Consider the following 115,343-nt stretch of genomic DNA (forward strand, 5'->3'; position numbering starts at 1 on the left):
GGAGTGACAACTGCACAAAGCTCGGGAGGTCCAGGTGGCTTTGGTGGAGGTGCCGGTGGAACAGGAGAAAGACCGCAAATGGGTAGTCGAGGAGACATGTTTGCAGACATGGATGAAGAAACAAGAGAAGAAGTAGAAGCAATTATGGAACAACAAAGATCAGGTGAAATTACTCAAGAAGAAGCTCAAGCTCAGCTAGAAGAGCTAGGCGTGGAGATCCCAATGATGGGTGAGCGACCACAAATGAATGAAAACTAAATGATGAATTTTAAGAGTAGAGGTATGAGAATACTTCTACTTTTTTTATTTGTGATTTTTGATGCTAACCAAATAGTACTAAAAACAAAAAATGTCGATAACAAAATTAAATCAACATATAATCATTAAAATTCACACAAAACAAAAATAAACGGTATTAAAACAAAATAAAAAGTAGTATAATCTATATCAAAGGAATCAAAAGGATTGGTTAAATAAGAGTGGGGGTTATTTGAATGAAGGTCTCTCTTTTTATTACATGTCTTGCCGATGTGTTTTATTCCAATGTTGGTAAGCATACTGTAGAGCTTTTAGAAAAACTCGGTTGTGAAGTGGATTTTCCAGAGCAACAAACTTGCTGTGGACAGCCTGCCTATAATAGCGGATATCATAAGGAAACTAAAGAAGTGGCTAAGCATATGATTCGGACGTTTGAAAAATCAGATTATGTTGTAGGTCCTTCAGGGTCTTGTGTAGCGATGCTTCGTGAATATAGTCATTTGTTTAAAGATGAACCGGTTTGGATAGAAAAAGCAGAAAAATTAGCGGATAAATCTTACGAATTGACACAATTTATTGTTGATGTGTTAAAAGTAGAAAACGTGAATGCTAGTTTACCAGCTTGTGCAACTTATCATAAATCCTGCCATATGACACGCTTACTCGGAGTAAAAGATGCTCCAGGAAAGCTTTTAGAACAGGTAGAAGGTTTGGAAGTAAAACCTCTTCCTAATAGTCATGATTGCTGTGGATTTGGTGGGACATTCTCAGTGAAAATGGTCCCTATTTCAGAGCAAATGGTAGATGAAAAGGTTCGACATGTTGAAGAAACAGGTGCTGAAGTGCTCATTGGCGCTGATTGTGGCTGCTTAATGAATATCGGAGGAAGAATTAATCGTAAAGGTAAACCTATTAAGGTGATGCATATAGCAGAAGTATTGAATAGTGAGGTGAAGCAAGATGGCCATGAAAATAAGTGATGATAAGTTCTTTGATCGTGTTGATAAAGGTGTAAACAATACATTTATGCGAAGCGCTGTTGCATCCGCACAAGAAAGAATGCAAGGAAAACGACTAACTGCAACAGAAGAGCTTGGTAATTGGGAAGAATGGAGAAAGCTTGGGGAAGAAATAAGAACACATACACTAGAAAATCTGGATTACTATTTAGAACAACTTAGTGAAAATGTTGTGAAACGTGGAGGTCATGTGTTTTTTGCTTCAACAAAGGAAGAAGCAAATGAGTACATTACAAAGGTAGCAAAAGAAAAGCAAGCAAAAAAAGTGGTTAAGTCAAAGTCAATGGTAACAGAGGAAATTCATTTAAACAGCGCCTTAGAAAAAGCTGGCTGTGAAGTAATTGAAACGGATTTAGGAGAATACATTCTTCAGCTTGATGATCATGATCCACCATCACATATTGTTGTACCTGCTCTTCACAAAAACAAAGAACAAATTCGTGATACGTTTAAAGAAAAACGAGGCTATGATAAATCAGAAATTCCAGAAGAACTTGCTCTTTTTGCTAGAGAACAATTAAGACAAGAATTCTTAAGTGCAGATCTTGGTATTACAGGGTGTAACTTTGCTGTTGCGGATTCTGGCTCTATTAGTCTTGTAACGAATGAAGGAAATGCGGGTCTTGTAACCGCTTTACCAAAAACGCAAATTACAGTTATGGGAATGGAGCGAATCGTTCCATCTTGGGAAGAGCTAGATATCATGGTAAGTCTACTTTGCAGAAGCTCTGTTGGACAAAAATTAACTAGTTATATTACTGGGTTAACTGGACCAAAAGATGAAGGAGACGTTGATGGACCTGAAGAATTCCATCTCGTTATCGTGGATAACGGACGGTCAAATATTTTAGGAACTGAGTTCCAAAGTGCCTTACATTGTATTCGTTGTGCAGCTTGTGTGAATGTATGCCCTGTTTATCGACATGTTGGTGGACATTCGTATGGCTCAATTTATGCAGGACCGATTGGTGCGGTATTATCTCCATTGCTAGGCGGATATGAAGATTATAAGGAGCTACCTTATGCATCATCATTATGTGCAGCCTGTACAGATGCCTGCCCTGTAAAAATACCTCTTCATGAACTCTTAATTAAACATCGTAGAAAAATTGTTGAAGATGAAAAGAAATCACCATTTGGAGAAAAGCTAGCAATGAAAGGGTTCCAACTTGCAGCGAGCTCACCAAGTCTTTATAAAACAGGAACAAAATCTGCTTCTTCCGTTATGGCACCATTTACAAAGGAAAATAACATCCAAAAAGGACCTGGACCAATGAAGCCATGGACAGATGTGCGTGATTTTCCAGCTCCAAGTAAAGAAAGATTCCGGGACTGGTATAAAAAGAGAGAAAAAGGAGGGGAATAAGATGGCAGAAGGACAAATTCATCATCGAGATTTCTTTCTTAGTACGGTTGCTGAAAAACTAGGAAGAGAAAGAAGAAAAACAGTCACAAAACCACAATGGACAACAACCCCTCAGTTTGAAGTGTTAAAAGATGCATCACAGGATGAATTAGTGGAAGTACTTAAAAAGCATTGTGAAGTCATTCATACTCAGTTTATTGAAACGAGCTCGGACAAACTAACAGAGAAAATTCGTGGAGTTTTTGAACAGTACGAAGTAGCTAGTGTTGTTACATGGGAAGATGAACGTCATAAAGAGTTTGGGTTAGCAGAAAATCTATTAGACAAACTTCCCCAAGAAAATATTGATGTTCATATTTGGGATCCTGCTCTTAAAGAGAAAAATATTGAAGCAGCTGAAAAAGCAGATGTGGGCATCACTTTTAGTGACATCACGCTTGCAGAATCTGGGACAGTTGTGCTATTTAGCAGTGAAAACAAAGGAAGATCTGTTAGCTTATTACCGAAAACGTATATTGCCATTGTTCCAAAGAGCACATTAGTCCCTAGAATGACGCAAGCAACTGCGTATATTAACAAACAAGTTAAAGAAGGCAAAAACATTTCATCTTGTATTGATTTTATTACAGGTCCAAGTAATAGTGCCGACATTGAATTGAACCTGATTGTTGGGGTTCATGGACCGATTAAAGCAACGTATATTCTTGTTGATGAATAAATTCAAAAATAAACAAAAAACATATTCAAAAATAAACAAACATAGTATATAATAAAAAACAGATAAACAAACAAAAACAGATACGAAACAATAGAGGAGGAAATAAAGTGGTACAAAGTTTATGGAATAAAGAAAAAGCAGCTTCATTATCTCAAGGAGTAGAAGAGCTAGTATATCGCTCTAATTTAATTGGTTCAGATCGTGCTGTATGTAACTGGGGTGGCGGGAATACGTCAATGAAAACAATTGAAAAAGATTTCCGTGGCCGTGATGTAGAAGTGATGTACGTTAAAGGTAGTGGATCAGATTTAGCGACAATGAAAGCACACAACTTCACTGGTTTAAGAATGGAAGATATTCGTCCATTAATCGAACGTGACGAAATGTCAGATGAAGAAATGGTTGCTTATCTTGCACATTGCATGATCGACAGCAAGCATCCACGTGCATCAATTGAAACTCTATTACACGCATTCTTACCGTTCAAGCATGTTGACCACACACATCCAGACGCAATCATTGGTCTTTGCTGTGCAGACAATGGTCGTCAAATTGCTGAAGAAATTTACGGAGACCGTTTTGTTTGGGTACCATATGTACGCCCAGGATTCACACTTTCAAAAATGATCGCAGAAGGTGTTAAAAACAATCCAAACGCAGAATTAGTATTAATGGAAAAACACGGTCTTGTTGTTTGGGGAGAAACAGCTGAAGAAAGCTATGAAAAAACGATTTCTGTTATTAATGAAGCAGAACAATATATTCAAGCTAGATTAGTAGAAGAAAATGTATTTGGTGGACAAAAATTCGAAGCACTTTCTGAAGAAGATCGCAAAAACGTTTTAGCACAAGTTATGCCAGTTATCCGTGGTGCGGTTAGCGAAGAAAAGAAAATGCTATTAACTTATGATGATGCAGAAGATGTTCTACAATTTGTAAACAGCAATAATGCTAAAGAATTATCACAAGTTGGTGCAGCATGTCCAGATCACTTAGTTCATACAAAAATGACACCATTATTCATTGACTGGAATCCACAAACTGAAGATGTTGCTAGCTTAGTAGAAAAAGTAAAAGCTGGAATCGAAAGCTTTAAAGAAGAATACAAAACATACTTTGAGAGAAACAAAAACGAAGGTGACAAAATTTCTGAAACAGCTCCACGTGTTATTTTAATTCCTGGTATCGGAATGGTAAACACAGGTAAAAACATCCCAATGGCTAACGTAAGTGGTGCTTTATATCATCGTGCAATTGCAGTTATGAAACGTTCTACAACTCTAGGAAACTTTGTTTCTTTAAACGAAAACGAGTCATTCAATGTTGAATACTGGCCATTAGAGCTTTACAAATTATCTTTAGCTCCAGCAGAAGCTGAGTTCTCAAGACAAGTAGCATTTGTAACAGGTGGTGCTGGTGGTATCGGTAGTGAAACTTGCCGTCAATTTGTAGCAGAAGGTGCTCATGTTGTGATCGCAGACCTTAACCTTGAAGGTGCTCAAAAGGTAGCAGCAGAAATCAATGAGCAATACGGAGAAGGTCGCGCTTTAGCTGTAAAAATGGATGTTACGAGTGAAGAAGCGGTACAAGAAGCATTCAAGCAATCTGCTCTAACATACGGTGGTGTTGACATTATCGTAAACAATGCAGGTTTAGCAACTTCAAGCCCATTTGATGAAACAACATTAAAAGAGTGGAACTTAAACATGAACGTTCTAGGAACTGGTTATTTCTTAGTAGCTCGTGAGGCGTTCAAACAAATGAAATCACAAGGTACTGGTGGAAACATGGTCTTTATCGGTTCTAAAAACTCTGTATATGCAGGTAAAAATGCAGCAGCATACAGCTCTGTTAAAGCTATGGAAACTCATCTTGCAAGATGTATTGCAGCAGAAGGTGGAGAATTTGGAATCCGCGTAAACTCTGTTCTTCCTGATGCAGTACTTCAAGGATCTTCCATTTGGGGATCAAGCTGGAGAGAAGAACGTGCAGCAGCATACGGTATTCACCCGGATCAATTAGAAGAGCACTATCGTAAACGTACAACATTACTAGTGAACATTTATCCAAAAGATATTGCACAATCCATTCTATTCTTCGCTTCATCTAAATCAGACAGAACAACTGGATGTATGTTAACAGTTGATGGTGGAGTGCCAGCAGCATTTACTAGATAATAAGAAAACATACAAGGTGTAACAGAAGATCATTTCTATTACACCTTGTTTTATAGACAAAAATGTAAGCGCATAATCACTAAAACAAATGCGTTCTACCCTATTCTATGTCATAATAATATCTAGAGCCTACAAGCGTAAGATCTGACTCTTTAAGCAAGTAAGCTCATCCTCATCATTATTTTTTTCATTGAGAGTTTTTAGGAGGCAAACCGAGATGCTTGTAGCAGAAAGACACCGAAAAATCGTCGATGTTGTAAATGAGAAATTAAGTGTCCGAGTTACCGAATTAAGTAAAATTTTTAAGGTAACAGAGGAAACAATCAGACGCGATTTGGAGAAATTAGAAAAAGAAAATCAATTACGCCGAAGTCATGGCGGCGCAGTTAGTATACAAGATGAACAAACAGAAGTTTCTTATACAGAAAGAGAAATTACCAATGCTACCGAAAAAAGAGCAATTGCTTTAGAAGCGGTAAAACTCATTCATCCTGGTGATCAGATCGTACTAGATGCCAGCACAACAGCATGGTATATGGCAAAAGAAATGCCGGACGTCCCATTAACTGTGTTAACAAATTCTATAAAAGTAGCAGTAGAGCTTAGTAAAAAAGAACAAGTTCGTGTGATTTCCACCGGCGGAATGCTTCAGCCAAAGTCATTATCCTATGTTGGTCCATTAGCAGAAAGGTCACTTAATATGTATCACGTAAATAAAGCATTTATTTCGTGTAAAGGTGTTCATATTGAAGCAGGATTAAGTGATTCAAACGAATGGCAGGCTCTTTTAAAAAGACAGATGATGTCAATATCAGATCAAACGATATTAATGGCAGATTCTACGAAGTTTGGAGTACGAACGTTTGCGCACATTACAGATATTCAGAAAATCAGCTACGTAATCACTGACTCACTAATCGAAGAAAGCTATTGCAGTGGGCTAGAGGAAAAAGGTGTACAGTTTAATTCAGTGATGGTAAACGGATAACACATTTGTATGTTATCTAGGTTTCACTTTAAAATCACCTCTATTTTAAGCCAATTTATATAGAGGAATTTTGTCCTTCATTACTGATAGAGATGAAGGGCTTTTTACTCTCTTAATGAGTTTTTAAGATATTGAAGCTATGTTTGAGGCGAGTGCTGGTTGAGTTTTCTTTAGTGGAATGAATCGGAAAAAAAGTGAGGAGAAGAGAGAGCAGCCTTCTCGGTAGTGCCGGAATCGGGACAAGAAAAGAGCTAAAGATCGGGCATCTGTCCCGACAGTGCCGGAATCGAGACAAAAACAGTTTCGAAGAGTGGGAAACTGTCCCGATAGTGCGGAAATCGGGACAAAAACAGTTGCAAAGAGTGGGAAACTGTCCCGATAGTGCTAGAATCGGGACAAAAAGTGTACCGAAGAGCGAGCCTCTGTCCCGATAGTGCGGAAATCGGGACAATAACAGTTACAAAGAGTGGGAAACTGTCCCGATAGTGCTAGAATCGGGACAAAAAGAGTACCGAAGAGCGAGTATCTGTCCCGATAGTGCGGAAATCGGGACAAAAACAGTTGCAAAGAGTGGGAAACTGTCCCGATAGTGCTAGAATCGGGACAAAAAGAGTACCGAAGAGTGAGTATCTGTCCCGATAGTGCGAAAATCGGGACAAAAACAGTACCGAAGAGCGATCCTCAGTCCCGATAGTGCCAGAATCGAGACAAAAACAGTACCAAAGAGCGAGCGTCTGTCCCGATAGTACCGAAATCGAGACAAAAAAGAACCAAATAGAAAGTGCCTGTCCTGATCCTAAGTAACTTATAGGACCTCACACTATAACATTATAAAATACTAGAATCACATATATCTCAAAAACGAGGGTTTAAGATGAAATCCAATCTTTTAGAAGAGCTCATGCAATTAAATGATGAAGAAAAATTGATTCTTCAGCAAAAACACGAGGTTCAAAAGGAGCTCTACACGAGCCAGGAAAGCTTCGTTGTTGAGGGTGAAAAATTTCTAAACAATAATACGATGATTATGGTAAGGAAGCATACGAGATTTGTACATTTTCCGAAGCATAAGCATAATTATATTGAAGTGAATTATGTGTTTAACGGCTCACTGAATCAAACGGTTGGGAACGAAAGGTTAGAGCTTATAAAAGGTGATATTCTATTTCTCAACCAGCATATTGAGCATGAACTCGATGCTTGTGAAGAAGAAGATATTATTATTAATTTTATTATAAAGCCTGAATTTTTCTCGTTTGTTTTTTCTTATTTAACGACTGAGAATTTAATAACGAATTTTTTAATTAATAGTTTATTCGATCACACACAAAACGGACAATATCTTTATTTCGCTGTATCGGAAATAGAGAGTATCCAAGAATTGATAGGAAAAATTATAGTTGAAATTATGAATCCTTCGATGATGTCAGAGTCAACGATAAAATTGTATATGGGTTTATTAATGGTTGAGCTTATTAAAAACTCTGATAAAGTTAAATATAAAGATGAGACTCACAGACATCACATTATTGTTGAGTCATTAAAATATATTGAAGAAAAATACCAAGATGCGTCTTTATATGAGTTATCAGAAAAACTTCAGCAGCCTCATTACACGTTAAGTAAAGAAATAAAAAAAGCTACTAGTTATACTTTTAAGGAGCTTGTACAAGAAAAAAGATTAAGCGTGGCAAAGGATTTATTGGAAAATACAACACTAGCAATTACCTCGATTATTGAAGAGGTTGGGTATGAAAATATTAGTTATTTTTATCGAGTATTCAAAAGCAAATACGGATATACACCAAAGAAGTTACGTGAACAACTAACAAAAGGCTAGCTATATCACTACTTGGAATTAGTAGGGGATATAGCTTTTTTATTTTTTATGAATTTGGCAAATAAGGACAATAAAATTGTTTAATCACGATATAGGAAACCATAATAAACTAGTTTATTATGTAATAAAGCAAGCGTTTTCAATGAAGAGGTGAAGAAAATGACAAAATATAGCTTAGCGGTAGATATTGGGGCTTCAAGCGGAAGATTAATTCTTGGCCATATTGAAGATGGCAAATTACAACTAAATGAAATACACCGTTTTGAAAACAATATCGTGAAAAAGAATGATCACTTTTGTTGGGATATTGAAACCTTATTTTCTGAAATCAAAACAGGAATTAAAAAGTGTCATGACCTTAATATAAAGCCAGATAGTATTGGCATTGATACATGGGCGGTTGACTTTGTTCTATTAGATGAACATGACAATTTATTAACAGATGCTGTAGCCTATCGTGATCCTCGTACAGATGGCATGATGGAGGAAGTATTTACTATCATTCCAAAAGAAAAACTATACTTTGAGACTGGTATTCAATTTCAAAAGTTTAATACAATTTATCAATTATATGCATTAAAACAAAAATCACCTGATGTGCTGAAAAAGGCAAAATCATTTTTAATGATCCCTGAGTATCTTAATTTTTTACTAACTGGTAAAAAGGCTAACGAATATACAAATGCTACTTCAACACAATTAGTAAATGCATTTACTAAGCAGTGGGATCATGAATTACTTGATAAATTAGGTATTAACAAAGAAATGTTTCATGAAATACTACCTCCTAAAAACGTTTTAGGAACATTGTCAGAAGAGCTAGTATCAGAATTTGGTTTTGATATGAACGTAGTTTTACCTGCAACACATGATACTGGTTCTGCTGTAATCTCAGTTCCTGAATTAGAGGATACGATTTATTTAAGCTCTGGAACATGGTCATTAATTGGAGTGGAAAATCGTTTTCCAATTTGTGTTCCAAAGGCACTTCAATATAATTTTACAAACGAAGGCGGCATAGACTATCGCTATCGTTTCTTGAAAAATATTATGGGACTTTGGATGATTCAAGAAGTAAAACGTAACTATCATGATGAAATTTCTTTTGCTGAATTTGTAGAGTTGGCTGAAAAAGAAGAGGATTTTCAATCTATCGTAAATGTGGATGATGATCGCTTCTTAAAGCCTGAAAATATGGTAAGTGAAATTCAAAAATATTGTAAAGAAACAAACCAACAAGTCCCTCAAACACCAGGACAGATTGCGAAATGTGTATATGATAGTTTAGCAGATAGCTATAAACGTGCGATCAGTGAAATAGAAGAAATATTTGAGAAAAGCTTTCCAAGAGTGAATGTAATTGGTGGCGGTTGTCAAAACGAAATGCTTAATCAATTACTTGCAAATGTAACAAATAAAGAAGTATGTGCAGGTCCTGTGGAAGCAACTGCCATTGGAAACATTGTGGCACAACTTATGGCATTAGAAGAAGTGGAACATATTCAACAAGCTAGAGCATTAATCAAAGGTTCATTCGAAGTAAAAACATATAAACAACAATACGTGAGAGGATGAGTATTATGTCAGTTAAAGAAAGCTATGAATTAGCAAAAAAGGAATATGAAAAATGGGGAATTAATGTTGATGAAGTGCTTCAACAACTACAACAAGTACCAATCTCAATTCATTGCTGGCAGGGCGATGATGTTGGTGGCTTTGAAGTAAACAAAGGGGAGTTATCTGGAGGAATTGACGTTACAGGAAATTACCCTGGCAAAGCTAGAACACCTGAAGAATTAAGAAGTGACTTAGAAAAGGCTTTATCATTAATTCCAGGAAAACACCGTGTAAATCTTCATGCTATTTATGCTGAAACAAATGGTGAAGCTGTAGAGCGTGACAGATTAGAGCCTAAACACTTTGAAAACTGGGTGAACTGGGCAAAAGAACACGGACTAGGACTTGATTTTAATCCAACATTATTTTCACATGAAAAATCTACTGATGGCCTAACACTATCACATCCAGACCCTGAAATCCGTGAATTTTGGATTAATCACTGCATTGCTAGCCGAAAAATTGCTGAATACTTTGGTAAAGAATTAGGAACACCAGCTTTGACGAATGTTTGGATTCCTGATGGTTATAAAGATGTACCAAGCGATCGTCTAACACCAAGAGTTCGATTAAAAGAGTCTCTAGATAAAATTTTTGAAGTTGAAATTGATGAGCAATACAATATCGATGCTGTAGAAAGTAAATTATTTGGCATTGGTTCAGAGGCATATGTTGTTGGATCTCACGAATTTTACATGGGTTACGCATTAAAAAATAACAAGCTATGCTTATTAGATACTGGACACTATCACCCAACTGAAATGGTATCTAACAAGATCTCTTCTATGCTTTTATACAGCGATAAACTAGCATTGCATGTTTCAAGACCAGTTCGTTGGGACAGTGACCATGTGGTTACACTTGATGACGAGCTAAAAGAAATCTCACTTGAAATCGTTCGTAATGATGCATTAGACAAAGTGATGATTGGTCTTGATTTCTTCGATGCAAGCATTAACCGTGTAGCAGCATGGACAATCGGAACTCGTAATATGATTAAATCTTTACTATACGCAATGCTTGTACCAAACAATCACTTAAAACAGCTTCAAGAAGAAGGAAACTTTACGGAAAGATTAGCTTTAATGGAAGAGTTTAAAACATATCCGTTTGGAGCAATTTGGGATTACTATTGTGAGCAAATGGGTGTTCCTGTGAAGGAAACTTGGTTGGAAGATGTTAAAAAGTATGAGAAGGAAGTTTTGTCGCAAAGATAATTAAATATGTCAAATTGAGAAAAGCACAACAAAAATGATATTGCGTTGTGCTTTTTTTGATTTTCACCATGGATGTATTTATGGTATCCAATTGATGAAGGAGAAGTAGTTGAAGATGGAGATCGAACGCAAATTATGCTTGGCGATCCATTAAATTTGATGCTGATAATATTGCAGAATGGAAAGACGTTTATTAAGAACTTTGTGTTTCAGTTGCTGCTAGCAAATGAGTGAAGATTTTGAAATAATGTAGGTAAGTTCTCAAAATTTCAGAGAACTTATTTTTTATTTCTTGTCATTATTTCCCGAAAAATAATCTTAGGTGATCACTAAAACAATTATCTTCCTTCTAAATGACAATATCTATGATTTTTTCGAGTGTTTTTACTTCATTTCTTTACATGAAAATGCAACAAATTGAAAATAAACCTATTGAATGATAGATCTAATCAAAAAATTTATAAAAATTGTAGTTAGTGTTTATATTTCGACAACGTTTTTATTTTTAACCCCTTATACTTATATCTACATCACATTTGTCTGTGAAAAATAGTAAAGAAATTATTTAGGTTAGTAGCGTGGTATTTAGTATAGATATATTTCTTTTTAAACTAGTAAACTAGTGAAAATTTAAAATAAGTATAAGCTCGAAATGGGCTTAATTTAAGAAGAGTATGGAGGGAAATCAAATCAATGAACACTGTATTAGAACCAATTGTCGATTATGCTGGATTAGAGGATAGAGTGTTGGTCGAGATGGCTCATAATGGTGACAGCGAGTCATTGTCCTTTTTAATTAATAAGTATCAGCATTTTGTGCGCTCGAAGGTTAGACCGTATTTCTTAATAGGAGCCGATAAAGAAGATCTTGTTCAAGAAGGAATGATCGGGTTATATAAGGCGATTCGTGATTATCGTGAAGACAAAATGGCTTCTTTTTATGCATTTGCAGAGCTTTGTATTTCTAGACAAATTATAACTGCAATTAAAACTGCTTCTCGCCAAAAACATGGTCCATTAAATTCATCTATTTCCTTGGACAAGCCTCTTACTAATGAAGATTCTAATTATACGTTGATGGATATGATTGCAGGGGAAAAAGTAACTAATCCTGAATCTTTGCTTATTAATAAGGAAAAAGTGAACGAAATAGAACGGAAGATTGATGAATTGCTGAGTGATTTGGAAAGAAGAGTATTAACTCTATATATGGACGGACAATCATATATGGAAATATCAGAAGAATTGAATACACATGTTAAATCAATTGACAATGCTCTTCAGCGTGTAAAACGAAAACTAGAACGTCATTTTGAGATTAGTAAGGTTGTATGAGTAAAGATAGCAGGAAGAAATAGTTGGTTTTAGTGTTCATTGTTGATTGATGCCCTGTTACATAAACTAAATAATAAAAAAACCTCAGATGAATTTTGGGTCATCTGAGGTTTTTTTATTGTTCAAAGAAAAAGTAACATAGCCCTAGCTGATCGTGTAATCCAAAATATTTACATTGACTCAACTACTATTTTTCTCTATAATATCAACTTATATTAATATAATATATCAACCTTGTATATGTTTAGGGATATGGCCTAAACGTTTCTACCAAGCTACCTTAAATAGCATGACTACAAGGATTACATATGTATTGTCGATATGTAATTCTTGTTATGTGTGCTTTAGGGTAATCCAACTCTAAAGCTTTTTTAGCATAATTCAGGAGGTCAACATGAAGCAATTCTTTCAGTTTTTAGATCGACAAACAACTTATCGACAAGAGTTTCTTGCTGGAATTACTACCTTTTTATCAATGGCTTATATATTAGTTGTTAACCCAATTGTACTATCAGAAGCAGGTATGGATAAAGGGGCTGTTTTTACAGCAACAGCTGTCTCAGCAATTATCGGTACGTTATTAATTGGGATTTTAGCTAACTACCCGATAGGGATAGCACCTAGTATGGGGCTTAATTCATTTTTTACCTATTCAGTTGTAATCGGAATGGGGATACCTTGGCAAACAGCATTAACAGGTGTATTTATATCAGGTGTTTTGTTTGTATTGCTAAGCATTTTTAAAATTCGCGAAAAAATCATCGAAGTAATTCCCCAGGATTTAAAATATGCAATCGGAAGTGGAATTGGCTTTTTTATTGCGTTTATTGGCTTGAAAAATTCAGGGATTGTAGTGGCAAATTCAGCAACATTTGTTTCGTTAGGAAATATTCAATCCGGTCCAACTTTATTAGCAGTTGTTGGTTTTATTATTACCGTTATTCTTATGGTGAAAAATGTTCGTGGGGCCATCTTTTATGGAATGGTGATAACATCGATTTTAGGAATGTTTTTCGGGATAATTGATAAGCCTAAAGCTATTATTGGTGGAATCCCTAGCTTGGAGCCAACATTCGGGGTTGTTTTTATGCAGCTAGGAGATATTTTTTCAATAGAATTAGTAGCTGTTGTGTTTACGTTTTTATTTGTGGCATTCTTTGATACAGCAGGAACATTGATTGCGATTGCTAACCAAGCAGGGTTAGTTAAGGATAATAAAATTCCGAACGCTGGACGAGCACTTTTAGCTGATGCCTCGGCATCAGTTGCAGGGTCAGTTCTAGGTACTTCAACAACAGCATCATTCATCGAATCATCTGCAGGGATAGCAGCAGGTGGAAGAACTGGTTTTACATCTGTTGTGATTTCTGGAATGTTTGCTATTGCACTATTTTTCTCGCCTCTCCTTTCTATTGTAACGTCAGAAGTAACAGCACCTGCTTTGATTATTGTTGGTACATTAATGGCAAGTGAAGTACGTCATATTAAATGGGAACGTTTCGAGATTGCAATTCCTGCTTTTGTCACGATCATCATGATGCCGCTAACCTATGGTGTAGCAACTGGTATTGGTCTTGGTTTTATTATGTACCCTATTACAATGATTGCTATGAAAAAGCAGAAGGAAATCAGTCCGATCGTCTATGTTTTAGCACTTATTTTTATTGCCTATTTTGCATTTGTTATATAAGATTGAAAGTATTCTCTTTTTAGAGGAGGCTTATTTATTTTGAAGCAGTATTAGAAGTAGAAACACTGTTTTCTAATCATAATCATCGGAAAATTAAATGTATTATTGCAAGTGCTTCCATTATAATGGAAGATAGCTAACTGCACTTTATGCAAATTCTTATTCTGTATCTGTTTAGTAATAAGAACCTACTCTTATTAACTACTAATCATGATATGATTAAACCATGGAGTATTTTGTACTTTCTTAACATTGGAGGTTATGTGAATGAATAATCAAAAAGGCGAGAAACATTGGATCATACCAGATGGATATATACCACCATTAAGCTCAGGGGAACTTCTTAGCCATGAATCTATTTGTATTTTAAACTGCAATGGTCAAGATGCAAAACTTGAAGTTACGATTTATTTTGAGGATCGAGATCCGATCGAGAAAATTCCTGTCATTGTGCAGGGCAAGAGAAGTAAACATTTACGTACAACAGCACTGGAGCTTAATGGAGAAACGATTCCAACAGGTGTTCCTTATTCAATTGAAGTGGAAAGTGATCTGCCAATCATTGTCCAATATAGTCGATTGGATTCAACTCAACCAGGCCTGGCACTAATGTCTACAATGGGATATCCTTTGAAATGAATTGAAAGCGGTTACTAGCAAATTATGATATTGGAGTTCTAATATATGAGGAACTTAAACCGAAGTATTTCAACCAGATATAAAAATTTAAGAATTAAGTATAAATTAATTGTCTTTATTTCTATTTTATTAATTGTTTGTTTAACGTTTATTATCATTGGATTTCAATATGCATTTAATAGCTATGATGAACAAATTTACCGTAAATCTTCACAAGTTTTAATTATGTCTTCTAATAGAATAGAAGATGAACTAAAGAATATTGAAGAAGTTACTTATAAAATTATGGGTGATGATGTTATTCAAAACGCATTGCTTCGTTCAAAGGACAATAGCTTAACAAAGTATGATCAATATCAAATAGAAAAAGAAATTTGGGAAACTCTTACTAGCTATATAGGTTCCGAGAAGTATATCCAATCCATCCATCTTTTTGACCGTTTTGGGAAGGAATATCGTGCTGGAGGAGTACCCTCCCGGAATTTATATGATCATAAAGATGAAATGATCATAAAGGCGGAAAAAGGAAATGGAAGTAATGTATGGATTTCACTAGAAGGCTCAAAAAATTCTATTTTTTCTACGAGACAGCTAAAATCCTATGAAAATCTAAGTCTTGAAAAGCTCGGAACATTAGTAATTGATGTTAAGTTACACGAGATTGTTAAAGAGCTGCCAAAAGAATGGGAAGATCAAGAGGGTTATATTGCGATCTCAGAAGGAGATGAAATTTTCTTTTCAGAAGGAAATTCTACTAATGTTGATAAGCTAGACTTTACAGCTAGTGATAAACAAGGATATCAAATTCAAAATGTATATGGAAGAAGCTTTTTTGTTACCTATTCAAAATCTCCATATGCAAATTGGACATATTGGAATGTCTTGCCCTTTGGAACCATGTTCGCAAAGGTTACGATGATTAAGTTTCTTGTTATTTTTTTATTCTTAGCGATTTCTATTTCTTCTATTTATTTAGTTATTAGATTTTCTAAACGAATTACGAATCCAATTGAAAACTTAGTTTCAGCGATGAAGTTCGTTCAAAAAGAAGATTTTAAACTAACAGAAAACTTTACACCCTCACAATATCAGGATGAGGTTGGAATGTTACACCGAAATTTCTTTGTAATGATTGAACGGATTAATCAGCTAATTAATGAAAATTATGAAAAACAATTATTAATAAAAGATACTGAATTTAAAGCATTGCAATCACAGATTAATCCTCATTTCTTGTATAACACACTAGAATCTATTAACTGGCTGGCAAAAGTAAATCAGCAGCATCAAATATCCAAAATGGTTGAATCTTTAGGATATTTATTAAGAAACGCCATTAGTTTAAAAGATGATGTAATAACAGTGGAGCAAGAAGTAGAGATGGTTGAACACTATGTGACTATTCAAAAGTTTCGTTTTGAAGAGCGATTGGAATTTTCATTAGTAATGGACGATAAAGTGAAAAATGCTAAGCTACCAAAGTTGATTTTGCAGCCACTTGTTGAAAATGCCATTCATTATGCGCTGGAAATGATGATAGAGCCATGTGAAATTTGTTTGTTAGCATTCAAAGAAGGAGATAAGCTCCGTCTGGTCGTTGAGGATAATGGACCTGGTATGGATGAGCAGCAACTCGAATTAGTTAAAAAAGGAGAAATAAAGACTAGAGGAAATGGAATCGGCTTACGTAATATAGACTCTAGAATTAAATTTGTTTTTGGCACTGAGTATGGTCTGCAAATTGATAGTGAGGTAAACAAAGGGACAAAGGTATGCATCGTTATTCCATATCAAACGAGGTGGGATTATGTATAGGGTGTTATTAGTTGATGATGAGAGAATTATTTTAGAGGGAATTTCAAGGATCATCAACTGGGGGGAATTGGGAACAAGTTTAATTGGTACAGCCAGAAATGGTTTGGAAGCCTATGACTTTATCATGAAAGAACAACCTGACATCGTGATATGTGATATTAAAATGCCAGGAATGAACGGACTTCAATTAGTAGAAAAAATGGCAGTAGAAAAACCTTCCATAAAGTTTATTATCTTATCAGGCTTTAATGAATTTAACTATGCCAAACAAGCAATGGAATATGGAGTCAAGCATTATTTATTAAAACCATGTAATGAAAATAGTATTATGGATGCTTTGAACAAAGTGATTGATGAACTGAAAAGAGATGCAAAGAGAGAGCAATTTCTATTAGAAACAAAAAGTCGTCTCGATCAAGTACAGCCCTATGTAAAAAAACAATTACTAAAAGAGTTTATCACTAGCAAGTTTGACAGCAATAGAGGAATACATTTTTATGAAAAACTATTAAGAGTGAATTTCGAAGAAGAGTTTATAAGGTTAATTATCTTTCGTATAGAGGGTGATTATCATTATGAGCATATGTTTGTCATTGAAAACCTGGGTGAAGATCTTTTTTCAGAATCAGTCTTATCAACGAGTATAGGGGAATATGTTCTTTTTCTTGTGAATGAGGAGGAGTTTAATAATCTTCAGGAGAAGATTGAGCAATTAAGAGAACATTTCTTTGATATTTATAAAATGGATATGACAGTGGCTATAAGTGAGGTTGATTGTATTACACAAGTAAGAAGACTTTACTTAGAAGCACTCGAATGCCTGGGACATAGATTTTATTTAGGTGAAGGAAGCATTATTACAAAAAATGATATTAAACATGAGAATATAATAAATGACTATGAATATGATGGTCAAAGTTTATGTTTGTTTATAAAATCAGGAAATTTAGAAAAAGTGGAAAGTGAAATTTCTCAATTTTTCGCTGAGTTAACAGAGAGTAGATTAACAATTAGTTTAGTGCGTTCTTATGTGATGCAGATTTTTTTAGTGATGATTCAGCAATCAGACTCAGTGAGCATGCAAAAATATATGGATAAAATGTCTGTATTAGTAGATATGGATACAATCCAGCAAATGAAACATTTCTTTCTTTCTACCGCAAAAGAAATTACACAAGGTTACTATGAAAGACATAAATCAAATCATTCGGCTGTTATTCATAGGATGATTGATCTTGTAGAAGAGAATATTGGAAATACAGAGATGTCCCTAAAGTGGGTGGCAAATAAGGTTTATATGAATGCAGACTATTTAGGTAAACTGTTTAAGCAGGAAACAGGGCAGAAGTTTTCAAGCTATGTTACACAAGAACGAATTAAGAAGGCAATCGAACAGATTCAATTGATGGACGATGTAAAGGTATTTGCAATTGCAGAGATGATCGGATTCGGTGATAATCCGCAATACTTTAGTCAGGTGTTTAAGAAGTTTACAGGATACTCTCCGTCTGAATATAAAAAAGTAAATTAATAGATTTGGGTAAAAGGGCTGTCTCTTTGAGTAGACAGTCCTTTTTGTACTATCAAAGTTTATGTTTTTATGGATGATAGTATAAGAAAAACTAAGGCTTTCGCCATTATGACTTGGCGATAAGCCAAGTTTTTCTAATTTGAAAAAGTAGTCAGAATTCACTGTTTTTTAAACACTCTTATCTGTTTTTTACATTTTAATAGTTTGATAAACCCTATAAAATAAAGGTTGTAAGCGTTAACAATGATTTTTAAAAACGAATACAAGGGGGATGTTAAATGAAGAAGTGGTTGGCAATTTTTATGTCGGTTTTTATGGTATTTTCATTAGCAGCTTGTAGTGGAAGTACTTCTGGTGAATCTTCTTCTGATTCAGGATCAGAGGGTGGTAAAGATGAAGAAGTAACACTTCGTATTGCATGGTGGGGTTCTGAACCTCGACATGATTACACACTAAAAGTAATCGAAATGTTCGAAAAAGAAAATCCGGGTATTAAAATTCAAGCAGAATATGCAAGCTGGGATGACTATTGGAAGAAGTTAGCACCTCAGGCCTCAGCTCAACAATTACCTGATATTATTCAAATGGATCTTTCTTACTTTTCACAGTACGCTGAAAATGGTCAGTTAGCTGATTTATCACCTTATGTTGGAAATCAAATTGATACAACGAATTTTACGGACAATTATATCAATGGTGGAAAACTTGATGACAAGTTATATGGCTTTAACTTAGGGGTTAACGTTGTTGGTTTCCATTATGATGAAGAATTATTAAAGAAAGCTGGAGTCGATTCTTTAGCTGAAGATTGGACTTGGGATGATTACAAAGAATTAGCAGCAAAAGCGAAAGATGCTGGAATATTTGTTGATACTACAATGAAATCGGACGTATTCTTTAACTACTATTTAAGAACTCAAGGGAAATCATTATTTGGTAAAGATGGTGCATCATTAGGATATGATGATGATCAAATGTTCATTGACTTCTTTACGATGGCTTCAGATACAGTGAAAGATGGTGCAGCACCTACTCCTGACTACTTAGCTCAGTTAAAAGGTCTTGAAGATGATCCAGTAGTAAAACAAGAAGCAATTGGTATTTGGCAATGGTCAAATCAATTCGTAGGATTACAGCAAGTTGCAAACAGACCACTAAAAATTCAAAACATGCCGGGGCCTAACACAAGTGATGGATTATATTTGAAACCAAGTATGTTTTGGTCTGTTGCTGAAAACTCCGAGCATAAAGAAGCAGCAGCTAAATTTATTGACTTCTTCGTAAACAATGAGGAAGCAAACAAATTAATCTTAGGTGACCGTGGTATCCCAGGTTCATCAGTGGTGAAAGAAGCTCTTAAACCAGTACTTTCTCCTGAACAAGTTCAAGTGTTTGATAGTGTTGAATGGGCTGAACAAAACAGCTCGGCATTTGATGGTCCAGATCCAGTTGGAGCAGGTGAAATCATTGAGATGCTCGACAGTTTATCTGAACAAATGAATTATGGTCAGTTAAAAGTAGAAGATGCAGCTAAACAATTTAGACAGCAAGCAGAAAGCATTTTAGCTCAAAATAAATAGTGCTTAATGACCTGATAGCTGATCAATTGTACGATCAGCTATCAGTCTTACTGCCAATTCAGTTCTGGAGAAAGGAAATGATTCTATGAGTGCACGCGCTATGAAGCAAAGTGTAAAAGGCTATTTATTTATCAGTCCCTTTATCATTGGGTTTTTAGCGTTTACGTTTATCCCAATCTTAACCTCATTATATTTTTCTTTTACAAAATATAATTTGTTTGCTCCACCAACGTGGATTGGGCTTGAAAACTATAAAAAAATGTTTACAGCCGATCCAAGATACTGGCAATCTCTTAAAGTGACTCTTATCTATGTATTTGCAGGTGTTCCGCTACGTTTAGGATTCGCTCTTTTAATTGCCATGATCTTAAATACAGCATCAAGAGCAGTTGGTTTATATCGTTCATTATTTTATTTACCCTCTTTAATAGGTGGTAGTGTAGCGGTAGCAATCATGTGGCGAAATATATTTGGTGATGAGGGAATTGTTAACTTACTTTTAGGCTTTTTAGGTATTCCCGATGTTCGTTGGTTTGGAGATCCTACAGCTGCACTGTGGATGTTAATTTTATTATCTGTATGGCAGTTTGGATCATCGATGTTAATTTTCTTAGCTGGATTAAAAAGCATTCCAGTAACATATTACGAGGCTGCAAGCGTAGATGGTGCAAGCCATTGGCAAAAGTTTACGAAAATCACTCTGCCTATGCTAAGTCCAGTTATACTGTTTAACACAATCATGCAAACAATTGCTGCATTTATGACATTTGTACCTGCCTTTATTATTTCAAAAGGTACTGGTGGTCCGTTAGATGGTACACTTCTTTACTCACTCTATCTTTTCATTCAAGGCTTCGAATTCTTTAATATGGGGTATGCATCTGCGATGGCCTGGGTGATGTTAATTATTGTTGGACTATTAACTGCACTCATATTTTTCTCATCGAAGTATTGGGTTCACTATGAATCTGAGGGAGGGAAATAATCTTTATGGAAACAAATACGAATGTAAAAACAGTCCCTCAAACAAAAGGGATTTCAGTTCCTAAGATGAAAAAACCAAAATGGTGGATTTATCATATCTTGGTTGGCGGATTTGCTTTGTTAATGCTTTATCCTGTTATTTGGCTGTTAATGAGCTCCTTTAAACCAAGTGAAACAATCTTTGTAACAGCAAAATCTTTAATTCCTGATCCTTGGATCTTAACAAATTTTAGTCAAGGCTGGGAAGGAATCGGTGGTAATTCGTTTGGCGTTTTTATTAAAAACACAGTAGTACTTGTTATTTTAACGATGATTGGTCAAGTCATATCATCTGCTTTTATCGCGTTTGGCTTCGCTAGACTGGAGTTTGTAGGGAAAAACTTTTGGTTTGCGATTATGATGGTCACATTAATGCTACCTTATGAGGTTGTTATGATTCCGCAATACATTATTTTTTCTAAATTAGGTTGGCTTGATTCGATTAAGCCGATTGCTGTACCAGCCTATTTCGGACATCCGTTTTTCATTTTTCTCTTAGTCCAATTTATCAGGACTATCCCAAGAGAGCTTGATGAAGCAGCTACAATTGATGGGTGTAGTACATTTAAAATTTTTTATAAGATTATCCTTCCGTTAATTAGACCAGCTTTGGCTACAGCAGCAATCTTCTCGTTTTATTGGACTTGGGATAATTTATTAGGACCGGTTTTATATTTAAATAGCCCTGATAAATATACAGTTTCTATGGCATTAAATATGTTTTTAAGTAATGAAACAGTTTCAAACTGGGGTGCCATGTTTGCAATGTCTATTGTCACATTAATACCGGTATTCGTTGTTTTTTTCTTATTCCAAAGACATGTTGTGGAAGGAATCAGTACAAGTGGATTAAAGGGTTAAGCTTAAGAGCTAACCCTCTAACACTCTTTGTGGAAAAATTAAAAAGGGAATGGAGCGGATTAGAATGGAGACTCATGGATTTTTAGGTGGTGTTCATAATGTGTTGGAATGGATTTCAAGATTGGCGCTATTAAATATTTTATGGATCTTCTTTTCTATCCTTGGATTAGGAATTTTTGGTTTTTTTCCTGCGACAGCTGCTATGTTTTCGGTTGTGAGAAGGTGGTCATTACGAGAAATGAACTTTTCTATCTCTTCAACATTTTGGAAGGCGTATAAAAAAGAGTTTATAAAAAGTAATATTCTTGGAATGATTCTTACATTGATAGGTATTGTGCTAATAATTGATGTGTATTATCTGAAACAGGCTTCTTCATTCATACAACAGCTATTATCCGTTCCTTTTTTAATTCTTTCTATTTTATTTGTATGCATGTTGCTATATGTTTTTCCAATGTATGTGCATTATGAAATGAAGGTCCTGCAGGTTCTAAAAAACTCGTTTTTTGTTATGATCATGAATCCATTATCAACTTTAATGATGCTAGTGTGTGGAGCAGGCTTGATGATCTTGCTTTCTTTTGCTCCACCATTACTTCTAATATGCAGTGGAAATTTAGTAGCTCTTCTAATAACAAGGCCTGCAATGAATGCTTTTCAGAAAATCAATGATAAGCAACAAGAGCGCATAGTACAAAATGGAAAGAGGCAGGAATTAATCAATCAGGAATAATTGGTTCTTTTTCAAGTAGACCTACTTAATGTAAATGCTTACAATTATAATAGGTTTTCTTCATATTACTCTGATTTTTAAACATTCTTCTCTAGAAATTACATTAAAAGTAGATAGAAAACCTATTAAACTATTTTGTGTAAACACTTACAAAAAAGGTGGTCTTTATGAAAAAGTATTTGTTTTTTACCCTGACCCTTATAGTGATGTTTACCCTCACTTCTTGCAACTCAGAGGAGCAATCGCAAAGAGATGTAATGGAGGAAGAGGATATTACGATTAAAGTAGCATGGTGGGGAGGTCAGCCAAGACATGAATATACAACTAAAATTATTGAAATGTTTGAAGCTGAACATCCAAACATTAATATTGAACCGGAGTTTGCAAACTGGGATGACTATTGGAATAATTTAGAGCCGATGGCCGCGGGGAATCAACTTCCAGATGTGCTTCAGATGGATATGGCTTTTTTGTCTCAATATGGTGAGAAAGGCTTACTAGAAGATTTATCTCCATATGTCGAAAAGGGGATCATTGACGTTTCTTCCATTGATAAAAGCATAGTAAACAGCGGTAAGATAGGTGACAAATTATTCGGATTTACAATAGGGATCAATGTTTTATCTGTTATTTCTAATGACATATTAATGAATATAGCAGGCGTCACGATTGATGAAGATAGTTGGACTTGGGATGATATGGAGCAGATTGCAGTGGATATAAAGAAAACAGCAGGAGTTTATGGATCTAATGGGATGCATCCACCAGATATTTTCTTTCCATATTATTTAAGAACAAAAGGAGAGCAATTCTATAATAATGAAGGAACAGCGCTTGCTTATTCTGATGATCAATTGTTTATTGATTATTTTTATAGACAACTAAGGTTAATTGATGAAGGTGCATTTCCTACCCCGGATGAGGTGGTCGCTGCGGGAAGAACGATGGAAACAGATTTTATCGTAACAGGAAGTACAGCAATCACCTGGAATTACTCCAATCAATATGCTAGCTTTGATCCGTTAACAAATGCACCGTTAACGCTTCACTTGCCACCTGAACATCTTGAAAATAAGGCATTATTCTTAAAACCAAGTATGCTATTTTCTGTTCCAAAAAGTTCAAAGCATAAAGAAGAAGCAGCAAAATTTATTCATTATTTCGTTTCTAATGTAGAAGCCAATAAGTTAATGAAGGGTGAACGAGGAGTGCCGGTTTCATCAAAAGTATCTGAAGCCATTAAACCAGTTCTTACTGAAGGGGAAATGAAGATTCTAAACTATGTAGAGAAAGCAAAATCAATGACAGATGAATTTTACCCACCAGATCCAGTAGGAAGCTCACAGGTAATGAAGGTGTTGAAAGATATTTCTGATGAGATTTTATTTAGGAAGATAACACCTGAAGAAGGAGCAAAGAAATTTAGAAAGCAAGCTAACGAAATTCTACAAAATAATCAATAGTCAACGGAGGGGTTTTACATGCCAAAACTACAATTTGAGGAAGCTGAAATAACTGAATTACTAGATAGAGTTGTCAAACGTACATTTGAAATGGATTTTAGCTGGGATTGGCCCGGAGGTGTTGCTTTTTATGGTGTAGCAGCAGCCTATGAAGCAACAGAAAAACAAGAATATATTGATCTATTAAAAAATTGGGTTGATGAATGGCTTGAAGATGGTTTGCCTAAACTTTCTATAAATGGAGTGTCGATCGGTCATTGTCTTATTACTTTGTACAATGTAACAGAAGATGAAAAATATTTAACTGTTATAAAAGAAATGGCAGAGTACCTTCAACATGATGCGCCACGTTTTGCTGATGGAATCTTTCAACATACAGTAAATTCAGTAAAGCATGTTTTTCCAGAACAGGCTTGGGTGGATACGATGATGATGGCAGGTTTATTTCTACTAAGAGTTGGTCGATTGCTAGACCGAGAAGATTACTTTAGAGATGGATTAAAACAATATCATGGTCATGAAGATTTTCTGCAAGATTCTCTTACAAATCTTTATTATCATGGCTGGGACAATATTGCAAAAAATCATATGTCATCAATCTATTGGGCTCGTGGTAATGGGTGGGCAGCTTTAACGATGGCGAAAGCATTAGAGTTAGTTGATGTTCAAGATCCTTCTTACATGATTATTGACTGCACGTTACGAGATCAATTAAGTGCGTTAGTGAGACTTCAAGCTGAAAACGGGTTATGGCGTACAATCGTTGATGATCCTTCGTCGTACTATGAAATTTCGGGTTCATCAGCCATTGCAGCGGCACTTCTTACTAGAGGAAGTCTTTATAATAAGTATATTCAAAAATCGATCGAGGGTATTGTCAACGAAATTGAAGAAGATGGAAAGGTCTCAAAGGTTTCAGCTGGAACAGCCGTTATGAATGATGCAGAAGGATATAAAAATGTACCATATAAGCGTATTCAAGGTTGGGGCCAAGGGTTAACACTCGTCTTTTTAGCAGAATTAGTAAAAAGTAATAAAAAGGTATATTGCTAATGAAATGAAATGTCAGGGAGGAGGGTTGAAAAAGTGACTGTTGATAAACAAACGATTTATATAGCAGGAGATTCCACTGCTGCTAATTGTCCTGAGGCAGAGGCACCAATGGCTGGCTGGGGACAATTATTTCATACCTTCTTTATAGACAATATTAGAATTCAAAACGAAGCAATGGGAGGAAGAAGCTCTAATAGTTTTATAGAAGAAGGTAGACTTCAAGCTATTTTGGAGCAAATGAAACCAAATGACTATTTATTTATTCAATTTGGTCATAACGATCAAAAGTCATATGGAACAGAACCATATACCTCTTATCAAGAGCATTTAGCTCAATATATTCTTGGGGCTCGGGAGAAGAAAGCGATTCCTATTTTACTAACTTCTGTCCAACGACGTACATTTACCGAAGACGGAAAAATTGAGAATACATTAGGAGAATATCCCGAGGCAATGAGGCAATTAGCAGCAAGGTTAGATGTACCTTTAATCGATATGTGGGCAAAAACAAAAGAATTATACGAACGTTTTGGGATAGAGGATTCTAAAAGATTATTCACTATTTTGCTACCAAATGTTCATCATAATTATCCAGATGGGATTGAAGATAACACCCATTTTAGTGAAGACGGAGCTTTAGAAATTGGGAAGTTGGTTATAGAGGGGATGAAGGAGCTTCAATTGCCTGTTGTTTCTCATTTAAAACAATAATTTTAAACCACGTTTTCGTGGTTTTTCCTTTTTAGAGATGATGAACTAAAGAGAGATAGAGCGCCAGTCTTAGTAAGAAAAAAATTTCTTATAGTAGGAGTTCGGTAGAATGAGAAAAAAATTATATCATGGTGCAGCATATTACCCTGAACTATGGAACGAAGAAACAATTGAAGAAGATTTAAAGCTGATGGTTGAAGCGGGAATTAATGTTGTTAGAATCGGTGAGTTTGCTTGGTCAACGATGGAAAAGGAAGAGGGAAAGATTGAGCTTGATTTTTTTGTGAAGATCATTGAGAAGTTTTATGAACATGGAATTGAGACTGTGATGTGTACCCCAACTCCGACACCACCTATCTGGTTAACTCACAATCACCCAGAGCGGATGTTTGTTGATGGAAATGGTCGAGTAATGGGACATGGATCACGTCAGCATGTCTGTACTAATAATGCTCACTTTCGTGAAAAAGCTGCAATTATTACTGAGGAAATTGCAAAGGCAGTTAGCCATCTTCCTGGGTTAATCTCATGGCAGCTTGATAATGAGTTTAAATGCCATGTTAGTGAGTGCATGTGTGAAACTTGCAGAGAATTATGGCATCAATGGTTGGAAGAACGGTATGGAACAATTGATAATCTGAATGATGCCTGGGGTACTCATATTTGGAGTCAATATTATCACCGATTTGATCAAGTTCCTCAACCTATTGCAACACCGTTTCTTCATAATTCATCTCTGAAAACGATGTATCAGCTATTTTCATATGAAAAAATAGCAGAATTTTCTGATGAACAAGCAGCCATTATCCGAAAATATTCACAAGCACCTATTACTCATAACAGTACGACATTTTTTCATGTTAATAATGAGAGATTATATGAAAACCTCGATTTTGCATCGTTTGATACGTATGCACAGAAGAAAAATTTCCCTTCATATTTATTTAATTGTGATTTATGGAGAAATTTTAAATCCGGTCGAGATTATTGGATTATGGAAACAAGTCCTTCACACAGTGCATCACTTGAGAGTCACGCAGCTCCACATCCAAATGGTTATTTAAAAGCTGAAGCAGTTGCAGCTTATGCGTTAGGAGGAGAGGCATTTTGTTATTGGCTTTGGAGACAACAGCGAACTGGCTGTGAACAACCACATGGATCGGTGATCAGTGCATGGGGGAAACCAACTGTTGGGTTTGAAAATGTTAAAGAGGTGGAAGCAGCTAGGAAGGAAATCGAATCTACTATTTTGGCTTCAACACCTTTACAAGCAGAAGTAGCTATAACTTATTCGGACGTAGCAAAAGCCTTCTTAAAAACAGAGCCACATGCCGGTTTAGATTATCGGTCACTTGTAATTGATTTTTACGAAAAAATACTGTCAGCAGGCTTTCATCGAGATCTTATACCTGAGAATGCTAGTTTGAGGGGTTATAAGTTATTATTCACCCCTTTCATCCATTACCTATCAGAAGACTATTTAAATAAAGCAACCACATTTGTTGAAAATGGAGGGATTTGGATTGTTGGTCCTCTTACAGGGGGAAGAACAGCTCACCACACAATTCATACTAATGCAGCATTAGGTCCATTAGAGGAGCAAGCAGGTGTTGAAACATTATATACGTATCCAATGGATGGGACAGAGTCTAAAGGAGATTTTATGGGATTGGTAGCTCCTTTAAGCATATGGAGCTCAGTTTTTGAACCGAAAAAAGCAGAAATAGTAGGTAGAATACAAGACGGAATCTCAGAAGGTCATGCTTTTATCACTGAACGCAAGCGTGGTAAAGGGAAAATAGTGATGCTTGGTTCATTACCAATTGGTGATGAAGGAGATATTTTACTGAAGAAATGTTTAACTCATTATGCGGAAGAAGCTAGTGTTTTAGTGAAAACAGATGTTTCAGAAGGAACAATTGTCGCACCAAGAGCGGGGAAAATGGATGAAGTCATTTGGGTAATTGTTAATATGGATGGCAAGGGAGGAGCTGTTACCCTTCCAACCGCTGGAAAAGATGCAATAACAGGAAGAATAGTTTCTAAGGGGAAATGCGTCATAGGTCCATATGAACACAAAGTGATTCAATTTTAACAACAAATATATGCAAAGGGGATAAGGGAAATATGACAAATCTACATTCACTTAAAATTGCTTATATCGGTGGAGGTTCAAAGAGCTGGGCACGAAGTTTGATGAATGATCTAGCATTAGAAAGTAGAATATCAGGCACTGTGAGTCTTTATGATCTAAATTATGATGCAGCTGTTCAAAACGCAAAAATAGGAAATCAAATTTCACAGCTTGAAGAAGCAAAGAGTAATTGGAAATATGAAGCTGTTTCGACCATGGAAGAAGCACTGTCTGAAAGTGATTTTGTTATTATATCAATTTTACCTGGTTCTTTTGAGGAGATGGCATCTGATGTTCATACCCCTGAAAAATATGGTGTTTATCAATCTGTTGGCGATACAGTCGGACCTGGTGGATTCGTCAGGGCACTTCGAACAATACCAATGTACGTTGAAATAGCAAATTCTATTAAGCAACATGCGAAAGATGCATGGGTAATTAATTATACGAACCCAATGTCACTTTGTACTCGTACACTTTACGAGGTGTTTCCTGAAATTAAAGCATTTGGTTGCTGTCATGAAGTATTTGAAACCCAAAATCTTTTAGCGGAGGTAGTAAAAGAATTTTTAAACGAAGAGGTAGCGCAGCGTTCAGACATTAAAGTAAATGTTCTTGGAATCAATCATTTTACATGGGTGAATCAAGCAAGCTATCAAAATATTGACTTAATACCATATTATCAGCAGTTTGCAGAAAAGTATGCTGAAACGGGCTTTGAAAAAGAAGAAGGAAGCTGGAAGAACAGTGTTTTTTCATCATGCCAGAGAGTGAAATTTGATTTGTTTAAAAAATATGGGGTTATAGCAGCTGCTGGTGATCGTCATTTAGCTGAATTTATGCCACCTATTTATTTAAAAGATCCAGAAACAGTTTCTTCCTGGAAGTTTCATCTAACATCCGTTGATTTTCGTAAGGAGAATTTAATAAAGAGAATCAGTGAGAATGAGGAGTTAGCTGAAGGGAATCAGAAGTTTGAGATATATTCTTCAGGAGAAGAAGGGGTTAAGATTATTTTAGCATTGTTAGGAGTAGAAGAAGTTGTCACGAACGTAAATTATCCTAATAAAGGCCAAATTGAAGGGTTACCTATAGGGGCGATTGTAGAAACAAATGCATTATTCCGCAATAACACAGTTCAACCTGTGTTTGCAGGGAAGCTTCCGCTAGATATTCACAATATGGTTCACCGTCATGTGTTAAATCAAGAGTCTACTTTGCAGGCTGCTTTGACAAAAGATAAACAGCTGGCATTGAATACATTTGTGAACGAGCCGTTGCTAACAGTTAGTCGCGAAGAAGCGGAGGAACTGTTTGATGAGATGCTAAAAAACACGAAGGATTATTTACCAGGGTGGGCTATTTAAAGTGGAACAGTCTATGATTGAAGGTACATCCTTTTTATTCAGTAAAGAAACTTGTTTTGAATATGATGGTCCAAAACTCGAAAGTATTGAGTGTTTTTTAAATGTGTTGACTCGAGATAAAAACAAAGTATTTCGAGCAGAAACTGGTGAGGAACAAACGACCATTTTATTCAAACTCAATGAAAAGAATCATGACAACCTAAACGAAGAGCAGTTCTCTATTCAGTTTTCTGATGACTTGACACAAATGAGCGTCATTTCTGCAGATGAATTAGGAATAATCTATGCTATCCTTCATATAAGTGAAGCATATCTTGGTGTTGATAAGTTTTGGTTTTGGAATGATTGTGAACCTTCACCAAAAGCAAACGTTAAGATAAGAGCTGTTCCGTATTTATCAGAAGTGGCAAAGGTTAGATTCAGGGGCTGGTTTATCAATGATGAAGTCCTTATTTCAACGTGGAAATATCAACAATCCAACACGTACGTATGGGAAATGGCTTTTGAGGCATTGATAAGATGCAAAGGAAATATGGTCATTCCCGGAACTGACATTCAAAATCCTCTCTATAAAGATATTGCCAGGAAGATGGGGCTTTGGATCACACATCACCATGCAGAGCCCCTAGGAGCTCATATGTTTTCTAGGGTATATCCTGATAAAAATCCTTCTTATAGTGAGAATGGTGATTTATTTAAGGAATTATGGAAGGATGCAATTATCCAGCAGCAAAATGATAAGGTCATCTGGAATATCGGCTTTAGAGGGCAGGGTGATCGTCCTTTCTGGGCTGATGATCCTACGTTTGATACAGACGAGAAGCGAGGAGCACTCATTTCTAAGATTATGAGCGATCAATACGAATTGATTGCTCAATATCAAAAGGATCCAATTTGCTGTGTGAATTTATACGGTGAGATAACAGAATTATACAAAAAAGGATTGCTAGAATTACCGCCGGGAGTGATAAAAATATGGGCTGACAGCGGATATGGGAAAATGGTGTCTAGAAGACAAGGAAATCATAATCCTAGAATCCCTTCTATTCCCGAACAGAATGATCTAGGTCCTCATGGCATTTACTATCATGTAACCTTTTATGATCTGCAAGCTTCAAACCATTTAACGATGCTACCTAACACTACAGCTTTTGTTAATAGTGAGTTAGGTGAGGTATTTGATTCTCAGATGTGTGAATTTTTAATTGTGAACTGTGGGAATATTAGACCTCATATCTATTTTCTCGATTTCGTTAGCCGCATGTGGAATAAAGGTAGAGTGGATAGTGGTGCATTTTTAGACGAATTTGCTACTAGATATTATCCTGCCTATAGTGATGAAATGAGTCGGAATATAAATGACTATTTCGATGCTATTATTCAGTACGGACTTGCTGATGATGAACGGGCTGGGGAGCAATTTTATCATTTTACAATTCGTAACCTTGCTCATCAATGGATTATTTCTCACGGAAAACAGAGTGGTAAAAATTTATGGTGGGCCACAGGAGAAATTGATATAAAAGAGCAATTTGAATGGTTTAAGCAAAAGGTAGAGTCAAAACTTTCTGAGTGGGACACGTTAACTAAAAATGTTAACCAACTAGTAAAAGAGGCAGATTGTATAGTACAAAAAAGAATCAATGATCAGTTCCTTATTCAAGTGCTTATTCATAAAAATGGCTGCTTTGCACTCTACTATTTTTCTAGAGCATTTGAAATGTTTCAAGAAAAAGAGTATCGAGAGGCTTATTTACTTCTTCATCAGGCGATAGAAGAAATAAAAGAAACAATGAACATCATGCAAGAGCCCATGAATGAGAAGTGGGTTGGATTTTACGATAATGATTGTTTAACAAATGTGATGTTAACTTTATATACGTTAGAAACAGTTCAAAGAAATATAAGGATGTATGGCGATGGACCATCATTTTACAACTGGGAAAAGGAATATCTAACAAATCCTGAGGAAAAAAAGGTTATGCTCCTAACGAATAAGACAAAGCAATTAATGGATGAAGTATTAGGTAGTAAGCTGTTAGAAAGATCATAATTGATCGAAATTAGGCGCTTCACCTCTTTTGAGAGTGAGCGTCTTTTTTGTTTTTGTAAGAGAACAAAATCTGACAAACTTCGGAAAGTGGCAGGCACCTAGTACATATTTACCTCTTATAAAAAATACTAGGTACATACGAATCACTTATAAAAAAATCATAGTTTTTTATCGTTATCATCACTGTTTTTTATACGTTTAACCCTGTTATTTACATGTTTTCTCTATAGTATTTGCATTACACTGTAAGAGATTTAACGATTAGTAAGTCCAATAATGTAAGGGGTTACATTATTGGACTCACTTCTAATGAGGAGGTGTGAAGGTAAGGTAGGTTTTGTCGAATTGGTTAGTTGATTTCGTGTAACAACTATCGTTAAAAATTGAGTGAGAGTTATTCGCAGAGCAAAAGTTTTGTTGTAATGATATCAAATAATAAACCTGATTAACATCCTATTATATTCATACTTAACTCATTCGTAATCATCTTGCCTCAATTACAACACACTTATTCTATTAATTATCGAAAGGTGATGGAAAAATGAGGAAACGTTCTATTACAAATAAACTATTAACGTTATCACTGGCAACACCCCTCCTTTTAACAGGATTACAAAGTGATGCCTCAGCTGCATCTTCACAGGCAAATAAACATGTTTCTCAAAGTAACGGGGTTCAACTAGAGTACCTTGATAGAGGACTGGTTGCCGCAAATACATCACAAGGAATCTTTTTAAGCTGGCGCCTTTTAGGAACTGAAGTTGACGGATACTCGGAGAACGGTTTAACTGGAGTCAACTTTAATGTTTACCGAGATGGGAAAAAAATAGCAACAGTAAAAGATAGTACGAATTTTGTAGACGAAGCCGGTTTATCATCTTCTAAATATTATGTAAAAGCTGTTCAGGATGGAAAGGAAATTGATCAAAGTGCAGAAGCAACACCTTGGAGCCAAGGCTATGTTGATTTAAAACTTCAAAAGCCAGCAGATGGAGTTACTCCTAGTGGAGAATCCTATTCTTATACGGCAAATGATATGAGTGTTGGTGATGTTGATGGTGACGGACAATACGAATTTTTTGTGAAATGGGATCCAACAAATTCAAAAGATGTTTCACAAAAGGGGTATACAGGTAATACCTATATAGATTGTTATACGATGGATGGGACTTTGCTATATCGTATCGATTTAGGTGTTAACATTCGTTCAGGAGCTCATTACACACAGTTTTTAGTTTACGATTTTGATGGAGACGGTAAGTCTGAATTAATGTTTAAAACAGCTCCAGGTACGAAAGTGATTAAGTATGATAAAAATGGAAAAGTAAAATCTGAGAAATTTATTACAATGTTAAAAGAAGATCAAAAAGCCGGTTATAGCAACTCAGATGATTACAGAATGAGTAGTGAAGACTATTATAATCACGTAGTAGAGATGTTTAAAAATTGGCATAACCATGAAGAAGTTGTAAATGGTAATTGGCCTATAACGTTGGAAGAATGCTTTGGAATTGAGAAGCAATATGATTATCCGCTTTCTACAGAGGATGCTCAAAGTTTAGCAGACTATTTTATTGATGAATACGCTCCTAGTAGGAGTTCTCGTAACGATTTAAGAGACTTTGAAGGTTTTATTGTAAAAGGTCCTGAATATTTAAGTGTTTTCAATGGTGAAACAGGAGATGAAATGGAAACCATTCGTTACAAATATGAACGCCATGATGATGGACTTATGTGGGGCGATTACGCAATGTCACGCATCGAGCCTGGAAATCGGGTTGATCGCTTTTTAGCGGGAGTTGCTTATTTGGATGGGAAAAATCCAGCAGCTATTTTCTCACGAGGTTATTATACAAGAGCAACAATGGTTTCATATACTTGGGATGGAAAGCACCTTAAAGAAGAATGGGATGTTGATAGTGGTTGGACACCAATGACAAATCCGTTTAATGATGGACCACATGGACGTCTAGGTACGAGTGAGGAGTATGGTACCTTAACAACACAAGGTGCACATTCTTTAAGTACAGCAGATGTAGATGGAGATGGCAAACAAGAAATTATCTATGGCTCATCTACAATCGATCATGATGGTTCACTATTATATAGCTCTAGTGATGTCATGCCAGAAGAAAGTGCAACTCCAGGAGTAACAGCAGGCCTAGGTCACGGTGATGCACTACATGTTGCAGATATTGATCCAAACCGAGATGGACTAGAGATCTTTATGGTTCATGAAGGTGGACGATATGCGCCGTATGGCTATGCGTTAAGAGATGCTAAAACTGGTGAAGTTATTTATGGCGGTTATACTGGTAAAGATACCGGCCGAGGGATGGTTGGAGATGTTAATCCAGAGCAACCAGGTTTGGAAACTTGGGCTGTTGGTCTATGGACCGCAGATGGAACAAAGATTAATGAAAAAGCCCCTGGAACAAATATGAATATCAAGTGGGCTGCTGATATGACAACTCAAATTATTAATGGAGCTATTGAAAATACACCAACGATAGGCGATTGGCAAAAGGGAACAGTGCTAACAGCTTCTGGAACAAGAACAAATAATTACACGAAAGGAAATCCATCTTTAGTTGCAGATATTTTCGGGGATTGGAGAGAAGAACTTCTTGTCCGAACAGAAGATAGCCAGTTAATTCGAATTTACTTAAGTACAGAGGTGACAGATCGCAAGCTTCACACGCTCATGCATGACCCACAATATCGGACTGGAATCGCGTGGCAAAATGTTGGTTATAATCAACCTTCTTATACAAGCTATTATTTCGCTTCGGATACAAACTGGGAAGATGTTTCTGTGCCAGAGATAAAGCTACCAGGTGAATTAAATGAGCTAAATCACACTCTGAATCTTTTTATTGAAAACGGAGAAGTAAATGGATCAGTTGAAGCACAATTAAAAAATTCGTTAAAACAAGCTCAACATCATGCAGAGAAAGGCTCTTACAAAAAAGGTATTCAGTTTATCGAAAAGTTTATTAAACAACTAGATCATAGAAAGAAGAAAGATCATATTACTGAAAATGCTAAATCAACTTTAAAAAATCAAGCAGAACTGATTATCGAGAATTGGCAGGAACTAAAATAAATAATTAAATAGACACTTCAGTTCTTCCGGCAGCAAGTATACTTAGTTAATGAGAAGAAGCTTCAATCTTTACATAAGGATTGAAGCTTCTTTATCGTTTATCTTGTACATACGAATTATCAAAATTGATTGACATGTACGTATATGTATAATATGATTAAAATGATATTGAGAAGCGCTTACATAAAAGGCTGTTAAGCTAATTTCTATCCTATAGTTAACCTGTTTCGAAAAGTGGAAAGATAAGCATGTTCATACAAGATGATGAAACTTCATTATAAGAGGAGAGGAGAAGGGGGAGAATGAAAAGGTCTGTTTATCAAAGATTTTTAGTGTTATTTTGTGCAGTTGGTTTTGTTATATCAGGAACTGCCATTACCTCAGATCATAAAGTTCAGGCAAACGAAATTCCTGTTTTTGAAGAAGTTTCTGTACATGATCCTTCTGTATTAAGGGTAGATGACACTTATTATATATTTGGATCTCATTTAGCTGCGGCAAAAACAAAAGACTTTATGAAATGGGAGCAAATCTCATCAGAAGTTAATCCTGCAAATCCTTTATTTGAAAACGTAGTGGAGGAATTGAAAGAAACGTTTGAATGGTCACAATCAGATACATTGTGGGCTGCGGATGTTATTCAGCTTGAGGATGGTAAGTTCTACATGTACTACAATGCGTGTAAAGGAGATTCTCCACGATCAGCACTTGGAGTGGCGGTTGCTGATTCAGTAGAAGGACCTTATAAAGATTTAGGAATTATTCTTAAATCAGGTATGTGGGACGAAGAAAGTGAAGATGGCACAATTTACGATGCAACAGTCCATCCAAATACAGTTGATCCTGATACATTTTTTGATAAGGATGGAAGGCTGTGGATGACATATGGCTCTTATTCAGGAGGAATTTTCATTCTAAAAATGGATCCAAAAACGGGTAAGCCTTTTCCAGATCAAGGTTATGGTAAGAAATTGCTTGGAGGAAATCACAGTAGAATAGAAGCTTCATATATTCAATACAGCAAAGAAACAGACTATTATTATATGTATTTATCATTTGGCGGCCTTGATGCAATTGGGGGCTATAACATGCGTGTTGTTAGGTCAGAAAACCCAGATGGACCATATGTGGATGCAGAAGGAAATGACATGATTCATGCCAAAGCGGATCCATCACTTCCATTATTTGATGATGCGTCAATTGAGCCTTATGGTGTGAAGTTAATGGGAAACTTTTTATTTGAAAGTAAAGAAGGTGAAATTGGAACTGGATATATTTCACCAGGCCATAATTCTGTTTATTATGATGAAAAAAAGGGGGAGCAATATCTAATTTTCCATACTCGTTTCCCAGAAAGAGGAGAACAACATGAGGTGCGCGTGCACAAAATGTATATGAATTCTCAAGGCTGGCCGGTTGTTTCCCCTTATCGCTATGCTGGGGAAGAGTTAGAAACAGTAAAAAAATCAGAGCTTAACGGTGATTATCATTTTATTAACCATGGTAAAGACATTAGTTCAGAAATGAAAGAATCAGTTTCTATTCGTCTAAATAAGGATGGCACGATTACTGGTGGAGTTGAAGGTACATGGAAATTAGATGGTGAGCATGAGGTGGCATTGCATCTTGATGGTAAAACGTATAACGGAGTATTTGTTCGTCAATGGGAGCAAGCATCAGAGAGTTATATAATGACTTTCACTGCACAATCATCTGAGGGGATTTCAATTTGGGGAAGCAAATTAGCCAATGAAAATTCACCAGTTTCTGCTATGAATTCTTTATATCTAGTATTGTTTGGTGGGTTAGTTTTAGGTTTGAGCATTGGCTTATTTATCTTTTGGAAAAGGAAAAAGAATATAACAAACTAATAGTCTGCTCCTTTTAGTTTTTACAATATTAAATATAAGTATAACTTCGGTATCAGGACTTTACAAAGAATAGCCAATTTAGAAAGGAAGGATGAAAATTGAAGCATCATCAATATGCTTTAACGCCACCAATGGGCTGGAATAGTTGGGATTGTTACGGTGCTACAGTAAGAGAAGATGAAGTGAAAGGAAACGCAGATTACATGGCAAAGCATCTGCTTCAGCATGGCTGGGAGTATGTTGTGGTGGACATTCAATGGTCAGAGCCTGGAGCTGTTTCTTCTGCTTATCGTCCGTTTGTTCCGTTAGAAATGGATGAATATTCAAGGTTAGTGCCGGCGGTTAATCGGTTTCCATCTGCTGAGAATGGGAACGGCTTTAAACCGTTAGCAGATTACATACACAATCTTGGTTTGAAATTTGGTATCCACATTATGAGAGGTATTCCTCGACAAGCTGTTCATCAAAATACAAAAATACTTGGTAGTAATAAAACAGCAAGGGAGATTGCAAGGCCTAACTCTATTTGTCCATGGAATACAGACATGTATGGTATAGACGAAACAAAAGAAGGTGCGCAAGAATACTATGATTCCCTGTTTAAGCTTTATGCTGAGTGGGAAGTGGATTTTGTTAAGGTAGATGATATTGCCGATTCGAAACTCTACGGAGCACATACTGAAGAGATAAAAATGATTAGAAAAGCGATCGATCGTTGCGGGCGACCAATGGTGTTAAGTTTATCACCTGGACCCGCTCCATTAGAGCATGCAAGCTTATTAGAAGAAAATGCAAATATGTGGAGAATGACAGATGATTTTTGGGACCTTTGGGAGCTTCTCTATAACATGTTTGATCGATGCTATAAATGGAGTAAAAATAGTGGTCCAGGATTTTGGCCAGACGCCGACATGTTGCCACTAGGACATATTGGTATTCGTTCTGTGGATGGTGGAGCAAGTGACCGATTTACAAGATTTACAAAAGACGAGCAAATCACGATGATGACGCTTTGGTCAATTTTTCGCTCTCCACTGATGTTTGGTGGAGAATTAAGAGATAACGATGAATGGACACTGTCTCTACTTACAAATGAAGAAGTACTGAAGATGCATAGAACAAGTCATAGTGCCCGACAGGTATATCGCAAACATGACAAAGTTGTATGGACTGCAGAAGGTAATAACGAAATCTATGTGGCACTCTTTAATATATCTGATAGAAAACAAACTGTTTCTGTATCACTTGGCGAACTACAAGTTTCCAAGGAGGAAGTTCAACCAAGAGATTTATGGAGTGAAAAGCAGTTAGCATCCGTTAACAGTGAGATTCGGTATGATTTATCGCCTCATGCATCAATACTTTTAAAAATAGACAAATAGAGTATTAGTCTCATTTAAGGTTATTGTTTTTTTATTTGTTACCAGAAAAGTTCTATTAAAAAACGTATAAAGAGGTGACGTTTAATGAGTAATGTTAGGCTTTTAGATGGTATTTTTAAAGATTCAGAAAGAATTGGAAAAGAGTTCCTCCTTTCTTTAGATGTAGATCGACTTGTTGCGTCTTGTTATGTTGCCGCTTCATTAACTCCCAAGAAACCTCGCTATGGTGGATGGGAAACAATGGGGATTAGCGGTCATTCGATTGGACATTGGCTATCAGCTGCTGCAACAATGTATTCGGTTACTAGAGATGAAAAATTAAAAGAAAAACTAGATTACGCTGTAGATGAACTTGCCTATGTTCAATCACAGGATCCCTATGGATATGTTAGTGGTTTCCCAAGAGATTGCTATGATCGAGTCTTTGCAGGCGGGGATTTTGAAGTATCGCATTTTAGCTTAGGGAATTCATGGGTGCCGTGGTACAGCATCCACAAAATATATGCAGGTCTTATCGATGCGTACAACATTTGTCAAAATCAGAAGGCACTAGAAGTTGTGCTAAAACTTGCAAATTGGGCCAAACAAGGAACAGATAACTTAACAGATGGAGAATTTCAAAGAATGTTAATTTGTGAGCATGGCGGAATGAATGAAGCAATGGCAGATCTTTATTTAATTACTAGTAACAAAGATTACCTTGATCTTGCCGTTAGATTCTGTCATAAAGCTATTCTAGATCCATTATCAAAAGGAATTGATGAACTAGAAGGAAAACACGCAAATACACAAATTCCAAAAGTAATTGGTGCTGCAAAACTATATGAAATCACAGGAGAAGCATATTATCGAGATGCTTCGTTATTCTTTTGGGAGCAAGTCACAGAAAACCGCTCATATGTAATAGGTGGGAATTCCAAAAATGAACATTTTGGTATTGAAAACTCTGAGGAGCTTGGTATAACAACAACCGAAACATGTAATACCTATAATATGATGAAGCTTACTGAGCATTTATATAAATGGACTCATCAATCAAAATATATGGATTATTATGAAAGAGCGTTATATAACCATATTCTAGCATCACAGGATCCAGAAACAGGAATGAAAACCTACTTTGTGTCAACTCAACCAGGTCATTTTAAAGTTTATTGTTCCCATGATGATTCTTTCTGGTGTTGTACTGGGACTGGAATGGAAAATCCTGCAAGATATACTAGAAGCATTTATCATCAGACTGAAAATCAATTGTTTGTAAACTTATTTATTGCCTCTGAAATACATCTAGTAGAAAAAAATATATCAATTAAACAAGAAACAACATTTCCTGAAGCCCCTATATCAAAGTTAACGATCGTAGAAGCAAAAGATGAGTTGTTGACGTTTCAAATTCGTGTACCATATTGGATATCTGGTGAGCTAACTGCGGCTATCAATAGTAAACAAACAATTGCTAGAGCGGATAAAGGATATCTTGAAGTAAGCGGCTGTTGGAATGATGGAGATGTAATTGAACTGTTTATTCCAATGAATTTGCATTCATACAAATCGAAAGATGAAGAAACAAAGGTAGCTTTTATGTACGGTCCTATCGTTCTTGCGGGAGCTCTAGGAACAGAAAGGTTCCCTATGAGTGATATTCTAGATGACCATTTAAAGCTTAATAATCACCCCTTGATCGATGTCCCAACTCTAGTAACGAGTGAAAAAGATTTAACAAAAGTGATCAAGCCACTCGAAGGCTCCTCATTATGTTTTGAAACAGAGGCTATCGGACAACCAGGGAATCTTAAGATGACACTTATCCCTTTTTATGCTCTTCATCATCAGAGGTATACGTTGTACTGGGATGTAATGGACAACGAAAAATATGTTGAGTTTTTAAACAAAGAACAAAGTGAAACAGAGAAACTAGAAAGTATCACAATAGATGCTGTCCAACCAAATGAACAACAGCCGGAAGTGGATCATGCTATCAAAACAGTAAACTCCCATTCAGGCTATTTAAACCTTGTTCATAGAGGCTTTCGAGATAGTCGTGATAATGGGTATTTTAGCTACGAATTAGCTGTTGATCCTGAAATTGAGATGTACTTGCATGTTACTTACTTTGGAGGAGATCGAGTTTTACATCTAGATGGTAAAGCTTATGAAAGGGATTTTCATATATTGATAGAGGGGGAAGAACTTGTACGACAAACACTTAAAGGTCAAAAGTCTGATAAACTTTTTGCTGTTGTATATCCTATCCCCTTTTCATTAACAGAAGGAAAAGAAAAGATTGAAGTGAGATTTGTTTCAACTGAAGGAAAAATAGCAGGTGGTATATATGGCGTAAGAATGATTAATAAACCATTATAATCTGATGGAAAAGGACTGGTTTTGGCTACAAATGTCAAAGATACCAGTCCTTTTTATAACTACCCATACAATTAACCATACAAAAGAAGAATAAATTATTGTTTCATTTCAAATTTGTACGTTTATGTTGTATAATAAAATTAGTTGTACGAATAACTTTAACTAGAGACATACAAGCTGAAAGTGGTGACATAATGGCACAGCAAACAAAGGTTAGCATGGTGAAAGAAAAAATTAAAGAATGGATTGTAAATGGTAAGGTTTTACCTGGAGAGAAAATTTATTCAGAAAACGAATTAGTAAAAATGTTTGAGGTTAGTAGGCATACGGTTCGACAGGCTGTTGGTGATCTTGTGCATGACGGCTGGTTGTATAGAGAACAAGGAGCAGGAACTTTTTGCTCGACCCAATTAATTCAGGGACAGCCACAATCGAAAAGCAATTCAGCTGGTAAAACAATTGGTGTAATCACCACGTATATTTCTGACTATATCTTCCCCTCTATTATCAAAGGAATTGAATCCTATTTAACAACACGCGGTTATTCGTTAACATTCGCTTGTACAGACAATGATCCTGAAAAGGAAAAGCAATGCATTGAAACAATGATTAATCATAATATAGATGGGTTAATTGTGGAACCTACAAGAAGCAGTAGCTACAATCCTAATCTACATTATTATTTGGAAATGGAACAAAAAAATATCCCATATCTTATGATTAACCAAATTTACCCACAGTTAAATCCTGCCAACATTATTTTAGATGATGAAAAGGGTGGTTATATTGCCACTGATCACTTAATTAAACAAGGACATAAGAAAATTATAGGCTTGTTTAAAAGTGATGATTTACAAGGGTTAAATCGTATGCAGGGATTTATTCGTGCATTTCGAGAAAACAACATACCATTTTTCCCGGATATGTTTGTAACATACACAACAGAGGAAAAGGGTTTTATTTTTAAAATGATGACTCTTTTGAAAGAGGCATCAACCCGACCGACTGCAATTGTCTGCTACAATGATGAAGTTGCTTTACAGGTATTGAACCTTTTAAGAGATCTTAAAATGAAAGTTCCTGAACATATGTCTATTGTAGGATATGATAATTCATACTTAGCAGAGGCTTCTGAGACAAAGTTAACATCTGTTACACATCCTAAGACAGATATGGGAATTGAGGCCGCGAAATGGATTGTTGATGCAGTAGAAAAACGGGAAAATGAGGCGTTCAAAAATAAACAAAAAGTTTATGATCCTAAGTTAGTCATACGGAATTCTACTTCTACAGTATCTAAACCAGCAGTTGAGAGAAAACAAATAATTATATAATTGAAAAGCGTGATTCCAAATTAAGATGTAATAAACTGTTAGGGGGAACAAAAGTGATTACGTTAAATGAACTGAAGAACCAATCAAAAGCATGTTCATGTGGAAATAACCATTATGATATTTTAATTGATGACATTGTTATTAGTGATCAAGCATTACAGGAAGTTGTTCCATATTTAGAAAGTAAAAAATTTAAAACGGTTGCGATTATTGCAGATGTATATACCGATGATGTGGCTGGAAAAACGATTTCAAATCTACTATGTGAAGCAAACATTGCTAACTCTAAATCGATTCTTCAGCCAAATGCTCAGGGAGATGTAGTTGCAGATGAAGTAGCATTAATTGAAGCCATGTTAGGTATACCTCAGGATGTTGATGTTGTAATCGCTGTTGGATCCGGCACAATTCATGATATTGTTAGATTCGCAAGCTTTAAAATGAGGAAACCTTTTATTTCTGTTCCAACAGCCCCCTCTGTTGATGGCTTTAACTCAATGGGAGCCCCTGTCATTATTAAGGGGGTAAAACTAACGTATCAAATGCAATCCCCTCTTGCTGTATTTGCTGATCTTTCCATTCTTAAAGGTGCACCGAAAGAAATGATTGCAGCAGGTTTTGCTGATATGATTGGAAAGTATACCTCGTTAGCTGATTGGAAGTTTTCACATCTTGTTGCAAATGAACCATACTGTCCCTTGTCTGCACGATTAACACAAGAAGCTCTGAATGGATGCGTGAATTCTATTGACCAAATTATACAAGCGGAAAAAGACGGTCTAAAAATTCTAATGGAATCGCTTATTCAATCGGGCTTAGCCATGCTTTTAGTTGGTCATTCATCACCTGCGTCAGGCGGTGAACATCATCTTTCGCATTTTTGGGAAATGAACTTTATTAAGAATTCTAAACCACAAGTTCTTCATGGAGCAAAAGTAGGGGTTTCTACCCAGTTAGTATTAGATTTATATAAGAATCAGATGTTGGAACTAATTTCTTCGAACGATAAACTTAAAGAACTATCGACAAATCAAGCAGGAGCAGTACTTGAACAGCAACATGAGCTAATTCAAGTAATAAAAGCGTTACCTAAATCTAGTGACATTGCTGGCATGATTAAGTCATTACAAGGGGCAGTTACTCCGTCGGATCTTGGTATACCATCAGAACTTGTTTCAGACAGTTTAAGGAAAGCACATAAATTAAGAGATCGTTACACGATGTTAAAGTTTTGGAATGAACATGTAGGCCTACATGAATATGTATAAAAGAACCTTAGATAGATATATTAATATGGAAAAGACCAAATTACTTAATTATTGGTCTTTTTTTTGTCGTGAAACAGCTTTCCGTACACACGTACGTACATATATTTTGTCGAAATAAGAAATGTACTAAATAAATATAAAAAAAGTTGTTGACATGTACGAACAGGTATAATAATATAAGATTAAAGAAGCGCTTACATAACAAATAGAAAAACTTACAAAAATAGATCGTACTCCATTGTTAAGTAAGTCTCCTTTTCTATCAAATAGCATCTGGGGGGAATATAAAGTGTTTAAGAAATCCAAAAAGAGATTAAGTAGATTCTTATTAGTCAGTATGTTAATTGTTGTTGTAGGAGGAGTCTTAGGAGCTTGTAGCAGCAGCTCAGGCGGAGAAGCAGAAGATGGGAAGAACTTAACATTTATGTTTAGTGGTCAACCACAAGAACAAACAGCCTATAAAGCAGTTGTAAAAAAATTCGAAGAAGCAAATCCTGGAGTAAAAGTTAAAGTTGTTGTAACAGCACCAGACCAATATGATACTAAATTACAAGCAGCAATTGCTGGTAACAGTCTTCCGGATGTTTTCTTCTATAATCCCGGTAACTTAAAGGCTTATGTAAACTCAGGTGTTTTAAAGGATATTACTGATTTAGTAGAAAATGCTGAAGGTGTTGATTTAACTAAAATATGGGAATCCGGTATAAGCAAATACCGTTATGATGGAGAAAATATGGGACAAGGTGCTCTATATGGGGTTCCAAAGGATTTAGGGCCATTCGCTTTCGGGTACAACAAAACAATGTTTGAAGAAGCAGGTATTCCACTTCCTGATCCAGACAAACCATACACTATGGAAGAATTTGTAGAAGTTACAAAGCAGTTAACAAAAGATACAGATGGTGATGGGAAACTTGATCAATGGGGAACTGGACTTAACGTAAACTGGTCATTACAACCATTTGTATGGAGTAATGGAGCAGATTGGTTAGATGAAACAAATACAAAGGTAACCGTTGATGATCCTAAATTTATTGAAGCATTACAATATTTTGCAGATTTGCAAAATGTTCATGGTGTAACACCATCTATTGCTGAAGCTCAAACACTTGATACGTACCAAAGATGGATGCAAGGACAAATCGGTTTCTTCCCAGTTGGTCCTTGGGATATGCCAGCTTACAATGATTTAAAATTCGAATATGATTTAGCGCCATGGCCGGTTGGTGGAACTGGTGAAACTAAAGCATGGATCGGTTCTTTAGGTATTGGTGTATCTGAAAAAACGAAGAATCCAGAGCTTGCTGCAGAGCTTGCACTTTATTTATCAGCTGATGAAGAAGGTCAACAAGCTCTAGTGGATCAACAAGTGCAATTACCTAACAATACTGATGTAGCTGAAGCATGGGCTGCTGATACATCAATTAAACCAGCTAACAAAGAGGAATTCTTACAGATTATAGGTGAGCATGGACGTGATCTTCCAACGAACTTCACTTACACAGGTGAATGGTATGATGAGTTCTTCAAAAATATCCAACCTGTAATTGATGGTGACAAAACAGCTGAAGAATACGTAAAAGAAGCACAACCTAAAATGCAAAAATTATTAGATAAAGCTATTGAGCAGGAAGAGCAATCTAAGAAAAAATAAAAATAAATAAGGTGCTAGATTTAACTAGCACCTTATTTTAAAGTATTAAGCTATTTATTCGTGTTAGTACCCTTTAAGAGAAATGGGGAGGAAAGATGAAAACTACGTCTAAGCTTTATCGGGAAGAGCGAAGAAATGCCTATCTATTTATTGCAGCACCAGTTATAGGGTTTTTAGTTTTTATTCTAGTACCTGCGTTATATTCCATTTATGGTTCATTCACAAACTGGAATGGATTAGGTCAAATGAATTTTATTGGACTTCAGAACTATATTGATTTAATTAGTGATGAATCCTTCCATAAATCGATGTTCAACACATTATTTCTAATGTTAGGTATTCCAATTGGTATCATTTTGGCATTATTACTAGCACTAGGATTAAATAGAGCAATATTTGGAACACAGTTTTTTAGAGTTGTCTATTATATTCCTGTAATCTCATCGATTGCGGCTGTTGCGATTTTATGGCAATGGGCTTATAACGGTGATTACGGATTAGTAAACCAATTTTTAGAAAAGTTAGGAATCGATGGTCCTAGCTGGTTAATGGATAAAGATACTGTTAAACCAGCCCTTATTATTATGACTATTTGGAAAGGCCTTGGTTATAGCATGTTATTATATCTTGCTGCTTTACAAAGTGTGCCAAAAACGTATTATGAAGCCGCTAAACTTGACGGAGCTAATGCATTTCAAGTGTTTAAAAATATAACACTTCCTATGGTGAAACCAGTTACGTTTTTTATCGTTGTAACAAACATTATTGCAGGGGCGCAAATTTTCGTTGAAGTCCAAGTTATGACACCTACTGGTGGACCAGAATTTTCTTCAGCAACGGTCGTATTTTATATTTGGCAAAAAGCATTTGGTAACTTTGAAATGGGATATGGATCGGCAATGGCAGTTGTACTTGGGTTGTTTATATTTATTGTTACTTTTATTCAATTTAAATTAAATGAGAGATCTTCATTTGAACTTGATTAATAAAAGGAAGAAGGGAGTGTAAAAGATGGAAGTTGGAGTAAATGCAAAAGTAGAAGCTAAAACGAAATTGAGATCAGTAAAATCAAGTACAAGGTTAACCAATATTATTATTTTCATTTTTCTATCAATAGGGGCTTTATTCATGGTAGCACCACTTATATGGATGCTATCAACATCTTTTAAAGATATTCAAGAAGTATACGCTTTACCACCAGTTTGGATTCCTGAAACTTTTGATCCGATAAAGTATATTGAAATTTGGCAAAAAGGCCCATTATTAAGTGGGATTATAAATAGCTTAACTGTAGCATTATCAGTCACAATAATTGGAACATTTACATCAAGCTTAGCAGCATTTGCATTTGGTAAGTTGAATTTTCCGTATAAAAACCAGATATTTTTATTACTATTAACTGCAATGATGATTCCTTATCCAGTTGTTATGATTCCGCAATTTATGTTCTTCTCTAATATTGGATGGGTTGATACATTGCTTCCGCTTATTGTTCCGGCAATATTCGGAAACATTATTATGATTTTCTTCTTAAGACAGTTTTTAACAAGCATTCCGAATTCTATCATTGAAGCAGCTAAGATAGACGGATGCTCTTATTTTAAAATTTTTTATAAGATCATTTTTCCGTTAATTAGGCCAGCAGTAGCAGCTCAGTTAATTCTATGGTTTATGACAATCTGGAATGATTATCTAGGTCCGATTCTTTACCTTAATTCACCAGAAAAACAAACTTTACAGCTTGTTATCGCAAACTTTAACTCAACTTTTGCCATCCAAAGTGATTACCCATTAATCATGGCAGCATCTGTTGTGTCACTTTTACCTATGCTAATCGTGTTTATTATCTTCCAGAAACAAATTATTGAGTCTGTTGCTATTTCAGGTGTAAAAGGATAAAAGATCATACAACATTAAAACATCATGTAAGGTGGCTCATACTATTAATTGTAGCCACTTTTCCTTTACTTAAAAAAAGGAGGAAAAAAGATGAAGCGTGTTAGTTATTTTGCAGATAAAAATTATAAAATCGGTGAAGTAGATCCTAAGTTATTCGGTTCATTCATTGAACATCTAGGTCGAGCAGTTTATACAGGTATCTATGAGCCAGAACATCCTCTTGCAGATGAAGATGGATTCAGAAAAGATGTGATGGATCTTGTAAAGGACCTTAATGTACCGATTGTCCGTTATCCAGGCGGAAACTTCTTATCAGGTTATGACTGGACAGATGGAATTGGTCCTAAAGAAAAAAGACCAACAAGGCTTGATCTTGCATGGAGAACAACAGAAACAAATGAAGTAGGAATCGATGAGTTTATGAAATGGGCGCACAAGTCCAATATTGAAGCAATGTTAGCGGTTAATTTGGGAACAGGTACACCAAAAGAAGCTGGTAACCTTGTTGAGTATACTAATCACCCAGGAAATACATATTGGAGTGATCTTCGTATTCAGAATGGTCAAAAAGATCCTTATAACGTAAAAGTCTGGTGTTTAGGAAATGAAATGGACGGACCTTGGCAAATTGGTCAATTAAATGCTGAAGACTATGGGAAAAAAGCAAGAGAAGCAGCGAAAATCATGAAATGGGTTGATCCAACAATAAAACTAGTTGCATGTGGTAGCTCGACTGCAGAAATGCCAACATTCCCTGAATGGGATCGTGTTGTTTTAGAGCATTTATACGAACATGTTGATTATATTTCTTGCCATCGTTATTACGAAAATCTTGGTAATATTAATGATTTCCTAGGTTCTTTTGCAGATATGGATCACTTTATTAAAACAATTGCTAGTACAGCAGACTACGTTCAAGCAAAAAATCGAAGTAAAAAGAAAATGTACATTTCATTTGATGAATGGAATGTATGGTATCAAAAAAAGGTTGAATTAAAAGATTGGGAGATAGCGCCTCCAATTTTAGAAGACAATTATTCATTGTTAGATTCACTAGTTTTTGGTGGACTATTATGTACCCTATTACAGCATGTTGACAGAGTCAAAATGGCGTCACTTGCTCAATTGGTGAATGTTATCGCACCAATTTTCACTCAAAAAGGTGGCCCTGCCATTAAGCAAGCAATCTTCTATCCTTTCTATCAAGTATCCAATTTCGGAAGAGGGGTAGTGTTGAATTCCCTGGTAGAATCACCAAAGATTGAAACGAATAAGCACGGTGAAATTCCGTTAGTGCAATCCTCAACAACTTATAATTCAGTTGACAATACGTTAAGTATCTTCGCGCTAAACTGCTCTGAGGATGATGACTTTGTCCTTGATGCACAATTCCGATCCTTTGGTCAGGTGAAAGTCATCGAACATTTGGTCATGGATGGAACGAATCTTGATGCGACAAATACTTTTGAAGCACCTGATAATGTAAAACCTAGTCAAATTGATTCAACTAGCAAAACAGGTGATCACTTAGAAATTAAGTTACCAAAAATGTCATGGAACATGATCAGATTACAATGTGAATCTTAAAATTTTACTAACTTTAAGGAGAGATTATACTATGTCAGAATTCACAATTAAAAATCCACTTATTGAGCAACGAGCGGATCCTTGGATATATAAACACACAGATGGTTACTATTACTTCACTGCATCCGTTCCTGAATATGACAGAATAGAACTACGTCGATCGAAAACCATTGAAGGATTAACAAATGCAGATGCAAAGGTTGTATGGGTAAAACATGAGAGCGGCTTAATGAGCGCAAATATATGGGCACCGGAAATTCACTATATCGATGGAAAGTGGTACATCTATTATGCGGCTGCGAGAACCTCTGAAACGAAGGACGGTTTATTTGACCACCGTATGTTTGTTCTTGAAAATTCATCAGCTAATCCATTAGAAGGTGAATTTATTGAAAAAGGTCAAATAAAAACGAAGTGGGAATCCTTTGCATTAGATGCAACTTCTTTTGAACATAAAGGTGTTAGATATTTAGTTTGGGCGCAAAAGGATCCGGAAATTTTCGGGAACTCAAACTTGTACATTTCTGAAATGGAAAATCCATGGACACTTAAAGGTGAACAAGTATGTATTACAACACCTGAATATGATTGGGAAAAAATCGGCTTCTTAGTAAATGAGGGAGCTGCAGTATTAAAGCGTAATGGCAGAATATTTATTACTTTCTCAGCAAGTGCAACAGATTTCAATTATTGTATGGGGATATTAACAGCAGATGAAAATAGTGATCTATTAGATCCTTCTTCTTGGCACAAAACGTCTGAGCCTGTTTTTGTTACATCAGAAGAAACAGGACAATATGGACCAGGGCATAATAGTTTTACAGTTTCTGAAGACGGATCACAGGATATTCTTGTTTATCACGCAAGAAACTATAAAGAAATTGAAGGTGACCCATTGTATGATCCAAACAGACATACACGAGTTCAGCCGATTTCTTGGAATGAAGACGGAACACCTCACTTCGGGGTACCAGTTCCAGACGCTAAAAAAGTGAATAATTAAGAAGTAGGAAAGGCTGAAGTGTATTCAGCCTTTCTGTATGTAGATGAAGAAGATAATAGGTTAAGTGATAGGGTTAAACACTTTATTTTAATGGTATCTTATCGACTCTATGAAAAGAAAAGTGAGGGATAAATATGATATTTCCACAAGAACCAGTGAAATATGACTTGTACGATCAATCAATTGCAGATCAAGAAGAATTATGGACGATCCATAATGTCCATGATCCTGCATTATATAAGGACGGAGATACTTATTATGTTTTTTCAACAGATGCAAAAGTAGGTGGTGTGCCTAAAGGAGGAATACAGGTTCGAAAATCTAAGGACCTAATCAACTGGGAATGGGTAGGTCATGCATTTGATACTATTCCAAAAGATGCTTACGAGTGGACAGGTGCAAAGGGATTATGGGCACCAGACGTGACAAAATATGGAGATACCTATTATTTGTATTATGCTGCTTCACAATTTGGAGAAAACCAATCATTTATAGGTGTTGCAACAAGTCAATCAATTGAAGGTCCATGGAAAGATCAAGGTGAGGTTATCAAAACAAAACAAGGTGAAAGTGATCCAAATGCGATTGATCCTAATATCACATTTGATGAAGAAGGAAATCCATGGATGGTCTACGGGTCTTTTTTTGGTGGGATTTTTGTTGCTCGTATAGATGAGAATACAGGAAAGTTAAAGGAGAAAGGCAACGGTACCTTAATTTCCAAGAGACATCTTTCAGTTGAGGGAGCTGTTGAAGGGCCTTATATTGTCTACCATCCTACTTATAAAAAATATTACTTATTTGTTTCATATGATTCGCTATTTAAAGATTACCATATACGTGTTGCAAGAGCAGACAAAATCGAAGGACCTTACATAGATTGTAATGGAAATGAAATGACCAATATTGATTTGCCTCCAAATGAAGTTGGGATGAAAGTGTTGGGAGGATATAAATTTGGTAAAGAAGAGGGGTGGATTGGGCCTGGACATAATTCGGTATTAAAAGATGGTGAAGACTATTATGTTTGTCACCATGCAAGAGGTGAGAAGACCAGAAAACATCACGCACTTCATATTAGAAGAATTCTCTGGACAGATGATGGATGGCCATTAATATCTCCAGAAAGATATGCGGGTGAAAAGGAGCAACCGATTAATTCAACGTTTATGGTTGGAAATTGGGAAATCCTTCATTTGGATAACAATTACCATGAGCAAATACAATCGGAATCACTTCATTTTTTATTTGACGGTAGGTTTGAGGGATCGAAGGATGGATATTGGTCACATAAAGGGGAAAACCATTTTGAGTTTTTCTTGAATTGTAACAATGGAACTTACCAAGTATTAGTACTGGCAGCTTGGGATTGGACCTTATGGAGACCAACTATGGTATTTGCAGGGAAAAATTCTAGTGGGGAAGTAATTGTAGGGAAAAAAGTAGAAAAACCACTAAACTTGTAAGGATGAATTTTTGCTGTTTTATACATTTTTAATGCAAAAATACAACTATTTCTTAGAAAATAATGAAATTTGTATTGAAAAATATCAAATAAGTGCTAAAATTTAATTAAGGTTATACGTATAAGTTATGATTTGTGAATTTTTCGTTTAAGTTGTATACGAAATCATAATAATTATCTAAAATTTGTACGTATGATAATAATGAAATATTGATAAATTGATAAATTGATAGTTAATTAAATAGTAACTGGAAGAATCGGGGGGATTTTAAATGACTAAATATTCAATTGGTGTTGATTACGGCACTCAATCTGGTAGAGCCGTTCTTGTGGAGATCGGAACAGGAAAAGAAATAGCAACCTCGGTAAAGCCTTATACTCATGGTGTAATGGATGAATACTTACCAGATGGAGTTACCAAATTAGAAAATGACTGGGCTTTGCAACATCCTACAGATTATATAGAAGTTTTGGAAACAACAGTTCCTGATGTCCTAAAACAAGCTAACGTTTTAGCTGACGATGTTATTGGTATTGGAATTGATTTTACAGCTTGTACGGTATTACCTATTAACACAAGCGGAACACCACTATGTTTAACAGAACAATACATGAACCATCCACATAGCTATGTTAAATTATGGAAACACCATGCGGCACAAGATGAAGCAAATTCTTTAAATGAAATTGCAGAAACAAGAGGAGAAGCATTTTTACAAAGATATGGAGGAAAAATTTCTTCAGAATGGCTTGTACCTAAATTATGGCAGATCCTTAATGAGGCACCAGAGATTTACGATGCTGCAGATCAATTTGTGGAAGCAACAGACTGGGTCACTTATCAGCTTACAGGTGACTTGAAAAGGAACAGTTGTACAGCTGGATATAAAGCGATATGGCATAAGCAAGAAGGATATCCATCAAAAGAATTTTTTAAAGCATTAGATCCTCGCTTGGAAAATGTTGTTGATGAAAAGTTATCTACTAATATTTATCCAATAGGCTCTAAAGCGGGAGAGTTAACAGAGAAAGCTGCTAAAATGATTGGATTGAATCCAGGAACCGCAGTTGCTATAGCAAATGTTGATGCACATGTTGCTGTACCTGCTGTTGGAATTACCGAGCCAGGCAAGCTTCTCATGATTATGGGAACATCTACTTGTCACATCTTACTAGGAGAAAAAGAAGAAGTAGTACCGGGTATGTGTGGTGTTGTAGAAGATGGAGTAATTCCAGGATTTATGGGATATGAAGCAGGTCAATCATGTGTAGGAGATCATTTTGAATGGTTCACAGAAAACTGTGTACCTGCTAGCTACTATGAAGAAGCACAACAAAAAGGAATGAACATCCACCAATTGTTAACAGAAAAAGCAGCTAAACTGGAGGTTGGTGAAAGCGGTTTAATTTCGCTTGACTGGTGGAATGGAAATCGATCTACACTTGTAGATGCTGATTTAACAGGGGTTTTATTAGGAGCTACATTACTAACGAAGCCTGAGGAAATTTATCGAGCTTTAATTGAAGCAACAGCATATGGAACACGAACAATTGTTGAGGCATTTAGAAATAGTGGAGTTCCGATTCATGAAGTATACGCATGTGGTGGAATTGCTGAGAAAAATGCATTAATGATGCAAATTTATTCAGATGTATTAAAAATGGATATCAAAATTTCTGCTTCATCTCAAACTCCAGCTCTTGGTTCTGCAATGTTTGGAGCAGTTGCAGCTGGTAAAGAACGTGGAGGATACGATGATATTAAAGATGCAGCAAAAGAAATGGCTAGATTAAAAGATTATGTTTATCAACCTAATCATGAGAATTCACAAGTTTACGACCAACTATTCTCTGAATATGCAAGATTATATGATTATTTCGGTCGTGGCGAAAATAACGTGATGAAAAACTTAAAGAAGATAAAACATGCTCAATCTAACAAAGCAAAAGAGAAAATTACACAATAAATCCAATATATCTATCACTCAATTTTCTGAAGCGGGGCATCCATCTTTAGACCCCACTTTTCAAAAGAAAGGGGAGACAACTGATGCTTGAACAGTTAAAAGAACAAGTTTTAAAGGCAAACCTGCAGTTACCAAAATATAAAATGGTTACTTTTACATGGGGAAACGTAAGTGGAATTGATCGTGAAAAAGGACTTGTAGTCATTAAACCTAGTGGAGTCCCTTATGAAAAGCTAAAGGCTGAAGATTTAGTTGTAGTCAATTTGAATGGTGAAGTAGTTGAAGGAGATATGCGCCCATCGTCTGATACAGCAACACATTTAGCACTTTATAAAGCATTTCCTTCGATTGGTGGAGTTGTACATACACATTCACCATGGGCAACTAGCTGGGCTCAAGCAAGTCGTCCAATTCCAGCATTAGGAACAACTCATGCTGATTATTATTATGGAGAAATTCCTTGTACAAGAGCTTTAACAGAAGATGAGATTACTAGAGGCTATGAACTAGAAACAGGAAATGTCATTATAGAAACATTTCAATCTAAAGATATAGACCCAATAGCGATGCCAGGTGTACTCGTTTCAGGTCATGCACCGTTCGTTTGGGGAAAGAATGCCAGTCAAGCAGTTCATAATGCAGTTGTTTTAGAAGAGGTAGCCAAGATGGCATTACACACGTATCAATTAAATCCAATTGCTGGTCCAATCGATCAATTCTTGCTAGATAAACATTATCTTCGTAAGCATGGAGCAAACGCTTATTATGGTCAGAAAAACAAAGAAGTGAAACAGTAACTATCGTTTAGGGGGAAACCATTATGCTAACAGTGAAACCATACGAATTTTGGTTTGTAACGGGTAGTCAAGATTTATACGGAGAAGAAACAGTAAGAGAAGTTGAGGCAAACTCAAAAGTAATTACAGAAGGTCTTGACCAAGATTCTACATTAACATATAAGCTAGTATTTAAATCAGTTTTAAAGGATGCAGATTCCATCCGTAAATTATGTTTAGAAGCAAATGCTGATGAAAACTGTGCAGGTATTATTACATGGATGCATACGTTCTCTCCAGCAAAAATGTGGATTGCCGGACTTTCAAGCTTACAAAAACCAATGCTTCATCTTCACACACAATTTAACCGTGATATTCCATGGGATAGCATTGATATGGATTTTATGAACACGAATCAATCTGCACATGGTGATCGTGAATTTGGATTTATGGCAACAAGACTAAATGTAAAAAGAAAAGTAGTTGTTGGTCATTGGCAAAATAATGAAGTTCGAAGCAAAATTGGTAGTTGGATGAACACGTCTGTTGCTTTTATGGAAGGTCAGCATTTGAAAATAGCGCGCTTTGGAGATAACATGCGCAGAGTTGCTGTAACTGAGGGAGACAAAGTAGAGGCACAAATTAAACTTGGCTGGACCATTAACGGTTACGGCGTTGGTGATTTAGTTCAGCGAATGAATGATATTTCTGAACTAGAAATTGATCAGCTAATGGAAGAGTATGAAAGAGAATACGATATTGTAGCTGAAGGCCAAGAAGCGGGTCCAGTACGAGAATCTATTCGCTATCAGGCAAGAATTGAACTAGGAATGAAAGCGTTCTTAGAAGAAGGTGGTTATACAGCGTTTACAACAACGTTTGAAGATCTCCATGGTATGAAGCAACTTCCTGGTCTAGCTGTACAACGATTAATGGCACAAGGATATGGCTTTGCTGGTGAAGGAGACTGGAAAACAGCTGGTTTACTCCGCATTTTAAAGATCATGGCAAATAACGAAGATACTTCATTTATGGAAGATTATACGTATCATTTCGAACCTGGAAATGAATTAGTGTTAGGTTCACACATGCTGGAGATTTGTCCAACTATTTCAGCAACTAAGCCAAAGATTGCTGTTTATCCTTTAGGAATTGGTGGAAAAGAAGATCCTGCGCGATTCATCTTTGATGGAAAGAGCGGTGCTGCTTTAAATGCATCAATTATTGATTTAGGACATCGCTTCCGTCTTGTTGTAAACGAAGTCGATGCTGTGCAACCAGAAAAAGATTTACCAAACCTTCCTGTTGCAAGAGTCCTTTGGACGCCTCAGCCTTCATTAAGCGAAGGAACAGAAAACTGGATCATTGCTGGTGGAGCACACCATACAGTCTTTTCTTATAAAGTAACACCAGACCAGCTTAGAGATTGGGCAGAGCTAGTAGGGGTTGAATGTGTTCTTATTAATAATGATACAAATAAGCATAGCTTTAAAAATGAGTTACGTTGGAACGACGTTGTATATAAGTAATAGGTATTGATTTATAGACGAGGAAAACAAAAATGAAATGTTATGTTTCTAGTTTCCTCGTCTTTCTACTATCACTAAAAAAGCATGGGAGGAATTGAGTATGAAAAATTCAATTGTTATTAATGCAGATGTTAGTAAAGGAAAAATTAACCGTAATATTTATGGACATTTTGCTGAACATTTAGGCCGTTGTATTTATGAAGGCATTTGGGTTGGGGAAGATTCACCAATTCCAAACACGAACGGAATTCGAAACGATGTGCTTGAAGCATTAAAACAAATTAACATTCCTGTGCTTCGTTGGCCAGGAGGCTGTTTTGCTGATGAATATCATTGGAAAGATGGAGTCGGACCAAGAAGTGAAAGAAAAAGAATGGTAAACACCCACTGGGGTGGTGTAGTTGAAAACAATCACTTTGGAACTCATGAATTCATGATGCTATGTGATTTATTAGGTTGTGAGCCTTATATTTGCGGAAACGTGGGCAGTGGTACTGTTCAAGAAATGTCTGAATGGGTTGAATATATGACATTTGACGGTGAGTCTCCAATGGCCAACTGGCGCCAAGAGAATGGTAGAGAAAAGCCTTGGGAACTTACATACTTTGGTGTAGGTAACGAAAACTGGGGCTGTGGCGGAAATATGCGTCCTGAATATTATGCAGATCTATACCGTCGTTACCAAACATATGTAAGAAATTATGGAAATAATAAAATCTATAAAATTGCCGGTGGAGCAAACGTAGATGACTATAATTGGACAGAAGTGTTAATGCGTGAAGCAGGGCGCTTAATGGATGGATTAAGTCTTCACTACTATACAATTCCTGGTGAATTCTGGACAGGAAAAGGATCTGCAACAGGCTTTCCTGAGGATGAGTGGTTCATCACGATGCAAAAAGCACTGCATATGGATGAATTAATTACAAAGCATAGCACGATCATGGATAAATATGACCCTGAAAAACGTGTTGGTATGATTATAGATGAATGGGGTACATGGTTTGATGTTGAAGAAGGAACAAATCCAGGATTTCTTTATCAGCAAAACACGATTCGTGATGCATTAGTTGCTGCCGTCCACTTCCATATTTTCCATAAGCATAGTGATCGTGTTCAAATGACAAATATTGCCCAAACAGTAAATGTTCTTCAAGCAATGGTGTTAACAGAAGGAGAAAAAATGATTCTTACTCCTACTTACCATGTATTTGATATGTATAAAGTACACCAAGATGCAACAGTACTCTCAGTTGATGCTACTGTTGGAAAATACAAATACAATGGTCAAGAAGTGGATCAAGTATCTGTTTCAGCATCTCAAGATAAAAACGGCAAAGTTAACATCAGCTTATACAATATTGATCATAAAGAATCTGGAGCATTATCTCTTCAACTTCGTGGATTGAAAGAGGTTAGTAGTATTACTGGTACAATTTTAACTGCTGAAACGATTGATGCACACAATACGTTTGAGCAGCCAGAAGTAGTAGCTCCAGCTGAATTTACACAATTCACTGTAAGTAATGGTCAACTTGATGTAACATTACCACCGATGTCTGTTGTATTGTTAACGATTTAATATAGAAAGGAAGTAAATGATTATGACAACCAACGTATGTAAAGGTTGTTCTGGAAATGTCATTATCAAAAAAGAAGAAGTAGATAGAATCCTTTCTAAACACTTACCTGACAATTTAATTGTTTCTGATGAGATCTATAAAAAGCGTCTAGAAGCTTGTCAAGATTGCCCTTCGTTTGTTTACGGAACAACTTGTTCTTATAGTGGATGTCTTGTTGAATACCGTGCAAAATTTTTTGAAAAAAGATGCCCTAGTCCTACTGGAGCTAGGTGGTAAAAAAAACGGGTAGTGCCTGTCACTTCCCGGTTTTTGTCGTTTTTTCACTTTATATCTTCTAAGGTTCACAAAGTAAAATATACTTGATGAAGCACATTTTTAGTACGATTGACTATAATGAAAATGAGCATGTCATCAATATAGAGTGATATTAGAATTTAATATTTGCAATTATGAAAACCATATGATGTAATGAAGATGTTCACTTTTTATACTAAAACATATAAAAAGTTACGCGTTATTAATTTCACTTTGTATAGAAAAACATAATGTTGCTATAACAACTAAAATATTAAGTGCAAATTCTGATATTGCTGCATTGAAAAATATGATGAAAAGGTGAGCAACATGAGCAATTTAGTATACATGAAAAGCCTGTTAAAAGATGTGTTGGAAACAAAGAATATAAAATTTTATGAACCAATTAAGAAATATACGTTTACAAAACTTGGTGGAGAAGCGGATATATTGATCACACCATCAACACATGAACAAATCCAATTGATTTATAAGAAAGCTAAAGAAAACAAAGTCCCAATAACTATTATCGGAAATGGTACAAATTTAATTGTAAAGGATAGTGGAATTGAGGGATTGGTCATAAGCTTAAAAAAGCTAAATGAAGTAAAAGTAAAGGATCGAGTCATAACTGCACAAGCAGGTGCGAATATCATTGATGTGTCAAGAATGGCACTGAATGAAAAATTATCTGGTCTTGAGTTTGCCTGTGGAATTCCAGGGACAGTAGGTGGAGCACTCTGTATGAATGCTGGAGCATATGGTGGCCAGATCTCTGATGTTCTAAAGAAAGCTTTAGTTCTAACAGAATCGGGAGAACTTCTCGTTTTAGAAAAAGAAGCTCTTTTGTTAGGCTACAGAAAAAGCATTGTATCCCAAAATAACTATGTTGTGTTACAGGCAGAATTTGAACTTCAGTATGGTCAATATGATCAAATAAAAGGAAAGATGGATGAAAATACAAGACTAAGAGAGCAAAAGCAGCCACTTGAATATCCATCATGTGGGAGTGTCTTTAAACGACCACCAGGATACTATGCGGGAAAACTAATACAGGATTCTGGTCTTCAAGGATTGAGAATCGGAGGAGCAGAGGTATCAAGAAAGCATGCCGGATTTATTGTTAATGTGGATCATGCAACTGCAAAGGACTATGTAGAGTTAATTCAGGTGATTAAAAAAACAGTGAAAGAGAAATATGGTGTTGACCTGGAGACGGAAGTGATTGTTATTGGTAAGGAAGATGAAGAGTAAATCATTATTAGGGAGTGAGCATTTTGACTAAAGAAACTACACAAGCACTTCAGAGAAGTGTAAAAGATCATTGGTATGTTAAATATGAAGAAGTAGGCTTTCCATCTATTCAAAAGGGATGGGTACTGCCCGTGGATCGTTGGAAGGAGTTTGACCCATTTATTTTAATGGCTGAGGATTGGTTTAAGAGAGGAACATTTTCCGATCATCCTCATCGTGGTTTTCAGACAATCACCTATGTTGTAGATGGATGTTTGGAGCATATTGATAATGCTGGAGGAAGAGATATTTTAGAACCGGGAGATGTTCAATATATGAACGCCGGGTGGGCCGCAAGGCATGCTGAGGAAGGTGTAGAAGATGATATTGCTCATACATTACAGCTTTGGTTAAACCTGCCGAAACATTTAAAACAAACAGAGACTTCTTATCAAAATATTTATAGTGAGGATGCACCTGTTGTTTCTATTGAAGGAGGATCTGTAAAAGTATTCTCAGGTGAAGTTTCAGGGGTAAAGGGTCCGATGAATTCACTTGTTCCGATTACATTAACAGAAATTTCTTTATCAGAAGGGGCTCAATATGTCCATCGTTTACCTGAAACACATAATAGCTTCTTTTACGTTTTATCAGGTGATATGACATTTGGAGAAAACAATATACAGTTAAAAAAGCATGGTGTGGGTACGTTAACTTTTAATGATGGAGGAAAAGAAGATAACATAAGTGAGTTTGCGATAAAAGCAAATAGCAGACGTTCAAAAGTACTTGTATATTCAGGGACACCAATAAAAGAAGAAATTGTTCCATATGGTCCTTTTGTGATGAATACAATGGATGAAATCAAACAAGCATACCGGGATTACCATAATGGAGAATTTGGACCAGCTGCTAGATAAAAAATTCTAAAAAAATAAGCTGGATTACTGAAAGTTTCTACGACAAAAGTCGTAGAAAAACCTCCTGTAAAATCAATCTTTCAAAGGAATATTTTTAATTGATTTTATTGTATAGTATGATCAAGGAGGTAGTAACAATGGTTGATGTGGCGATCATCTCAAAGAACCCGCATATTCAAAGAAGCTTAAGTCTATTTATTCAAGCTCATCCAACTCTTACCTTGATTCACGATAATTTTGATCAGCATGAGACTATTAAATTGCTTGATAGATTTAAAAAAGTAGTTGTCTTGTTAGATTTAAAGGTAGGTAACTTTGAACAAATTTTAGACCTTTACTCAATGAAACACCACATAATACTTTATAGTCATTCGAAGGATTTTTTGGACATTAGTCAACTTCTTCAAAGATATAATGTGAAATATTTTAATGTTTACACGAAGCCGGAATGCATTCTTCAGACAATTAAGGAGCTTTCAGAATAGGTAGTTGGTATAGCAACTAAGTGAAAGGAACAAAGTTGGTGAGGGGACTAACAGATAATACCTCGACTGTTAAAAAGCTTACTCACCAAACTTTATTAGGAATTTACAATGATTGTCACCTTCTGTTCGGCAACAAGTTCTTTTTATTTGATTAACACCTAGAACATTTTTGAACATGTCTGTTTCACATCGACATGCCAGTTTAAATTCTTTTGCAACAGAGAGAATGGGACAGTTATATTCTGTTAGCTCAAACGTTTGATCATCTAATTTAGTAACATCAGCCATATATCCTTTTTCGTTCTGAAGCTTTACAAGTTCATTCACCTTATCAGCAGTTGTTCTTTTATTCATCATTTTGTTGCTATATTCCTTGATTATTCGAGTTTCTCTCTTTTTAAATAGTAGCTCAATAGATTCTTCACCATGTATTTCCTGTATATCATGAAGAAATTCAAGGCTGATTCCTTCGTAGTTTTTAGGGAAATATTGTTCCGATTTATCTGACAGTGAGTATATTTGAAGGGGTCTACCCATTGGCTGTTTTACTTCCTTAGAAGAGATAAAACCTTCTTTTTCAAGACTTAAAAGATGTTTTCTTACTGCCATGTGAGTAATTCCTAATTCATCTGTTAACTCATTAACAGTCATTGATTCTTCTTTTTTTAATAAGTGAAGGATCTTGTCTTTTGTTGTACTATTTTGAGTTGTGTTCATACTAACACCTCCATTTTCAATGTGGAGAAGATATGGTGTAAAATATAATTATACCATATAGTATAAAATGTTTGAAGAAATGTTCATCTATATGATACAGACTTCTATTACTTTTAAAAACCTGTTGCTATGTAAACAAGTTTAGTGTTAGGGTTGATTTCCACTTCAGATTGCTCGCTTTCCGCGGGGCGTGCGGTGAGCCTCCTCGACGCAAGCGTCTGCGGGGTCTCACCTGTCCCGCTGCTCCCGCAGGAGTCTCGCATCTTCCGTTCCAATCAACCTTAAATTGCTTAAGCTGATAGAATGTAGTCATAAGTAACATTTTTAAATCTTTAAAAAGTATTTAAGCAAATTATTTGAGTTTTAAAAAAGTATTGTTTATTCTTTATTTATACTTATTATACTATTAAGTATAAATAATATAAAATTATTGGAGGATGTAAATAATGACAACTTATACTTTACCAACTTTACCTTATAGCTTTGATGCGCTTGAGCCTCATATTGATCAGCGTACAATGGAAATTCATCACGGAAAACATCATCAAACATATGTTAATAACTTAAATGCTGCACTTGAAGGAAAAGCAGACTTACAATCAAAATCATTAGAGGATCTATTAAGTAATTTAGATGCTGTTCCAGAACAAATTAGAACAGCTGTAAGAAATAATGGTGGTGGTCATTTAAATCATTCATTATTCTGGGAAGTTATTGCACCTTCAGGGGGGAACCAAATTCCTACTGGAAAATTAGCAGATGCTATTAACAATGCATTTGGAAGCTTTGATAGCTTTAAAGAAGCATTCACAAAAGCGGCAACAACGCGTTTTGGATCAGGTTGGGCTTGGTTAGTAGTTGATCAAAATGGAAACCTTCAAGTAACAAGTACAGCTAACCAAGACAACCCAATTATGGATGGTCAACAAGCTATTCTAGGGCTTGATGTTTGGGAGCACGCTTACTACTTGAACTACCAAAACAGAAGACCTGACTATATTTCAAGCTTTTTTAACATTATTAATTGGGATGTAGTTGCAGAAAAATTAGAGAATGCTAGATAAATATTTACTGAGGTTTATGAATAAGGTGTCTAAAAAGGCACCTTATTTTTGCTGTATTGGTGAAATTTCATTATGTTGAACAGAAAGAATTGGTAATGATCAAAACATAGAAGTGGTTGTTTTGCTAACAAAGAAGAGAAAATTGATGTTCGTCATGTTATTGTTAACTATGGAACATTTTATCATTTCTTCACACACAAGCTTTTTCAAATAGGAGGCTAAAACATGAAACTTGTTGGTATATCAGGTTCAATCATTGGTTCAAAAACTGCAAAGGCAGTAAATGAAGTATTGAACGCAGCAAAAGCTATAGATCAGGATCTTGAAGTTGAATTGATTAATCTAAAGGATTATGAAGTAGAATTTGTTAAGGGCACTCCGCTGTCTTCCTACAATCAAGACACAATTAAGGTTGTTAACACAATCCAATCAGCTGACTTTCTTGTGATTGGAACTCCAATCTATCAGGCTTCTATCCCAGGTGTCTTAAAAAATTTGTTTGACCATCTACCTATTGATGCATTTAAATCGAAGGTGACAGGAATGATTACAACGGCTGGCACAGACAAACATTTTCTTGTAACGGAATATCATTTAAAGCCAATCCTGACCTATTTAAAGGGAGTGGTTCCTGTTAGTAATGTATTTCTTCAAAACTCAGATTTTAATAAAGAAAATGAAATAATTAATGTTGATATTACGAATCGAATTAACGAATTGGCTAAAGAGATGATTTTTCTACAAAAGTCACTAGGGGACTCAGAAGCTTAAAATTTAAAATTGATAAAAATAAGAAAAACCGGACAATTTTGCCCGGTTTTTCTTATTTTTATCTTTCGCATAATTGTTTAACTTAAAAAAGTTTAAGTTTGTTATATGAATCAATTTCATAAGGTACAGTTGGTTACCAAAAAACGTAATAAAATTCGTCTTAACAGTGATTTTGTTCGTATAATATTTAACAATAAGTTATCCAAAAAGAAAAATGTTCGTTTTTTGATTTAATAGCGATTATTATGAAATTAACTCATATACCTAAATATTAAAGTTTTTGCTTGATTTGTAAGCGATCTCAAACCTGTTGTGTTTTTTACACAAGGAGGAAGCAAAATCTTTGTATTTGTGCTACATTGTAGAAATCATATGTAAAATTGTAAAATATTTGTAAAGAAACAGTGTAGATATTTAATTTGTTTAGGCTGTATAACTAAGGGGTGTTTCTTTAAAACTTTTCCCTTTCATGAGCCTAAAGTTATTGACGTAATAGCTATGAAAAAAGTATTATCAAATAATAAAATCTTAAAGTTATGTGTTTGAAAAAGAAAATATAAGCTTAGGAGAAATTAACCCTCGCCTAGCGAGGGTTTTATTTTCAATAAAATTATTTGAAAAGAGGGAATAGTATGAGTTATCAGTTACTCGGTTCCATTGTTGTCTATATGGTTGGGATGTTACTAATTGGTTATTACGCCTATAAACGGACCGCTAACTTATCAGATTATATGTTAGGGGGAAGGTCTTTAGGTCCCGCTGTTACCGCTCTAAGTGCTGGAGCCTCAGAGATATGAGTGGATGGCTGCTTATGGGACTTCCTGGAGCTATGTATGTACAAGGATTAAGTGCCTCTTGGATTGTGATTGGTTTGACTCTTGGTGCGTATGCAAACTGGTTGTATGTGGCACCTCGATTAAGAATGTACACAGAGGCTGCTAACGACTCGATGACAATTCCTTCTTTTTTGGAGAATAGGTTTGGAGATACCTCTAAAATGCTCCGTCTTATTTCAGGATTAGTTATCATTATCTTCTTTACGTTTTATGTATCTTCAGGGATGGTTTCTGGAGGGGTGCTATTCGAAACCACATTCAATCTTGACTATACAGTTGGACTTTGGATCATTGCTTTAGTGGTTGTATCCTACACATTATTCGGAGGATTCTTGGCAGTAAGCTGGACAGACTTTGTACAGGGATTGATTATGATCATTGCCCTTATTCTTGTTCCTCTAGTGACGATTATTGAATTAGGAGGGATTGGTCCTTCTTTTAGTGAAATAAAATCAATTGATGAGTCTCTTTTTAATATTTTTAAGGGTACTAGTTTCCTAGGAATTGTTTCTTTATTCGCGTGGGGGCTTGGTTACTTTGGGCAGCCACACGTTATCGTTCGATTTATGGCGATTTCATCTGTAAAAGAGATAAAGAAGGCAAGACGTATAGGAATGGGCTGGATGATTTTTTCTGTTGTAGGTGCTATGTTTACTGGGTTCGTAGGGCTTTCTTATTATTCGAAAAATGATCTTAATCTTTCAGACCCTGAGACAGTTTTTATTGGATTAAGTGGTATATTATTTCATCCTATTATTACAGGATTTCTACTTGCTGCTTTGTTAGCAGCTGTTATGAGTACCATTTCTTCTCAACTTTTAGTTACATCAAGCTCGTTAACAGAAGATTTGTATAAGACATTTTTCCGACGTTCGGCAACTGATAAGGAATTAATGGTTATTGGACGATTATCAGTTTTAATTGTTTCCGTTATTTCTGTTGTAATTGCCTACAATAAAAGTGGAACAATTCTATCTTTAGTAGGTTATGCATGGGCTGGATTTGGTTCAGCTTTTGGTCCGGTTATTTTACTAAGTTTATATTGGGAGAGAATGAATAAATGGGGAGCTCTTGCTGGTATGATTGCTGGAGCATGTACTGTAATTATTTGGACTAACATCCCGGGTCTAAGTGCAACGATTTATGAAATGATTCCAGGCTTTTTTGTGAGTTTACTAGCATGTTATTTCGTTAGTATTGTAACACCGGCACCTTCAAAGAACATTAGAGATAAGTTCAATCAATATAAGCAATCCGCATGAAAAAAGCACCACCTGTTTGTCCTAAAGAAGGGACTATGGGTGGTGCTTTTTCTTAACTATTCATCTCATAGTCATGCAATTTACGATATTCAGTAGGAGTCATTCCTTCTTGCTCAATAAATCGTTTATTAAAGTAGCTAATACTAGGATAACCTACTTTTTGTGCAATGTCTTTTATGGTCATTTCTTTATGATCAAGCAGCCATTGTTTACTTGCTTGCAAACGGCATAAGGTGATAAACTGCATCGGTGTCATTTGCGTGGCTCTTTTAAATAATCGACAAAAGTAATATGTGCTGACACCCGCGTTATGAGCCCAGTACTCAAGATCAAATGGTTCACAAGCACTTCTTTGCATACTTGGCAAGAGAGTTTGAATACGATCATCCTGTTCTTGTGAGCGATCAGCTGTTTTTGGTGCAGCATTTCTTACAAATTCCATTAAAAATGTGTATGTAAAAGTAGACAAGCTTGAAAGCTGCAAAAAACTGTTTTTTTCTGCCTCAATTAATAGCTGATCGTGTGCTTTTTCAAGAATAGACAATTTTTGAAGAGTCCAGAGTGAGTGTTGATGAAACCCTTTTTTTGAGAGAAATTGATTAAGTACATCACCGTAAAAATGAACCCAACGTATATTCCATGGATCTTGTTTACTACTATAATACCGCTGTTCCTGCATTGGAAAATACAAAAAAGCGTCTCCCCTTTTGATCATTACTGGACTGCCGTCTATTTCCACATACCCTGATCCTGATAAAACAAAGTGAATACTAAAGTTGTTTAATGTACCAACTTTGCGATTTACTTCATGATCAGGTTCATCCCAATACCAGCCAATTGATTCAGGAAGAATTATAAAATCATTGTTTTGTAATGTAGGTAATAAAAATTGCCTTAGCATTTGCATCACTCTTTCAGGACAATATTCTTTTATTATAAGGGCAATATGATTCTATTTTTATTTTAAGATGTGTCTCTTATAATAACAATATAATATTAAGTTTAGGGTAGAGGGAGAGAATGTTAATGGAAAAAATTCGTTGGGGAATTATCGGAAGTGCAAATATAGCAAAAGGGTCAGTTATACCAGGTATTCAGCAATCAGAAACAGGTGAGGTTGTTGCTATTGCTAGCAGAGGATTGGAAAAAGCAAAAGAAACGGCAGAACAATTAAATATTCCTAAGGCTTATGGAAGTTATGAGGAATTACTCCAAGATCCTGAAATTGAAGCCGTTTACATCCCACTTCCAAATCATTTACATAAAGAGTGGACCATTCGTGCAGCAGAAGCAGGTAAGCATGTTTTATGTGAAAAGCCTTTAGCATTAAATGCAAATGAAGCGGAAGAAATGGTAACTGCTTGTGAAAGAGCTGGTGTCATTTTTGCAGAAGCATTTATGTATCGTTATCATCCACGTTATAAGCTTATAAACGAATTAATTGGCTCTGGTGAAATTGGTGAAATTCGGAGTATTCATGGAACGTTTACCTTTAATAATGCAAATGATAGTGGAAATGTTCGTTATAAAAAGGAATGGGGTGGAGGTTCATTATATGATGTTGGTGTTTACCCCGTTAGTGCTGCGAGAATGATTTTGAATGAAGAGCCTAAAGCAGCAACTGTTCATGCATTTTTTTCTGAGAAGCATGATGATGTTGATATGATGGCATCGGGTATTTTGGAATTTGATAAAGGTGTCGCTTTAACATTTGATTGTGGAATGTGGGCCGCTTTTAGAAATGAACTTGAAATTCTTGGTACAAAGGGCCGTATCGAGCTTCCATCAGCATTTATAACACATCAAAATGAACAAGATCATATTATTGTTCACTCGAATGATGGAAAAAGAGAGCTTGAGGTGCCTTATTTAAATCAATATGCCCTTCAAGCTGATGCAATGGGAAGAAGTATTCGAAACGGTGAGGCATTACCATTTCCTTCGCATGATGCAGTATTAAATATGAAAGTGATTGATGCTTGTTTAACCTCAGCAAAAGAACGTCGTCGTGTTGAATTATAAAAAGGGGGACATTTGATGAAGACGATTGGAATTCCAGGCTTAAATAAGCCGATAACAACACTAATTCAAGGCTCAGATTATTTTAAACCAGAAGTATATGAAAAAGTTTGTCGTGTTCTTGATCAATATGTTGCGATCGGTGGTAACACAATTGATACAGCACATATTTATTGTGGAGGCGAAAGTGAAGTAGCGATTGGCATGTGGATGGAAGAACGTGATAATCGAGAAGATATTGTTATCTTGACTAAAGGTGCACATCATGACCTAAACGGTCCTCGTGTGAATCCTGAAGCAATCGCTAAAGACCTTTTTGAAAGTCTAGAACGATTAAAAACAGATTACATCGATTTATATGCTCTGCACCGTGATGATCCAGCAGTACCAGTAAGTATTATTATGGATGCATTGAATGAGCATATAAACGAAGGGCGAATAAAGGCAATCGGTGGATCCAATTGGACAACACAACGGTTACAGGAAGCAAATGAATATGCAGCCAAAAACGGTTTAGTTGGTTTTACGTTTAGCAGTCCTAATTTAAGTTTAGCAAAACCAAATGAACCGTTTTGGGCAGGATGTGTTTCAGCGGATTCAGCTGACTGTCTATGGCATGAAGAGCATCAAATTCCACTTCTCTCTTGGTCATCACAAGCAAGGGGATTTTTCACAGGTCGATACAGTCCTGAAGATCGAAGTAATGAGGATCTTGTTCGGGTTTTTTATAACGATGAGAACTGGGAACGATTACGTCGTGCTGAAGTTATGGCTAAGGAAAAGGGAGTTAGTACGATACAAATTGCTCTTGCTTATGTACTTAATCAACCTTTTCCTACATGTGCTCTTATTGGTGCTCAAAATGCAGAAGAATTACAATCGTGCTATGAGGGAGCAAAGATTGTTTTAACTAAGGAAGAATTGAAATGGTTGGAGCAGGTTTAATTCTTGAACATAATATAGAAAAAAGACGTTAAAACAAATGTCTGTTTTAACGTCTTTTTTCTTTTTATACTATCAGAAAGCAGAAAATTTTAAGGATGATAGTATAAGAAAAGCTAAGGCTTTCGCCATTAGGGCTTGGCGACAAGCCAAGCTTTTCTATAAGTAAATATCATTAATGGGTTATGATTTACTTTCTAATTATTATTGCCAATAATTATTAAAATATAATCATATATTTTAATAAAGATTTATTTTTTGCGTTTTTGGTAAGCAGTTGTACATTATGAAATATATCAAGTAAGTGAGTTTTTCTGAAGGGAGCAAAAAATATGTACTATGCCCGACTTATTCAATATAAACTAGGAACGAATCAAAGAAAGGTTGCAGAAGAGTTAACAAAAAAGTTTGATAAAATAAGCAGGAATTTATATGGATTTAGAGGAAATGTTTATTTTTTTGATGATCCACATGGTGAATACAAAGCGCTTAATTACTGGGATACAAAGGAACTTGCTGAAAAAGCTCATGAAGTGCTATTTCCTCAGCTAGAAAATGAATTAAAGAATGTAACTACTGAGAAGCCAAGGTATAGTATCTTTGAAGTGTATGATCCAACAGATGATCAAGACCTGGTGGCAAGTCATACAATAAAGTAAAAGTTTATAAAAGCAATATACCTAGGTATCTATTATCTTTAGCTAGGTATATTGCTGTTGTTATCAATGAGGTTTTAGCCCTAATTGAATTAATAGACATAATATAATAAAACCTGTTCATTCTAATAGTAATAACGAATATGAGTGGGTGATAAGTATGAAAACTTTTTTTGTTTTATCTCTTTTAATGTGCAGTGGTGTTTTTTTTATTATGATATTAGATTATGTTCAAGGAAAAGGGTTTTTTTTAATATGGAACATCATAGTTAATCAAGTTAATTCATTTATCGGCGAAGATTATTTTATGATTTTTATCTTTTTACTTGTCTTTTTCACTCAATTGTATTCCTATGTTAAACCTAAAAAAACAAGAAGTTAACTACTCCTTTTTAACACTTTTTCTTTAATAACAATGGTGAGTAACAGCATAATAGGTATGATAATTTGAAAGGGAAGATGAATATAGTAAGGTACAATATTTAACCCTTCTTCTATATGACCTTGATAGCTTTGCGTGATAACTAAGGAAAAAAGTAAGATCATCCCACCAACAAAGCAATTAATAAAAGGGTGTGGAGTGATAGAAAAAACTTGATTGATCCCTAATACTGCACAATAGAAGAAAACGGCTATTTTAATAAAACCTAGAATAACCATTAAAATAATCACAAGTGTGTCTAATCTCTGAACAAAATCACCAATATCAATATAAGCAACTGCTGTAAGTGCAGGAAATGAAGAGCGAATAATAACATCTGGCCCTAATACAAAGATAAACTGAAGAGCACTAATTGTAAAATATAAGCCACATAATATAATTGCTACTATTCCATACTTAAATCCTTTTTTACTATCTTTAAGATATGGGAAAATCATTGTAAAAGTGATAAGCTCTCCGTATGGTACTGTAATGTTAAGAGGAAATATTTCTTTAAAGATAGGTTTCCATCCCTCACTTAACACAGGAAGTACATTTTCGAAATGTAAATAACCTCCTAATACGAACATAGAATCTAAAATAAAAAAGAAAATAACAATGATTCCAAAACAAATAATAGCAACCCTCGAAATGACCTCAAAGCCTAAACTCACTGCATAAATTAACACAAAGGTGATACAGATTCCAATTGTAATGATAGAAGTACGAAAATATGCTGAAACAACAAGGAGCTCTTCGAAATCACGTAAAACTCTTGATGCTATGTAAATAAAGTATAGGATATAAAGGAAACTAACAATCGATCCTATGTACTTTCCCCATATAACTTGAATATAGGAAGTTAATGGTTTATCGGGGTATTTTCGATAGATGAAAAAATACAAACTAAATAATAAAATGCCGAATAGAGGTGAAATGAGCGTAACGATCCAAGCATCTTGTTTTGCTCCACTTCCGATATCTAATAAAATTGCAGTGCCAAATAAAAATAAAACCATTGTACAAAATAACTGGACATGATTAATTTGTATTTTTTGCATAATTTAGTTCTCATACCCTTCATTTAAGTTCATAAGAATTAACCCGCATGCCCGTATTATCAATATTTGCCTTAACATTAATAGAAAGAGCGGCATTAGAAAAAAGTTGGTTCCAATTATTTTTATGTTCTTTCCAATAGGTTGGATTTGACTTTGATAATTTCTCTCCAAAGCCGAATACGTCTGCTCCATGTTTTTGTGTCACTTCAAATACCTGCTTGATCTGAGATGTAACTTCTTTAACAAAAATATTTTCAAACTTTTCTAAGGTTTTGGAATCTTTTAAATTTAAGTTACAAGTTGTTTCACTTATTTCGCTTCTTAGTAACATATTAACCTGTAAGATAATCTCGCCATTTTTCACTTCTGTTGATAGCTTGGTCTTATTTCCACGTGTGATTAGGGTTATCTGCTTGTTATTCTTTTCAGTGTTAGCCTCACAGGGAAGAGGGAAAGTTGAACTTTTTGCTTCAGACAAGATTAATTGTGCAGTCCTTGCCAACGGACCATCCAACCATTGGACAAGCCTATCCTTTTTGAATAACGCAATACCGTCCACCTGCATAACTGTTGGATCAATCTTCTCTAAATTTTCAGTTTGATTATCAACTATTTCCTTTTTAGTATGACTAATACCTGTCAGCATAATATCACGCCCCTCACTTGAAAGGCTGGCGATCACTTCATACATCGGAACTAATTCTGCTACACCATACATCTTTTTGTTGTTTTCACTTGTACTAATAATACTTTTAGCAGGATTGGATTCTATTGGCTCTATTAATGCAAGTAATTCTTCTGCCGTTGATCCTCTAGCAATGAAAACTGGAATGTTGGATCGAGCCTGCTTACCTCGTTCAAATGCATCCAAAAGTGTAGCAATCCCTTTTTTAGCTTGCTCTTCACTAATGACAACAAGTGAAAGATGTGAAACAACGCTCTCTCTGGGGATAATGGCGGAAGATTTACGGTAAGTATCAATAAGTGAATCTCCCTCAACAGTGTAATTAACAAGTGATAAACCTGAGGTATTTCCAGTATTATTTGACAATGGGCTAGGATTAATAACCTGATGTGTGACACGGATCCCACTTTCTTGATTCTTTGGAATGTCAATTCCTAGAGAGGTAATAAGTCCTATTTCATTTAGTTCTTTATAGTTTGAGCAACTTGTTAGGAGTAAACATAGCAATATCATGAATGTTATGTTCTTCATAATAGCCTCTTTCTTAACTAGTTCTTTTTAGAAGATGATTTTCTTCGTAAAACAGGGAAGGAAAATCGAAATAAACTATCTTTTTGTTCTTTTAAACTAAATGGAGCATATGGAGTGAGATAAGAAATTCCAAAGGATCGTAAACTGCAAAGATGCAGTAAGATAGCCAAGCTCATTAAAAGAACCCCAAATAACCCGATAAAAGCTGAGCTGAATAATAAAAAGAATCGTAACCCGCGAGCAACATTAACAATACTTGTATTTGGCAATGTAAAACTGCTAATAGCAGAAGTAGCAACAATAATAACAACAGCGGCTGACACAAATCCAGCTTCAACTGCAGCTTGTCCCAGTATAAGCGCACCAACTATTGAAACAGCAGGGCCGATTGCTCGAGGCATACGTATTCCAGCTTCTCTTAAAACCTCAAAGGCAACTTCCATCATAAGAATTTCAATGACAGCCGGAAAAGGGATTCTCTCTCTTTGTGCCATAATTGAAACAAGTAAAGTTGTAGGAATTAACCCTTGATGGTGAGTGATTAGGGCCAGATAAATGGCAGTTGCATACATATTAACAAGAAAGGCTCCTACGCGTAGCAATCTTAGAAAAGTACTATAGACGTAATTATTATAATAATCCTCTGGTGATTGAAAAAATTGTATAAATGTTATAGGGCATATAAGGACAAAGGGAGTACCATGAATAAATATGGCAATTTTTCCTTCTAACAAATTGGCAACAACAACATCTGGACGTTCTGTATTAAGTAATAATGGGAAAAGTGTTTTTTTATGATCTTGAATAAGCTCTTCTATATAGTTTGATTCTAGTACTCCATCAATATCAATGGATTCTATCCGTTTAACAATCTCATCCACATATTTTTTTTCGGTAACTCCTTCAAGATACATAACAGCTACTTCAGTTTTTGTGATAGTTCCAACTTTTGAATTCCAAATTCTCATGTTTGAATTCTGAATCCTACCACGAATGAGGGATATATTTTGGCGAATGTTTTCATTAAAACTATCTTTAGGACCTCGTATGACAGTTTGACTAGTAGGTTCTGTAATTGAACGTGACTCAATCTTCTGGGTACCAGCTATAATAGCTTTTGGAATATTATCTAAAAGTATGACTGTATCACCAATTAATATTGATGAAAGAAGCTTCTCCCAATCAGTTGCGAAAGAAATGTCTGAGACTTCTAAAGTATTAAAGATAGATCCTTCAAGGTCACTTGGTGATAATTGATTATTACTAGTTTTCACTAACTCAATAATGGGCTCTATTATATGTTCATTCAAACTTTTTGCATCTACGATTCCACTGAGATGAATGATTGCTATGTTTGTACCATTTTGTGGTTGGTTCAACTGACGAACGGAAAGGTCATTGGTTTTCCCAAACTCTTTCTCGATGTTTTGAACATTTTCCTTTAGATCTGTAGAGATGCGTTTTTCCTTGGGGTGTTGCTGGAGAGAGTTTGTCATGTTAAATAAATACCTCTCTTTAATTAACGAGTTGGTTTATATGTTTTCCTTTTTTTATCTCATTATGTAGGAAAAGGAGAAATATATATCGATATTTAGCAGCGGTCTTCAACGCAAGTAAAATGAACACGAGATATGGTTAAAGTGGATGGTCTTAATTTAACAGGAAGAAAGAAGGGAAAGGTAAGTTTAGTTGTACTTTTTTTTAACGGTTTACAGTACACCTTAGTATAAAGGTCACACAAAGGTCAAAAAAGTGCACCTTTTTAGTCAATTGAGTTTATCGTAATAAAAATGAAAACGCTTTATACTTGGATTAAGCAAGCGGTTACAAAAGCAACTAGGTGGTGATGATGAAGTGAGTGCCAAAATAAATACTAATGAATTGGCTGCAAAAGAAAGTTATGTAAATCAAGCATTACAGGCAAAACGAAAAACAAGAATGAAAAAAGCTTTAGGCTACGCAGCATTCGTGGGACCTGCACTTTTATTCTTTATTTTGATTCAAATTATCCCGTTTATAATGGGGGTTTATTATTCGTTTACTTCATGGAATGGGGTAAGTTCTAATGTTGAATGGGTAGGATTACAAAACTATATTACAATCTTTACTGATGACAAAAAGTTTTTTAATTCATTCCTATTTACAACAAAGTTTATGTTTGCTGCGGTTATCATTAGTAATCTATTAGGATTTGGACTAGCGTTACTATTAAATGCAGCATTAAAAACGAAGAATATTTTAAGAACCGTATTCTTCATCCCGAACGTTATCGGTGGATTACTACTAGGGTTTATCTGGCAGTTTATCTTCGTTAAAGGTTTCGCATCTATCGGGAATATGACAGGAATTAAATTCTTCCAATTACCTTGGTTAGGTGATGAGGCAACAGCGTTTTGGGGAATTGTCATCGTATTCGCTTGGCAAATCAGCGGTTATATGATGGTTATCTATATTGCAGCACTTCAAGGTGTTGATACTTCTTTATTAGAAGCAGCAAGAATGGATGGAGCATCAAACTGGTCTATTCTTAAAAACGTTATTGTTCCTTTAATTTTACCTGCCTTTACGATTTGTTTCTTCTTAACAATCTCCATGGCATTTAAAATATTTGACTTAAACCTTTCCTTAACAGGTGGCGGTCCATTTAACTCTACAGAATCTGTTGCGATTAATATTTACCAAGAAGCATTTATGAACAATCGATATGGATTAGGTACAGCGAAATCCATTCTATTCTTTATCGTTGTAGCCGTGTTTACAACGCTACAAGTAACATTCACAAAGAAGAAGGAGGTTGAAGCATAATGAATAGAGGCTATACAAAAGGAACATTCGTATTAGAAGTTCTGGGAATTATGCTCGGCCTAGTTTTTCTTATACCGTTTTACTTCGTAGCGATTAACTCAGTTAAAGGCTTTTCGGAAATTTTAATTGACGCAGCAGCGTTACCAAAGGAAATATTATTTAGTAACTATGCGAAAGTATGGGAAGTTATTAGCTTCCAAGATGCATTTCTTAACTCTTTAATCATTACTGTGTTTAGTATTGCTGGAATTGTTGTGATTAGTTCTATGGCAGCTTGGAAAATGGTTAGAACACCCGGGAAGTTAAGTAAAATTTTATTTATCTTCTTTGTCTCAGCAATGGTTATTCCGTTCCAAACGGTTATGATTCCATTAATGAAATTGGGTGGAACGCTTGGAATCATGAACAGTATCCCTGGAATTGTGATCATGTACTTTGGATTTGGAGTTTCATTATCACTGTTCTTATATCATGGTTTTGTGAAAACAATTCCACTTGAGATTGAGGAATCCGCAAGTATTGATGGTTGTACACAGTTTGGTGTGTTTTGGAGAATTGTATTCCCATTATTAAAACCAATCACTGTAACTGTTATTATTCTCAACACATTGTGGATCTGGAATGATTATTTACTTCCATTACTTGTGTTACAAGATGCAAGCTTAAGAACAATTCCTTTAGCAACAAGCTCTTTCTTCGCACAATATACAAAACAATGGGACATGGGATTAGCAGCATTAGTACTAGGTATTGCACCAGTTATTGTGTTCTTCCTTTTCCTACAAAAACACATTATCAAAGGTATTGCAGCAGGATCTATTAAATAGATTCAGCTTACAAAATTGTATATAATGTTCAATTGCTGAAACTCTTAGTTCTTGAACATTCATATAAAAATATAAAGATACAAATTAGGGAGGTCTACTGTAATGAAGAAACTGATGCTTTTAGGTTTGTCAATGCTATTAGTTTTAGGTATCTTAGCTGGTTGTAATTCAAACAAAGAAGAAAGCTCTTCTGAAGGTAACAATGAAGGTTCAGGTGATGGAGAAGTAGTAACATTAAATCTGTTCCAATTCAAAGTTGAAATTGCTGATCAGCTTCAAGCAATGATTAAAGAATTTGAAGCAGAGCATCCAAATATTAAAGTGAAACTTGAAACTGTTGGTGGCGGTGCTGACTATGGTGCTGCTTTAAAAGCTAAATTTGCGTCAGGCGAAGAGCCAGATATTTTTAACAACGGTGGTTTTAAAGAACTTGAGCTTTGGAAAGAGCACTTAGCAGATCTTTCTAACGAGCCATGGGCAGAACATGTTCTTCCAATCGGTAAAGTTCCAACTACAGATGCAGATGGTAAACTATACGGTATGCCAGTAAACCTTGAAGGTTATGGATTCATTTATAACAAAGATTTATTCGAAAAAGCAGGTATTACTGAAACTCCAAAAACTCTTTCTGAATTACAAGATGCTGTTAAGAAACTTGAAGCAGCTGGAATTAAAGCATTCTCAGCTGGTTATGGCGAGTGGTGGGTAATTGGTCAACATTTATTCAATATTCCATTTGCTCAACAAGATGATCCTGTAGCATTTATTGAAGGTTTAAATGATGGTTCTACTAAATTTGCTGGTAATGAGCAATTCTCACAATTAAAAGAAGTAATTGATCTTGAAGTGAAAAATGGTGTTGGTAACCCAATCACAACTGATTATAATACTCAAGTAACATTATTTGCTTCAGGTGAAGCGGCAATGCTACAACAAGGTAACTGGACTGAAAACATGATTACTGAAATCAATCCAGACATGAACATGGGCTTCTTACCAATTCCTTTAAATGACGAAGCTGATGCTGATTTATTACCAGTTGGTGTTCCAAATAACTGGGTATTAAACAAAAACTCTGAGCATTTAGAAGAAGCTAAAACATTCTTAAACTGGATGGTTTCTTCTGAAACTGGTAAACGTTATATCACGGAAGAATTTGCGTTCATTCCTGCATTCGATAATATCGAAGCTTCTGGTTTAGGTGATTTAGGTCAATCAATTCTTGAATACTCTAAAGCAGAGAAAACAATTCCTTGGACTTGGTTCAGATGGCCAGATGGAGCAAACAAAGAGTTTGCTGCTACAATCCAAGAATATGCAGCTGGTAAAATCAGCTATGAAGAAGCTTTAGAAAAATTCCAAGCAACTTGGGATAATCTGAAGTAATAATAATAACTATGAAGCATGTCTATAATAGGCATGCTTTTTAGCTATATGTATTAAGGGTGGTAGGGGCTTACATTTCACTGATATGATTTCTAGTCTATAATGGTAAAGATAGACGAAATGATTGGAGGTTATATTTTGTCAAAAACAAGCATAAGAAATAAACTCACTGTCCTTCTATTACTCATTACAATTGTTCCATTTGGAACTTCCATTGTTATTACATATTTATATACAAAGGAATCACTAAAGGATGAGTTTGTTGAAGAAAATGTAAACCTCCTATATCAAGGAAAATTAAACATCGAAGGCTACATAGGTGAATTGAAAAATTTAACTTTATCGTTTTATAACAATATTGATTTTATGAGATATTTGCAAAATCCTCCAACAGGAGATGATTATTTAGCAAAAGAAACAGTCAAGAATGTGATATTAACGATTCTTTATGCCGAAGAGAATATTAATAGAGTAAACTTTGCCTTGGTTGAACCTAACCAAAATGTGTCTGTGTCCAAAAAGTCAGCTGTTGTATTTTCTTCTTTAAATAAATACCGCAATCGTGATATCTATGAAAAGACTTTAGATAGCCCATACCATATTCATATTGAACCAATGGAATTGTTGCAAGAGGAATCATCTAATTATAAATCTAATAAACAAAAAGATGTTTTTTCCCTTCATAGAGCGATTGTTAATGTACCATCTGATGAATTGCTTGGCTATATTTCATTAGACATAAATTCAGAGCAGCTACTAAATATCACTCACAAATTGTATGTAAAAGATAAGGAAGAATTTTATATTCTAAGTCCCGATGGAGAACTTATTTTCAGGTCAAATTATGAAGTTTCTGAAGATCAGCAATGGATTAAAACATTGATTCAGAATGAAGAAACTAGTGGAATGATGGAATGGAAGAAAGATTCCTTCGAGGGCTTAATGATTTATGAAAAACTAGAAGATTCATCAGGAGGATGGTTCCTTGTCAAACGAATTCCATATACATCTGTTTTCGAAAGTGCACTTAGTGTAGCGAAAATCAATATTTTATTTGGGGTGATCGGATTAATTCTTGTGGTATTGGCCACTCTTTTTGTTTCATTTAAAATAACAACACCTATACGAGTTCTTTTGCAAAATATTAAACAAGTTGAAAGTGGAAATATGAATGTTCAGTTTGATTCACTTGGAAATGATGAAATTGGTACTCTTGGTGAGCGGTTTAAAGAAATGATGTCAAAATTAAATCATCTAATTAATCGGGAATATAAGCTCGAGCTAGAAAATAAAACAAATCAATTGAAGGCACTTCAATCACAGCTTAATCCTCACTTTTTATATAATGCCTTACAATCAATTGGGACGCTTGCTTTAAAAAATAACGTTCCACAGGTATACACACTTGTTACCCATCTCTCAAAAATCATGAGATATGGAATGACGATTGATGAAAATATTGTTCCATTAACAAAAGAAATTGACTATACAAAAGCATTTTTATTATTACAAAAAGAGAGATTTGGCGATCAATTTGAATATTCGATAGAATTTATAAAAGAAGATTTGCTTATTATGGTTCCTAAAATGATTCTTCAACCGATAATAGAAAACTATTTTAAGCATGGTTTTGATCGAAGTATTGAAAAAATAGGGCTATTAAAAATTGTGGGTAAGAGGGAGAAAGACCAACTTATTATTACAGTTTTAGATAATGGAAAAGGGATTAGTGAAAGTAGATTAGAGGAAATTCACCAGTCATTCTTAGAAAATAAATCTATAGGGAATGGAAACGGTACGAACATAGGACTTAGAAATATCTATTTACGCCTAAAGCTTTATTATGATCAGCAAGCCACTCTGCAAATAGAAAACTATGAAAATGGTGGTACATTGGTGACAATTAAACTTCCAGTAGAATCAGGAGGTCTTACGGATGAAAGCAATCATAATTGATGATGAAAAGCATGTAAGAGAGGGTCTTCTTTTATTAGCAGAATGGAAGCGGTTAGGAATTCAAGAAGTGTTTGAAGCAAGTGATGGGGAAGAAGCGAAAAGTATTATATTAGAACATCAGCCAGAGATTATTTTTACCGATATGAACATGCCAAAATTAGATGGAATTCAGCTTCTAAAGTGGCTAAAAGAAACTGAAATACCGAGTAAAACAATTGTGGTTAGCGGTTATGATGATTTTCACTATATGAGAAATGCAATTACGTACGGAAGCTTTGATTATTTGTTAAAGCCTATTGAACCTGATGCTCTTAACGAAACTTTAGAAAGAGCAGTAAATGAGTGGGAAAAGCAAGCACAAAAAAGGGAATCAACTAAGGAAACAACAAGAGTTATAAATGAAGCAAAGCCGTTCTATTGGGATCATATTTTCACAACTCTTATTTCACACACACCTCCATCATCTGATCTTATTCAAAAAGTTCAGAAAGAATATGGTGTGAATATTAATGAAGGACAGTGTACAATTTGCTTGTTATTGTTAAATTGTAGAATTGTAAAAAGGTTTGAAGAAGATAAGAATCTGGCATTTTTTACAATATTGAATATTTGCAATGAATTAGTTCGTATTGACCAAAGCGGCTTTTGTTTTAAGAACGGGAACCAAAAAGACCAAATTGTTATTCTATTATGGAAGCATAAAAACGAAGTAAAACTTATGGAAAGTATTCAAAAGGAAATTGAGAGGTTTACCAATACGAAAGCAGTTATTGCAATTGGGAAGCCATCTGGAAAATTAGAGGAAGCTTATCATTTTGCACAAAAAACGTTATTAAAACACAATATGGTAGATGTTCATAAGAAAAATCACATTATGACGTATGATGATATCACATCAAGACCATTGCTACATCTTTTTGATTATGCTGAAAAAATTAAGTGGACAATTCAAAGTGGAAGTATTGAACAAATGGATGAAGTGATAAATCAAATTTTCCACAAGCTTGAATCTCAACATTTTCTTTCATTTGAGCAAATTCAAGACTGGGAAAATCAATTCGAAGTTTTGCGTAAAAATTGGTTAAAAGAATACCAGCTTAGTGAAGAAACCACCTATTACAATGGGCAAGATTATTGGGATGAAGACGGAACCTTTTCATTCACAAAGTTTAAGGAAGAGAAAACCAAGGAATTTCACGAATTAATTGAGCTCTTGAATCATGTGAAATACCAAAAAGAAAAAAATAGTATTCAAGAAATAGAAGCGTTCTTGAGGGAAAACTATGACAAGGATTTCACGTTGCAGGAAATTGCCGATCGTTTCTTTTTAAGTCGCGAATATATATCAAGAAAATTTAAGCAGCAATACAACGAAACCATTACAAACTATATGACAACAATACGAATTGATAAAGCAAAAGAGCTTCTAGAAAACCCGCACTTAAAAATTTATGAAATATCGTTTAAAGTTGGTTATCAGAATGAAAAATATTTTAGCAAAGTGTTTAAAAAGGTCGTTGGTATGACTCCGAATGAATACCGGGTGAAGGTAGCAGACCATTAATGCCTATGTATTTAAAATCTTTGCTCATTTAAATTTTAATGATAATATATAGCTTATTAAATTTGTACGGGGGATTTTATGCGGATCTTCAGAATATTGAACAACAATGCCGTAGTAGTAATTGACGGGCCACAGGAAAAAATTGTTATGGGAAATGGTATCGCTTTTCAAAAAAGTAGAAATGATATTGTTCCTAAAAATAAGATCGAAAAAATATTTGTATTACATGAGGCATCCTCTGAGAAGTTCCAGCAATTATTAGCTACCTTACCAGAAGAGCATATTGAACTAGCTGAAAATATTATTAGTTATGCAGAAGGATATCTAAGTTCACCACTTAGTGATCATATTCATATTGCTTTAACTGATCATCTTTCATTTGCATTAGAAAGAATTAAGCAGGGCATACCTATCAAAAATAAACTATTAAATGAAATAAAGATGCTTTACAAAAGTGAGTTTGAAATAGGCTTATGGGCAAAGAAAGAAATAAGTAATAAGCTTGGAATTGAAATTCCTGAAGATGAGGTTGCGCATATCGCTCTTCATATTCATACAGCTAAATTGGACGCTCCTTCTATGAGTGAATCTTTAAAGCAAGCATCTATCTTAAGTGATTTTGTTCAACAAGTTGAAGAATTCGTTGGAGAAAAGATAGAAGAATCTTCAATCAATTATCAGAGACTTGTTACACATCTTCGTTTTGCCTTAAATCGGATTTCTTTAGGAGAAAAATTTGATCCGATTGACCAAGATATGATGGACCTCATACAAGGTAAATATCAAACAGCATATTCTTATTCAAGAAATATATTAGACAAGTTGAGTAAAGAATATGAAATTGAATTTCCAGAATCAGAGGTAGCATATATTGCCATACATATTCAAAGGCTATTAAAATAATTATATTATAGTAATTTTTATGTTGACGGTTTCAATATGTTCTTATAGAATAAATGAAACAACAATTTTATATGTGGGATTGTTACTGATAACGCAGGCAAGACCTAGAATATATAGGATGACATAGGTAGATCATCTTCTTTGAAGCTACCTTTTTATCTATATATTTTAGGTCTTTTTTTGTTGTCTGTAGCCCTACAAACATATAGGGAGGAATACAACATGAATCATCGTGAAGTAGCAGAGCAACTTGTCGCGAAGCTTGGAGGCAAAAACAATGTAATAAGTGCTGCTCATTGTGCAACACGTCTTCGTCTAGTAATTGAGGATGAAAATTCAATTGACAAAAATGGAATTGAGGAACTAGAAGGAGTAAAAGGAGCATTTTCAAGTTCAGGTCAATTTCAAATTATATTTGGTACAGGAACGGTTAATAAAGTGTATCAACACTTTGCTCCATTAGTCGGAGCTTCAATGGATGATGAATCAACTAACAAAGGGGAATCTCATAGCGATGCGGCTAAAAGAAAAATGAACCCTTTTGCTCGTTTTGCTCGAACTTTATCTAATATATTTGTTCCAATTATTCCTGCAATTGTTGCAGCAGGTATGTTAATGGGTCTTTTAGGATTAATGAAAACGTATAACTGGGTAGATCCGGAAAGTGCTATATTCGTTATGCTGGATATGTTCTCATCTGCAGCTTTCATCATTCTTCCAATTTTAATCGGTTTTAGTGCGGCAAAAGAATTTGGAGCTAATGGTTACCTTGGAGCAGTTATTGGAGGGATAATGATCCATCCTTCCCTACTAAATCCGTGGGGATTAACAGATGCTGTGCCTTCTACACTTGACTTTTTTGGTTTTGGAGTTGAAATGTTAGGATATCAGGGAACCGTTATTCCGGTTCTATTAACTGTTTATATTATGGCTAAAGTAGAAAAAGGCTTACGTAAAATTGTTCCTAATGCGATTGATCTATTAGTAACACCTTTTATAACTGTTATTTTTACAGGTTTTGTTGCCCTGCTTATCATTGGTCCTATTGGAAGAATTCTTGGAAATGGAATAACAACAGTATTAGATGTGGTTTATAGTACAGCGGGTCCAATTGCTGGGTTAGTATTTGGAGGACTTTACTCAACCATTGTTTTAACTGGTGTTCATCACAGCTTCCATGCCATTGAAGCAGAGCTATTAGCAAATGTTGGAGGTAACTATTTACTCCCAATTTGGGCTATGGCAAACGTTGCCCATGGGGGAGCAGCATTGGCTGTATTATTTAAAACAAAGAATGAAAAAGTTAAGGGGATTGCAGGTCCCGCAGCTTTATCTGCCTTTTTAGGCATAACCGAGCCAGCAATTTTCGGTGTGAACTTAAAGTACAGAAGACCTTTTATTGCTGCAGCTATTGGTGGAGCTCTTGGAGGAGCATACGTTGTGTTCACGAATGTAATGGCCAACGGAATTGGTTTAACAGGGATCCCGCAGTTTGCTATTGTCCAGGATCCACTTAATTATGGAATTGGTTTTCTTATTGCAACAATAGGTGCTTTTATCGCTACCTTATTATTAGGTTGGAAGGAAGAATAATAAGAGAATAGAAGTTGACTTTGAAGTTTCAAAGTCAACTTTTTCATATGGGAGGTTCAAAGTGTATGAGAAGTGGAGTTATTTCCTTAGGTGAGGCACTCATTGATTTCATTCCTTTAGATAAAAAAAATAATCATTATCAAAAAAGCAAAATGAGCTATGAAGCTCTACCAACGTTAGAGCAAATGATACTAACAAAAGTGGGTGAGAACGTTGAATAAAGACAAACAACTACGTCAAGAAGTTGCCGAAGAAATCGAAAAACATCGTAACCTTGTAAAGCAGGATCCATACCGCTTGCACTATCACCTTATGCCACCTGTAGGATTATTAAATGACCCAAATGGCTTCATTCAAATGAACGGAGAATATCATCTTTATTATCAATGGATGCCGTTTAAAACAGGTCACGGAGCAAAATTCTGGGGACATTATTCTTCAAAAGATTTAGTGAATTGGAAGCATGAAGAAATTGCACTTACTCCCTCAGAATGGTTTGAAAAAAATGGTTGTTATTCAGGAAGTGCGATCGAGCATGAAGGTCATTTTTATGTTTTTTATACTGGAAATGTAAAGAATGAACAAGGAGAACGTGAAACCTATCAATGCTTGGCTGTTTCAAAAGATGGCATTCATTATGAAAAGAAAGGGCCGGTCGTTACCTTACCAGAAGGCTTTACCGCTCATTTTCGTGACCCTAAAGTATGGCAACAAGATGAGTTGTTTTTTATGGTGGTAGGAGCTCAAACAAAAGACTTAAAAGGGTCAGTTGTATTACTTAAATCAAATGATCTCTTTCATTGGGATTATGTTGGAATACTAGCGGGTGGAGGAAAAGGAAAACTGGGTGACTTTGGCTACATGTTTGAATGTCCAGATTTATTCAAGCTTGATGGAGAAGATATCCTTATTTTCTCTCCACAAGGCTTAGAGCCAAAAGGAATGAACTATCAAAATGTTTACCAGGCCGGCTATGTGGTTGGACAATTTAATCCTAAAACAGGAGAATATGATCATCATTTTTTTGAAGAGCTTGACCGAGGGTTTGATTTCTATGCTCCGCAAACTACCGTTGATAATCAAGGTAGAAGACTTCTCTTTGCATGGATGAGTGTACCAGACCAAAATGAACTGGAACATCCGACTATTGAATACAAATGGATTCACAATATGACTCTTCCACGCGAATTAAATTTGATGGATGGAAAGATTCATCAAACTCCTGTTAAAGAATTTGAAAACTTAAGAGATAGTGAAATGATAAGCTATTCGGTGAAGCTTAATAAGGAAAGTAAAGAGCTGGATGGAATTAGTGGAAAGACAATAGAATTAATATTAGATAGAATTGAAGTCGTTGAAGGTTGGATGGAAATATCGATAAGTGATGCAGGAAGAATAATCTATTCCTCAGAACAAAAAACATTTACATTTGAAAGAAAAAGCTATGTTGACGGAACAACTGAAAAACGTCAGTGCATGCTTGATGAATTGAATTCACTTAGGATATTTATTGACACATCGTCAATTGAAATTTTTATTAATAATGGAAGAGAGACATTTACTTCTCGTTTTTTCCCTAATCCTGAAAATCAGCATATTTCATTTTCTGCTTCTAAGAAAGTGAGCTTTACTGTGAATAAGTGGAATCTGGGGAATATTTAAACTAAAAAACAACTGCATCAAAGTGGCAAGGATAAAGGTACCCTTATATGTTGTGGGTACCTTTCTTTTACTTTGAACAAGATGCGCGCTCTACTATTTCTGGTGTCATGATTTGTACATGTGGCACAGATGATTTGTCGTTTATTAGCTTCATTAGTGAATCAACAATTTTAACTGCTAATTGATCAATAGGTACCCCAATACTAGTTAATGGTGTTTCTAATGTACCCATTTGTGGAATATTATCATAGCCGATAACAGACATATCTTTAGGGATAATTAAGTTTTCTTCTCTTAGACTACGAATAATTCCTGATGAAATGTCATAACTGCTTCCAATTAGAGCTGTGGGCTTATACGTTGAGTGTAATAATTTTTTTGTTGCCACATACCCGTCATACCAATCTAGACCTCCTGTATTTACAAGATTTTCTGCATTTACTGATAAATTAAATTCCTTCATAGCTTTTTGAAATCCTTTAAATTTCTCCATCTGTCTACGATCAACAGGTGAGAAATCACCTATAAACGCAATCTTACTATGTCCCAGTTTGTATAGATAATCAACTGCATCATACATTGCTTGCTGCCAATTAACATCAATAACAGGAAGTACATTATTTCCTGCCACTCCATGTGCAATGGTAGGTATGGAGTTTGTTAGAGATTGGTCAGTTAATGTTTCATCATTTTCCTCGAAAACAATCATACCATCAACTTGAAAGCGCTTAAACATTTCAAATGATGTTTTAACCGGATTAATAGATAAAATCATAGAGTATGAATATTTGCTAATTTCTTCATTAATCTTTGTGACTAATGTTGATAAAGTTGCTCTTTCAATGGAAGGCCAAACTAATCCAATTGTTTTTGTTTGCTTCGAAACAAGTCGTTGGGCAGCGAAATTAGGTTCATACCCTAATTCTTTAGCAATTTTTAAGATTTTATCTTTGGTCTCGGGTTTAACAAGGTCACTATCATTTAAAGCCTTTGAAACGGTAGAATAGCTTACGCCTGCTAAATTTGCAATATCTTTGATTGTTACATTCATAGTAATCACCTGTTCAGATAGGGAATTTTATTACAACGTTGTTATTGTTTTAGTACAAATAGTATTCATATATATGTTCTAAGTTAACATGATCACAGCAGAAATCCTAGTGGGATACTTATAAAAATATCATTATTTTAGTTGAAAACGTTGTCATATGTAGATTTTTCCTTTAATATTAATAATAACAACGTTGTTATTTTGGTTTTTATTTGAATATATGCTATTTTGATAGTTTTTCACCTCAAATAATATGAGAGGAGTGAAGAATCTTTGAGTGAAACAGTATTTGCACATGTAGATGAAAGAGATAATGTTCTCGTTGCCTTAAAGAACTTTAGCAAGGGAGACGAGATAAAATTTCTTGGTCATTCATTGGTGCTTCAAGATGACATTTCTGTGGGACATAAAATTGCTCTTATTGATATAAGGGCAGGAGAAGATGTTTTAAAGTATGGCTTTCCTATTGGCGAAGCTAAAAAGGATATTTCTTCAGGACAATGGGTTCATACACATAATGTCCAAACTAAGCTTGAAGGTACATTGGAGTATTCATATAAGCCAAGAAAACAGAAGAATTCGACAGGAACAACTAAAACAAGAACCTTTCAAGGGTATGTACGCAAAAACGGTGATATTGGGATTCGGAATGAGATTTGGGTTATAAATACTGTTGGATGTATTAACAAGATAGCTGAGCAATTGGTAAAGCTTGCCGAAAAATCGTTAGATACATCTGGTACGGATGGGGTTTTTCATTATCCACATCCATTTGGCTGTTCACAACTTGGTGATGATTTAGAAAATACTCAGAAGATCTTAAGAAATCTAGTGCAGCACCCTAATGCAGCAGGTGTACTTGTTTTAGGCTTAGGATGTGAAAATAACCATATTAAAGCATTTACAGATGTACTGGGTGAATTTGACGAAGAACGGGTAAAATTTTTGGCTGTACAAGAAGTTGAAGATGAATTAGATGAAGGAATTTCTATTATTGAAGACCTTATAGCTTATGCTAATCAATTTAAACGAGAACCTGTTTCGGTTTCAAAGTTAAAGGTGGGTCTAAAGTGTGGAGGTTCTGACGGACTTTCTGGCATAACAGCTAATCCGCTAGTAGGGGCATTTTCCGATAAAGTGATTGCACATGGAGGATCAACAGTTTTAACAGAAGTACCGGAAATGTTTGGAGCAGAGACGATCTTAATGGAACGTGCAGTAAATGAAGAAGTATTTTCTAAAACTGTTTCATTAGTAAATGACTTTAAGGAATATTTTATAAAACATGATCAAGTTGTTTATGAAAACCCTTCTCCTGGAAACAAGGAGGGTGGCATTACAACATTAGAGGAAAAATCTCTAGGATGTGTACAAAAGGGAGGCTTTTCTGAAGTTGTTGATGTTTTGCCATATGGTGGAAGAATAAATAAGCCCGGATTAACTCTACTTCAAGGACCTGGTAATGATTTAGTTTCTGTTACCTCACTTGCTGCATCTGGTGCACATGTTGTGTTATTTACGACTGGAAGAGGAACTCCCTTTGGTGGACCGGTTCCTACTGTGAAGATATCAACTAACAATAAACTTTTTGAAAAAAAGCGGAATTGGATTGATTTCAATGCAGGCGAACTCATTACAGGAAAAGATAAAGAAACATTAGCAGATGAATTATTTGAATATATCGTAAGACTTGCTTCTGGTGATGAGAAGGCACGGAATGAAGAGTTTGGATTTAAAGAGATTGCTATTTTTAAAGATGGCGTTATTTTATAACATTGTTTTTATCAGATGGGGAGGGAGTTCATGGAACAATTAAGTCGCAACATGTTACTTGAAAATCACCAGTTAACTGAAAGTATGGAAGTTAACTTAACAAATGATCTACCAGAACGTATTCTCCAATTTGGAGAAGGAAATTTCCTAAGAGGTTTCGTTGATTGGATGGTCAATGAAATGAATAAACAAGGAATTTTCAACGGTAGAGTTGTAGCAATTCAACCAACGCCACACGGAAAAGTTGTGCCAAAACTGAACGCACAGGATGGTCTTTATACACTTGTGCAACAAGGAATAAAAGATGGGAAAGAAGTTAATAAAAGCGAGGTTATTACTTCTATAAGTCGGGGAATCAATCCTTATGAAAATTGGAATGAAGTGCTAAAAGCTGCAGAATCTCCTTCTATACAGTTTGTCTTTTCAAATACAACTGAAGCTGGGTTAACGTATTTGGAGGAAGAGTTTATACCTGATGCTTCACCACATTCTTTCCCTGGGAAATTAACAGCGGTCCTTTATCATCGTTACAGAGTATTTAACGGTTCAGAGGATAGTGGACTTACAATAATACCTTGTGAGTTAGTAGAAGAAAATGCAAATGTTTTAAGGGAAATTGTCTTAAAGATAGCAAAGGATTGGGAGCTTCCACAAGACTTTATTCAATGGGTTGAACAGAATAATCGTTTTTGCAACACACTTGTGGACCGGATTGTTCCAGGTTATCCGAAGGGAAATATCGATACTTTCACGGAAACGTTAGGTTACGAAGATCAGCTTCTTACTGTTTGTGAACCATACCATTTATTTGTCATTGATGGGGATAAAGCGATAAGTGAGAGTATTCCGTTTCATGAAGCTGGTCTACAAGTCAAATGGGGAGATGTGACACCATACCGTCAATTAAAAGTTGGTTTATTGAATGCTCCTCATACAATGTTGTTTTCACTAGGGTATCTATCAGGGGTAAATACAGTTTATGAAGTAATGGTAAATCAGGAGCTATTTTCCTTTGTTGAAAATGCGATAAAGGATGAAATAAAAACAGTGCTTTCTTTTGAAACGAAAGTGTTGGATGATTTTGCAAACTCGGTACTTGACCGTTTTAAAAATCCTTTTGTAAAACACTATTTAGTCGACCTTGGTCAAAATGCAGTATCTAAATATAAAGCAAGAGTTCTACCTATTTTCTTTGAACATCTAGATAAAGAAAATAAATTACCGGTTCATATGGTGTTTTCTCTTAGTGGATTAATTTCCTATTATCAACCAATCAGAGTTGATGGGGATGAACATATGGTTGGAATAAGAGATCTTCAGGAATATCAAATTCGTGACAGCAAAGATGCGATCAAGACGTTTTCCGAGGCGTGGAATCAAAATGATGGAACAGAGGAATCTCTTACTGAAGTGGTTTCAATCATATTATCTGATGAAAAGCTATGGGGTCGAAGTTTAGTGGAAATTTCTCTTCTTAAGGATATGGTTATTAATTACCTAGAAGATATTGTTACGGATGGAGTTCAAAAGAGCCTTGAGAAATTTTATCTGAAAAATTGATAGTTAGGTACATTACGAAGGAAAACGAAGGACGGTGGGAGAAATGAAAGACTTTATGGGAGAAGACTTTTTACTATCAACGAATACTGCGGTGGAGTTATATCATAAATATGCGAAGGAAATGCCGATTATTGATTACCATTGTCATCTTAGTCCTAAAGAAATTTATGAAAATAAGAGATTTAAAAATATAACAGAAGCTTGGTTATATGGTGATCATTATAAGTGGAGAGCGATGAGAAGTAATGGTGTTGACGAAGAATATATTACAGGAAATGCTAGTGATTATGAAAAATTTTTAGCTTGGGCAAAAACAGTACCTATGACTATAGGAAATCCATTATATAACTGGACACACTTAGAGCTTCAACGATTCTTTGGAATTAATGAAATTTTAAATGAAAAAAGTGCCCCAGATATTTGGGAGAAGGTAAACTCATTATTAGCTCAAGATGACTTCACAGCTCAAGCATTAATTAAAAAGTCACAGGTTGAGGTTGTTTGTACAACAGATGATCCGACTGATGCTTTAGAGTATCACCAGAAGTTACAAGAAAACACTGAGTTTGGTGTAAAGGTATTGCCAAGTTTTAGACCTGATAAAGGACTTGAAATTAATCGTGATGGGTTTTTAGAGTGGGTAGGAAAACTGTCTGAGGCTTCTGGGCAATCGGTTACAAACTATAGTGAGTATCTGAAAGCGTTAAAGGAACGAATTGAGTTTTTTCACTCCCTTGGGGGCCGTGTATCAGATCATGCTCTTGATTCGATGATGTACGAAGCAGCATCAGAGGAAGAAGTTGCTGACATCTTTGCAAAAGGACTTAAAGGAGAAAAGGTATCGCTTGAAGAAGAAAAGCAATTCAAATCGTACACGTTAACCTTCCTAGGTGAACAATATGCACGCTTAGGTTGGGTTATGCAATACCACATGCATGCCCTGCGAAACAACAATACTAGAATGTTTAAACAGCTTGGCCCTGATACTGGATTTGACAGTATGAATGACGGAGAAGTGGCAAAGCCTTTGTGTCAATTGCTTGATTCATTAGATCAAAAGGATGCTCTTCCAAAAACAGTTCTTTATTCGTTAAATCCAAAAGACAATTATGTGATTGGATCTGTTATTGGGAGTTTTCAAGGTGGAGGAACACCTGGCAAAATCCAGTTTGGTACGGCATGGTGGTTTAATGATCAAAAAGACGGAATGCTTGATCAAATGAAAGCTTTAGCAAACCTTGGGTTGTTCAGCCGCTTTATTGGGATGTTAACTGATTCAAGAAGCTTCTTATCATATACAAGACATGAATATTTTAGAAGATTAGTTTGTGATCTTATTGGACAATGGGTTGAAAACGGTGAATATCCGTATGATGAAGAAGCTTTAAGTAGCATTATTCAAGGAATATGTTATAACAATGCAAAAGAATATTTTCAATTTTAATAAGTTTATTAAAGGTATACCGACCCAGTTTGTTTGGAGGTATACCTTTTTACGTTAGTTGTGGGAACAATAGCAATAATGAGAGGATAGGAAAATTGACAAATATAAAATAGAATAGTTAATATTTTAATAGATTGAATACATAGCTTGGGAAAAGTATCTGATTATTTTATAGCGAGTTACCCTTTAGGGTATAATGATCATAATAAAGGCTAAAGAAGGGGAGATTAAAGATGGAGTATGATGCACAAATTAAAAACCGTGTAAAGAGAATTGAAGGGCAGCTCAGAGGAATCTTACGTATGATGGAAGAACAGAAAGATTGTAAAGATATTATTACTCAGCTTTCCGCAAGTAGAACAGCAATTGATCGAACAATTGGTGTAATCGTTAGCTCTAATTTAATAGAATGTGTTCGAATGGCTGAGGAAAAAGGCGAAAGCAGTGATGATTTAGTGAAGGAAGCAGTTAATTTGCTTGTGAAAAGTAGGTAATTTAAAAGGCTATGGGACTTTTGTTAACGAGTTCTGTTTTGAAGTACAGGATACGAATTAACATTGCTTTTTCGTATAGGAATCCGCACTAGAATCAAAAAGCAATTTGACAAGTAAATCAGCAAAGGAAAATGCTTGGATACATATATGCTCCAAGCATTTTTTTATAGCAAGATAAGCGATTTCCAGGTTTCATGAATCGCCATGAAATAAGCTACCAAATAAGCGGAGAAATTCCTCTTAATGAAGAAATAGCACAAAAAATAGATAAAATAGACGGAAAGATTCCGCCTATTTAATCAAAAAAGATGAAAATGAACCATTTTACTTTGCTTAACCGGAAAAACTCCGCTTATATCCCTCGAACCGAGTTCCATTCTTCAGTCTAACCAGAAAAACTCCGCTTATTTTGGACTATCGTTACTCAGTTAAGGATTAGCAAGAAGGTCTGCTTTATTTATCCTCTCAGACATCATCACCCACACTCTGGTAGTTCAATATCATCTTATTCAGTTGCAAATGGGACTGCTAATTGGGGTGATAATTTAGTTTTTATATTCGTAAACAAACCCCTTTAACATTTCATATGCTGCTTTTTAATTTGTCATTTAATCATAAAATTTCCTCCAAAGGTAAATAGTAATGAGAAGAAAAATAATAATGAGACGTTCAGGAGCATGATTATGAGGAAATTTATGAACCATAGACAACTCTATCAAAACCAAGACGCACCTGAAACCTTGGATCAAACAGTTGTAACCGATTTGACTGAGAATGTAGCTGTACTAAAAAAGGAATTTGATAAATGTTCCGATGTGAAATTTAGGCCTCTAATAGTAGGTCAAAATGAAGCGTACCTTATCTTCGTTGAAGGATTAATTGATTCCAAAAGTATAGAATTTCATGCCTTAAAGCAATTGTTAGCAGAGATAAAAGAAGAACATCTCACTGCTGAATATTTAGAAAAAAACATTCTTTCTGTTAACCAAGTAGTTGAATCGAATAAGATGTCTGATATAGTGAAGCAAGTTTTGCATGGGAGTTCAATCCTTTTAGTAGATTCCTTAAATAAAGGATTAGTGTTAGATGCAAAAGGTGGGACTAGTAGAAGTGTATCTGAGCCGGATACGGAATCCGTAGTACGTGGTCCACGTGAAGGTTTTACCGAAAATTTGGGAGTAAATACAGCGCTTGTTAGACAAAAGATTAAATCAAAGCATTTAAAGCTTATTTCTAAAGAAGTAGGTACTCAAACAAATACAACGATCAACATCATGTATATGGATAATCTTGCACCACCAGACTTAGTTGAAGAAGTAATAGCGAGAATTGACCGTATTGAAATTGATGGTGTATTAGAAAGTGGGTATATTGAAGAATTAATTGAGGATAGCCCTAGTAGCTTTTTTCCTCAGATACAAAATACAGAGCGTCCTGATACAGTGGCAGCTAACTTATTAGAAGGAAGAGTGTCTATATTAGTTAATGGAACTCCTTTTGCGCTTATATTACCTGTGAGTTTTTGGCAATTTATTCAATCAAGTGAAGATTATTATCAACGATATCATATCTCAATTTTTTTAAGAATATTAAGGGTAATGCTTCTATTTTTAGCTTTACTCTTACCTGCATTCTATGTTGCAATAACAACGTTTCATCAAGATATGATACCTACAAACCTGTTGTTTAGTATTGCTGCTAGTAGGGAGTCTATTCCCTTTCCTGCTCTCATTGAGGCGTTAATGATGGAGATTGCGTTCGAGGCTTTACGTGAAGCGGGTATACGACTCCCGAAGGTGATTGGACAAGCAGTTAGTATTTTAGGTGCCTTAGTTATTGGTCAAGCAGCAGTTGAGGCAGGGATTGTCTCTGCACCTATGGTTATTATCGTCTCTTTAACTGGAATTGCTTCCTTTACCATTCCAAGGTTTAATATGGCGATTTCTATTCGACTATTACGATTTCCAATGATGATTCTTGCAGGCATTTTTGGCTTATTTGGTATTGCTCTTGGTTCTATTATCGTATTAACTCATTTATGTAAGTTGCGATCATTTGGTGTTCCTTATTTTCATCCACTTGGACCACTTAAATGGAGTGAACTGAAGGATGTATTTATTCGAATCCCTTGGTGGGACATGGATCGACGACCAACTCAATTTGTTAAAGAAAATGTGTCTCGTGAAAAGGACAACCTTAAACCTTCTACACACAAACATAATTAGCTAGGGGAGTTTAATATATATGGTAACTCGTAAAATGATTTGCCTACTTTGTATTTGTGTACTTCTGTTAACAGGGTGTTGGGACCGAGTAGAGGTAAATGATTTAGCTTTCGTTGTTTCAACTGGATTTGACAAAGTTGGGGACAATCAGTTCAGGGTTTCTGTTCAGGTTCCGCTTCCAGGCGCAATGAGTGAGTCATCTGGAGGTGGAGGTGGAACGGGTGGAGGTGGTCCCTACTATGTTGACTCAGGAATTGGAAGAAATGTAAGGGAAAGTAATGACGATCTACAGGAGAGAATGTCCAGAGAATTATACTTTGCTCATCGAAGGATCATTATTTTTGGTGAGGAGTTAGCTCGATTTGGATTCAAGAAATCTTTAGATGTTGTACTGGAACAACCTCAATCAAGACTTTCTGCTTATGTTTTATTGACTAAAGGAGAAGCGATCAACGTGTTAAATGCAACACCTCACTTAGAAATGTTACCAGCTGAGGCAATGAGGGAAATGGCAAAATCAGGTTTTGGTATAACAGTTAAAGATGTCTTGATGGATATATCTAGGCCTGGTAAGGACACATTTATACCGATTGTTGAAACTACTGAAACGCAAAATGCCAATTCTAAGGATAAGAAGCAAGAAGTTAAAATGAGTGGATTTGGAATCTTAAAAAAGGATGAATTAAAATTTTTTACGACTAAGGAAGAGGCATGGGGGTTACGTTGGTTATTAGAAAAAGCAAATGGTAATAACTACACATTTGTAGTAGGTGAAAAGGAAGAGTTAAATGTCAATATTATAAAATCAAAAGTAAAAACAAATTACAAGTCTAATGGAGGTAAACCATCATTTACTCTTACAATTAAAGTTGAATCAAATATGATGCAAAATGAACCTAATCTAAAACTTGCTGAGCAGGAAGTCTATAGCTCAGCAATAAAAGATATGAAAAAACAAATAAAATCAGAAGTATTATCCTTAATTAACCATGGGAGGGAAGAAGGAATTGATATATTTGGGTTTGGTTGGTATTTATACCTTCATCATAATGATGAATGGGAAAAGTGGAAGGATGATTGGGAGAAAATTTTAAAGGATGCCGATATCGAGATTAAGGTGGATGCTGAGATAAAACGAACCATTAATTCAGGAATTAATATTAAGGAGTAGTTTATATGATTGCAACGTTGATATGTTTGTTTACTTTACTCATTTTTCTCTTCCTTCAACGAAAGACAATTCATAAACAAAAGAAGCGTAATAAGGTCATTATTTATCTTATGACTTTTCTAGCAGCAAGTTCTTCTACGTTTTTTTTTCTTCCGTATGATTTAAGTGGCCTTACAGCTTATATGAATAAATTTATTGGCCCTATTACAAAGCTGGTGGTCAACTAATGATTAAGTATAATATTTCACTTTTTCAATTTGCTCTTTTGTTAGCTAATTTTATGATTCCAGCATCCCTTATTTCCTTGCCGCAGGTATTGACACAGATATCAAATCAAAATACATGGATGATTCCGATTCTTGTGTTTCCTGTTTTTTTTCTTATTTTTTTCCTATGTTTAGGAAAGAATGTAGATCCTGTACAACATTCAAGGCTTGATAAAGCATTCACCGTTGTGATTGGAGTATTTTTAATTTTTGTGTATATAAGGGATTTACGCCTGTTCATTGATTATGTTTCCTCATATCTCTTACCGACTACTCCTATTGAAATCATTTCAATTGTTCTAACACTTACTTTACTTTATGTCAGTGCTGCTGGCTTAGAGGTCATTGCTAGAATCACGGTTATACAATTTATTGTTTTGGCTGTGGTAGTATTGGTTGCCCCTATTCTTGTTATAAATGAATTGGATGTAAGAAATATTACTCCGATTATTAATAATGAACAAATGGGCAATTTGGCTAAATCTTCATACTTATTTTTCCCTTGGATGGGTGAAGCGTTAATTTCTTGTTACTTAATTCGTTTTTTATCAAAGCAAAGGGGGATTAAAAAGGGAGTCCTTTTAGGGAGTAGTCTAGGTTTTTTATTAATTTTTATTGTAATAATTGTAGATATAGCTGTGCTGGGTGAAAAAATCATGACTATTGCCACATATCCTACCCTTTTAATGGTTCAGGAAATTAATATTACAGACTTCTTAGATCGTTTAGATTTAATTCTTGTAACGATTTGGATGCCAACATTGTTTAGTAAACTAGCTCTTGCCTTATATTGTATTGTTCATTCTTTATTCCCATTAAAGGATGAAGGAACTAAATTAATAATGACACCTGTAAGCTTATTCTTAGGTATTTTAGCTATAATCCTTTTTGAATCCAATACCATGCATTTAGAGTTTACTTTTCAAACATGGACGGTTATAGGTTTGTTATTGGAAATCTTACTGATTGGATTACTTATTGTTAGTAGGATTAGAAAAAAGATAGGAAATAAAAAATCTGATACAGAGTATTAGTAGTAAGAAGGCTGCTTCAAATGGAGAGATTTATGCTAATGCTAATGGAATAAAAAGGCTTTTCTATACAAAAGGAAAAGTCTTTTTATAATCTGATTTTTTAAAAAATTATACAATTCGAACAATGAATAAGATAAAAATTCACATTTCCTACAATGACATTTACACTTAAAAATATTAATATGTTAAGTAATATAACAATTAATGTTACATATTATAACATTAAGGTTTGAGGGAGGGCTTTGAGTGGAGAGTGGCGGTGTAGGTGGTTTTAAACTTTTTTCGTTAGGTCTACAGCATGTACTGGCTATGTATGCTGGAGCTATTTTAGTTCCGTTAATTGTAGGAAGGGCATTAAATTTATCGTCTGAACAATTAGCGTATTTAGTTGCGATAGACTTGCTTACATGTGGGATAGCAACGTTGCTACAAGCTTGGAAAAATAGGTATTTTGGAATTGGTTTACCAGTTGTGCTGGGGAGCTCCTTCGTTGCTGTCACACCAATGATTGCGATTGGCTCTCAATATGGTGTTTCTGCTATTTATGGCTCGATTATAGCGGGTGGTTTGTTTATCTTACTATTTGCCTCGTTTTTTGGGAAGTTAATTAAATTATTTCCTCCGGTTGTAACGGGTAGTGTTGTTACAATAATTGGTCTTTCATTAGTACCAACAGGAATTCGAAATATGGCAGGAGGTAATGGGAGTCCTGATTTTGGTAGCTCGACTAATTTGTTATTATCCTTCGGAGTTTTAGCATTGATTTTGTTTTTAAATCGCTTTCTGAAAGGCTTTGCTCAAGCGTTATCTGTATTGATAGGGATCGTTGCTGGAACTCTCGTTGCGTCAATGCTGGGGAAAGTTGATTTTACAGATGTTGCAGAAGCCTCGTGGTTGCACCTTCCTGAGTTGTTCTATTTTGGAGCTCCATCGTTTGAGGTTGGACCGATTTTAACCATGATGATCGTATGTTTAGTGATTGTTATTGAATCAACTGGTGTATTTCTGGCTCTAAGTAAAATTTGTGACCAAGAATTAAAAGAAAAGGATTTTGTAAGAGGTTATCGTGCTGAAGGATTGGCAATTACGTTAGGTGGACTTTTTAATGCATTTCCATACAATACATTTGCTCAAAATGTAGGTCTTGTTCAATTGTCAAAGGTAAAAACGAAAAATGTAGTGGTGGCTGCTGGGATGATCTTAATAGGGTTAGGGCTTGTTCCAAAAATTGCTGCCATTGCAACCATAATTCCTTCTCCTGTATTAGGAGGCGCTACGGTTGTCATGTTTGGGATGGTGATTTCATCAGGTATCAAAATGCTGGGTGCTGTTGATTTTAGTGATCAGCATAATATGCTTGTTATCGCATGCTCCCTTTCATTAGGATTAGGGGCAACTGTAGTACCAGATCTATTTGCAGGATTACCTCAAGCTTTACGCATCATAGTAAGTGACGGGATCATTACTGGAAGTTTAACGGCAATCTTATTGAATTTGTTTTTTGTGGTTCGTAAGAAAAGTAACACTGTACCGATTGATGATAACAAATCAATTGCTTAACTAAGAAGGAGGTGACGGAAGGTGGTTTCGATAAAACAACTCAATAATGTTAGTCATTCTAATTTTATTGATATGTTAAAGGATATCTTTGAACATTCTCCTTGGATTCCTGAACGAACATGGGATTGTAGGCCTTTTTCTACAGTAGAAGACTTACATGGAAAAATGATTGGTAGAGTAAATGAAGCATCTGATGAAGAAAAGCTCCGGTTGATCCATGCGCATCCTAATTTAGGGACACGACTTGCGATGAGTAATTCTTCAGTGCAAGAACAGACTAACGCTGGGTTAAGTGAGCTCACAGCAGAAGAATATGAACATTTTTCTTTGTTAAACAAGCGGTACATGGAGAAGTTTGGATTTCCGTTTATTATGGCGGTAAAAGGACGAACTAAAGATGAAATATATTCCTTTATGGAAAAAAGAATATCACATGGGGAGAAGGGTGAGTTTGAAACAGCATTATTAGAAATAGAAAAAATAGCTCTTTTTCGTTTACGTGAATTAATTCAAAATGAGGAGTGATTCTATGGGGAAAGAACGTTATGTATCGTATGGAAAAGGTGATGTATTTGCATATCGTACATTTTTGAAGCCGTTGAATGGAGTGAAACAAATTCCAGAGTCTAATTTTACAGAAAGGAGCAATATTGTTTTTGGGGTAAATGTAAAAGTGGAGGTTGGTGGTGAAAAACTGCTTCCTTCATTTACAGAAGGAGATAATAGTCTTGTGGTTGCGACAGATTCTATGAAAAATTTTGTTCAAAGGCACTTGGGTAGCTATGAGGGTTCCACCATTGAAGGATTTATTCAATATGTTGGCGAAGAGTTTTTAAAGAAATATGAACATATTGATACGATTAAATTAATTGGGGAAGAAGTTCCGTTTGAACCATCAACTAGACTTTCAGCTAGTGGTCTAGTTGAAAGTGATTTAGTGTTTAAGCATTCCCGGAATGAAAAGGTTGTTGCTCAAATTGAAATGATTCGAACTCAGAATGGGATTGAAGTTGTTGGACAGAATAGTGGAATTTTAGATTTGCAGTTAATTAAAGTGCGAGGTAATTCATTTGTTGGATTTATCAGGGATGAGTATACAACATTACCGGAGGATAGCAATCGACCGCTATTTATCTATTTAAATATCGGGTGGGAATATGAGGAATTACAAGATTCTACAGGAGTCGTGCCAAGCCTTTATGTTTGTGCAGAACAGATAAAAGATATTGTGACATCTGTTTTCCATGAACTTGAAACACCGTCTATTCAATACTTGATCTTTTTAATTGGTTGTCGAGTGCTGGAAAGATTCCCGCAATTAATAGAAGTTCATTTTCAATCGCAAAACCATACTTGGGATTCAGTGGTGGAAGATATTCCAAATTCAGAAGGGAAAGTTTATACAGAACCACGCCCTCCTTACGGCTTCCAACAATTTTCAGTTACAAAAGAAGATCTTCAACAAAATAAAGAATATGCCGATACAAACAATCTTTCTAAATAAGGATTTGATAGAATGGTAGGATTGACAACACATATATTGGATTTAACACATGGTACACCGGCTGCGGGTGTGGACATTCAATTAATTAGGATCGTTGATTCAACACACACTTTACTAAAAACATCTATAACAAATGAAGATGGTCGCTTAAATGAACCGCTTTTATCTTGTGAAGAAATGGTAGTAGGTGAATATGAGTTACTATTTTTTATTGGAGACTATTTTAGGGGTATGGAAGCTACGTTATCAGAACCTGCATTTTTAAATAAAATATCCGTACGGTTTGGAATATCAGATGCTGATTCGCATTATCATGTGCCGTTGCTCGTATCTCCTTGGGGATATCAAGTTTACAGAGGAAGTTAATCGCAAAAATATTTTGGGGTGAAGTCTAATGATTTCGCCCTCTTTCATATATTTAATGTTTGTTTAATTGTTTTAAAAGCTATGTATGAGCAGTTCTATCTTACAAATTTTTTTTATAAGAAATGTTATTGAAATTAAAGGTGAATTTCCATTTATTGTTGAAAGTATCAATAGTTGAAATTTAAAATTAATTTCTACCGAAGAAGGTGTGATTTTGAATAATGTAAATGTTCATAACGATGAGGAAATAGATCATTTTAGGAAAGAAAATGAACAATTAAAGTTGGAAATTGAGTATTTAACGCATGAGCTAAATGCCTCTAAGGAAAGTAGAGCTCGAGAATCAGATAAAAGTGATATAAGATTCAAACGGTTATTTAATCATCTTACTGATGCTGTTTACTATTTTAAGATTTATGACGATGGAAGTGCGGGTAATTTTATTGAAGTGAATGAAACTGCTTGTCAACGATTAGGGTACACCCGGGAAGAAATGCTTGCTTTATCACCAAAGGATATTGATGGGCTTGAGACAGGGGAAATGAAGCCGATTATTAAAGATGTATACGATAACGACTCAATTATTTTTGAAACCGTTCATGTTTGTAAAAATGGGGGTAGAATTCCTGTTGAAATTAAGACTCATAGGTTTGTGGTAGAGGGGGAGATGTATCTACTTTCAGTTTGTCGTGATATTACTGAAAGAAAAAATTCAGAAAGAGAGATTCGAGAGGCTAAGGAACAGTTTGAAAATATCGTGGAATCTTCTACTAACGGAATTACAATCCTGCAAGATGGAAAATGGGTATTTGTGAATAAGGCGGCCCTAACTCTTTTTGATGCTAAAACGAAGGAAGAGCTACTAGGGAGAAGTATTTATGATATGTTGCACCCGGAGTTTCATATGGAATGTAAGGAGATTGTAAAGAAAGGTGGAATTCACCCTAGGCTTTATCGTGTTTGGACTACTCTACGCGGGAAAGAAGTACATACGGAAGTGGTATCAATTCCTACTACCTTTCAGGGGAAAGATGCCAATGAGTTAATCATTCAAGATATAACGGAACAGAAAAAATCAGACTCAATGATGATTCAGGCAGAAAAAATGAATGTGGTAGGGCAACTAGCAGCTGGAATTGCGCATGAAATAAGAAATCCTTTAACTGCTTTAAAAGGTTTTGTTCAATTATTTCGCTCAGGAACGATACCGAATGAAATGTTTTTAAATATTATGGAGGCTGAGTTGGAACGGATAGATGTTATCTCGAGTGAGTTTCTAACGCTAGCTCAACCCGCAAATAGTGATTTTGCTACTGTTGATATTAGAGATTTAGTGAGTAATGTTATCGATTTATTGGATACGGAAGCTTTCAAAAAATCAATATCTTTTGTTGTTGAAAATAACGCTATAGCAACAGCTGTTAATGGAATTGGTTCACAACTAAAGCAAGTGTTCATTAATTTGATTAAAAACGCAATTGAAGTGATGCAAAACGAGGGGACTATAACCATTACATTTAAAAATCATGAAGGATTTATTCTTATCTCTGTACATGATGAAGGTGTAGGGATGAGTGAAGAGCAGCTGAAGCGGTTGGGAGAACCATTTTACACAACAAAACAAAATGGTACAGGACTAGGCCTTATGGTTACTTATCGAATTATTAATCAGCATAATGGGGTAGTGGATGTTGAGAGTAAAGTTAACGCAGGGACAACTTTTACAGTGAAATTACCGCTGATTGCTAAGGTAGAGTGAGCTCTCAAGTTTATTGATTGTAAATATAGTGTGAGGTGTTTTAAACAAACTGAGAGCTTGGAATGGGACACCAGGCTCCTTAATTATTTTTTAATTCTTAGTTGTACCGTAAATTAGTGCTTTGATTCTAAAAGCAAGGCGGAGACGTAACGTTTCGTCGGGTTCTTTTAAGCTTCTTCCGATCATTTCCTCGCATTTTTCCAACCGATAAATAACAGTATTTCGATGAACATATAGTTTTTTTGCAGTTTCTGATAACTGGCAATGTGTTTCTAGATAAACAGATAAAGTATGGAGCAGGACTTGATGATCCTTTTTAGTATCGTTGGCAAAAGCTTGGAATGTATCGTCATAAAACTTTTTTAAATAATCATAAGGAACCATTCGTAAAATTTCCGGTACTTCCTTTGGTTGATAAATCTCAATAAATTGCTTTTTACCTGACATCCTTCCGAAATATAGAGCCTCTGTTGCTTCTTTGTATGACACGGTAACATGTGTAAGTTCTTCAGCGTACATGCTTATTCCAAATGAAAGATTTTCTTTAAAATGAATTCCTATTCTCATTTGTAGTTTTTCTAATAACTGAACAAATGAATCTTCATTTTCCTTTCTTGCACCATTTAATTCTAACAAAAAAATGTAAAATTGTTCGTTAGAAAAGAGATGGATTTTTTCCTCGAAGTTTTGTAGCTCATACTCAATTGTATCGTAAATTAATTCCTTTTCTGACTGAAACTGCAGATAAGATTTGTCTTTGTCATCATCATCTATTTGTCCGACAGCACATAAATATCGTTGATCCTCTATTAGTCCGAATTCTTTTCCACGACTAATGATCTCTTCTTGTGTTGAAAATGCATCATTAATGAAATTGGAAAAAAATTCATCTTGTAGGCGCCTTGTCATTTGCTTTAAAGCATGTTCTTTCATTAATTCAAATGAAATAACGTTTGTTGCTTGTTCAATCGTTAAGATAGTGGAACGATCTGTGGGTGGGATGTTACCTAAAACACAAAGATAGTTGGACTGCCTATGCGTGTAAACTGGAAAAATCGTCACTGTGTCTTTGTTGTTATTTAATAGTGAAAAAGCTGTATATGATGCTTTTGAAAGGTGAAACAGATATTCATTTGCGATTGTATCTAAATACAAATAAATATTTGTTTGCCAATTTAGTTTTGTAAGTGGAAGTAAATGATCATTTACTAAAAATACAGGTGAATCAATAAGGCTGGATAAGTTATCTAAAATTTTATGAATACCCTGTCCATTCATAATTTGATTTGTAAATTGTTGGTGAGCATCCATAGCATGATGAAGTTCATTTGTTCGAATTTCTAGAATATGACTAAGTGATTTGTTAACAATATCTCCAAGTGATGTATCAACAGGAAGCTCTAGCAGTGGAATATTAAGCTTGTTAGCGAGAGTGATCACATCTCTAGGAATCTCCTGTAAAAAACGCTTCGTTTTAATCCCTAATCCTGCACATCCTTGCTTCTCCATTTCTTTAATAAGCTGAAGCAATGCCTGAAGGTCATCTTTAAAATGAAAGGCTGTTGTAACAAGAAGTTCGTCTTTTTTTAAAAAGTGAATAATGTCAGGTGCATCCATCATATTAACTGTGTTCACTTCACGATCAGTTCCTTGCTGCCCACCCAGTAATTTTGCTCCGTGAAAAACAGAAAGATTCAGTAAATCAATTAATCTCATAAATGGTCATCCTTTTTGTTAGGTAATTTCCTTAGGTTAAAAGATTTGAAGTTTATTTGTATAAAATAAACAAAGAAATCAATAGATGTTCTACATATATGTGAATGATTTTTATTCATGTCTATTTTAAAATTAGATTATATTACTTTTCGTGTCAATAAATATAACATCATTATAAGAAATAGATTAGGGGGAATGGATTGGTTATGGAAGAGAAAGAATCATCTGCCTTATTTATAGAAATTGAACAGATGGTTGAGTGGCTGGCTCAATTCGGAAGAAGTCAGAGTGGTGGTGTGACAAGATTATTATATACAGATGCTTGGCAGGAGGCTCAATATGCACTTAAAAAGAAAATGGAGCAGCTTGGCCTAATAACAAATTTTGACGATGTTGGTAATTTATTTGGAAGATTAAAAGGAACCCAAGAAGATGCTGCTACAATTTTAACAGGATCACATATTGATACGGTTAGAGATGGTGGGAAATATGATGGTGCATATGGAATCATTGCAGCTGTAATAGCTGTTCAGCTTTTGCGGGAACAGTATGGAACTCCTAAGAAAAATATAGAGGTTGTCTCTTTGTGCGAAGAAGAGGGAAGTCGCTTTCCGATGACTTATTGGGGATCGGGTAATATAACTGGCGTTAAATCTTTTGATGATATAAGGGATATAAAAGATTCAGAGGAAATTCAGTTTGAAGAGGCGATGAATAAGGCTGGCTTTGGACGAGGTAAATATTTGAGGCCGAATCGTAAAGATCTTGAATGTTTTTTAGAACTTCATATCGAACAAGGAATTGTATTAGAGAAGGAAGAGAAGGCGGTTGGTCTAGTAAGTCATATTGTTGGTCAACGAAGATACAATGTTACTGTTTTTGGCGAAAGTAATCATGCTGGAACAACTCCGATGATGTGGCGTAAAGATGCAATGTATGCAGCAGCTGAACTTATTCAAGCGCTTATAGGTCGTGGAAAAGAAACTGCGCCTGACTTAGTAGTGACGGTTGGACAAATAAGTATAAAACCAAACATAGCAAATGTTATACCGAAGGAAGTCACATTTAGTGTTGATATTCGGCATAGTGAAGAGTGTGTTTTAGATCAGTTTTGTGATGAAGTCTTTCAAGAGCTTGAACTAATTGCGATCAAACATCAAACAAAGCTTACTATTCATAATTGGATGAATGAAAAGCCGGTCAAGATGAGTGAAAAACTAAATCATTTATCTGAGAAGATTTTAGAAGAAGAACAAATTCCTTATAAGTGGATGACAAGTGGTGCCGGTCATGATTCTCAAATTTTCGGTTCATTTTGTCCGACTTCATTATTATTTGTTCCGAGTCAGAATGGAATCAGTCATTCTCCGTTGGAATTTTCGAAAACTGGGGATTTGGAAATAGGTATAAAAGTATTAATGAAAATATTATATGAATTAGCGTATTAAGGGGGTATCAGAATGAGTGTTTTTCAAGAGATAAATGCACCATTGCGAACGATTATGACACCGGGACCGGTTGAGGTTGATCCTAGGGTATTACGAGCAATGGGTACACCTATTTTAGGGCAATTTGATCCTGTTTTTACTGAAATGATGAATGAAACAATGGAGATGCTTCGTTATATTTTTCAAACGAAAAATCAATGGGCTTTTCCGATAGATGGAACATCCCGTTCAGGTATTGAGGCTGTTATGTGCAGTGTTATTGAGCCTGGAGATAAAGTATTGATACCGATTTTTGGGAGGTTTGGTCACTTATTAACGGAAATTGCTGAACGGAATGGAGCGGAAATTCATACGATCAATTGCGAATGGGGAAAAGTTTTTGATCAGCAAGAAGTAATTGATGAAATTAAAAAGGTACAGCCTAAGGTGTTAGCGATTGTTCATGGTGAAACCTCAACAGGATGTATGCAACCTTTAGATAAAATTGGTCCTGCGTGTCGAGAGCTTGATGTTTTATGTATTGTGGATGCAGTGGCTACAATTGCCGGAACAGAAGTAAAAGTAGATGATTGGAAGCTTGATGCAGTGATTGGTGGGACGCAAAAATGCTTGTCTGTTCCTTCAGGAATGGCACCGATTACGTACAATGAACGAATAGAAGAAATCTTAGTGAAAAGAAAAAAAGTAGAAAAAGGAATAGCCACAGAAAATGATCATGTAAATGTTGGTCGACCAATTCGTAGTAACTATTTTGATTTAAGTCAACTTCAAGATTACTGGGGAGCAAGAAGACTTAATCATCATACAGAAGCAACTTCAATGTTATATGCCTTACGCGAAGGAGTTCGAATTGTCTTGCAAGAAGGGTTAGTTGAACGGTTTGAGCGACACCAATTACATGAAAAAGCACTTGTTGAAGGAATAAAAGCAATGGGATTAGAGTTATCCAATGATGTTCCGTGGAAACTTCCGATGGTAACTTGTGTGCGTATACCTGATGGAATTGATGGAGAGGAAGTTCGTTCGATGCTTCTTAATCAATTTGGGATTGAGATTGCAAGTTCTTTTGGTCCTCTTCATGGGAAGATTTGGAGAATTGGAACGATGGGATATAGCTGTCGAAAAGAAAATGTCTTATTTGTTTTATCTGCCCTTGAAGCTGCTCTGATTCGTTTGGGAGCAAACTTGCATGTAGGGAAAGGCTTGCAAGCTACGTTGGATATTTATGAATCAAAGAATTTAGTAGCTAAATAGAATGGGTGGAAAAGATTCTGGAGAAGAACCAGGATCTTTTTGTTAAATCTAAAGGGGGGATCAGTGTGAGAGATCAATGGAATGCATTTTTTGATGAAAAAATAATATTGGAACCAACGAAAGTTGGAGTGTTAAACGGTTTAACGTTTGCTGTAAAAGATGTTATATCGATAAAAGGGTACAAAAATGGTGCTGGGAATCCAGGTTGGTTAAAAACTCATAAAGAATCGCAAGAACATGCTCCAGTAGTTGAATGTCTTTTAGAGCAAGGTGCAAAGCTAGTGGGAACTACTCAAACGGATGAAATAATGTACAGTCTAAATGGTGAAAATTTTCATTATGGTACACCGGTCAATCCGAAGGATCCGAGGCGGATTCCAGGGGGTTCCTCAAGTGGCTCAGCTGTTGCAGTTGCAGCTGGTTTAGTTGATTTTGCTTTAGGGACTGATACAGGTGGTTCTGTTCGAATACCTTCATCTTATTGTGGAATCTATGGCTTTCGCCCAACTCATGGAGCAATATCGGTTGATGGAGTGATTCCGTTGGCGGGAAGCTTTGACACAGTTGGATGGATGACAAGAGACCCAGAACTATTATGTAGAGTAGGAGAAGTGCTATTGAAAGCTCCAGGTACAAGTGGTAGTTTTACAGAAATGTTTTTCGCTGAAGATGCATGGGAGCTATTAGATGATGAATATAGAAGGGCATTGTTAAAGACTGTTTCTTCAATGAAACTTCCGAAAATAAGAAAATGGGTCAAAATATCGAAAGAAGGATTATCTGAATGGTCAAGTACTTTCAGAATTTTACAAGGACTTGAGATTTGGAACGAACATGGAGAATGGATCAAAAAAGAAAAGCCAACATTCGGACCGGGCATTTCTGAAAGGTTCCAATGGACCAGTACGCTTAACGTAAGTGAGAGTCGGCAACAATTTCAGTGCAGGGAGAATATGAAACAATCAATATCTACGCTCTTAGGAGAAAGTGGAATTATTGTTATTCCGACAGCACCAGGCCCAGCTCCTCTTCTAAATTTGTACGGAGAAAAAGCGGAACAGTATCGAGTGAAAGCAATGAAACTTTCCTGTATAGCGGGGTTGGCTGGTTTGCCGCAGATTACACTTCCTTTAACAGAAGTGAATGGACTTCCGGTAGGTTTATCGTTTATAGCAAATCAGTATCAAGATCTTAAGCTTCTTAATTGGGTAAAGAGTATTTCAAGGTAGGGGGTCTGTTTAATGAAACTTGCAACAGTCAAGAACGAAGGTAAAGAGTTTGCTGTTATTATTACAGCCGAAAAGGCTGTTTCTATTCGAGAGATTAATAGGGTGCTTGGAATGAGTTGGAGTGAAGATCTGTTTAGTATTCTAGAAAAAAATCAACTTTCTTCATTGAATGACTGGTATAGAAATGGGGGGATGGAACAATTGGGAAGTTCTTCGTTAATGGATATAGATAACTTGTCATTTGGTCCTTTGTACCGCAATCCAGGAAAGATATGGGGAGTGGGGATGAATTACGTTGAAAAGGCAATTGAATTATCCGGAAGTCCACCTGGGGAAGAGCCTGTTATTTTTATGAAGCCGATTACTAGTGTGATAGGTCCTGATGATCCGATCATTTTACCGAATCAATCTTCACAGGTTACAGCGGAGGCTGAGCTTGGTGTTATTATCGGGAAAACGTGCAAAAATATTAAGGAAGAGGAAGCGAGTAATGTTGTTGCTGGCTTTACAACAACATTAGATATGACGGCAAAAGATATACATGCAAAGGACCCTCGTTTTTTACAACGATCCAAAAGCTTTGATACGTTTTTTAGTTTCGGCCCCTACTTTTTAACAATAGATGAATGGCAAGATTTAGAAAATATAAGAGTAAGCACAAGTATAAATGGTTGTAAGAAGCATCAAAACGTTGTTCGCAACATGATGTTTAAACCTTGGTGGATTGTTTCCTTTTTCTCAGAAATAATGACTCTACATCCTGGTGATATCATTATGACGGGTACTCCGGGATCGATTCTGATTCGTGACAGAGATGTTGTGGGATGTGAAATCTCTGGTTTTAAGGAGTTGAGAAATTTAGTTGTGGAAAAATATAGTGTTAATTGATTGGAGTAGGTGTCTTTAAAGAGATACCTGTTTTTTATGTTAGGATTTGTTACTTTTGAAGAATTGTTAGCGATAATTTTAGTTAAATAATACAAAGAGAAATTAAACAATTCATAGATCCTCTAATGATTTATCTGGAATTCTACTATAAAATGTAATTAGATGTTAACTTTACTAACACTGTTAGTAATGAAATGTTACAATGAGTAGTTTAGATGATAAAGGAGGATCACATGGAAACAAATTATGATTTAAAACCAATCCTAAGTGAAAAGAATCGAATACTAGGTCCAAAAGCTTATGTGGCAATGTGGTGGGGAGACGCAGTTATGGTTGGGTCGTTTATGTTAGGATCAAGTCTTATTCCTCCATTCGGTGAATTAAACTTAACACAAGCATTAATTGGATTAGTTTTGGCGAATATACTTGCGGCCTTATTATTTGCTTTAAATGGTAGAGTGGGGTGGAAACATGGAATACCAATGGTTGTTCAACTTCGTTCCTCCTTCGGTCCAGTCGGAGCAAAAATACCTTCGTTAATGCGTGCAATACCAGCATTATTCTGGTATGGAGTTCAAAGTTGGTTAGGCGCACAAGCGTTAAATCAAATTTTTATGGATATATTCGAGTTTAACAATGTCTGGGTATGGTTCTTTGGTTTTCAGGCTTTACAAATTTATTTATCTGCTAAAGGAATTAAATCAATTAAGTGGATTGAAGTGGTTGGTTCAGTTGTGATTATGTTAGGTGTAGTGTACTTAATTTTCTTATTTTTATCTACGTTTGGCTTTGAAGTAACAGAAACGGCTAATGTTGAGGGTTCATGGGGAATTCCTTTTTGGTTGGCTATTTCAGTTTTAATTGGTCAATTTTCAGCTTTATTATTGAATGTGTCAGATTATACAAGGTATTTTCCTAGAAAAGCTTCTACAAAGACATTTATTGGTTCGCATGTAGTAGGTATAGTTCCGCCGATGATTTTGTTACCTATCGTTGGAATTCTTGGTGCAGCCGCTGTAGGAATATGGAATCCAGTAGAATGGATATTTTTAAGATTTCGTGGGAAAAAGCATGTGTAATTGTCGGAATATTAGGTGTAATCACTTGTCCATGGTATATCATGACTGATTCAACTTTTAATCTATTTATCTCTATAGTCTCCGCGTTTTTAGGACCAATTTTTGCTGTGATGGTAGCAGATTTCTATCTCGTACATAAAGGAAACTACAATGTTAGTAAACTTTATGATGTGAAGAACCTATTTCCAGCGTATAAAGGGTGGAATCCAGCTGCAATTATTGCAATTGCTGTAGGTACATGCTTTTCATTTATCAATGTTGATCTCTCTTGGTTGTTAGGAATTGTTCCGGCTGGGGTTGTTTATACAGCAATCATGAGACTATGGATAATAAAGCAAGATGAGTATGTAAAAGAAGGATTTGAGCAGAGCTTTACACAATCAACTGATATAGAAGATCTAGCGGTGTAATAAAGGGATAGGTGCTTAAGTTAAGTAAATCTTAAGCACTGCTTTCATTTAAAAAGATAAAGGGGATGAAGTAGTGGAACAGTTAGATCTAATCATTAAAAATGGAAGTGTTGTTCTGCCATCAGGTCCAGAGAAAATGGACGTTGGTATAAAAGACGGAAAAATCACTGAAATAGAAAAAGCTATAACAAAACGTACACTCAACACATGGGATGCTACTAATCGATACATTTTCCCAGGAATGATTGATGTTCATGTACATTTTAGTGAGCCAGGAAGAGAGCATTGGGAAGGTTTCCATACTGGCTCACAAATGATGGCTGCTGGTGGTTGTACAACTTATTTTGATATGCCGTTAAATGGAATTCCCTCAACAGTTACGAAAGAAGCTCTTTATGAAAAAGCAAAATTAGGTAATGAAAAATCTTATGTCGATTTTGGATTGTGGGGAGGACTTGTCCCGGGAAATGAATCGGATTTAGAAGAACTGGCGCATTCTGGTGCAATTGGGTTTAAAGCATTTCTCTCAACTACAGGTAATAAAGAGTTTGAAGCGGTTGATGATATAACCTTACTTAATGGAATGAAGAAGATCGCCGAATTAGGAAAAATTTTAGCGCTTCATTCAGAAAGTGCGGCGATAACAAATTGGTTAAAGAAACAGAAGGAACAAGAAGGGAATATAAGTGCGGATGATTATTTAGAAACACGGCCTATTATAGCTGAGGTAGAAGCAGTTGAACGAGCTATTCATTATTCAGAGCTTACAGGCTGTCCACTTCATTTTGTTCATATTAGCTCAGCAAAAGCGATTGAAAAGATTGAAGAGGCTAAAGCAAAGGGACTAAACATCACAGTAGAAACATGTGCTCATTATTTATTATACAACCATGAACATTTAAGGGAATTAGGAACCGTAGCAAAATGTGCACCACCTTTACGAGAAAAGGAAGAGCAGGGAAAATTAATTAACTTATTAATCAACGGAAAATTCGATATGCTTACCTCTGATCATTCTCCATGTCCTTATGACTTGAAAGATCCTAATGTATATAATTTGTTTGAAGCATGGGGAGGAATTAGTGGAGGGCAATTTACGCTTTTATCTGCAATTGAGCTTGCTACTCGCTATCATATTCCCTTTGAACAAGTTGCGGTGTGGACAGCACAAGCACCAGCGGAAAGATTTGGTTTATCTGATAAAGGACAGATCAAGGTTGGTGGAGATGCCGACTTTGCTATTGTTTCCTTGGAAGACTCCTTCATAGTAACAAAAGAAAATTTCTTTGCAAAGCATAAGGAGAGCTTGTATATGGGGCATACGTTTCCTTGTAAGATTGTTGGGACAATTAATAGAGGTAATATTATCTATGAGAATGGGAACATTCTAGAACAAAAAACTTATGGGGAATGGATAAAACCTATAAAAGTCGAAGTGAAAACTCTATGAAATCTGGAAATTTGAAAGCCTTTTTTAAAAATGATAGAGGTTTTGTTTTTTCTATTCTTGAATATGTTATTAAAAATAAAAGAGGAGGAAATTTCATGAATAAACCAATTGTCGGTTCAAAAACAATGGTCGTAAGTCCACATTACTTAGCATCTCACGCAGGAAACACAATCCTTGAAAAAGGAGGAAATGCGTTTGATGCAGCAGTAGCTGTTAGTGCCTGCCTTGCGGTGGTATACCCACATATGACCGGACTTGGTGGTGATTCCTTTTGGCTTACATACAGTAAAAAGGATCAAAAAGTACGTGCTTACAATGGGAGTGGACGAACAGGAGTAAATATAACACGTAACGATTATGAAGGAAAAAGCTCTATTCCTACTCGAGGTATTGAGAGTGTGATAACGGTGCCTGGAATGGTCGATAGTTGGGATGCTGTATTAAAGGAATATGGGCGACTTTCGTTAGAGAAAGTGCTGCAGCCAGCAATTGAGTATGCTTCCAAAGGGTTTCCATTCTCACTTGACCAGCATGAAAATACAGTCAAAAATGCAGAGATGTTAAAAGGAGATAAAGATACAGCAAATGTTTTTTTAGCCAAAGGAAAGGTTCCTAAGGTAAATGAAAGATTCGTACAAGAAAACTTAGCAACAACATTAGAAGAGTTAGCATTATCTGGTAGAGATGAATTTTATAAAGGTGAGCTTGCATATCGACTTATTTCTAGCTTAAAAGATAAGGGCGGCAAGCTAACGGTTGAGGACTTGGCTCATCATAAAGGAGAATGGACTGAACCACTTACCTCTACATATCGCGGGTATAATATGTATCAAGTTCCTCCAAATTCACAAGGCTTTGTGGGATTAATGGCACTTAATATATTAGAAAATTTTGATTTTACTGCAATTTCCGAAGGATCTTACGAATATTATCATTTATTAGTAGAATCATTAAAAAGAAGTTTCCAAGATCGAAATAAACATTTAACAGACCCTGAGTTTTACTCCGTTCCTATAGAAAGATTAGTAAGTAAGCAGTATGCAAAAGAGATAGCAGATGCCATTCAATTTGACCGTACTAATGATATAGAAACTCAATCAGTTGGCAGCGACACAGCTCATGCAGCTGTTATAGATGAGGAAGGAAACGCTGTTTCCTTTATACAAAGTCTTTATTTTGAATTTGGATCAGGTGTGGTTGCTGGAGACACAGGTGTTGTTATGCAAAATAGGGGTTCGTTTTTCTCACTTAACGCAAGTGATGTGAATTGCCTCGAGCCGAGAAAAAGAACTTTCCATACTCTGATGCCAGCAATGGCTCTAAGAGATGGTCAGCCAAGGATTCTTTATGGCACACAAGGTGGTGAAGGTCAGCCGCAAACTCAAACAGTCATCATTACAAGAATGATTGACTATGGTATGAATCCGCAACAAGCTATAAGTGAACCTAGATTTGTTTGGGGAAGAACATGGGGACAGCAAACTCAAGAGTTGAAAATTGAAGGTCGAGTCAGTATGGATGTGATTGAGGAATTATCAAAAGCTGGACATATTGTTAATATAGTTGAAAATTTTGCTGGAATTATGGGCCATGCAAATGCAATAGTCATAGATGATCAGGGCTTTGTTCATGGTGGAGTGGACCCTAGGAGCGATGGAGCTGCGATTGGAAGGTAATTTTTTGAAGAACCCGTTCTTAGGTAGGACGGGTTTTCAAATGTTAATAATTTAACTAATTCGCTAACCATTTGTTTGGTAGAAGAGCATATATATAAATATTTTGAAATATGTATAAAAATGAATCAATTTATGGTCTTTAGAAGGGAGAAGTTAAGTTGTCGTTCTTACATTATAAAAAAGAATATATAAGAGGTGACCTATCTTCTGGACTAGTTGTTGCTGCATTGGTCATTCCACAAGGTATAGCGTATGCATTGATAGCAGGGCTGCCACCTGTTATAGGATTATATACAGCAACAATTCCAGTGCTTATTTATTTATTATTTGGATCGTCTCCACATGTTTCAGTAGGACCTGTTGCGATGGTCTCAATTCTTATTTTCGGTGGTGTGACACCATATGCTGTTGCAGGTACTCCAGAATATATCCAGTATGTTGCCATATTGACGATTCTCGTTGGTGTTATTCAGTTCCTCTTACACATACTAAAAGTTGGGGGAATTGTTGAACATGTTCCTCATGGTGTTATTAGTGGTTTCACTTCAGGATGTGCGGTGATCATAGCGATAAATCAAATAAGCACAATCATAAAAATGCCATTGCATGATCGAGGTAATATGATTTCCTCCTTAGGGTTGATTATAACTAATCTAAAAGATATTCATGTATTAACAGCCTTAATTGGCTTTACCTCAGTCATTGCACTTATGTTATTAAAAAAAATACTACCAAACTACCCTCAACCAATCTTCCTCATCCTTATAAGTACAATGGTTGCTTATATATTAAATGTTTCAAGCAAAGGTGTAGTGCTTATTGGAGAAATTCCAATGGGGCTTCCTCCATTTGTGTTACCTGAATTAAGTTTGGACAAAGTATCTGTGATGTTACCAACTGCTATTGTCATTGCATTTATAGGTTTTATTGAGACGTTCGCTATTGCAAAAGTGATTGCAAAGAAAGAAGGATATTCAATTCGTCCCAACACGGAATTAAAGTCTCTTGGCATTGCGAATTTGATTGGAGGTTTTTTTTCATCAATGCCAGTAGCAGGTGGATTTTCAAGGTCTGCAGTTAACTATAGCTCAGGAGCAAAGACAAAATTTTCTTCTTTTTTAAGTGCAGGAATTGTTATAGTTACGTTAGCTTGTTTTACGTCATTGTTTGCATTTATTCCAAAAGCTGTTCTTGCCTCTATCATTTTAGTGTCAGTTATAAAATTAATCGATGTAAAAGAGGCGATCTACTTGCTTAGAACCAATATACTGAATGGAGCTATACTTCTTTTAACTTTCTCAGTAACAATTGTTTCAGGCCCTAAATTTGGACTAGGCATTGGAATATTCCTCTCTATTTTGTCTGGTATTCGCAAAGTAAATATTTCATATAGTATTCGTTAAACATAACTTTTCTTTATGTAAGACTTTTAACCAAACCATCTTCTTATTATACTAAGACTATATATACTTAAAGGATGGGTTTTCATTGAAAATAGATCATATTGATAGAAAAATACTTGAGTTACTCACGATTAATGGCAGAATGTCTTATTCAGATATAGGAAAAGAACTAGATTTGTCACGGGTATCCGTTCGAGAACGTGTAAATCAATTAATAAACAATGATGTAATTGAAAAGTTCAGTGTTGTGATCAATTCTGAGAAGATGGGCAAAAATGTTTCAGCTTTTTTTGAGGTTGACTGTGAACCTGCTTATTTAGTTGAGGTTGCTGAAACATTGGCGGATAATCCCTGTGTCTCAAGCTGCTATCAAATGACAGGCCCTAGTACACTACATATGCATGTGTTGGTAGATGACTTTGTGGCATTAGAAAAGTTTATCAACAAAGAATTATATGCACTTGAAGGAATAACCAGAGTGGAAAGTCACATTTTACTAAGGCGTTTTAAAAGTCGAAGCGGAATGAAATTATAATAAAATTTGTAAAGAATGACTTTTGAAAGATACTATCAAAATGTCATTCTTTTTTGTTGAAATTTTTTTCTGGAAATTGTATAGAAAATTAACTTTATGTGGTTTATAATCATAAGTATATTCCGTTTGTTAATTTAATATAAGGCAATAACTAACAAATGATAAGGTTGATTGCATAAATGGTAAGATCCACCATAAACATCGTTAAGGAACATTTAAATGAAAAAGGGGAGAATAAATAGCGAGGGGAATCACATTGAAAATCTAATGTAGAAGGGTGATTTAAAAAAATGACACACCTGCAGCTTTTTTTAGCTTTTTTTCGGGTTGGAATGCTTGGATATGGCGGTGGTCCTTCTTCAATACCACTTGTTCATAAAGAGGTCGTTGAAAAGTACAAATGGATGAATGATGATGAATTTGCAGATGTGTTAGCTCTTGGGAATACATTGCCTGGGCCTATTGCTACAAAAATGGCAGGATATATTGGTTATCGAGTCGCGGGAACATTAGGCTTAATAAATGCTACACTTTCTACGATTCTTCCTACTATTGTGTTAATGATCGTTCTTTTAACAACAATTAGCTCTGTCAAAAATTATCCATGGGTTCAAGGAATGACAGCGGCAGTCGTACCTGTCGTAGGAGTTATGTTAGCTACTTTAACTTGGGACTTCTTTAAGAAATCTCAAAAGTCACTCGGCTGGGTAAAAGCATTAGCACTTATATGTGGTAGTTTTCTTTTAATGGAGATTCTAGGAGTACACCCTGCCATTTTAATTGGGGGACTATTGCTCGCGGCGATATTAAAAAAAGATAAAAATCCAGATAAAGATCGGACGGTTGAAAGGGGGAGTGCTTAGTGCTATATTGGGATATTTTTCTTGCCTTCTTTATACCAGGGATTTTAGGTTACGGAGGTGGTCCGGCATCCATCCCGCTTGTAGAAAATGAGGTAGTGGATCGATATGGCTGGATGAACGTAAATGAATTTAGTGAAGTGCTTGCGTTGGGAAATGCTCTTCCAGGCCCAATTGCCACTAAGATGGCTGGTTATATTGGGTACCAACAAGGGGGAGTGTTAGGAAGTCTTGTTGGGATTTTTGCTACAGTTGCTCCTTCATTAATCTTAATGATCGTTTTATTAGGGTTTTTATATAAGTATAAGGATTCTCCAAAAGTAAAAAGAATGACAACATTCATTCGCCCTGCAATTGCAGTGTTATTAGGGATGATGGCATTTAGCTTTTTCTTTACCTCATATCAAGATACAGGAATATGGCAATCGCTCTTTCTGGTTGCGATCAGCTTATTATTGTTAGAAAAGCTGAAAGTACACCCTGCATTAGTGATCGTTGGTGCGATGGGATATGGAGCTGTTTTTCTAGGGTGAAATACTTCACTTGTTTTAGATGAATTTTACCCCATGCACATAAAGAAGCTAATATGTTCTAGGCTTCTACCACATTCACTTCATCCGCTTTTGGGGGAATTTGCTGGTAAACAAAACGGTTTATGACTCCAATCTTTAAAATGATATTGTAACAATTCTGAAGTTTGACTAAGGAGTATCGAATTATTGAAAATGCGTCAATTTTTGAATTAACAGAAACAGAGATCCAGCAGATGATGCTTTAAATGAAAATAAACGTGTTGCACCAGATCCTAATAACTTTGACTTTTAATAGGTACCCCGTCTTTTGAAGGCGGGGGTTTAGCATTTTTCTACTAGCCTATATTTGTTTATTACCGGAAGAGTCGGGACGAGAAAAAGTGCAAAGAGCGAGTATGTGTCTCGATACCAGAGGAATCGGGACAAGCAAGGGTCCTAAAAGCAAATTTATGTCTGGATACCTGGGGAATCGGGACAAGCAAGGGTCCTAAAAGCAAATTTATGTCTGGATACCTGGGGAATCGGGACAAGCAATGGTCCTAAGAGCAAATTTATGTCTGGATACCAGAGGAATCGGGACAAGCAATGGTCCTAAGAGCAAATTTGTGTCTGGATACTAGAGGAATCGGGACAAGCAAGGGTCCTAAGAGCAAATTTGTGTCTGGATACTAGGGGAATCGGGACAAGTTAGGGTGCTAAGAGAGAAAATGTGTCTCGATACCAGAGGAATCGGACAAGCAAGAGCAAATTTGTGTCTGGATACCAGAGGAATCGGGACAAGCAAGGGTCCTAAGAGCAAATTTGTGTCTGGATACCAGAGGAATCGGGACAAGCAAGGGTCCTAAGAGCAAATTTGTGTCTGGATACTAGGGGAATCGGGACAAGTTAGGGTGCTAAGAGAGAAAATGTGTCTCGATACCAGAGGAATCGGGACAAGCAAGGGTCCTAAGAGCAAATTTATGTCTCGATACCTGGGGAATCGGGACAAGCAAGGGTCCTAAGAGCAAATTTGTGTCTGGATACTAGGGGAATCGGGACAAGTTAGGGTGCTAAGAGAGAAAATGTGTCTCGATACCAGAGGAATCGGGACAAGCAAGGGTCCTAAAAGCAAATTTATGTCTGGATACCAGAGGAATCGGGACAAGCAAGGGTCCTAAGAGCAAATATGTGTCTGGATACTAGGGGAATCGGGACAAGGAATTAGAAAAGCAGTTAGAGGATACCTTTGAACTTTGAGATGCTGTTGTTGTAGAAAGTGTTTTAGGAGCACTTAATAGCCACAATCTTGATGTGATTATCATTGATGAATCAACAGCAGCGGCGGTGTTAGAAAGAGTAACTAAATAGAAGATTCATCATGTTAATCCTAACAAAAAAAGCTTCAATTCCTATAAAAGGAACTGAAGCTTTTTCTATTCCCTAATTAACGGAAGAGTACAACAACGAAAGGCCCCACCAGATTTTATTATCTCCGTAATATCAACCTCTATAACATGAAAACCTCGTTCCCGAAGCTTCTGATTTACATCTTTATTAATTGGTAAGCTCAATACTCGCTTTTCTCCTATCGATAAAACATTAGTACCTAAAGTTGCTTGTTCTTCCTCTGTTACCTCAATTAAGTTATAGCGAGATGATAACAGTTCTACCTTATTCTTTTCTATTTCGTTAGGAAAAATTAAAGCATCTTCCGGTGATAAGATATTAAAAACACAATCTAAGTGTAAATATTTATCTGTAAATGGAACTTCAATAACGTCAAAAGTGGGTAACAGGCTTTGTAAATGCGAAATAGCATTTTCGTTTGTTCGATTACTTACACCAACGTAAATTGTGTTTTGATCGATAAAAACATCGCCACCTTCGATTTTATCTCCAATCAAATTTGTGTAGGTAATTTGCTCCTTTTCTAGGTAATCGATAAAAGATGTTTCTTCTCCTTTTCTCACATCATGAGCCATGTCTGCCGCAAAAACTTGATGACCTAGTACAAATCCAATATCACGGGTGAAAACCTGCTCAGGAAAGTCTTTTCTAGGTGTAAGTAAGATTACTTCCACATCATTTTCTTTTAATGTATTAACTA

92 protein-coding genes, 1 pseudogene and 1 riboswitch (2 of these 94 running past the window's edge) are annotated in these 115,343 nt (G+C 35.6%); of the genes and pseudogenes, 85 read left to right on the forward strand and 8 right to left on the reverse strand.

Going from position 1 to position 115,343, the window contains the following annotated elements; genetic code table 11:
- The 45 genes from LPC09_RS06050 to LPC09_RS06275 form a co-directional block, all read left to right on the forward strand.
- A protein-coding gene (locus LPC09_RS06050; protein WP_098796589.1) for a carbohydrate-binding domain-containing protein crosses the window boundary here: on the forward strand, positions 1-258 show its 3' end. Its footprint begins 1,839 nt before the window's first position; 258 of the gene's 2,097 nt are visible here — the last part of the coding sequence; its start codon lies beyond the left edge, outside the window; the stop codon is at positions 256-258.
- 236 nt (positions 259-494) lie between these two features.
- The gene (locus tag LPC09_RS06055) at positions 495-1,238 is read left to right on the forward strand and encodes a (Fe-S)-binding protein (protein ID WP_098796588.1); all 744 of its coding nucleotides are present in this window, start codon (positions 495-497) and stop codon (positions 1,236-1,238) included.
- Positions 1,219-2,643, forward strand: coding sequence for a LutB/LldF family L-lactate oxidation iron-sulfur protein (locus LPC09_RS06060; RefSeq protein ID WP_098796587.1), 1,425 nt, complete (start codon positions 1,219-1,221; stop codon positions 2,641-2,643). The genes LPC09_RS06055 and LPC09_RS06060 overlap by 20 nt, the downstream gene beginning before the upstream one ends.
- 1 nt (position 2,644) lies before the next feature.
- Positions 2,645-3,361 (forward strand): LutC/YkgG family protein, encoded by a 717-nt coding sequence (locus tag LPC09_RS06065; RefSeq protein WP_098796586.1) that lies wholly within the window; start codon positions 2,645-2,647, stop codon positions 3,359-3,361.
- Positions 3,362-3,468: 107 nt separating this feature from the next.
- A complete protein-coding gene (locus LPC09_RS06070; protein WP_098796585.1) occupies positions 3,469-5,538 on the forward strand; it encodes a bifunctional aldolase/short-chain dehydrogenase in 2,070 nt (689 codons plus the stop codon).
- Between the two features lie 217 nt (positions 5,539-5,755).
- A complete protein-coding gene (locus LPC09_RS06075; RefSeq protein WP_098796584.1) occupies positions 5,756-6,526 on the forward strand; it encodes a DeoR/GlpR family DNA-binding transcription regulator in 771 nt (256 codons plus the stop codon).
- 874 nt (positions 6,527-7,400) lie between these two features.
- Positions 7,401-8,366 carry an AraC family transcriptional regulator gene (locus LPC09_RS06080; protein WP_098796583.1) on the forward strand — a complete coding sequence of 322 codons (966 nt, stop codon included), beginning with the start codon at positions 7,401-7,403 and terminating at the stop codon, positions 8,364-8,366.
- 159 nt (positions 8,367-8,525) lie between these two features.
- Entirely contained in the window at positions 8,526-9,941 is a 1,416-nt protein-coding gene (gene rhaB / locus LPC09_RS06085) for a rhamnulokinase (RefSeq protein WP_098796582.1), read from the forward strand.
- A gap of 5 nt (positions 9,942-9,946) precedes the next feature.
- Positions 9,947-11,200, forward strand: a complete 1,254-nt coding sequence (gene rhaA / locus LPC09_RS06090; protein WP_098796581.1) for an L-rhamnose isomerase — start codon at positions 9,947-9,949, stop codon at positions 11,198-11,200.
- Between the two features lie 72 nt (positions 11,201-11,272).
- Entirely contained in the window at positions 11,273-11,434 is a 162-nt protein-coding gene (locus LPC09_RS06095) for a hypothetical protein (RefSeq protein WP_176551036.1), read from the forward strand.
- A gap of 459 nt (positions 11,435-11,893) precedes the next feature.
- The gene (gene sigH, locus LPC09_RS06100; protein ID WP_098796580.1) at positions 11,894-12,535 is read left to right on the forward strand and encodes an RNA polymerase sporulation sigma factor SigH; all 642 of its coding nucleotides are present in this window, start codon (positions 11,894-11,896) and stop codon (positions 12,533-12,535) included.
- 214 nt (positions 12,536-12,749) lie between these two features.
- Positions 12,750-12,851: riboswitch (purine riboswitch) on the forward strand.
- A gap of 78 nt (positions 12,852-12,929) precedes the next feature.
- The gene (locus LPC09_RS06105) at positions 12,930-14,225 is read left to right on the forward strand and encodes an NCS2 family permease (RefSeq protein WP_231309216.1); all 1,296 of its coding nucleotides are present in this window, start codon (positions 12,930-12,932) and stop codon (positions 14,223-14,225) included.
- A gap of 267 nt (positions 14,226-14,492) precedes the next feature.
- On the forward strand, positions 14,493-14,864 hold the full coding sequence (locus tag LPC09_RS06110) for a sensory rhodopsin transducer (RefSeq protein WP_098796578.1): 372 nt from the start codon (positions 14,493-14,495) through the stop codon (positions 14,862-14,864).
- Positions 14,865-14,909: 45 nt separating this feature from the next.
- Positions 14,910-16,679 carry a cache domain-containing sensor histidine kinase gene (locus LPC09_RS06115; RefSeq protein ID WP_231309217.1) on the forward strand — a complete coding sequence of 590 codons (1,770 nt, stop codon included), beginning with the start codon at positions 14,910-14,912 and terminating at the stop codon, positions 16,677-16,679.
- The gene (locus tag LPC09_RS27300) at positions 16,672-18,210 is read left to right on the forward strand and encodes a response regulator transcription factor (protein WP_269217420.1); all 1,539 of its coding nucleotides are present in this window, start codon (positions 16,672-16,674) and stop codon (positions 18,208-18,210) included. The genes LPC09_RS06115 and LPC09_RS27300 overlap by 8 nt, the downstream gene beginning before the upstream one ends.
- A gap of 278 nt (positions 18,211-18,488) precedes the next feature.
- Complete coding sequence (locus LPC09_RS06130) at positions 18,489-19,790, forward strand: ABC transporter substrate-binding protein (RefSeq protein WP_231309218.1); 1,302 nt, start codon at positions 18,489-18,491, stop codon at positions 19,788-19,790.
- Between the two features lie 85 nt (positions 19,791-19,875).
- Positions 19,876-20,775: a carbohydrate ABC transporter permease gene (locus LPC09_RS06135; RefSeq protein WP_098796574.1), complete on the forward strand. Its 900-nt coding sequence runs from the start codon at positions 19,876-19,878 to the stop codon at positions 20,773-20,775.
- A gap of 65 nt (positions 20,776-20,840) precedes the next feature.
- Positions 20,841-21,674 (forward strand): carbohydrate ABC transporter permease, encoded by an 834-nt coding sequence (locus tag LPC09_RS06140; protein WP_098796633.1) that lies wholly within the window; start codon positions 20,841-20,843, stop codon positions 21,672-21,674.
- Between the two features lie 64 nt (positions 21,675-21,738).
- Positions 21,739-22,407, forward strand: a complete 669-nt coding sequence (locus LPC09_RS06145) for a YesL family protein (RefSeq protein WP_176551034.1) — start codon at positions 21,739-21,741, stop codon at positions 22,405-22,407.
- A 167-nt stretch (positions 22,408-22,574) separates the two neighbouring features.
- The gene (locus LPC09_RS06150) at positions 22,575-23,870 is read left to right on the forward strand and encodes an ABC transporter substrate-binding protein (RefSeq protein ID WP_098796572.1); all 1,296 of its coding nucleotides are present in this window, start codon (positions 22,575-22,577) and stop codon (positions 23,868-23,870) included.
- 18 nt (positions 23,871-23,888) lie between these two features.
- Positions 23,889-24,923, forward strand: coding sequence for a glycoside hydrolase family 88/105 protein (locus tag LPC09_RS06155; RefSeq protein ID WP_231309219.1), 1,035 nt, complete (start codon positions 23,889-23,891; stop codon positions 24,921-24,923).
- 33 nt (positions 24,924-24,956) lie between these two features.
- Positions 24,957-25,634, forward strand: a complete 678-nt coding sequence (locus LPC09_RS06160) for a rhamnogalacturonan acetylesterase (protein ID WP_442920018.1) — start codon at positions 24,957-24,959, stop codon at positions 25,632-25,634.
- Positions 25,635-25,743: 109 nt separating this feature from the next.
- Positions 25,744-27,729 carry a beta-galactosidase gene (locus LPC09_RS06165; protein ID WP_231309221.1) on the forward strand — a complete coding sequence of 662 codons (1,986 nt, stop codon included), beginning with the start codon at positions 25,744-25,746 and terminating at the stop codon, positions 27,727-27,729.
- A 32-nt stretch (positions 27,730-27,761) separates the two neighbouring features.
- Entirely contained in the window at positions 27,762-29,135 is a 1,374-nt protein-coding gene (locus LPC09_RS06170; protein ID WP_098796568.1) for a family 4 glycosyl hydrolase, read from the forward strand.
- Position 29,136: 1 nt separating this feature from the next.
- On the forward strand, positions 29,137-31,188 hold the full coding sequence (locus LPC09_RS06175; protein ID WP_231309222.1) for a glycosyl hydrolase 115 family protein: 2,052 nt from the start codon (positions 29,137-29,139) through the stop codon (positions 31,186-31,188).
- Positions 31,189-31,729: 541 nt separating this feature from the next.
- The gene (locus tag LPC09_RS06180) at positions 31,730-34,294 is read left to right on the forward strand and encodes a rhamnogalacturonan lyase (RefSeq protein ID WP_098796566.1); all 2,565 of its coding nucleotides are present in this window, start codon (positions 31,730-31,732) and stop codon (positions 34,292-34,294) included.
- A gap of 302 nt (positions 34,295-34,596) precedes the next feature.
- A complete protein-coding gene (locus tag LPC09_RS06185; RefSeq protein ID WP_098796565.1) occupies positions 34,597-36,165 on the forward strand; it encodes an arabinan endo-1,5-alpha-L-arabinosidase AbnB in 1,569 nt (522 codons plus the stop codon).
- A 98-nt stretch (positions 36,166-36,263) separates the two neighbouring features.
- Entirely contained in the window at positions 36,264-37,547 is a 1,284-nt protein-coding gene (locus LPC09_RS06190) for a glycoside hydrolase family 27 protein (RefSeq protein WP_098796564.1), read from the forward strand.
- Positions 37,548-37,631: 84 nt separating this feature from the next.
- A complete protein-coding gene (locus tag LPC09_RS06195) occupies positions 37,632-39,911 on the forward strand; it encodes a glycoside hydrolase family 127 protein (RefSeq protein WP_098796563.1) in 2,280 nt (759 codons plus the stop codon).
- A 194-nt stretch (positions 39,912-40,105) separates the two neighbouring features.
- Positions 40,106-41,245, forward strand: coding sequence for a GntR family transcriptional regulator (locus LPC09_RS06200; RefSeq protein WP_098796562.1), 1,140 nt, complete (start codon positions 40,106-40,108; stop codon positions 41,243-41,245).
- Positions 41,246-41,298: 53 nt separating this feature from the next.
- Entirely contained in the window at positions 41,299-42,513 is a 1,215-nt protein-coding gene (locus LPC09_RS06205; protein ID WP_098796561.1) for a sn-glycerol-1-phosphate dehydrogenase, read from the forward strand.
- A gap of 337 nt (positions 42,514-42,850) precedes the next feature.
- Complete coding sequence (locus tag LPC09_RS06210; RefSeq protein WP_098796632.1) at positions 42,851-44,167, forward strand: ABC transporter substrate-binding protein; 1,317 nt, start codon at positions 42,851-42,853, stop codon at positions 44,165-44,167.
- A 95-nt stretch (positions 44,168-44,262) separates the two neighbouring features.
- Positions 44,263-45,153 carry a carbohydrate ABC transporter permease gene (locus LPC09_RS06215; RefSeq protein WP_098796560.1) on the forward strand — a complete coding sequence of 297 codons (891 nt, stop codon included), beginning with the start codon at positions 44,263-44,265 and terminating at the stop codon, positions 45,151-45,153.
- Positions 45,154-45,178: 25 nt separating this feature from the next.
- Positions 45,179-46,066: a carbohydrate ABC transporter permease gene (locus tag LPC09_RS06220; protein WP_098796559.1), complete on the forward strand. Its 888-nt coding sequence runs from the start codon at positions 45,179-45,181 to the stop codon at positions 46,064-46,066.
- Positions 46,067-46,156: 90 nt separating this feature from the next.
- Positions 46,157-47,653 carry an arabinosylfuranosidase ArfA gene (gene arfA, locus LPC09_RS06225; protein WP_098796558.1) on the forward strand — a complete coding sequence of 499 codons (1,497 nt, stop codon included), beginning with the start codon at positions 46,157-46,159 and terminating at the stop codon, positions 47,651-47,653.
- A gap of 31 nt (positions 47,654-47,684) precedes the next feature.
- On the forward strand, positions 47,685-48,656 hold the full coding sequence (locus LPC09_RS06230; RefSeq protein ID WP_098796557.1) for a glycoside hydrolase family 43 protein: 972 nt from the start codon (positions 47,685-47,687) through the stop codon (positions 48,654-48,656).
- A 134-nt stretch (positions 48,657-48,790) separates the two neighbouring features.
- Positions 48,791-50,122 (forward strand): arabinan endo-1,5-alpha-L-arabinosidase, encoded by a 1,332-nt coding sequence (locus LPC09_RS06235; RefSeq protein ID WP_098796556.1) that lies wholly within the window; start codon positions 48,791-48,793, stop codon positions 50,120-50,122.
- Positions 50,123-50,393: 271 nt separating this feature from the next.
- Entirely contained in the window at positions 50,394-52,088 is a 1,695-nt protein-coding gene (gene araB / locus LPC09_RS06240; protein ID WP_231309223.1) for a ribulokinase, read from the forward strand.
- A gap of 83 nt (positions 52,089-52,171) precedes the next feature.
- Complete coding sequence (gene araD, locus LPC09_RS06245) at positions 52,172-52,885, forward strand: L-ribulose-5-phosphate 4-epimerase (protein WP_098796554.1); 714 nt, start codon at positions 52,172-52,174, stop codon at positions 52,883-52,885.
- Positions 52,886-52,908: 23 nt separating this feature from the next.
- Positions 52,909-54,393, forward strand: a complete 1,485-nt coding sequence (araA, locus tag LPC09_RS06250; protein ID WP_231309224.1) for an L-arabinose isomerase — start codon at positions 52,909-52,911, stop codon at positions 54,391-54,393.
- A gap of 100 nt (positions 54,394-54,493) precedes the next feature.
- Positions 54,494-55,975, forward strand: coding sequence for an alpha-N-arabinofuranosidase (locus tag LPC09_RS06255; RefSeq protein WP_098796552.1), 1,482 nt, complete (start codon positions 54,494-54,496; stop codon positions 55,973-55,975).
- Positions 55,976-55,997: 22 nt separating this feature from the next.
- Entirely contained in the window at positions 55,998-56,252 is a 255-nt protein-coding gene (locus tag LPC09_RS06260; protein ID WP_231309225.1) for a DUF6171 family protein, read from the forward strand.
- 348 nt (positions 56,253-56,600) lie between these two features.
- Positions 56,601-57,524: a UDP-N-acetylmuramate dehydrogenase gene (gene murB, locus LPC09_RS06265; protein WP_231309226.1), complete on the forward strand. Its 924-nt coding sequence runs from the start codon at positions 56,601-56,603 to the stop codon at positions 57,522-57,524.
- Positions 57,525-57,547: 23 nt separating this feature from the next.
- Positions 57,548-58,423: a pirin family protein gene (locus LPC09_RS06270; RefSeq protein ID WP_231309227.1), complete on the forward strand. Its 876-nt coding sequence runs from the start codon at positions 57,548-57,550 to the stop codon at positions 58,421-58,423.
- Between the two features lie 137 nt (positions 58,424-58,560).
- Entirely contained in the window at positions 58,561-58,908 is a 348-nt protein-coding gene (locus LPC09_RS06275; protein ID WP_231309228.1) for a hypothetical protein, read from the forward strand.
- Between the two features lie 78 nt (positions 58,909-58,986).
- Here LPC09_RS06275 and LPC09_RS06280 read toward each other — a convergent pair whose 3' ends face one another.
- A complete protein-coding gene (locus tag LPC09_RS06280; protein ID WP_231309229.1) occupies positions 58,987-59,625 on the reverse strand; it encodes a helix-turn-helix transcriptional regulator in 639 nt (212 codons plus the stop codon).
- 446 nt (positions 59,626-60,071) lie between these two features.
- Here LPC09_RS06280 and LPC09_RS06285 point away from each other — a divergent pair, with 446 nt between their 5' ends.
- The 3 genes and pseudogenes from LPC09_RS06285 to putP all read left to right on the forward strand — a co-directional run bounded on the left by LPC09_RS06285 (position 60,072) and on the right by putP (position 63,558).
- A complete protein-coding gene (locus LPC09_RS06285) occupies positions 60,072-60,689 on the forward strand; it encodes a superoxide dismutase (RefSeq protein WP_231309230.1) in 618 nt (205 codons plus the stop codon).
- A 225-nt stretch (positions 60,690-60,914) separates the two neighbouring features.
- Positions 60,915-61,460: an NADPH-dependent FMN reductase gene (locus LPC09_RS06290; protein ID WP_231309231.1), complete on the forward strand. Its 546-nt coding sequence runs from the start codon at positions 60,915-60,917 to the stop codon at positions 61,458-61,460.
- Positions 61,461-62,092: 632 nt separating this feature from the next.
- A pseudogene (gene putP / locus LPC09_RS06295) lies at positions 62,093-63,558 on the forward strand (sodium/proline symporter PutP).
- 52 nt (positions 63,559-63,610) lie between these two features.
- On the opposite strand, the gene LPC09_RS06300 reads toward putP, so the two are convergent.
- The gene (locus tag LPC09_RS06300) at positions 63,611-64,459 is read right to left on the reverse strand and encodes an AraC family transcriptional regulator (RefSeq protein WP_231309232.1); all 849 of its coding nucleotides are present in this window, start codon (positions 64,457-64,459) and stop codon (positions 63,611-63,613) included.
- 119 nt (positions 64,460-64,578) lie between these two features.
- On the opposite strand from LPC09_RS06300, the gene LPC09_RS06305 reads away from it, so the two are divergent.
- From LPC09_RS06305 to LPC09_RS06315, 3 genes are all read left to right on the forward strand, one after another.
- Positions 64,579-65,580, forward strand: a complete 1,002-nt coding sequence (locus LPC09_RS06305) for a Gfo/Idh/MocA family protein (RefSeq protein WP_231309233.1) — start codon at positions 64,579-64,581, stop codon at positions 65,578-65,580.
- A gap of 15 nt (positions 65,581-65,595) precedes the next feature.
- Positions 65,596-66,522: an aldo/keto reductase gene (locus tag LPC09_RS06310; RefSeq protein WP_231309234.1), complete on the forward strand. Its 927-nt coding sequence runs from the start codon at positions 65,596-65,598 to the stop codon at positions 66,520-66,522.
- Between the two features lie 329 nt (positions 66,523-66,851).
- Positions 66,852-67,178 (forward strand): hypothetical protein, encoded by a 327-nt coding sequence (locus tag LPC09_RS06315; protein WP_231309235.1) that lies wholly within the window; start codon positions 66,852-66,854, stop codon positions 67,176-67,178.
- 375 nt (positions 67,179-67,553) lie between these two features.
- On the opposite strand, the gene LPC09_RS06320 is transcribed toward LPC09_RS06315, so the two are convergent.
- From LPC09_RS06320 to LPC09_RS06330, 3 genes are read right to left on the reverse strand one after another with little or no spacing between them, the layout of a single operon-like run.
- A complete protein-coding gene (locus LPC09_RS06320; RefSeq protein ID WP_231309236.1) occupies positions 67,554-68,657 on the reverse strand; it encodes a GerAB/ArcD/ProY family transporter in 1,104 nt (367 codons plus the stop codon).
- Positions 68,658-68,676: 19 nt separating this feature from the next.
- Positions 68,677-69,873 (reverse strand): Ger(x)C family spore germination protein, encoded by a 1,197-nt coding sequence (locus tag LPC09_RS06325; RefSeq protein ID WP_231309237.1) that lies wholly within the window; start codon positions 69,871-69,873, stop codon positions 68,677-68,679.
- Between the two features lie 17 nt (positions 69,874-69,890).
- Complete coding sequence (locus LPC09_RS06330) at positions 69,891-71,369, reverse strand: spore germination protein (protein WP_231309238.1); 1,479 nt, start codon at positions 71,367-71,369, stop codon at positions 69,891-69,893.
- Positions 71,370-71,811: 442 nt separating this feature from the next.
- Between LPC09_RS06330 and LPC09_RS06335 the strand changes: the two genes are divergently transcribed.
- From LPC09_RS06335 to LPC09_RS06375, 9 genes are all read left to right on the forward strand, one after another.
- The gene (locus LPC09_RS06335; protein ID WP_121664897.1) at positions 71,812-72,678 is read left to right on the forward strand and encodes a carbohydrate ABC transporter permease; all 867 of its coding nucleotides are present in this window, start codon (positions 71,812-71,814) and stop codon (positions 72,676-72,678) included.
- Positions 72,678-73,505, forward strand: a complete 828-nt coding sequence (locus LPC09_RS06340) for a carbohydrate ABC transporter permease (RefSeq protein ID WP_231309239.1) — start codon at positions 72,678-72,680, stop codon at positions 73,503-73,505. The genes LPC09_RS06335 and LPC09_RS06340 overlap by 1 nt, the downstream gene beginning before the upstream one ends.
- 102 nt (positions 73,506-73,607) lie before the next feature.
- Positions 73,608-74,891 carry an ABC transporter substrate-binding protein gene (locus LPC09_RS06345; RefSeq protein WP_231309240.1) on the forward strand — a complete coding sequence of 428 codons (1,284 nt, stop codon included), beginning with the start codon at positions 73,608-73,610 and terminating at the stop codon, positions 74,889-74,891.
- 138 nt (positions 74,892-75,029) lie between these two features.
- Complete coding sequence (locus LPC09_RS06350) at positions 75,030-76,847, forward strand: sensor histidine kinase (protein ID WP_231309241.1); 1,818 nt, start codon at positions 75,030-75,032, stop codon at positions 76,845-76,847.
- The gene (locus LPC09_RS06355) at positions 76,828-78,411 is read left to right on the forward strand and encodes a response regulator transcription factor (protein WP_231309242.1); all 1,584 of its coding nucleotides are present in this window, start codon (positions 76,828-76,830) and stop codon (positions 78,409-78,411) included. The genes LPC09_RS06350 and LPC09_RS06355 overlap by 20 nt, the downstream gene beginning before the upstream one ends.
- Before the next feature lie 78 nt (positions 78,412-78,489).
- Positions 78,490-79,314: a PRD domain-containing protein gene (locus LPC09_RS06360; RefSeq protein WP_231309243.1), complete on the forward strand. Its 825-nt coding sequence runs from the start codon at positions 78,490-78,492 to the stop codon at positions 79,312-79,314.
- 222 nt (positions 79,315-79,536) lie between these two features.
- On the forward strand, positions 79,537-80,907 hold the full coding sequence (locus LPC09_RS06365) for a sucrose-specific PTS transporter subunit IIBC (protein WP_231309244.1): 1,371 nt from the start codon (positions 79,537-79,539) through the stop codon (positions 80,905-80,907).
- Positions 80,908-80,972: 65 nt separating this feature from the next.
- A complete protein-coding gene (locus LPC09_RS06370; RefSeq protein ID WP_231309814.1) occupies positions 80,973-81,128 on the forward strand; it encodes a hypothetical protein in 156 nt (51 codons plus the stop codon).
- Entirely contained in the window at positions 81,121-82,569 is a 1,449-nt protein-coding gene (locus tag LPC09_RS06375; protein ID WP_231309245.1) for a glycoside hydrolase family 32 protein, read from the forward strand. Before LPC09_RS06370 ends, LPC09_RS06375 begins: the two co-directional genes overlap by 8 nt.
- A 67-nt stretch (positions 82,570-82,636) precedes the next feature.
- Here the strand turns inward: LPC09_RS06375 and LPC09_RS06380 are convergent, their stop codons facing one another.
- Entirely contained in the window at positions 82,637-83,620 is a 984-nt protein-coding gene (locus tag LPC09_RS06380; protein ID WP_231309246.1) for a LacI family DNA-binding transcriptional regulator, read from the reverse strand.
- A 273-nt stretch (positions 83,621-83,893) separates the two neighbouring features.
- Between LPC09_RS06380 and LPC09_RS06385 the strand changes: the two genes are divergently transcribed.
- The 13 genes from LPC09_RS06385 (at position 83,894) to LPC09_RS06445 (ending at position 98,776) form a co-directional block, all read left to right on the forward strand.
- Positions 83,894-85,393, forward strand: coding sequence for a UxaA family hydrolase (locus LPC09_RS06385; protein ID WP_231309247.1), 1,500 nt, complete (start codon positions 83,894-83,896; stop codon positions 85,391-85,393).
- Between the two features lie 30 nt (positions 85,394-85,423).
- Positions 85,424-86,953 carry a tagaturonate reductase gene (locus LPC09_RS06390; protein ID WP_231309248.1) on the forward strand — a complete coding sequence of 510 codons (1,530 nt, stop codon included), beginning with the start codon at positions 85,424-85,426 and terminating at the stop codon, positions 86,951-86,953.
- Positions 86,954-86,996: 43 nt separating this feature from the next.
- Positions 86,997-88,397 (forward strand): glucuronate isomerase, encoded by a 1,401-nt coding sequence (gene uxaC / locus LPC09_RS06395; protein ID WP_231309249.1) that lies wholly within the window; start codon positions 86,997-86,999, stop codon positions 88,395-88,397.
- Positions 88,398-88,630: 233 nt separating this feature from the next.
- Positions 88,631-88,891 carry a metal-sensitive transcriptional regulator gene (locus LPC09_RS06400; RefSeq protein ID WP_231309250.1) on the forward strand — a complete coding sequence of 87 codons (261 nt, stop codon included), beginning with the start codon at positions 88,631-88,633 and terminating at the stop codon, positions 88,889-88,891.
- 695 nt (positions 88,892-89,586) lie between these two features.
- Positions 89,587-91,116: a spore germination protein gene (locus tag LPC09_RS06405; RefSeq protein WP_231309251.1), complete on the forward strand. Its 1,530-nt coding sequence runs from the start codon at positions 89,587-89,589 to the stop codon at positions 91,114-91,116.
- Between the two features lie 19 nt (positions 91,117-91,135).
- Positions 91,136-92,287 (forward strand): Ger(x)C family spore germination protein, encoded by a 1,152-nt coding sequence (locus tag LPC09_RS06410; protein WP_231309252.1) that lies wholly within the window; start codon positions 91,136-91,138, stop codon positions 92,285-92,287.
- Between the two features lie 5 nt (positions 92,288-92,292).
- A complete protein-coding gene (locus tag LPC09_RS06415; RefSeq protein WP_231309253.1) occupies positions 92,293-92,514 on the forward strand; it encodes a hypothetical protein in 222 nt (73 codons plus the stop codon).
- A complete protein-coding gene (locus LPC09_RS06420) occupies positions 92,514-93,587 on the forward strand; it encodes a GerAB/ArcD/ProY family transporter (protein ID WP_231309254.1) in 1,074 nt (357 codons plus the stop codon). Before LPC09_RS06415 ends, LPC09_RS06420 begins: the two co-directional genes overlap by 1 nt.
- A 246-nt stretch (positions 93,588-93,833) precedes the next feature.
- On the forward strand, positions 93,834-95,147 hold the full coding sequence (locus tag LPC09_RS06425; protein ID WP_269217421.1) for a nucleobase:cation symporter-2 family protein: 1,314 nt from the start codon (positions 93,834-93,836) through the stop codon (positions 95,145-95,147).
- Between the two features lie 21 nt (positions 95,148-95,168).
- Complete coding sequence (gene uraD / locus LPC09_RS06430; protein WP_231309255.1) at positions 95,169-95,672, forward strand: 2-oxo-4-hydroxy-4-carboxy-5-ureidoimidazoline decarboxylase; 504 nt, start codon at positions 95,169-95,171, stop codon at positions 95,670-95,672.
- Between the two features lie 4 nt (positions 95,673-95,676).
- A complete protein-coding gene (gene pucL, locus LPC09_RS06435) occupies positions 95,677-96,651 on the forward strand; it encodes a factor-independent urate hydroxylase (protein WP_231309256.1) in 975 nt (324 codons plus the stop codon).
- Positions 96,652-96,663: 12 nt separating this feature from the next.
- The gene (uraH, locus tag LPC09_RS06440; protein ID WP_231309257.1) at positions 96,664-97,017 is read left to right on the forward strand and encodes a hydroxyisourate hydrolase; all 354 of its coding nucleotides are present in this window, start codon (positions 96,664-96,666) and stop codon (positions 97,015-97,017) included.
- Positions 97,018-97,231: 214 nt separating this feature from the next.
- Positions 97,232-98,776 carry a PAS domain S-box protein gene (locus LPC09_RS06445; RefSeq protein ID WP_231309258.1) on the forward strand — a complete coding sequence of 515 codons (1,545 nt, stop codon included), beginning with the start codon at positions 97,232-97,234 and terminating at the stop codon, positions 98,774-98,776.
- Positions 98,777-98,866: 90 nt separating this feature from the next.
- On the opposite strand, the gene LPC09_RS06450 is transcribed toward LPC09_RS06445, so the two are convergent.
- A complete protein-coding gene (locus LPC09_RS06450) occupies positions 98,867-100,492 on the reverse strand; it encodes a PucR family transcriptional regulator (protein ID WP_231309259.1) in 1,626 nt (541 codons plus the stop codon).
- Positions 100,493-100,698: 206 nt separating this feature from the next.
- Between LPC09_RS06450 and allC the strand changes: the two genes are divergently transcribed.
- The 12 genes from allC to LPC09_RS06510 all read left to right on the forward strand — a co-directional run bounded on the left by allC (position 100,699) and on the right by LPC09_RS06510 (position 113,257).
- On the forward strand, positions 100,699-101,940 hold the full coding sequence (gene allC, locus LPC09_RS06455; protein WP_231309735.1) for an allantoate deiminase: 1,242 nt from the start codon (positions 100,699-100,701) through the stop codon (positions 101,938-101,940).
- Positions 101,941-101,952: 12 nt separating this feature from the next.
- Positions 101,953-103,194 (forward strand): pyridoxal-phosphate-dependent aminotransferase family protein, encoded by a 1,242-nt coding sequence (locus LPC09_RS06460; protein ID WP_231309260.1) that lies wholly within the window; start codon positions 101,953-101,955, stop codon positions 103,192-103,194.
- 65 nt (positions 103,195-103,259) lie between these two features.
- Entirely contained in the window at positions 103,260-104,423 is a 1,164-nt protein-coding gene (locus tag LPC09_RS06465) for an amidase (protein WP_231309261.1), read from the forward strand.
- Positions 104,424-104,435: 12 nt separating this feature from the next.
- Positions 104,436-105,311 (forward strand): fumarylacetoacetate hydrolase family protein, encoded by an 876-nt coding sequence (locus LPC09_RS06470; protein ID WP_231309262.1) that lies wholly within the window; start codon positions 104,436-104,438, stop codon positions 105,309-105,311.
- A gap of 233 nt (positions 105,312-105,544) precedes the next feature.
- Positions 105,545-106,390, forward strand: coding sequence for a cytosine permease (locus LPC09_RS06475; RefSeq protein ID WP_231309263.1), 846 nt, complete (start codon positions 105,545-105,547; stop codon positions 106,388-106,390).
- Positions 106,351-106,800, forward strand: coding sequence for a cytosine permease (locus LPC09_RS06480; protein WP_231309264.1), 450 nt, complete (start codon positions 106,351-106,353; stop codon positions 106,798-106,800). The genes LPC09_RS06475 and LPC09_RS06480 overlap by 40 nt, the downstream gene beginning before the upstream one ends.
- 73 nt (positions 106,801-106,873) lie before the next feature.
- On the forward strand, positions 106,874-108,250 hold the full coding sequence (locus LPC09_RS06485; protein ID WP_098799588.1) for an allantoinase: 1,377 nt from the start codon (positions 106,874-106,876) through the stop codon (positions 108,248-108,250).
- A 95-nt stretch (positions 108,251-108,345) separates the two neighbouring features.
- Entirely contained in the window at positions 108,346-109,926 is a 1,581-nt protein-coding gene (gene ggt, locus LPC09_RS06490) for a gamma-glutamyltransferase (RefSeq protein ID WP_098799587.1), read from the forward strand.
- Positions 109,927-110,084: 158 nt separating this feature from the next.
- Positions 110,085-111,329: a SulP family inorganic anion transporter gene (locus LPC09_RS06495; protein ID WP_098799586.1), complete on the forward strand. Its 1,245-nt coding sequence runs from the start codon at positions 110,085-110,087 to the stop codon at positions 111,327-111,329.
- An 85-nt stretch (positions 111,330-111,414) separates the two neighbouring features.
- Positions 111,415-111,864, forward strand: a complete 450-nt coding sequence (locus tag LPC09_RS06500; protein WP_098799585.1) for an Lrp/AsnC family transcriptional regulator — start codon at positions 111,415-111,417, stop codon at positions 111,862-111,864.
- A 290-nt stretch (positions 111,865-112,154) separates the two neighbouring features.
- Positions 112,155-112,727 (forward strand): chromate transporter, encoded by a 573-nt coding sequence (locus LPC09_RS06505; RefSeq protein ID WP_098799584.1) that lies wholly within the window; start codon positions 112,155-112,157, stop codon positions 112,725-112,727.
- A complete protein-coding gene (locus LPC09_RS06510) occupies positions 112,727-113,257 on the forward strand; it encodes a chromate transporter (protein ID WP_098799583.1) in 531 nt (176 codons plus the stop codon). Before LPC09_RS06505 ends, LPC09_RS06510 begins: the two co-directional genes overlap by 1 nt.
- Before the next feature lie 1,412 nt (positions 113,258-114,669).
- Here LPC09_RS06510 and LPC09_RS06520 read toward each other — a convergent pair.
- Positions 114,670-115,343 carry the 3' portion of a dimethylarginine dimethylaminohydrolase family protein gene (locus LPC09_RS06520; protein WP_231309265.1) on the reverse strand. It continues 175 nt past the right edge of the window, so 674 of the gene's 849 nt are visible here — the last part of the coding sequence; the start codon falls outside the window, past its right edge; its stop codon occupies positions 114,670-114,672.

This window comes from Metabacillus sp. B2-18 (genome assembly GCF_021117275.1).
Classification (GTDB): Bacteria; Bacillota; Bacilli; order Bacillales; family Bacillaceae; genus Metabacillus.

Coding starts and splice junctions, on each gene's coding strand:
- LPC09_RS06310 (WP_231309234.1), top strand. CDS start 65,596: ATGAAGACGATTGGAATTCCAGGCTTAAATAAGCCGATAACAACACTA.
- LPC09_RS06320 (WP_231309236.1), bottom strand. CDS start 68,657: ATGCAAAAAATACAAATTAATCATGTCCAGTTATTTTGTACAATGGTT.
- LPC09_RS06195 (WP_098796563.1), top strand. CDS start 37,632: ATGAGTAATGTTAGGCTTTTAGATGGTATTTTTAAAGATTCAGAAAGA.
- LPC09_RS06275 (WP_231309228.1), top strand. CDS start 58,561: ATGGTTGATGTGGCGATCATCTCAAAGAACCCGCATATTCAAAGAAGC.
- LPC09_RS06345 (WP_231309240.1), top strand. CDS start 73,608: ATGAAGAAACTGATGCTTTTAGGTTTGTCAATGCTATTAGTTTTAGGT.
- LPC09_RS06155 (WP_231309219.1), top strand. CDS start 23,889: ATGCCAAAACTACAATTTGAGGAAGCTGAAATAACTGAATTACTAGAT.
- LPC09_RS06260 (WP_231309225.1), top strand. CDS start 55,998: ATGACAACCAACGTATGTAAAGGTTGTTCTGGAAATGTCATTATCAAA.
- LPC09_RS06330 (WP_231309238.1), bottom strand. CDS start 71,369: ATGACAAACTCTCTCCAGCAACACCCCAAGGAAAAACGCATCTCTACA.
- LPC09_RS06255 (WP_098796552.1), top strand. CDS start 54,494: ATGAAAAATTCAATTGTTATTAATGCAGATGTTAGTAAAGGAAAAATT.
- LPC09_RS06355 (WP_231309242.1), top strand. CDS start 76,828: ATGAAAGCAATCATAATTGATGATGAAAAGCATGTAAGAGAGGGTCTT.
- LPC09_RS06140 (WP_098796633.1), top strand. CDS start 20,841: ATGAAAAAACCAAAATGGTGGATTTATCATATCTTGGTTGGCGGATTT.
- LPC09_RS06055 (WP_098796588.1), top strand. CDS start 495: ATGAAGGTCTCTCTTTTTATTACATGTCTTGCCGATGTGTTTTATTCC.
- LPC09_RS06360 (WP_231309243.1), top strand. CDS start 78,490: ATGCGGATCTTCAGAATATTGAACAACAATGCCGTAGTAGTAATTGAC.
- LPC09_RS06215 (WP_098796560.1), top strand. CDS start 44,263: ATGAAAACTACGTCTAAGCTTTATCGGGAAGAGCGAAGAAATGCCTAT.
- LPC09_RS06130 (WP_231309218.1), top strand. CDS start 18,489: ATGAAGAAGTGGTTGGCAATTTTTATGTCGGTTTTTATGGTATTTTCA.
- LPC09_RS06460 (WP_231309260.1), top strand. CDS start 101,953: ATGAGTGTTTTTCAAGAGATAAATGCACCATTGCGAACGATTATGACA.
- LPC09_RS06365 (WP_231309244.1), top strand. CDS start 79,537: ATGAATCATCGTGAAGTAGCAGAGCAACTTGTCGCGAAGCTTGGAGGC.
- LPC09_RS06220 (WP_098796559.1), top strand. CDS start 45,179: ATGGAAGTTGGAGTAAATGCAAAAGTAGAAGCTAAAACGAAATTGAGA.
- LPC09_RS06475 (WP_231309263.1), top strand. CDS start 105,545: ATGGAAACAAATTATGATTTAAAACCAATCCTAAGTGAAAAGAATCGA.
- murB (WP_231309226.1), top strand. CDS start 56,601: ATGAGCAATTTAGTATACATGAAAAGCCTGTTAAAAGATGTGTTGGAA.
- LPC09_RS06105 (WP_231309216.1), top strand. CDS start 12,930: ATGAAGCAATTCTTTCAGTTTTTAGATCGACAAACAACTTATCGACAA.
- LPC09_RS06210 (WP_098796632.1), top strand. CDS start 42,851: ATGTTAATTGTTGTTGTAGGAGGAGTCTTAGGAGCTTGTAGCAGCAGC.
- LPC09_RS06110 (WP_098796578.1), top strand. CDS start 14,493: ATGAATAATCAAAAAGGCGAGAAACATTGGATCATACCAGATGGATAT.
- LPC09_RS06325 (WP_231309237.1), bottom strand. CDS start 69,873: ATGAAGAACATAACATTCATGATATTGCTATGTTTACTCCTAACAAGT.
- LPC09_RS06305 (WP_231309233.1), top strand. CDS start 64,579: ATGTTAATGGAAAAAATTCGTTGGGGAATTATCGGAAGTGCAAATATA.
- LPC09_RS06415 (WP_231309253.1), top strand. CDS start 92,293: ATGATTGCAACGTTGATATGTTTGTTTACTTTACTCATTTTTCTCTTC.
- LPC09_RS06450 (WP_231309259.1), bottom strand. CDS start 100,492: ATGAGATTAATTGATTTACTGAATCTTTCTGTTTTTCACGGAGCAAAA.
- sigH (WP_098796580.1), top strand. CDS start 11,894: ATGAACACTGTATTAGAACCAATTGTCGATTATGCTGGATTAGAGGAT.
- LPC09_RS06280 (WP_231309229.1), bottom strand. CDS start 59,625: ATGAACACAACTCAAAATAGTACAACAAAAGACAAGATCCTTCACTTA.
- ggt (WP_098799587.1), top strand. CDS start 108,346: ATGAATAAACCAATTGTCGGTTCAAAAACAATGGTCGTAAGTCCACAT.
- uxaC (WP_231309249.1), top strand. CDS start 86,997: ATGAAAGACTTTATGGGAGAAGACTTTTTACTATCAACGAATACTGCG.
- allC (WP_231309735.1), top strand. CDS start 100,699: ATGGAAGAGAAAGAATCATCTGCCTTATTTATAGAAATTGAACAGATG.
- pucL (WP_231309256.1), top strand. CDS start 95,677: ATGGGGAAAGAACGTTATGTATCGTATGGAAAAGGTGATGTATTTGCA.
- LPC09_RS06080 (WP_098796583.1), top strand. CDS start 7,401: ATGAAATCCAATCTTTTAGAAGAGCTCATGCAATTAAATGATGAAGAA.
- LPC09_RS06505 (WP_098799584.1), top strand. CDS start 112,155: ATGACACACCTGCAGCTTTTTTTAGCTTTTTTTCGGGTTGGAATGCTT.
- LPC09_RS06165 (WP_231309221.1), top strand. CDS start 25,744: ATGAGAAAAAAATTATATCATGGTGCAGCATATTACCCTGAACTATGG.
- LPC09_RS06135 (WP_098796574.1), top strand. CDS start 19,876: ATGAGTGCACGCGCTATGAAGCAAAGTGTAAAAGGCTATTTATTTATC.
- LPC09_RS06145 (WP_176551034.1), top strand. CDS start 21,739: ATGGAGACTCATGGATTTTTAGGTGGTGTTCATAATGTGTTGGAATGG.
- LPC09_RS06340 (WP_231309239.1), top strand. CDS start 72,678: ATGAATAGAGGCTATACAAAAGGAACATTCGTATTAGAAGTTCTGGGA.
- LPC09_RS06480 (WP_231309264.1), top strand. CDS start 106,351: ATGGATATTTTTAAGATTTCGTGGGAAAAAGCATGTGTAATTGTCGGA.
- araA (WP_231309224.1), top strand. CDS start 52,909: ATGCTAACAGTGAAACCATACGAATTTTGGTTTGTAACGGGTAGTCAA.
- LPC09_RS06420 (WP_231309254.1), top strand. CDS start 92,514: ATGATTAAGTATAATATTTCACTTTTTCAATTTGCTCTTTTGTTAGCT.
- araB (WP_231309223.1), top strand. CDS start 50,394: ATGACTAAATATTCAATTGGTGTTGATTACGGCACTCAATCTGGTAGA.
- rhaA (WP_098796581.1), top strand. CDS start 9,947: ATGTCAGTTAAAGAAAGCTATGAATTAGCAAAAAAGGAATATGAAAAA.
- LPC09_RS06410 (WP_231309252.1), top strand. CDS start 91,136: ATGGTAACTCGTAAAATGATTTGCCTACTTTGTATTTGTGTACTTCTG.
- LPC09_RS06405 (WP_231309251.1), top strand. CDS start 89,587: ATGAACCATAGACAACTCTATCAAAACCAAGACGCACCTGAAACCTTG.
- araD (WP_098796554.1), top strand. CDS start 52,172: ATGCTTGAACAGTTAAAAGAACAAGTTTTAAAGGCAAACCTGCAGTTA.
- LPC09_RS06470 (WP_231309262.1), top strand. CDS start 104,436: ATGAAACTTGCAACAGTCAAGAACGAAGGTAAAGAGTTTGCTGTTATT.
- LPC09_RS06200 (WP_098796562.1), top strand. CDS start 40,106: ATGGCACAGCAAACAAAGGTTAGCATGGTGAAAGAAAAAATTAAAGAA.
- LPC09_RS06150 (WP_098796572.1), top strand. CDS start 22,575: ATGAAAAAGTATTTGTTTTTTACCCTGACCCTTATAGTGATGTTTACC.
- LPC09_RS06235 (WP_098796556.1), top strand. CDS start 48,791: ATGATATTTCCACAAGAACCAGTGAAATATGACTTGTACGATCAATCA.
- LPC09_RS06315 (WP_231309235.1), top strand. CDS start 66,852: ATGTACTATGCCCGACTTATTCAATATAAACTAGGAACGAATCAAAGA.
- LPC09_RS06290 (WP_231309231.1), top strand. CDS start 60,915: ATGAAACTTGTTGGTATATCAGGTTCAATCATTGGTTCAAAAACTGCA.
- LPC09_RS06380 (WP_231309246.1), bottom strand. CDS start 83,620: ATGAATGTAACAATCAAAGATATTGCAAATTTAGCAGGCGTAAGCTAT.
- arfA (WP_098796558.1), top strand. CDS start 46,157: ATGAAGCGTGTTAGTTATTTTGCAGATAAAAATTATAAAATCGGTGAA.
- LPC09_RS06185 (WP_098796565.1), top strand. CDS start 34,597: ATGAAAAGGTCTGTTTATCAAAGATTTTTAGTGTTATTTTGTGCAGTT.
- LPC09_RS06230 (WP_098796557.1), top strand. CDS start 47,685: ATGTCAGAATTCACAATTAAAAATCCACTTATTGAGCAACGAGCGGAT.
- LPC09_RS06115 (WP_231309217.1), top strand. CDS start 14,910: ATGAGGAACTTAAACCGAAGTATTTCAACCAGATATAAAAATTTAAGA.
- LPC09_RS27300 (WP_269217420.1), top strand. CDS start 16,672: ATGTATAGGGTGTTATTAGTTGATGATGAGAGAATTATTTTAGAGGGA.
- LPC09_RS06390 (WP_231309248.1), top strand. CDS start 85,424: ATGGAACAATTAAGTCGCAACATGTTACTTGAAAATCACCAGTTAACT.
- uraH (WP_231309257.1), top strand. CDS start 96,664: ATGGTAGGATTGACAACACATATATTGGATTTAACACATGGTACACCG.
- LPC09_RS06095 (WP_176551036.1), top strand. CDS start 11,273: ATGTATTTATGGTATCCAATTGATGAAGGAGAAGTAGTTGAAGATGGA.
- LPC09_RS06335 (WP_121664897.1), top strand. CDS start 71,812: ATGAAAAAAGCTTTAGGCTACGCAGCATTCGTGGGACCTGCACTTTTA.
- LPC09_RS06065 (WP_098796586.1), top strand. CDS start 2,645: ATGGCAGAAGGACAAATTCATCATCGAGATTTCTTTCTTAGTACGGTT.
- LPC09_RS06060 (WP_098796587.1), top strand. CDS start 1,219: ATGGCCATGAAAATAAGTGATGATAAGTTCTTTGATCGTGTTGATAAA.
- LPC09_RS06400 (WP_231309250.1), top strand. CDS start 88,631: ATGGAGTATGATGCACAAATTAAAAACCGTGTAAAGAGAATTGAAGGG.
- LPC09_RS06300 (WP_231309232.1), bottom strand. CDS start 64,459: ATGCTAAGGCAATTTTTATTACCTACATTACAAAACAATGATTTTATA.
- LPC09_RS06170 (WP_098796568.1), top strand. CDS start 27,762: ATGACAAATCTACATTCACTTAAAATTGCTTATATCGGTGGAGGTTCA.
- LPC09_RS06285 (WP_231309230.1), top strand. CDS start 60,072: ATGACAACTTATACTTTACCAACTTTACCTTATAGCTTTGATGCGCTT.
- LPC09_RS06180 (WP_098796566.1), top strand. CDS start 31,730: ATGAGGAAACGTTCTATTACAAATAAACTATTAACGTTATCACTGGCA.
- LPC09_RS06370 (WP_231309814.1), top strand. CDS start 80,973: ATGAGAAGTGGAGTTATTTCCTTAGGTGAGGCACTCATTGATTTCATT.
- rhaB (WP_098796582.1), top strand. CDS start 8,526: ATGACAAAATATAGCTTAGCGGTAGATATTGGGGCTTCAAGCGGAAGA.
- LPC09_RS06075 (WP_098796584.1), top strand. CDS start 5,756: ATGCTTGTAGCAGAAAGACACCGAAAAATCGTCGATGTTGTAAATGAG.